Raw genomic sequence first — 115,343 nt, 5'->3', positions numbered from 1 at the left:
TGATTGTAGGTTTTATCGGAATGGGAACTTTATTGGCCGGAATCATCGGCATCAGCAATATCATGGTTTATATCGTTAAGGAAAGAACCAAAGAAATCGGTGTACGAAAAGCCATCGGAGCAAAACCCAAAAGCATTGTTGGACTTATCATTCAGGAAAGCATCGTGATTACCGTCATTTCAGGACTGATTGGTGTTGGCTTGGGCGTTCTGACCTTAACTCTGATTGGTGACAGCCTGGAAGAATATTTCATCCTGGATCCGAGCGTGGGTTGGGGAATCATCGCCGCCGCTTTTGTGAGCCTCATCATTTCCGGACTTGTCGCCGGATTTGTACCGGCATACAGAGCGAGTAAGATTAAGCCCATTGAGGCACTGAGAACGGAGTGATATTAGTAAAGAAATGAGCAATAAGCAATAAAAAAACCAGATAAAAAACTGTGTCACCCTGATCTCGTTTAAGGGAATAAATTTTAAGGAACCTTTATGAACATCCTATTCAAAAAAGATACCTGGCAGGAAATCTACCACTCCCTGCGAAACAACAAACTGCGTACGCTGCTTACGATGATTGGCGTTGCGTGGGGCATGTTTCTGTACGTTTCGCTCCTTGGTGCTGCGAAAGGGATGCAGAATGGATTCGACAAACTTTTTTCGGGATTTGCCACCAATTCAATTTTTATGTGGGGGCAAAATACCAATATTCCATACGCCGGATTTCCGAAAGGCAGAAAAGTAGACCTGCATCTGGCGGATATTGAAATGCTTCAGAAAAAAATTCCGGACATCGATTATATTTCGCCACAGAATTCCCGCGGAAACTTCGGAAGTCCGGGAGAGCAAATGTCAAGAAATGGGAAAACCGCCACCTATACCCTCACCGGCGACTACCCGATCGGCAACAAAATTTCAGAGAAAAAACTGATTTACGGCCGGTATCTGAATGATGCTGATCTTTCCGGAAACAAAAATGTGGTGGTGATCGGCGAAGAAATCTATAAAAACTTTTTTGACCATAAAAAAAATGAAAATCCGCTCGGGAAATCCATCAATATCAAAGGAATGTTCTTTAATGTAATCGGTGTTTTCAGGTCAAAAAAAGGCGGCGGAATTGAAAATGACCAGACGTCTTATATTCCGCTTTCGACCTATACCAAAATGTATAACGACGGCGACAAAGTTGACTTTTTCGCCATCGTAAGCAAACCCGATGCTGGCCTGACGAGCGTAGAAGAGCGTGTAAAAACGGAAATGAAAAAGAAATATGACATTTCCCCCGATGATACCAACGCCTACGGAAGTTTTAATTTAGGTAAAGAATTCGCCAAGTTTACAGGTTTTATGAAGGGCATGCAGCTGCTCACCATCATTGTTGGCACGCTGACCATTCTGGCCGGAGTGATTGCCATCTCAAACATCCTTTTAATCACCGTAAAAGAACGTACTAAAGAAATTGGAATCCGCCGTGCGATCGGTGCAAAACCGACCGAAGTTCGCAACCAGATCTTACTGGAAAGTGTGGTCATTACTCTCACCTCAGGAATGCTCGGATTTATTTTCGGGATTCTGCTGCTGATGATTTTAGATATTTTCACCAGGAATCAGGATGAATTCCCGTTTTATAACCCGACCGTCGATTACACCAACGTTTTTTCTGCAATGGCAGTGATGGTGACACTTGGTTTAATTGTCGGGATGATCCCGGCGCAGAGAGCAGTCAAGATTCGACCGATCGAAGCTTTGAGAAGCGAATGATTTTTATAAGTAATTGGCACTGAGAAAAGAGTAATTAATATTGAAAACATAAAATTTTAGACTGAAACAAATAAACGGTATATGAAAAAGAAGTTCACCTTTAAAAAAGCAATGTACATTTTCCTGGGTCTGCTCCTGGCTCTCGGGCTTTTTGCCGGAATCGGCTACCTTATCACTTCCAATTCCAAAGAAAGCGAAGTCTTCCTCACTAAAAAACCCACCGTACAGAATATGGAGGACAAGGTAATGGCGACAGGGAAAATCGTTCCGCGTGAAGAAATCGAAATCAAACCCAATATGTCGGGAATTATCGACAAAGTTTTGGTGACCGAAGGTGATCAGGTGAGCATGGGGCAACTCATCGCAACGCTGAAAATTGTGCCGAGTGTACAAAGTGTGAACGCGGCTCAACAGGAAATCAATAATGCCAACCTACAGATATCAAATGCAAAAGTAAATTTGAACACGCAGCAGCAGCAGTTTGCAATGCAGCAAAGGCTTTACTCGCAGGGCGTCATTTCAAAACAGGAGTTCCTTACTGCCCAACAGCAACTTCAGAACGCCCAAATTCAGGTAAGAAATGCCAATCAGCAGCTTTCAACCGCACAGAAAAACTTACAAATCGCAAGAACCGGTGTAACACCTGAGCTTCAGGGGCTTGCAACGACTCAAATACGATCAAAGGCTAACGGAACCGTACTCGAAGTGCCCGTGAAAGTCGGCAGCCAGGTTATCGAGGCCAACCAGTTCAACGCCGGAACTACCATTGCATCGGTGGCAAATTTAAGCTCTTTAATTTTTGAAGGTAACATCGATGAGGCCCAAGCCGGAAAACTGAAGGAAGGCATGACTATGAATATTGTGATCGGCGCCTTGCAGAATAAGAAATTTCCTGGCAAGCTTACCATGATTGCCCCGAAAGGTAAAGATGAGAACGGAACGATAAAATTCCCTGTGGAGGGCGATGTCTTCAACCCAAATAATGAATATATCAGGGCGGGATTTTCTGCCAACGGCGAGATTGTCCTCAGCACGCAAAACAATGCATTACTGCTCGAGGAATCCCTGATTCAATATGAAAAGAAGGACGGAAAGGATGTTCCTTTCGTTGAGGTAAAACAGAAGGACGGAAAATTCATAAAGCGAAATGTAAAACTCGGAGCCAGCGACGGCATCAACGTGCAGATTCTCTCCGGCCTGACTAAAGATTCCGAAGTAAAAGTATGGAATCCAAGCGATAAAGACAAGGAAGCTTTAAAGGAAAAAAAGAAATAAGATTAGTTTAAACATTAATAATAATTCCTCCGGCCAACGCTGGAGGAATATTTATTTTCTAGTTGCCAAAAGCATGGTATTCAGGAAAATAAGCAGCAAACAAAGCGTTACCCAAACACTGGACTGCATATCGGATTTTCTGTATTTTTCAATGATTTTACCGGCGGTTTCCGAGAGTTTCATACTTTGGTTGATGTAGTTCTTAATCTCGACAATCTGATCCATATTTTTATTGGGAACGGCATGTTGCGAGAAATAAACCATATTTTTTTTACCGATATAACCCGCAATCCAGTATTCACCGGAATCATTCATTTTGAGATATTCCGTGCGGTAATGCTCCGGCCGGATTTTCCCTGAATGCCTGAGCACGTAAGGGTCACCTTCTGCTTTGGCATCTTTCACTTTCACCACATAGAAATCTACCGGTTGAGGCAGCTTGTTGATAATCTGGATCACCATGGAATCCTTCATAAAACCCGGAAGGCTGCGCTGCACAAACCAATAGGTGAAAAATGCAGTGGCAAGAAGCACGATGAACAAACGCAGAAGCTTGATTTTTAAGACATGATCTCCCTTCCGGAAAACCGAAAGTGCGAGCGCCAGGCACAGCAAAAGGAAAATTATAAATACGAACGAATCCATCGGCCACAAATATAAGAAAACGCCCTCAATCTTCAGAATTCCACTCTTTGTAGAACTGATCCAGAAACTTAAGCATAAACTGGTGGCGGTCTTCAGCCATGGATTTTCCGGTTTCAGTGTTCATCAGATCTTTTAGCAAAAGCAGTTTTTCGTAGAAATGGTTGATGGTGGTCCCGTTGGATTTTTTGTATTCCTCTTTCGTCATATCAAGTTTTGGTGGAATTTCCGGATCGTACATCAGATTATTTTTAAAGCCTCCGAAATTGAAAGTCCGGGCAATGCCAATCGCGCCAATCGCATCAAGACGGTCCGCATCCCGCACTATTTTCAGTTCTATTGGAGTTTCTTCTAAAACCTCGCCTCTGTTTTTAAAGGAAATATTTTTAATGATGAAAAGAACCTTTTCAATCAATGCATTTTCAACCTCTATAGACTTTAAAAAATCTTCAGAAATTTTCAGGGCTAAGGTTTCATCGCCGTCGTGAAATTTTGGATCGGCAATATCATGAAGCAGCGCTGCGAGTTCAACAACCTGCAGATTACAGTCTACATTTTCAGCAATTTTCTTTGAATTCTTCCAAACCCTTTCGATGTGGAACCAATCGTGGCCGGCTTCTGCACCGGTGAGTTTTTCTTTAACGAAATTTATAGTTTGGGAAATTTTTTCAGACATGATTGTTTTTAAAATAACGTAAAGGCTTTTTAAATGTAAAAATTATTTTACGATTAAGGAATTAAGAAGTTTAGCTTAATGATCTGTTCAAAATCTATCTAATATTTTCTTAAAACATCTCTTAATTAACTGAATTCCTAATGTTTAAAAAAATGTAATTTATTAGATTGATGGCCACGGCGATCAAGATGGGCAAAATTAAACATTCATTAATATTTCCGGTTTTAAAATTACAGAAAGCTACGCCAGATAATCTAGTACGATTTTCCACAGCCTTTTATTATAACTCCGGAAAAAATTGATATGCCCGATTTCTTTTTTAGGAGATTCCGAAATTTTAACCTCCCGGTACCGTTTCCGGATGTTGCTGTATCCTTTGTTCATCAGGCTTTCCATACCCTTCATCTTCACCCAGGGATCATCCTCCGCATAGATGACCAGCGTCTCCTGATGGAGGGATTTTGAATGGTCCTTTTCGATCTGTGCAAAAAGTTTTCCCGTAGATTTTCTGTTTAAAATTAGCTTACGCCAATCGTACGCACTCCCTTTTGGTAAAGATTCGCCCAAACCAAACCAATGGGCCGGAAAATAGCCCAGTAACGATGACGTAACCGGTACTGCAATCCCAAAACCGAGCAGCGCCATTGGCCTGACGCTTAGGGGCAAATGTCCGATAAATGCATCCTGTGTTCCCACGAAAACAAATTTTTCAAAAATCTGCGAATCCTCATTCATTCCCAAAATCAGCGCGCCCACCGAATGACCAAGGCAAAATTTATGGTGGTTTTTGAAATTTGTCATTATGTATTCGGTCAACGTTTTGTAATCCTGTGTGCCCCAAATTCGCATGGAAGCTTTAAAGCCGCGCATCTTTGAAGGTTTTGAAAGCCCTATTCCGCGGTAATCGTAGGTCAGTACCGTAAAGCCGTGTTCGGCAAAATATTTTGCAAACGAAAAATAAATCTGCTGTTTCACGCCGGTTGCAGCGTTGATGAGCAACAGTTTGCCATTATCTGCCTTCGGTGAAAATATATGGGCCGTAATTTCACAGCCATCTGCGGTTTTCAGTTTGATCTCTTTCATTTTCAAAAAAAATTCCACCGTAAAAGTGGAACTTTATCTTTATTTAAAATATTTTTCATCCCGGAAACAATATGCCGGAAATAAATTTTTCTTTTAAAACATGTCCTTCAAATAAGGAAGGCCACTTTGCGAACCTCTGTTCTTGGCAACTTTCAAAGACACTGCATTTCCGAATTTCACGCATTCATCAATCGGATTTCCGTGGCAAAGCGCTATCGAAAAACCGGAGGTAAACGCATCGCCCATGCCCATTTTGTTGTGTACATCATCGTGATCGTTGCGGTAATACTTCATCTCGGAACCGTTGAAATAAGTGGTTGAATTGGTATCATCACGCACAAAAAGCTTGTCCGCATATTTTTTCATGATTTCCTCGCTTGATACATCACCAAAAACAGTTTTCAGCTCGTAACTTTTCGCTACGATAAAACTTGCGTAATCAATCACTTCCTGTGGGAGTTTGAGCGCTGGCGCGGCGTAAACACCCACTTTTTTGTTATATTTTTTGGCCAGTTTTACCGTATGCTCCACCACTTCCATCGGTATCTCAAGCTGAATCAAAACCAAATCTGCAGAACTGAAATACTGCTCCGCGGCATCCACATCCTTAGTGCGCAAAAAAAGGTTCGCCGCCGGCACGACGACAATTGCGTTTTTGCCTTCGGCAGCGGTTACATAAGCTGTTCCGGTTGCGGCATTCTCAGTTTCGGCAACAAACCCGACATTCACGCCTTCATCCACAAGATTACGCATCACCTGCTGCCCAAGCGGATCCATACCGACGCATCCAATGAAATACACGCTCGCACCAAGACGCGCTGTACCAACTGCCTGATTAGCACCTTTTCCGCCGAAAAAATTCTCGGATCTGTAAGCCATCACGGTTTCGTTTGGCATCGGGTGATGTTCTGTGTTCAGCACCAGATCTACCGAGGAACTGCCAACTACAATAATTCTTGGCTGCTCTGCACTTATGGTCATTATTAATTCTTTATTAACAAATTTAAAGCAAGGAAGCGAAATGCGAAAATCTTTAACTATTCTTAACTTACAATTTCGATAAATTCAGTTACCAGCTTCCGCGGTTGCCCGTCTTTTCCAAAACCAATATAACTGGCGTAGAAGCCCTCACCGTAACCCGCTTCAAAAGAAAATATGGTTCCGGGTTTTTCTTCGTCAGGTTTTAGAAAAGCATATTGGTCTATAGCACCGTTTTCATCAAAGAAATGCTCATGGAAAAATTCTTCGTAAATCCCCATGAAATCTGCACCTTTCCGGTGAAAAAGCCTTTTTTCCAAGCGATTAAGACTTTCCTGGGTTTCGAAATCCATGAAACAGCCCATTCCAGATTCGATCGGGTAGCCGAAAACTTCTCCATCCTGAAGCTCCGCCACGTCCTGATCTTCTGTGGTGGCCATTTTCCATCCTGCAATCTCTTCATTACTAAAGACAATTTCCACATAAGCCACGCAGTTGCTTTCTCTTTCCTTATGCACGAAAACCGGGAATTCACCGCTCGGAAACTGAGTATTAAACGGATTCATCCCGCTCATAATCAGCGGATCGCATGCCACAACCTGGCCGGTGGGCAAATAAATTTTTCCGGCTTCAAAAGTTTCTATCAGCGGGTTTTCAACAAAATTTTTGCTGAAGAGTTTGGATATGTTTTCGATGTGCTGCATCCCACAGTTTTATTTGATTATTTGAAAAGTTTGAATTTGTTTGATAATGTTTCCGAAAAGTCCCGAATTTAATCAAACCATGTCAAAATTTTATAGCGTTTTCAATTTCTCTTCCAAAAGCGCGATCTTGTCCTGGGCATCTTTCTGCTTTTTTCGTTCGTTTTCTACCACATTTGCAGGCGCTCCGGAAACAAATTTCTCGTTCGAAAGTTTCTTTTCTACGGAAATCAGGAAGCCTTTCAGGTAGTTCAGTTCTTCTTCTGTCTTGGTTTTTTCCTGCTCCAGATCTAAATTTTCGCTCAGTGGAACTGAAATCTCATTGGCTCCAACCAGGAAGGTGAAGCTCGGCTTATCTGTTTTTTGGCCAAAATTAATTCCGGAAATATTGGCGAGTTTTTTCACCACATCTTCATTGGCAAATTCACCTGCTGAAGTAAAGAGCTCAACCGTTTCACGGGGCGAAATCCCTTTACTTTGGCGGTAATTTCTAATCCCGGATATGATTTCTTTTGAGGTTTCAAAATTTTTGATAATCTCTTCACTGAAATCTGTGGCTTTTTTCTGTTGTGAAATGATCAGTGCCTGCTCAGGGGTTCTTTCGCTGATATTGTGCCACAGTTCCTCGGTGAGGAACGGCATAAATGGATGAAGCAGTTTCAACAGCTCTTCAAAAAATGCAATCGATTTATTATAAACTTCAGCTGAGATTGGCTCGCCATAATTTGGCTTGATTGCTTCGAGATACCACGAACAGAAATCGTCCCAGATCAGTTTGTAAATCAGGTGCAAACCATCAGAGATCCTGAATTTCGAGAACTGGTCATCAATTTCAACAATGGTCTTATTGAGTTGATTTTCGAACCATTCTATGGTCTGTAGATCTGCATTATTTGGTTTAATGGTTTCATCCTTGTTCCAGTTCTGCATCAATCGGTAAGCGTTCCATATTTTTGTGGCGAAATTTCTTCCCTGCAGCATAAGATCCTCGTCAAAAAGAAGGTCATTTCCGGCTGCGGAGCTCAGGAGAATTCCCACACGCACGCTGTCGGCACCATATTTTTCAATCAGCTCCAACGGATCCGGAGAGTTTCCAAGCGATTTGGACATTTTACGTCTTTGCTTATCGCGAACGATTCCGGTGAAGTATACATTTTTAAACGGAACTTCACCGCGCCATTCGATTCCGGCCATGATCATTCTTGCGACCCAGAAGAAGATAATATCCGGACCGGTTACCAGGTCTGAGGTTGGATAATAATATTTAATATCTTCATTGTCAGGATCAATCAATCCGTCAAACACAGAAATCGGCCATAACCAGGAAGAGAACCAGGTGTCGAGTGCGTCTTCGTCCTGTTTTAAGTTCGCAGGCTCAAGACTGTGATTTCCTGATTTTTGTTTTGCAAGTTCCAACGCTTCCTCAACAGTTTCAGCAACGACAAAATCCTCCTCCCCATCTCCGTAATAATACGCCGGGATCTGCTGTCCCCACCACAGCTGGCGGGAGATATTCCAGTCGCGGATGTTATTCATCCAGTGTTTGTAAGTATTCTTGAATTTTTCCGGGTGAAACTTGATTTCATCATTCATCACCACATCCAAAGCCGGTTTGGCAATCTCAGACATTTTCAGGAACCACTGCACTGAAATTTTCGGTTCAATGACTGCGCCGGTCCTTTCAGAAGTTCCAACTTTATTGACGTAGTCTTCAGCTTTTAAAAGCAAATCCTTTTCTTCAAGCTCCTTCACAATCAGTTTTCGTACATCGAAGCGGTTTTTACCGCTGTAATGCAGTCCGTGCTCATTCAAATTAGCATCATCGTCCATAGAATCGATCATCGGAAGGTTGTGGCGCTGCCCGATTTCGTAATCATTTACGTCATGAGCCGGAGTAATTTTCAAAGCTCCGGTACCGAATTCTATATCCACATAATCATCCTCGATAATGGGAACGATACGGTTTACAACAGGAACAATAACTTTTTTTCCTCTCAAATGGGCATAGCGCTCATCATTTGGATTAATACAAACCGCAGTGTCGCCGAAAATGGTTTCCGGACGTGTGGTTGCCACGGAAAGAAATTCTTCGGAACCATCAATTTTATATTTTAAGTAATAAAGTTTTCCGTTTTGCTCTTTGTAGATTACTTCTTCATCAGAAATATTGGTTTTTGCTTCCGGATCCCAATTCACCATCCTGTAACCGCGGTAAATGAGGCCTTTATTGTAAAGATCAACAAAAGATTTAATGACCTGCTGAGAAAGTTTAGGCTCCATCGTGAAACGCGTTCTTTCCCAGTCGCAGGAAGCGCCGAGTTTTTTCAGCTGCTCCAGGATGGTCCCGCCATACTTGTCGGTCCATTCCCAGGCGTGCTTCAGGAATTCTTCCCTGGTGATATCTGATTTGCTGATACCTTCAGATTTCAGCTTTGCCACCACTTTGGCTTCCGTAGCGATCGACGCGTGGTCTGTGCCGGGAACCCAACAGGCGTTGAAGCCGTTCATCCGCGCCCTTCTCACCAATACATCCTGAATCGTGTTATTCAGCATGTGGCCCATATGCAGGATCCCCGTAACATTGGGTGGCGGAATTACAATGGTATAAGGCGGGCGTTCATCCGGTGTGGAGTGGAAATAATTGTTTTCCATCCAGTAACTGTACCATTTCGATTCGGTTTCTCCCGGATTATATTTATCTGAAATCTGCATAAAATCTGTCTTTTGGCTTTATCCTGCAAAAATAGGGAAAAGTAAATTTTTAAAGTATTTATTCAAAATATTTTTAACTTTGCTCCCTGATTTTAATCTAAAACAGAGTAAGAAAAATTAAAATAATAAACGGATTATGAAAAAATTGTTTGCAGGCATGCTTATGCTGGGTACAGTGGCTTTCGCTTCTGCACAAACGATTACATTCAACACAGTAAACCTTGATTATGGTACTGTAAAACCTAATGCGGACGGAAACAGAACATTCATAGTAAAAAATACAGGTGATAAACCATTGGTAATCAGCAGAGTTCAGCCATCATGCGGCTGCACGACGCCAGACTGGAGCAAAGAGCCGATCATGCCGGGTAAAACCGGAGAAATCAAGGTTCACTACGATACTGCGGGCCTTGGTGAATTCCAGAAGTCTATCGATGTTTATTCCAACGACCCTGTAAATGGAAGATCAGTTATTTTCATCAAAGGCAAAGTTGATCCAAACGCGTCTGAAGTTGCTGCTGCAAATGCTAACGAAAAATCAGCAGTTGCACCGAATAAAAAAAGCACAAAGAAGAATGCGGCTAAAAAATAATTTTTAAAACAATATTTAAGACCAAAATCGTCTCAATTGAGGCGATTTTTTTTTATTTTTATTTAAAATTAAAGAAAATGGATCTGGATTTCAGTGATAATTATTTAGCAAAAGGAAAAATTAAATTAAAGAATTTCGACACCCATTATGCAGGCGGACTTACAAAAGATGAAGGTGAAAAAATGCTTCTGGACGAGAAGAAGAAACTGTACGAACTACAGGAAAGGCTCTACGCCGACGGAAGAAAATCGCTGCTCATCGTACTTCAAGCCATGGATGCAGCCGGAAAAGACAGCCTGATCGAACATGTTTTCGGTGGTGTTAATCCGCAGGGATGCGAAGTGACAAGCTTTAAGGAACCGACTTCGCAGGAATATGAGCACGATTTCCTGTGGAGACATTATATTGCCCTCCCCGAGAAAGGAAAAATCGGAATTTTCAACCGTTCGCATTATGAAAGTGTTTTGGTGTGCAAAGTGCATCCGGGCTACAACCTCAGCGAAAAAGTATGGACCGATGTTGCCCAGTTTGATGACGAATTTTGGGATAACCGCTACGAAAGCATCGAAAATTTTGAAAAACATCTCGCACAAAACGGTACTGAAATCGTTAAAATCTTTCTTTACGTTTCCCGCGACGAGCAAAAGAAAAGATTCCTTGACCGGATCAATGAACAGGAAAAAAACTGGAAATTCAGCATGGGCGACCTGAAGGAACGTGCACTTTGGGACCAGTATGTGAAGGCTTATGAAGAAGCCATCAGCCGTACCTCAAAAGACCATGCACCGTGGTACATCATACCTGCTGATCAGAAGTGGTTTGCCCGCATTGCTGCCATACAGATCATCATCGACACGCTGGAAAAAATGGATTTAAAATATCCTGAACTTCCCGCCGAAGAAGCTGCACAGCTTGATGAAGCGAAAAGGATGCTGGAGAGTGAATAAGCGAAACGCAGTTTAAACGGTTCAAAATTGTTTAAATAATTGGATTCCTTTGAACAATTTTAAATCCCTTTGAACCAAAATAAAAAACCACGGGAAAGCCTGTAAGCCGGATTCTGTATCACGCCGGTGGCGGATGCCTGTTATTTATCTGCGCCTGGCATTGCTGCAAGGCTTTAGCTGATTACCCCTCGATTTTCGGAACGGGCCGCTCCTATTTACAGATTGCTCCGTAAAGCATCGATATACTTACCATTGCACCGCATAGAGTTTACCTGGTTTCACTACAGCCGAACTGTACCTGCTTTCTGTTGCACTGGTCCTCGTATTGCTACGGACGGATGTTATCCGCTATGCTGCCCTGTGGTGTCCGGACTTTCCTACCCTCAGAAAACTGAGAATCAACAGGCCGGCTTTCCCGTGGGGTGCAAAGATAAGATTTCTCAAATCAAAAAAAGTTAAAACACTGGCTGTCGTAAAACGTATTTAAATCAACCCCAAAAGCCACAAGCTTTTTGGTGACTAACTGAGGTAAATTTAATATTTCAGTAAGAACAAAAAAGTTAAAAAAACCTCAGATTTTTCGCTTTGTGTGCTTCATGATAGACATTCCCTTAACACCGAGATAAGACAGTTCTTTTGTGGTGTAATAACCTGTGTGGCTATTCGTCTTTCACAGCTTTTGTGGTGAAGACATCCAGAAGGCCTTCCGGAAGCTGCATTTTGATAAATTTCTCATCACGGTTTACTTCGAGAATCCAGTCTTTGATGATGGGAACTACGATTTCCTTGCCCTTGAGATCGGTTACAAAGTAATGCTGTGCTGTCTGGTCGTTTACAGATTCCACCACTCCGTAGTCAACATCATTTTCATCTCTCAGGCTGTAACCCACAACTTCGTGATAATAAAAACTGTTCCCGGTAAGTTTTGGCAGCGTCGAAAGCGGAAGGTAAACGTTTTTGTTCACCGACTGCTCCACCATTGCTTCGGTCGAGTTTTTAAAGGAAATCAATTTAGTATCATCCTTTAACCACTGCTGTTTTTCAATGAAGAAAGGGACAAGCAGGCCATTGATTTCAATAAAAATACCCTCGAGTTTATTATAAAATTCCGGCTGGTCGGTATCGAGTTTCAAAACAACGTTACCGGCCAGTCCGTGTTTACGGGTGATTTTGCCCAGAAAATAACAGTCTTCTTTTTTCATTTCACAAAATTAAGGAAAATAAAAGTGTGGTTCATCGGGGATCACTGTACTTTATTAATTTGAAACCAGATGCGCCCCAACAAAAAAAGAGACGCAAAAATCTGCATCTCTTCATTTGAAAATATTTTTCGGTAAATCTTAAGCCTGCGCTTCTTCAGTACCTTCTGCTTCTGCAGCAGGAGTTTCCTCAGCAGTTTCTGCTACCGGCTCTTCATTGCCTTCTGCTGCAACAGGTTCATCTTCAGCAGGCGCGTTTGCAGCTTCCTCAGCAGCTTTAGCTTCAGCTAAAACAGCTTCCTGAGCCGCGATTCTGTCTGCGTTTACTTTTGCTTCAGCTTCAAGAGCCGCTTTTTTGGCATCAGCCTTAGATTTTGCCAAACCTTCTTTTTTACCTTCAACCGCTTTCTCTTTGTTTTCCAACCAAGCGTTGAATCGTTTCTCAGCTTCAGCTTCATCGAAAGCACCTTTTGCTACTCCACCCTGAAGGTGTTTTTTGTAAAGGGCTCCTTTGTAAGAAAGGATTGCTCTGGCTGTATCCGTAGGTTGTGCACCGTTGTTCAGCCATTTTACTGCACCGTCAACATCAAGTTCGATGGTTGCAGGATTGGTGATTGGGTTATAAGTTCCCAATTTTTCGATGAATTTACCATCTCTTCTTGCTCTGGAATCTGCAACCACGATGTGGAAAAAAGGCTTCCCTTTTTTACCGTGTCTTTGTAATCTGATTTTTACTGACATATTGTTTTGATTTTTGGGAACTCGTCCCGGTTAAATATTAAGGCTGCAAAGATATAGAAAATTTTTAATGCAACAACCTAATAATGTTACAATTTAGCAATGAAATTGTGTTTTTTGAATTGGATGTACTTAATATATTTTTCAGGAGCCGGGAACCTGCTTTCCATTGCAATTCCTCGTGCACCACCTTGTCCAACGCTTACTGCGGGATTTCCATTGCAATGGTAAGTTTGCACTAGAATAATTAATGAAGTAAATTAGTTGATAATATTAACTAGAAAGAAAAACAGCAGGAGTAAGGCAGACGCTGCGTTGATACTTAAGATATCGCCCCTGATTTTATCCCCCTGCTGTTGTTTTCTTCCAAATCCGGATAGAACATTGTTGGTAAGAACTTTTACCATGATGGATCAGAAGAAAACGTTCTTTCCAAAAAAAAGAATTGATGTCAAATTTATTGAAAAAAGTAATTGGTGTGGACGTTGGGTCCAAATTTTTAACGCTTAGTTTCCTGGACGATGAAAAAGGAGAACAGGTTTTGAATTTGCCAAATAATGAGCGCAGCATTTTGTCGTTTCTGTCTAAAATCTCTCCAAGCGATTATTGTTTTGTGATTGAGGCAACCGGAAACTACAGCAGCCGCCTGCTTCACCTCTCTATAGGAAAAGGATTTGAAAGCAGTCTGATCAACTGTATGTCTGTGAAACATTTTGCAAGGATGAAAAACATCATCACGAAAACCGATGCGGAGGATGCAAAACTGATCAGGAATTACGGAGAGATGTTCCGTCCGGAATTTTATATTCCAAAAACTCAGGATATTGAATATCTGGATCAGGAAATAAAGCTTCTTAATGATCTGGAAGAAGAAAAGCGTCGTTACGCGGTAAAGCTAAAAGCCTTAAGATTCCATTCCGTTGTTAATCCTTCAACAGAGAAACATTATGAAAAACGTTTAAAGCAACTGGAGAAAGAAATCAAGGAAGTTGAGGCCAGATTGCCGCAGTTGCAGGATGAGGAATTTACAGAAACTAAAAACCTGCTGCAGTCTGTATCGGGAATTGGCGAAAAGACGTCACTCCAATTAATGACTGCCACCTCAGGATTTAAAAATTTTCATTCTTCAAAATCTCTGGTAAAGTATTTTGGTCTGGCTCCAAGAATTTACCAATCGGGAAAGAAATCTTATTCACCAGGAAAATGCCGAACTTCAAAAACTTATATCCGAAGTATTCTCTATGTCTGTTCCTGGACGGCGATAAAGCACAACCAAAAATGTAAAGAGCTCTACTTACGGCTGCTTGAGAAGGGCAAGGCAAAAAAACTGGCTCTGATTGCCGTATGCAACAAACTTCTACGAATATGCTTCAGCGTAGTAAAAAACAAAACACCTTTTCAACAGGATTTTCAAAATAAATTAAAAATTTCAACCTGAAAAATTTGCAGATTAACATAGAACATCAGGGCTATGGATCACAGTGATATATAAAATTGGGCCTGAAATTATCACCTCATCACCTCATCAAACCATTCCCATATAAAAGAACCCCAAACATTTCTGGTTTTCTTGCAAACCAAGATAATCACCGATATAATCTTTCGTATTCGGGGTACTCCAATAGCAACCGACATTATTCGCAGTGCAGGTCAAATACATATTTTGGACACCCATCGCAACAGCGGCAACTTCTTCCCATTCCTGAACGAGTCCTGAAAAGTTGACGCAAACAGCAACAACAGCATCTGTTTTTTTAATTTTTTCAGAAATATCCACATATTTTCTCTCGAGGAAAACTTCCGGACGCGTAATTTCGCGGTATGTTTCAGCGAGTTTTTCACCTAATTCGGTTTTTTGCAGCCCACGGAAAATTTTGAAACGCCACGGTTTTGTTCTTTTGTGATTCGGAGCAAAATGCGCAGAATTCAAAATTTCTTCGAGGATCTCCTGCGGAATTTCTTCTGCTGTATAATCTTTTGGAAAGATGCTTTTCCGGGATTGTATGATTTGTTTTAAAATATCAGGATTCATTTTGCAAAAATAAGAAATAACAGGGTTGGAATTTATCTGAATGTTTTCTGCGGAAAAAAGTTTCGTCCCTTCAGATTCCACCAACATTTCACTCCTACCGAACTCAAAAAATACCTCTGAAATTTTTCCACCAACATTACTCGCCTTCGGCGCTCACAATCTGTGTTCGCTGCCTACAAAATCTCCTCTATTTTCTGATGAATATTATTCAGTACAAATTCATCGCCCGCTTTTTTGCCTTTCATGATCTGCGCCATCGGGCTTTCTTCGGAAATAGCGTAGAACCGGTCTCCTTCATAGAAGAACTCGCCCAGGGAAACCGAAATATAAAATCTCGCCTTGTTGGTAATCACCAGCGATCCTAACTGTGCAATTTCGGTAGGGGAGTTGATGACCCGCTGCATTTTCTGTTTCATGGCTTTAAGGGCTGCCATTTGCTTGTCGAGATGGTAAATTTCTTCCTGAATTTCCTCGCGGAACGAGTCGTACTTGGGCGTTTTCTTAATATCGCGGCTCGCTTCCAAGGTGAAATCCCGATAAAAATCCAGTGTCTTTATCTTTCCCGAAATCATGTCGTTTACAAAATTCCGCAATTCACTTTTATGGTAGGTAATCTTCCGCATTTCCGTTTCTATACTCCGAATATAGAAAAATGTTTATTAAGATTATCAAGCAAAACAAAAAAAAGGGCAAAAAACGTTTCTATGATATTGACTTCAATTTATTGTTTTACCTTAAATATAGGAATGCCTTTTTTTGCCCTATCCTACCTGTTTTATTGCCATCCTACCTTAATTTGGAATATTATTTGATGAGGATGATGCCGAAGTTTTTAATCACTAAAAAATTAAACACACATGACTAGAAAATTGTTTTTCTCAGCGGCACTTGCGCTGGTGGCAATGTCCTGCTCCAAAAAAAATGAAACAGGATCTATCACCACAGAAGAAACCACCACTTCTAATCCTGAAACCACCATCAACACGACGGTAACTCCGATAGATTCTGCAACGTCGTTGAAGGAAACACAATCTGTTACCACAGCCGACCAAACTACAACAACCAAAACCACTACAGGAGAGGTTTACCACTACATCAGCAACGACGGAAAAACAAAATTCAGCGCCATTTATGACCCTGAAAAAGGTACCGTAGCCCTGAAAAATGAAACTACCGGCCAAACCTACGATATGAAAAGCGTGGTTTCCGGAAGCGGCTCGAAATATGAGGATGCCGATAAAAATTTCTGGTGGACACACCAAGGTGAATTTAACTTCGGAAAAGGCGACAAAGACCTTATCTTAGGGAAAGAAGTAAAATAATTTTTACACGAAAATATGAGACCGTTCCAGATTTTGGAGCGGTTTTTTTGTTTTAAAACTGAAAAATCAATTTCGGCTCACCGAAGCTCACGGATTATCTTTAAAAACATTATTTTTGAATAAATAAATATAATGACACCCAATATTTTATTACAAAACTTCGATACACCGCACCATTCTGCGCCTTTTGAACAGATTAAAGAAGAAGATTTTCTCCCGGCTTTTCAAGAACTCATTAAAATTTCCGAAGCCGAAATCAATGAAATCGCGCAAAATGCGGCGCTGCCAACTTTCGAAAACACCATTGAAGCACTCGCCTATTCCGGTGAAAAACTGGATGTAGTTTCCAATATTTTTTTCAACCTTAATTCTGCCGAAACCAACGATGAAATACAGAAAATCGCACAGGAAGTTTCACCGCTGCTCACTGAATTTTCGTCTAAAATTTCGCAAAACCAACAACTTTTCGAAAGAATTAAGAAAGTGTACAACGAAAGGGAAAAATATGATTTAAATGAAGAACAGCAAACCCTTCTCACCGAAACCTACAAAGGATTTGTCCGCAGTGGCGCACTTTTGAACGATGATGACAAGAAAAAACTGGAGAAGATTAATATTGACCTGTCAATGAAATCGCTGCAGTTTGGCCAGAATGTTTTAGCGTCTACCAATGCGTATTTCAAACATATTGAAAACAAGGAAGATTTGAAGGGAATTCCGGACGCGATTCTTGCACAATACGCCGAAGATGCAAAGGAAAAAAATCTCGAAGGCTATGTTATTACGCTGCAATATCCAAGTTATCTTCCGGCAATGACTTACGCTGAAAACCGCGATTTGAGGAAAGAATTGGCTTTGGCCAACGGTAAAAAATCTTTCGACGGCGGTGAATTTGACAATAAAAATCTGATTAAAGAAATCATCAGTCTGCGCCAGCAAAAAGCCGAACTTTTGGGTTATAAAAATTATGCAGATTACGTTTTGGAGGAAAGAATGGCGCAATCTTCGCAGAAAGTCCACGATTTTCTGAACGAACTTTTGGAAAAGGCCACACCTTACGCCCAAAAAGAAACCGAAGAATTAAAAACGCTGGCAAAAGCCGATGGAATTGAAGAAATGCAAAGTTATGACCACGCGTTTTATGCGGAGAAACTGCGCAAACAAAAATTTGACTTGAATGACGAGGAACTGAAGCCCTATTTCCAGCTCGACAAAGTTCAGGAAGCAGTTTTTGGTTTGGCCAGTCAACTTTTCGGGCTGACTTTCAAAGAAGTCTTTAATGTCCAAAAATACCATCCGGAGGTGAGAACGTATGAAATTTTTGAGCGAGCCCAACCTAACCTTCCGGATGAGAAGGAAGAAGTACACTCAGGAGATTTAGGAGCTTTTAAAGCCCTGTTATATGTTGATTACCACCCTAGGAAAGGCAAGCGCGCGGGAGCCTGGATGACGAGTTTCAAAAATCAGTTCAAGAAAGATGGTGAAAATCACCGTCCGCATATTTCGGTGGTTTGCAATTTCTCGAAACCGACCGCCGACACACCAAGTTTACTGACTTTCCAGGAAGTGACGACACTTTTCCACGAATTTGGACATGCTTTGCATGGCGTTTTGGCTGACACCCAATATCCAAACCTTTCGGGAACCTCAGTAAAATGGGACTTTGTGGAACTTCCGTCACAGTTTTTGGAAAATTATTGCTACGAACCGGAATTCCTGAAAACATTTGCAAAACATTACCAGACCGGAGAAGTTTTACCGGATGACAAAATCGATAAAATCGCCGAATCGAAAAATTTTATGGAAGGGTATCAAACATTGAGGCAACTTGGTTTTGGGCTTTTGGATATGGCCTACCACACCAAATCCGACAAAGTTGAGGACGTAAAAACCTTTGAAACCGAAGAAACGAAAGCGACAAATTTATATCCATCAAATCCTGAAACTGCAGTAAGCCCTAGTTTTTCGCATATCTTCCAGGGCGGTTATTCAGCGGGATATTATTCTTATAAATGGGCGGAAGTTCTGGATGCGGATGCTTTTCAGTACTTTAAAGAAAACGGAATTTTCAACCCGGAAATCGCGGCGAAATACAAAGTTCTGCTTTCTTCCGGCGGAACGAAAAATCCGATGGAACTGTACAAAAATTTCCGCGGCAGCGAACCAAAAGTGGAGAGTTTGCTGAAGCGGGCGTTTGGATAGATTTTAACCCAAAATATTTAACCACAAAAGGCACAAAAGTTTCCTGTTTAATTGGCTTTTATACCAAAGGCTGCAAAGCTTTGAAGAATTCTTTGTGACTTTTGTGGTTAAAAAAACTCCCGAGCTTCCACCGCTTTATGCCGGTTTCTGGCCAAAATCGGAATTGAAATAAAACCCATAACCACCATGATCACCAGCTGCATCGTGTGAGAAATGAACGCATAAGCCAAACCGACCTCTGCACCTTCATCAAAAGATTTTCCCATGGAAAGAAACAGTGCACCAATCCCGATTTTCAGGGCAAAATGAAACGCACCGATTCCGCCGGAAGCCGGAACCATCATTCCTAAAGTTCCCACCACGATAATGAAAAACCCATCGGCAACGGTGAAATCTGCAGTTTCGGGAAGGGCAAAACAAACCAGATAAGCTGCGAGATAATAACACACCCAAATCGCGATGGAATAAAGGATGAATTTTACCGGATTTTTAAGTCTGAAAATAGAAAGGACTCCCTGCAATAATCCATCAAAAATTTTGTAAATATTTCTGAAAAAAGGCAATTTTTCAAGCGCTTTCCTCAGTGCAAAAAATAATACAGCACCAAGCAAACCTGCGCCCAAAATCAGCCATATCCAGTTGGAGGAAGATTTTTCCGCACCCGCCTTCTGTTCTGTCGCAAACCTGTAAAATTCTGCAATGGCATTGTATTTAAAAATCAGTGTAAGGCCGAGAAAACCGATCATGCAGATTAAGTCGACGACCCGTTCCAGAATAATAGTCCCGAAAGATTTGTCAACCGGCACTTTTTCTACACCATACAATGCCGTAGATCGCGCCAGTTCGCCGCTTCTCGGTATTGTTAAATTCATGAGATAGCCAAAAGAGATGGTCCACATGGAATTGGAATTTGAAATGCGGTATCCCAACGGTTCCAGCAACAGATTCCATCGCACCGCCCTGAACCAGTAGGCCAGAATTCCAAAAACGGCAGCAGCAACTACCCAAAAGTAATTTGCTTTTGCGAAGTAACCTTTTATTTTTTCAAAATCCAGTCCGCGGAAAGCCAGCCACATAAAAAAAACAGCCACTGCCAACGAAACAGCAATGGTGAGAAACGTCTTCAGAGGATTAATTTTCTTTGGATTTTCCAATATAACGAACTGTAAACTTTATGTTAGTAAATTAGTCTTTTCATCAGGGAAAATGATTTTCGGCTGGAACGTTTTTGCTTCCTCAGGCGTCATTTGGGCGTATGAAATGATGATGATAATGTCGCCTTTCTGCACTTTTCTGGCGGCCGGACCGTTAAGGCAGATCTCGCCGGATTTTCTTTTGCCTTTTATCGTATAGGTATCAAAACGCTCACCGTTGTTTACATTCACAATATATACACGCTCACCAACCACCAGTCCGGCGGCATCTAGCAAATCTTCGTCAATGGTAATGCTCCCGATATAATTAAGGTCGGACTCTGTGACTCTAACCCTGTGAATTTTAGATTTAAAAACTTCAATTAGCATGCGGCAAATTTATTATAAATTATTTAATTTAACACGAAATAATAAGTATATCAACACCTTGACAGAAATTCCTGTAATTAACTTAAACAAGGTAAAAAGACAGTATATTTACGAATTACACAACAATACTATTTATTATCTGCAAAATCACTATCATATTTCGAAATTCATAATTCCAATATTGTTTTAAACAAATATTTAAAAACCCAATAGTATCGGGCAACTGGCATAATTTTAGTATGCTGTAACGCTGATTTTTGGTAAAAAAAACGATTATCAATTTTATATTATTGCATAAAATTCAGTACAATTTTCGCCGGATATATCAAAAAAATTTGCACAATTTGAAAATTGTATTAAATTTGCCATAAATAACTAACTTTTTAAACAGTAAACAATTATGAACAAGTCTGAATTAATCGACGCAATGGCACAGGATGCCGGAATTACTAAAGTTGCTGCTAAAGCCGCTCTAGAATCTTTTATGTCTAACGTACAGTCTGCCCTAACGAAGAAAGACGGTAAAGTATCTTTGGTAGGCTTTGGAACATTCTCTGTATCTGAAAGAGCTGCAAGACAGGGAATTAACCCTGCAACTAAAAAGCCGATCAAAATCGCTGCTAAGAAAGTTGCAAAATTCAAAGCTGGTGCTGACCTAGCTAACGCAGTAGCTGGTGCTAAGAAAAAATAATCTTAATAAGATTTGAAAATTTAAGAAAATGTCTCAAAAACAAATGATGTAGCTGAGAGCCGTTTAGACGAAAAACTGCACATCAGGAAATCGAGAAAAAAAAACAAAAAAAGCCGTTTCACCATTTGTGAGACGGCTTCTTTTTTATGGCGCTAAGCGTGAGATCTTCCAGTCGAAATCTCCGGTCAGCTCATAAATAATCCTGTCGTGCAGACGGTTGGGCCTTCCCTGCCAGAATTCCATTTCATAAGGTTTGGCCAAATAACCGCCCCAGTTTTCAGGCCTTGGAACTTCCTTTTCTTTATATTCTTGCTCCAATTCCGCTAACCTGTTCTCCAAAAATTCCCGGTTCGGAATAATTTTGCTCTGCGGAGAAACCTTGGCGCCAAGCTGGCTGCCTTTCGGCCTTTGTGCAAAATAACCGTCATTGAGGTTTGCCGGCAGTTTTTCTAAATCTGCTTTTATGATGATTTGTCTTTCGAGCGGCGGCCAGAAAAAATGAAGACAAGCTTTGGGATTATTTTTGATGGCCATCCCTTTCCTACTGTCATAATTGGTGTAAAAAATAAAACCTTCCCAGGTATAAGCCTTCAGGAGCACCATCCTCGTTCTCGGGCAACCGTCCTGTTCCATTGTTGAGATGGCCATCGCATTGGCCTCCGATATAGCATCCGCTTCTTCAGCTTCCATAAACCAGTCGCGAAACTGCTCGATCGGATTTTTTTTCACTTCGCATTCAAGGAGCTGGGATTTATCGTAAACTTTCCTTTTATCATGAAGGTTTTCCATAATTTATTTTTACATTTGAGTATGAATTACTCGTACAAAGGTAAAATATTAATTTCCACACCCGATGTGTCGGGCGACATTTTTTCCCGCTCGGTGGTTCTGATAGTAGATCATAACGAGAACGGTGCTTTCGGATTAATTCTGAATAAAAAAAACAGCGATGTAAGCAGTAGCCTGAAAGAAATTTTTGGTTTTAAGGTGGATGTTTACGAGGGTGGACCGGTCGAAAACGACAAGATTTTCTTTATTGTTAAAGGCAAACCTGTGAATGAATTTTTCATCGAAATCAATGAGGAATTCTATCTTACCGAAGATGTGCAGACTATTGTAAATGAGATTTTTGAACAGAGGCTGAGCCCTTCAGACATTAAGGTTTTCTCCGGATATTCCGGTTGGGCGGCACAGCAGCTCGAAGGAGAAATCAGCAGAAAATTGTGGACAGTGGTCGAAGTTTATAACCTGGATTATACTTTACCCAACGACCAAAGTCTTTGGAAAAGTATCATGCAAAACCTCGGCGGCGAGTTCCTGCTGTGGGCAAACGCACCTGAGGATATTTCTATGAACTGAACCTTAAGCGGGTTAAAATTATCTAACTGCCGCCCTTATTTTGAAGTAAAAAATTAAATAATAAATTATTCCGCAAAAAGTTCGCTCCACTTCTGGATCATCTCAGAAAACCTTTCGCTGCCAAAGGTTTTATTTCTGATTTTTGATACGGTGAAAATTCCCTTTTCATCAGAAATCATCATTATTTCGTCGGCTTTCTGGCTCTCAAACGCAATCATTTCTGCCTGTTCGATTTTGGCAAGGTTGCTCTTGTGCACGAACGTAATAAAATTTTCCATCAACGGTGAGATGTACGCACCTTCACTTTGTTTCGGAATTTTTATGGCATCACCTTCCAGAAAAAGCAGATTTCCAAAGATGGAACGGGCGATTCTTTTGTTTGGGTTTAAAAGAATGCCGTCATCAAGATCATTTTCCTTGGCATAAATTTCAGCATAAACATTCTCAGGGCTATGAACACGGATATTGCTTAAAAGATTGGTATTCACACTGATTTCTTTAATCAGATCCATTTCAAAGTCTCCCTGAATCTGAAGTACGTCATTTAGTTCAGCCACATCAAACCAAAATGAAATGTCGGATTTCTGAAGCGGCTTTTCATCAGCATTTCTGTAAACCAAAAAATTTATGATTCCATTGGAAACACTCTTTGATACAGCATTTTCAGTGAAGAGATTCTGAAAAAATTCCAGCGTGTAGGAAAGCGGAATATTCATCCTCATTTTCCTCATAGAAGCCATCAGGAAAAAGTAACATTCCTCGGCCATAATCAGTTTTGAGTCCTTGATGAAAAATGAAACCTTCACTGCATCACCAAAAAGGAATGCGCGGTTTCTCAAATCAAAATTTTCTGATGTATAAATGTTGTCAAATGCCATGGTTGCTGCGATGATTATAAAAAAATAATGAACGAAAGCTCGTCCATCAGTTTATTTTTTAAGTAAGGAAAATTTAAGCGGCTCCGAGTTTGATCTGCAGGTTTTCAATCAGGTTTTCCCAATAGAGCCTGTTTTCTTCCTCATCTCCGGGATGGCAGAAATCAGTAATATTTAGAGAAAGGTCTTCTGTAATCTCATCAATCACGATGCTCATTTCAAAGAAATTCTTCGTTCCTTCATCCTCTTCCCAACGGAAACGCACAAAACTTTCAGGCTTATATCTGATCAGAGTTGCTTTCTCTGCGGGGCCGCCGCCCCAACTGAAGTAGAAATCGTCGCCTTTCTCCACCACGTCATCCGAAAACCACTCCGAAAGTCCCTCTGCCGTAGCCAGATATTCGTACAATATTTCTGACAGGCAATGCATCGGAAACTCGTAATGCACCTTGTGTTTTGCCATACTAAATCCTTTTTCTTAATGTGCCGCAATATATAAATTAATTTTATATTACACTAATAGAAAAAAGTTGATTTTTATATGTTTTTTATCAATCTTCATCCAGGGTTTCAAGGATGATTTTGCAGCCTTCTTCAATTTCTGACTTGTTGATTGTCAGCGGCGGAGAGATTCTGAGGTATTCATTTCTGTAAAGTTGCCAAAAGACAATCAGGCCTTTTTCCATACAGCGTTTTGCGACATCCAAAGTGTATTCCGGAGAACCGAGATTGACAGCGAGCATCAGTCCGCGGCCGTTGATGTTTTTTATTTTCGGATGTACCAGAAGTTTACGGAAGAGCTGTTCCTTTTCATCCACCTCATTCATCAGTCCGCTTTCCAGGACTTCCTTCAGAGTCGCATAACTTGCCGCCGCAATAAGAGGGTTTCCGCCGAAAGTTGTGATGTGCCCAAGCTTCGGTGAATGCGACAGTGTCTCCATGATTTTCCTGGAACTCATAAAAGCGCCAACAGGAACACCACCGCCCATACCTTTGCCCATCACCAGAATATCGGGAACAATACCGAAATGTTCGAAAGCGAACAGCTTTCCCGTACGGCCAAATCCTGGCTGAATTTCATCAAGAATTAAAAGTGCGCCCACTTCCTCGCATCTGGATTTCAGTTTTTTGAGATAATTACTTTCGGGAACTAAAAACCCAGCTGCACCCTGAATGGTTTCTAAAATGACGCAGGCTGTTTTTTCAGTAATTTTTTCTAAATCTTTTTCCGAATTAAATTCAATGAAATTCACCAAAGGCAGCAACGGACGGAACTCACGTTTGTGATATTCATTCCCCGAAACCGAAAGTGCGCCGTGTGTATTGCCGTGATAAGAGTTTTTGAAAGAGATAATTTCTTCCCTTCCGGTATATCGCTTTGCGAGTTTCAAACTCCCGTCTATAGCTTCTGCGCCGGAATTTACAAGATAGGTTACTTCCAAAGGCTCGGGTGTTGCTGCTGCTAAAAGCTGGCAAATTTTCACCGGCATTTCCTGAGCGTATTCACCGTAAACCATCACATGGAGGTATTTATCAGCCTGCTCTTTAATTGCAGAAACAATTTTTGGATGTGAATGTCCCAATGTATTGGCAGAAACCCCAGCCACGAAATCGAGATATTTTTTACCATCAGTACCGTAGATATAGCTTCCTTCTGCTTTTTCTATTTCGAAACCGGCAGCAAATTTTGTAGTTTGGGCTTGATATTGAAAAAATTCTTTTTGCATGGCGCAAAGTTCGGGATTTTTTTTAACCGTAAAAGTCTTTTGCTTTTGGAAAATTGGTGAAAAAAAGAAAAAACTGTCTATTTCCTCACTCTTTTTGGCGTTTTCGGCTGATTTTTAGCACGTTCTTCTTCCAAAGCTTTCTGTGCGGCGTCGTAGAGTGTATCATCGGATTTGTAAACTTCTTCCGGATAATTTGGCGAATCTACGAAGATATCCTGCCATTTGCGTAAACGGTCTTTGGTATTCCAGTTGAAATCGGTAAAAAACCGGTTCTCTTTTGAAATTTTTGACATTGGATAGAGTTTGGATTTCGCACCGATATTGCACGAAATAATCTGGATTTTCCTTTCTTCAAATTCAGCTTCGAGTGTACCGCAGGTAGAAACCAAAACACCAATCCGGTCAATTTCATTCGTTTTTTCGTCCTGAGAATCCGCGTAAGTTATGGCTTGCGCGTTTCCTAAAGCCTGCGCCAGTTTCACCTCATTATTTTCGTAATATACCGTCATCACACGGCCTTTCACCTGGTTGAATTCGTCCTTATCGTTCAGTGAGTCGGCTTTACTGATCGCAAAGGCATTACCCAAAACTTTCAGGGAATCTATAGTTTGGTTTACAGTATTGAAGTAAGCTTCAATCCGGTCGCCGGTGACCTGTTTTTCACCGCTCCAAAGGATTGGGTTTCCGTCGAGGTGAAGAATTCCGTCGGTTTCATTAAAACTGATTGAATCAGCCCGGGCCTGCGCATTGGATTTGAACATTCTTCCCTTGCGGAAAGCCCTTAAATAACTTTTTTTCTGCATGGCTGAATCCAACTTCTGGTAAGCAAGAATTTTTTGGGCCGAAAAATAAATTGAATCCTTTTCCAGGATTTTCACCGCATAAGGCTTATCAGTAATCATCGCGGAATCCTTTTTTTCCCAGATCTCACCGAATCCCCCTTTGATGTAGCGCTTTTCGCGCGGATCATTCAGTGTTACATTTCCTTCCGCTTTACCGTAACCGGTAAACTGGTTGTAATACATCTTATCCCCGGTCAGAATTTTATTATTATAGTGAATCCTAGAATTTCTATAAAGCCAAACTTCCTTAGTATTCTGGTTGTAAGTACCTTTTTCAGTGTAAACGTAGTTTAACGGATTTGCTTTATTTGTAATTCTTGTAGGTCCGAAAAATTCAGAAGTATTGGTGTTCTGGTTGTGCACAATATGGCTGCCTTCCACGGAATATTCGGGATTATCAATCTTTACACTTCCAGAAAGGTCAATGCTTTTGGTGGCAATATTATAGGTCGCAGAATTGGTATAAATGGTGTTGTTGTCGCTGGTAATCGTTCCTCCGGAATTGAAATACGCCTTGTTTGTCCGGCGGTCGTAGTAGAGTGTCTGGGTTTTTATGGTCTGTTTGGGATCCGTTAGCACCACGTTTCCGCGGGCTATTCCGCGCTCGGTATTTCCGTCATATTCCATCTCATTGGCGGTAATTACGGAGCCGTCCGCATTCTGAAGTTTTACGTTTCCGATGGCTTTTATGAAATTCTGATCACGGTAAAGAATGACCACATCAGCCGTTAAGGTTGAACCCTGATGCTGAAACTGAACATTACCCTCAAAAAAAGGGTTTCCGTTATAACGGCCGGGCTCAACACCGAATTTGTCCGAATGTATGTGCTGAACTTTCTCTCCCGTTTGTGAATTTGCTGCCTGCTGGGCATTGAAAAAAGGATCTTTTACCAAAGGGTCTTTTGGCTGCGTAGGAATCTGCGCCAGGATCATCTGTGCAGCCGCGAAGAGAAAGAGTACGAAAAAGTTCTTCATTAATCTTTTTTGGTTCCGTAAAAGTACAGCGAATGAGAATCAATATTTACGCCAAAAGCCTGCTCGATAGCGTCTTTGATGCCCTGAATCCGTGGATCGCAGAACTCGATGATTTCTTCAATTTCCTTGTCTGAACCTTTTTTGTAGATCACCAAATGGTCGTGCTGTTTATCAAAGTATGATTTTTCGTAGGAAGATGAGCTTAAGGTCTTTTCCCCAAACTGATGCTTACGGATGAGACCCGCGTCCAGGAAAATCTCAATGGTGTTGTATATGGTAGCTTTGGAAACGTGATATTTTTTCTGCATCATAAGCAGGTAGAGGTCATCCACATTGAAATGATGATCCATATTATAGATTTCTTCGAGGATGGTATAGCGTTCGGGTGTATTGCGGAAGCCTTTTTCCTGAAGATACTGTTTCAGAACCTCTTTTATGACCGTATGGCTGCTTTCTTTCTGTTGTGCGCTCATCAAAGTGAAATTGTTCACAAATTTATTAAAATTAAATGACAAAGAGACTGCATCAATTGCCGTATCACGTTCATCGCTTTTTAAATTTTAAATTTAAAGAAAAGAAAAAATCCTCTGCTGGAGAGGATCTTAGGTTTATGATTCATATTTTTTGAAGCCGGCCTGCTGAATTCGCTCCGTAACGATATCCTGATCGAGCAACGGTGCGGATTCCACCACCACGTTGTGCGGTGAAACTCCCCATGATTTGAAATCGTCACTCCCAATATATTTCACAAAATTATAGATATTCAGGGTTATTTTTTCTTTTACGGTCAAAAGTTTATCGTTGATATAGGTATTGTCGATGATCACATATTTCAAATCGGGCGGTATGTGGTAAGCCCTCAGCGAAGGGTGCGGACTGGATGCCGGAATTATACCCTCTGCCATTAAATCCTTCAAAACATCATCAAAATAATCATTGATCCGGCGGTCAACCTTAAAACCCAGAAGGAAATTTACTTTGAAGATCGTGCCGGGCATAATTTCATCCACCGTATATTTAAAGGTGTAAGGATCTTCCTGGTTTCTGATATTCAGGATAAAATAATGATCCGCTCTTTTGGGCTGTTTCCGTAAAATAGAGTAGATGATCTTGGACTCCACTTCGTCGTCCATTTTGGCACGGCTTAAAAACGCCAGGTTCGTCGCGTATTTCGGTATGGTCACGTCCAGCTTCAGGTCTTTGATAACCGGTACATACTTGGAAAGTTTTACAAAATTGATGAATTTCGTCTTGATCAGCCTTCCGTTATACCAAGCATACATACAAACGCCGATAAATCCACCGAGAATCACAGTGATCCATCCGCCTTCGAAGAACTTGATGATGTTTGCACTGAAAAAGCCCAGCTCAATGGCGAGATAAACGAGGAGAAAACCAAGAATGTAGATCCTGTTTACCCGCTTCTTGAGCAACCAAAACGCCAGAAGCAAAGTGGTCATCAGCATTGTAAGTGTTATTGAAAGCCCGTATGCAGCTTCCATTCGGCCGGATTCCTTAAAATAAACAACAACGATAATGCAGAACAAAAGCAATCCCCAGTTGATTCTTGGGATGTACATCTGCCCTTTTACACCCGAAGGATAATCTATTTTTTGATTTGGCCAGAAATTAAGCGACATCGCTTCTGAAAAAATGGTGAAGGAGCCTGTGATCAACGCCTGTGAAGCAATAATCGCAGCTGCAGTTGCCAAAATTATACCCGGTAAAATCATCCAGTCAGGCATAATTCCAAAAAACGGATTAATCCCTTCTTGCTGTACCCTTTCGTGATTTTGAAGCAGCCATGCGCCCTGACCCAAATAATTCAGAATCAGCATAATTTTTACAAAAACCCAGCTTACCCTGATATTCTTGATTCCACAATGCCCAAGGTCGGAGTAAAGCGCCTCAGCCCCTGTAGTACAGAGGAAAACTGCCCCAAGAATGATAATTGCACTGGGTGAATGGGTGATTAAATTATAGGCGTAATAGGGATTGAAAGCTTTTAAAATCTCATAATTACCCATTAAATGGTATCCGCCAATAGCCCCAAGAACCAGGAACCAAACCACCATCACGGGCCCGAAAAATTTCCCAACAACACTGGTACCGAACTGCTGCACAAAGAATATCACCAACAAAATCACGCAGGTGATCAGTACCACCGGCGTATGCGGGTTATAGATCTGAAGGCCTTCAATTGCTGACATCACCGTTAAAGACGGTGTAATAACGCCATCCGCCACCAAAGCTGATGCACCAATGATGGCGATAAGATAAAGCCAGCGCTTCTTCAAATTTTTTACAAGAGAAAAAAGTGCCAGAATGCCGCCTTCGCCCTTGTTATCGGCCCGAAGTGCGATAACCACATACTTGATTGTGGTTTGCAAAGTAAGGGTCCATATTACACAGGAAAGCGCACCTTCAATGAACTCATCGAAAGGCATATTAGAGCCCTCTTTGAAAGCATTCACAATTGCTTTCATCACATAAAGCGGTGATGTACCGATATCGCCGAAAACAATTCCCAATGATACAAGAATCCCTACAAAAGAAAGTTTTTTTAGATCAATATGATGACCAGGTGCATCTGTTGCCATTTATAAAAATATTTGCGCAAAGATAGTTTATTGGTAAAATTCTCTATTTGAAATATTATAATTATTTATAAATAAAAAAGCTCTCTTTCGAGAGCTTCTATCTATAATAAATAAAACTAAGCTTTGATGTACATCGCTTTTTTAAGTTCTTCTTTTACCTTTTCCAGTTTCGGGAACCACTCTGCGAAAAGTGCAGATGAATAAGGTGCCGGTGCATCCGGAGTTGTAATTCTCTTGATCGGTGCATCCAAGTAATCGAAAGCCTTCTGCTGCACCATATAAGTGATTTCTGACGCTACAGAAGCGAAAGGCCAGGCTTCTTCCAAAACAACCAGTCTGTTGGTTTTTTTTACGGAAGCCAAAACAGTGTCGTAATCCAGCGGACGAACAGTTCTCAAATCAATAACTTCAACGGAGATGCCTTCTTTTTCCAGATCTTCTGCAGCCTGCATCGCCAGTTTCATAATTTTTCCGAAAGAAACCAAAGTCACATCTTTACCTTCTCTTTTGATGTCGGCTTTTCCGATTGGGATATAATATTCCTCATCAGGAATTTCCATTTTATCGCCATACATCTGCTCAGATTCCATGAAGATTACCGGGTCATTATCCTGTATTGCAGTTTTCAGAAGTCCTTTTGCGTCGTAAGGGTTGGACGGCACTACAACTTTCAGCCCCGGGCAGTTGGCATACCAACTTTCAAAAGCCTGTGAGTGTGTTGCACCAAGCTGACCTGCAGAAGCCGTCGGGCCACGGAAAACGATTGGGCAGTTCCATTGCCCGCCGCTCATCTGACGGATTTTCGCAGCATTGTTGATAATCTGGTCGATACCAACCAAAGAAAAGTTGAACGTCATAAATTCCACGATCGGCCTGTTTCCGTTCATCGCAGCACCTACCGAAATCCCTGCAAATCCAAGTTCTGCAATTGGGGTATCGATAACTCTTTTCGGTCCGAATTCTGCCAGCATCCCTTTGGACGCCTTATAAGCACCGTTGTATTCTGCAACTTCCTCACCCATTAAATAAATGGATTCGTCTTTGCGCATTTCCTCGCTCATTGCCTGTGCAATAACCTCGCGAAAAGTATATTCTGCCATGTTTGTTTAATTTTTTTAAGACCACAAAATTAATGAATTTAATTTGATTGATTTAGTATTTAATGAATAAAAAATACCGGCAGATTTTTAATTAAAAAAAAATAAAAAAGCAGCCCATTACTGAACTGCCTTTTTATTAATTGACTTGTTAAAAGACCGTTATTTTACCAGGTGCCAGGTTTGGGTTTTAACTGCAATTCCCAAAACAATCGCTTTCACTGCAAGCGTGTTACCGTTTCTTACAACAGCTGTGTTGTAGGTTTTTCCGTCCTTCGGGTTAGTAATGGTACCGCCAGTGAATTCGTTACCGTCTTTTTTCAGCCCTCTGATGACTTCCAGGCCAACCAGCGGCTTGTTTTTCCTGTCGTCTTTACATTTTACACAGTTGTTGTTTTCAGGCTTAATCAATAACTGTGAGATTCTGCCATAATATTTACCGTCTGATTTTTTGAAAATCTCTACGATAGATTTTGGTTTACCAGTCTCGTCATCAATGGTTTTCCATTTTCCCTCAATTTGCGCGAAAGAGAAGGTGGCAAAAAATAGTGCTATAAAAGCAAATAACATTTTTTTCATGTAATTTTAATTTATTTTATTAATATAATTTTCTATTAGATAAAAGTAATTAAAAAAAGTTAAACACCAAATAAATTATTATCTGCTTCATAGCAATATTTGCGCAGTGACAGGGTTTTAAAAAATTAAACAATCATTTAATTTCTTACCCTTTTATTTTAATCAGATAAATTTTAGAAAGTTGGCCTGGCCTCCTGGCCGGATCGAGAAATTTGAGCGAAAGTTTGGTGATCCGGAAATTATCTGCAGAGCTCACAATCTCGTAAGGCCTTTTAAAATCTTTCAGTGCGCCATCATAAACCACAACTAAATTTCCAGGTTTCAGATCAACTTGTTCAATCCGAGGTGTATTTTGTTTGGTATAAAAATCAAAAGCCCAGGCTTCATCGTTCGTGAGCATGTAGATATTTTGCTTGGCAAGCCGATGACTGTTTACATATTCGGCAAGTTTTATGCTCCCCTGATATTGAGTCAACACCGGATAAAACTGAGTATTGAGGAAAAGATTGACAGCAATTGCAAAAAGCGCTGAAACATACGCATATTTGCTGAAAAGGTTCTCAGTACCAAAAATTCTATAAAGCAAAAGAGCAAAAACCACTGCAGTGAGCATATACATTCCGATATAAGGAATACCGGTAAATGAATTAATTAAAAGCCCTAAACCGATGATTGAAGTAAAAATCACAACCAGTTGAATAATCCAGAGAATTTTGATTTTCTTGTTTTCTCTGTTTCTGTAAAGGTGAAAAAGATAAGCAGCCGTAAAAATGGCCAACACCGGAATTAATCCATTCAAATAATGCGGAAGCTTAAATTTTGAGAAGCTGAAAACCACCATCACCATCCAAAACGCACCTAAAGTAAGGAACTCTGCGCCTATTTTTTTTTTGAATTTAGAAGTGATAAAAAACTTCGTCCGATCGAAAACACCAACATAAAACAGCAGCGAAAACGGCAGGAAAGCCCAAAGCAGGGTATGGAAAAAGAACAGGTAATCTGAATTGGTAGCCGCGAAACCGTCGCCGGTCATCCTCGCCACGCTTTGCCCAAGAAGAATAAACTTAATACCGTCCACACCAAACTGATGGTGGTACGCATAAAGCATGGGTGAAACCCCAACAGCAAAGCTAACCGCACCCGCAATGATTTTAAAATTGAAAAACCTCGTCCATTCCCTGGAATAAAGCAGGTACGCAAACACACTGAAAGAAATAATCACCAGTGTCATCAGCCCTTTTGATGAGAATGCAACCGCCGTTCCCAAGCCTGCCAAAACCACGAAAACCAATTTTTGGGTTTTGATAAATTTTACAAACTGCCATATTGCAAAAATCACAAAGCCCGTCAAAACCGCATCAGTACGTACATCGTGAGCTGAAAGAATGACAGTTTGCGCTGAAAGAAACATCAATGCTGCGGTATGCCCTAAATTTTTATTCCCATAAAGTAATTCAGCGAGTTTTTTTGTAGAAAAAGCACCCAAAGCCAGGCAAAGCAGTGCCGGAATGCGGTAAGCAACAGGATTAATCCCAAACAACTTCATCGAAACGGCGGCAAGCCAGAAATGCATATGCGGCTTGTCGAGGTAAGGATTATCGCCCTTATAGATATTAAGAAAATCATTGTTCAGTGCCATTCTCATCGCCATTGTAGCATGCTGCGCCGAATCGTTCTGCATCAGTGGAATAAACAGCCCGGAGATGTAAACGATTGCAAATCCGATATATAAGAAAATCAGTTGACGGTTGCTAAGCAGCGTGTCCTGAGCCATGCGGTAGATAGTTTTTTAGTAATTTTGCAGAAAATATTGCGAATGCAAATTTAGCAATTCAAAACTAACGAATGAATCCCAACAAATTCTACTCTATCGTCATCCCAATGTATAATGAGGAAGGCAACGCGGGGCTGCTGATGGACAAAATAAAAGATGCCATGCGGGGCTACAGGTACGAACTGATCCTGATTGACGATTTCTCTAAAGACCGTACTGTACAGCAAATAAAAGAGAAGAATGACCCAAACGTCGTTCTGATCCAGCTGAAAAAAAATTACGGCCAAAGTTCTGCAATGATGGCGGGATTCGATTATGCTACCGGCGATTACATTATTACAATGGACGGCGATTTACAGAACGATCCGTCCGATATCCCAGCGATGGTAAAACTGTTGGAGGATGGCGAATATGATCTTGTAGTGGGCAACCGTGAGAAAAGGAAAGACTCATCCGTGAGAACCATTCCATCAAAAATTGCCAATTTCATTATTAAAAAATCGACAAAACTCCATATTTCAGATCAAGGGTGCGCGCTGAAAGTGTTTACAAACGATACCGCCAAAGACCTTAATTTATACGGCGAAAACCACCGTTTCATCAGTCTGATGGCACACCTTAACGGTGCAAAAATCGCAGAAATGCCGGTAAAGCACCATCCAAGACAGCACGGCGTTTCCAAATATGGGATGAACCGTACCTTCAAGGTCATCAATGACTTACTGTTGGTTCTTTTTAATCAGAAATACCTCTCGAAACCGATTTATCTTTTCGGAAATATTGGACTTCTGGCTTTTACTCTCGGGATGATTATTAATATTTATTTACTGGTAATCAAACTTTTAGGCCAGCAAATTGGCGGAAGACCGCTGCTAATTCTCGGCGTTCTTCTGGTATTTATCGGTATTCAGCTTTTTACAACGGGTATCATTGTGGATATGCTGATGAAGACCTATTTTGAATCACAGAACAAGCGCCCTTTCAACATCAGAAAAATTACCACTTTTGGAAAAAACGAGGATTAGGAAAGCACTTCTCAATGCCGGCAAAATAATGATCAGCATAGTTTTGCTGTACTTTGTGTTCACCAAAATCCCGTTTAGTGCGGTGGCGGCTTTGTGGAAAAATGTAAATGTTGCTTACCTCGCTGCTGCTGCAATTCTTTTTCTGCTTTCTCAAATCGTGTCTGCAAAGCGCCTGGAACTTTACTTTACTGCTGCAAATTTCAACCTGAGTTTCAAGAGCAACCTTGAACTTTACTTTCTGGGTATGTTTTATAATTTTTTTATACCGGGCGGAATCGGCGGCGATGCATATAAAATTTACCTCCTCAACAAAAAATTCGGCTGGAGTTCGCGAAAACTTACTTCATCACTTTTCAATGACCGGCTGAGCGGGCTTATTGCCATTTGTATAATCATTTGTATGTTAAGCCTCATATCATTGCCGGAATTCAAATTTCATGTGCTGGGACTTAGCATTTTGGGATTGGTTGCCGGATATTTTTTAACAGCTAAAATGTTCCGGGACTTTAAAAAAATTTATTTGAAAGGGTTGGGATTCTCCCTTATAGTACAGGCTTTACAAATTTTTTGTTTTATTTTTTTACTTAAAAGTATCGGTGTAGAAAACGGATTTGTGCATTATTCGCTGCTCTTTCTGGCGAGCTCCATTCTCAGTTTGATATCTTTTGCCGGCATTGGTGTCCGCGAAATGCTTTTCTTTCAGGCGGCCAAATATTTTGATTTCAATCCGGCTTATTCAGTATCCGCGTCGCTGCTTTTCACGGTAATTACTGCTTTTTTTTCACTTTTGGGACTTTTCTTTCAGATAAGAACATTAAATTTGAAAACTACTGACCCGCTATGATTTTTTTAAGAAACAACCTCGCCAATATATTCACTCTCGCGAACCTTTTTTCGGGCAGCATCGGCGTTATTCACCTTCTCGATGGGGATTACAAAACTGCGGGCTTGTGCATCATCCTCTCATTAATCCTTGATTTTTTTGATGGGTTTGTGGCACGGGCGCTGAAATCGAACTCCAGTCTCGGTGTTCAGCTGGATTCTTTGGCAGATATGGTGAGTTTTGGCCTTTTGCCGGGCGTGGCGATGTACAAAATGCTGCAACCCTTCGGGACGGAGTTTTTAGGTCTTCAGATGCCTTTTGAAATTAAATATCTGGGGCTTTTAATAACCGTTTTCTCTTGCCTGAGACTGGCAATCTTCAATATTGATGAAGACCAGAAATATTATTTTAAAGGATTAAATACCCCGAGCAATACCATCCTGATTTTTGGTTTATACTACGTATTGAATGAAGTCGGAAGTTACAGTTTTTTACGTGCGACGCCGCTTTTTATGGTACTTTTGACCTTGTTGAGTTCGTGGCTTCTGGTCTCGCCGATTAAAATGATCTCAATGAAATTCAAATCGATGACAGTTCGGGATAATATGCCGAAAATCGCCTTACTGGCCGGCGGAATAATCATTTTACTGCTATTTAAAACTGTGGGGATCCCGATTGTGATTGTTTATTACATTTTGGTATCACTGGTTTTTCAAAAACAAATTACGTAATCTGAAATTTGATGTTTGAAATTTCAAATTATTTTGTACAGTTTCAATCTTGAATATCAAATCTCGAATCTCAAACCTAAACATTAATGAACTTAAAACTCCATAAACCGCTCTGCGTATTTGACCTTGAAACCACGGGTACGAACGTCGCAAAAGACCGCATCGTCGAAATCTGCATTCTGAAAGTAAATCCAGACGCGTCACGAGAAAGCAAAACCTGGCTTGTGAATCCTGAGATGTATATTCCGAAAGAATCTACAGCTGTGCACGGCATTACTGATGACGATGTAAAAGACGCACCAACCTTTAAAGAAATTGCCCCGAAAATTATGGAAATGATTTCCGGAAGTGATTTAGGTGGTTTTAATTCAAATCGTTTCGATGTACCGCTTTTGGCCGAAGAACTTCTTCGCGCAGGGGTTGATTTCGATTTGAGTAAATTCAAACTGGTGGACGCCCAAACAATTTTCCATAAAATGGAACCAAGAAATCTGACCGCCGCTTATAATTTCTACTGCGGAAAAACGCTTGAAAACGCCCACTCCGCCGAGGCGGATGTATTGGCTACTTTTGAAGTTTTAGATGCACAGGTTGCCCACTACGATGAACTGCCGAATGATATTGCCGGACTGAGTGAATTCTCGTACCACAACCGTTTTGCCGATCTGGCTGGTTTCATCGCTTTTGATGATGAGGAGAAAGAAGTTTTTACTTTCGGTAAATACAAAGGCCACCGCGTGAAGGACGTATTTCAGAAGGATCTGGGCTATTACGGCTGGATTCAGAATGCGGATTTTCCTCTTTATACGAAGAAGGTTTTAACCAAAATTCAGTTAAAAAGCCGGTTTTGATTATCATGAAAAAATTTCTTTTTGTTTGTCTTACATTTTTATTTTTGAGCATTTCAGCGCAATATTCCTATCAATATGGGCATGATTCCACGCGTTTAAATCTAAAAAATGGGGTTTATAAAGTTACAGAAACAGCAGAATTTACTGGAAGAGAGAACTATAAGCGCATCAGCAAATTTACCTTCAACAAAAAAGGTAATTTAACAGATATAGAGTACTTGAACTCAAAAGATGATGACAAGCCAAAACATATGTCCTTTAAAAAAATTGCGTATGACCGCTTCGACAGGCCAATTTCTATGGAAGAACTAAAAGCCCGTACTACATTTAAGTATGCACACGACACGGTGATTATACAAAAAGATGCTGACAGTTTTATAGAGAAGTCAACTTACACCAAATTAAAAAATAAAGAATATTTAGTTTCTGAATTATCAATTGATAATGAAAAAGAAATAACAAAAGGAGAATTCATTTACGACAGCAAATACAGAATTATTGAATCTACAGAAATTATTTTTTCAAAGGGAAAAACAGATACAGTTAAAATAAAATCAGAGTATTACGGAAAATGTCACTACCCTAAGCAACAGACAATTCATAATTTGACAACATCGAATATTTTGAACAAGAAATGTGACATTATAGAAAGTACTGCCCATTTTTCAAATGGCAACACGCATAAAAGTGTGTTCACATACAAATATGATAAAAAAGATAACTGGATCGAAAGAACGGAATTGGTAAACGGAAAAGTAAGTTCCTTTTCAACAAGAATTATAGAATATTATTAAATATGAAACTGATCTGCATAGGAAGAAACTATAGCGAACATGCTAAGGAGCTGGGTAACGAGATTCCCGACAAACCGGTAATTTTTATGAAACCGGACACAGCAGTTTTGAAAGGTAATGATTTCTACATTCCTGAATTTTCAACAGATGTGCATTACGAGCTCGAAGTAATTTTAAAAATCTCAAAAGGCGGGAAATACATCCAAAAAGAAAATGCGCATAAACATTATGATGAAATCGGCCTGGGTATTGATTTTACGGCGCGCGACCTGCAAAGCGAGTTGAAAAGCAAAGGGTTGCCATGGGAACTGGCGAAAGGGTTTGACGGTTCGGCAGTCATCAGCAATTTTTATAATAAAAACGAATTCGACTTGCAGAATCTGGATTTTTCATTGCTCAAAAACAAAGAAAAAGTGCAGGACGGAAACACCAAAAATATGATGTTTGGGTTTGATGACATCATCAGGTTTGTTTCGCAGTACTTCACCCTCAGAGTGGGCGACATCATTTTCACCGGAACCCCTGAAGGTGTGGGCAAGGTCAACGAAAATGATCTCCTCGAGGGTTTTCTGGAAGAAAAGAAAATTCTTGATTTGAGGATTCTTTAACTCTGAAATGGCAGTATTTTAAGCAATTTCGATCTTCAGCAAAAACATTTAAACCCAATAAAAAATCCCCAACCAAAATTGGCTGGGGACCGTTTTTTTTAGGCTTTTAATTAAGCCTGCACGTTATTGTTCTGTCCAATTACGAAAGGCTCAACTTCTTTGATTTCGCCAAACTGCTGCTCGTAGTTTGCGATGTTCTGCTGAAGCGCGGTAAGCACTCTCTTCGCGTGAAGCGGAGCTAAGATTACTCTTGATCTTACGTTGGCCTGCTGTACTCCTGGCATCAGCTGGATGAAATCTAAAACGAATTCAGATGGTGAGTGGTTTACCAAAGCAAGGTTGCAGTATACACCTGCTGCTACCATTTCGTTTAGTTGAATGTTGATGTTTCCGTCCTGTGGATTTTGATTGTTGTCCATGTTTTTTTAATATTTTAAATTATAAATTTTAGATTTTAAAAGGATTTTAGACTATGAATTCAATTTAAAATTCATAATCTAAAATCTATAATTGCTTAATTGATGTCTTCGAATTCTTTCTTAGAACCTACGATTACATTCTGGTATTCTTTAAGACCCGTTCCTGCAGGAATTCTGTGTCCTACAATAACGTTTTCTTTCAGACCGTTCAGTTCGTCTACTTTTCCGGCTACAGCGGCTTCGTTCAGAACTTTTGTAGTTTCCTGGAACGATGCTGCAGACATGAAGGACTTGGTTTGTAGAGCTGCTCTTGTAATCCCCTGAAGTACAGGTGTTGCTGTAGCAGGGAGTGCTTCTCTTACCTCCACCAATTGCAGGTCTTCACGTTTCAGTTTAGAGTTTTCGTCTCTAAGTTCACGTGCTGTAATCATCTGTCCTGGCTTGAATTCCTTGGAATCACCGGCTTCGGTTACAACCTTCATTCCGAAGATTCTGTTGTTTTCTTCCAGGAAATCGTATTTGTGTTCAAGGGCACCTTCAAGGAACTGAGTATCGCCGGCGTCCACGATTTCTACTTTGGTCATCATCTGTCTTACGATGATTTCGAAGTGCTTGTCATCGATTTTCACACCCTGTAAACGGTAAACTTCCTGAATTTCATTCACCAAATATTCCTGCACTGCAGTTGGGCCTTTAATCTTAAGGATGTCATCCGGAGTAACGGATCCGTCGGAAAGCGGCGAACCTGCTCTTACGAAGTCGTTTTCCTGTACCAAAATCTGGTTTGAAAGTTTTACCAAATAAATCTTTCTTTCTCCGGTTTTGGCTTCTACGATTAACTCGCGGTTACCTCTCTTGATTTTTCCGTAAGAAACTACACCGTCGATTTCCGTTACTACCGCAGGGTTTGAAGGGTTTCTCGCCTCAAACAATTCGGTAACTCTCGGAAGACCACCTGTGATATCCCCTGCTTTTGCAGATTTTCTTGGTATTTTAATCAGGACTTTACCAGCCTTGATTTTCTCACCGTCATTAACCATTAAGTGCGCACCTACCGGCAAGTTGTATGCTTTCAGTTCTTCACCCTTGGTATCTACCACTCTTAATGTAGGAACGGCCTTTTTATTTCTAGATTCAGAAATTACTTTCTCTTCGAATCCTGTTTGCTCGTCGATTTCCAACTGGAATGAAACGCCCTGGATGATGTCTTCATATTTCACTTTACCGGCAGATTCTGCAATGATAACGGCGTTATAAGGATCCCATTTTGCAATAAGGTCGCCTTTTTTCACTTTGTCACCAGGTTTTACAGAAAGTGCTGAACCGTAAGGAATGTTGGCCACCATCAGCGGTGTTCTCAACTCATTATCAGCCACCAAACGAAATTCTGTCGAACGTGAAACCACAACTTCCTGTTTCTCACCAAATTCGTTTTCTGAGGTTACAGTTCTTACCTCATCCATTTCCACGATACCGTCTCTACGAGCAACGATGGAAGGATTTTCAGAAACGTTACCTGCAGTACCACCCTGATGGAAAGTTCTCAGCGTCAGCTGTGTACCAGGTTCACCGATGGACTGTGCTGCAATAACACCCACAGCTTCACCCATATGGATTGGTTTACCTGTTGCAAGGTTTCTACCGTAACATTTCGCACAGATACCTTTTTTAGCTTCACAGGTTAATGGTGAACGAACCTCAACGGTTTCGATACCGGCAGTCTCAAGAGATTTAGCCAGTGCTTCGTTGATGATCTCATCTGCATGAACCAACAGTTCATCCGTTTCCGGGTGATATACATCGTGAAGAGAAACTCTACCCAAAATTCTTTCGGAAAGCCTTTCTACGATTTCGTCGTTTTTCTTCAGTGCAGAAACTTCAATTCCTCTCAAAGTTCCACAGTCGTCTTCTGTAATGATGACATCCTGCGCAACATCCACAAGCCTTCTGGTCAAATAACCGGCATCGGCAGTTTTAAGAGCGGTATCGGCAAGACCTTTACGCGCACCGTGAGTAGAAATAAAGTACTCAAGGATGGAAAGACCTTCTTTAAAGTTTGCTACAATCGGGTTTTCGATAATTTCAGCACCGGTAGAGCCGGCTTTCTGTGGCTTCGCCATCAAACCACGCATACCGGACAGCTGACGAATCTGCTCTTTGGAACCCCTCGCACCGGAATCCAGCATCATATACACAGAGTTGAATCCGCCCTGGTCGGTTTTCATTCTGCTCATGATCATTTCAGTAAGACCGGCGTTGGTATTCGTCCAAACGTCGATTACCTGGTTGTAACGTTCTGTATCTGTGATAAGACCCATATTATAGTTGGCCTTAATTTCGTCAACATTTTCTACCGCGTTGGCAATCATCGTTTTCTTCTCTTCCGGAATTACAATATCTCCCAATGAGAAGGAAAGACCGCCTTTGAAAGCGTTAGAATATCCTAAATCTTTCATATCATCAAGAAACTTCACCGTAGTTGGGAAGTTTGTATCGGCAAGAATTCTACCGATAACGTTTCTCAATGATTTTTTAGTTAAAAGTTCGTTGATGAAACCAACTTCTTTCGGTACGATTTGGTTGAAGAGGATTCTACCAACCGTAGTTTCAATCAGTTTGGTTACCAGTTCTCCTTCTTCTTTTATAGGTAAGCGGCATCTTACTTTAGCGTTCAGAGAAACTTTTCCTTCAGCGTAAGCAATTTCTGCTTCTTCCGGAGAGTAGAATGCCAAACCTTCACCTTTTACTTTGTAATCTTCTGTTGAAGACGCTTCTTTGGTCATGAAATAAAGACCAAGAACCATGTCCTGTGAAGGAACAGTAATCGGAGAACCGTTTGCCGGGTTCAAAATATTTTGAGAACCTAACATCAAAAGTTGTGCTTCCAGAATTGCTTCCGGACCAAGCGGCAAGTGAACCGCCATCTGGTCACCGTCGAAGTCGGCGTTGAAGGCCGTAGTTACCAACGGGTGCAACTGAATTGCCTTGCCTTCGATCATTTTCGGCTGGAATGCCTGAATACCCAATCTGTGAAGCGTAGGTGCCCTGTTCAGAAGAACCGGATGGCCTTTCATCACATTTTCAAGGATATCATACACCACAGGCTCTTTTCTGTCGATGATTCTTTTTGCTGATTTTACGGTTTTTACAATTCCTCTTTCAATCAATTTTCTGATGATGAACGGTTTGTACAATTCCGCAGCCATATCTTTCGGGATACCGCACTCGTGAAGTTGAAGGTTTGGCCCTACAACAATTACCGAACGTGCAGAGTAGTCAACCCTTTTACCCAAAAGGTTCTGACGGAAACGACCTTGTTTACCTTTCAGTGAATCAGAAAGTGATTTCAAAGGCCTGTTGGATTCAGATTTTACGGCTGATGATTTTCTTGTATTATCGAACAGTGAATCTACCGCTTCCTGAAGCATACGCTTCTCGTTTCTTAAGATTACTTCCGGAGCTTTAATTTCCAAAAGTCTCTTCAAACGATTGTTACGGATGATTACTCTTCTGTAAAGGTCATTCAAATCGGAAGTTGCAAAACGACCCCCATCCAACGGAACAAGAGGTCTCAATTCCGGCGGAATAACCGGAAGAACTCTCATCACCATCCATTCCGGACGGTTGATCATTCTTGTGTTGGCCCCACGAAGTGCTTCGACAACGTTAAGACGCTTCAATGCCTCTGTTCTTCTTTGTTTAGAACCTTCGTTGTGTGCCTTGTGTCTCAAATCGAAAGACAGGGCATCAAGGTCGATTCTTTTTAATAATTCTTCAACGGCTTCTGCACCCATCTTCGCGATGAATTTGTTCGGGTCAGAATCGTCAAGATACTGGTTTTCCACAGGAAGTGTTTCCAGAACATCCAGATATTCTTCTTCTGTAAGGAATTCCATTTCGTCGAAATCGGAACCGTCGGCTTTTTTCGCCATACCCTGCTGAATTACGACATATCTTTCATAATAGATAATCATATCCAGTTTTTTGGACGGCAAGCCCAAAAGGTAACCGATTTTGTTCGGCAATGAACGGAAATACCAGATATGCGCGATAGGAACTACCAGATTGATGTGGCCAATTCTCTCGCGACGTACTTTTTTCTCGGTTACTTCCACACCACAACGGTCGCACACGATCCCTTTATAACGGATACGCTTGTATTTACCGCAGGCACATTCGTAATCCTTCACAGGGCCGAAGATTTTCTCGCAGAACAAACCGTCTCTTTCCGGCTTGTGCGTTCTGTAGTTGATGGTTTCCGGCTTCAGAATTTCTCCTCTGGATTCCTGAAGGATTGATTCCGGTGAAGCCAAACCGATGGTGATTTTGCTAAATCTGCTTGATTTATTTTTATTTGACATTTTTTGTTTTTTAAGATTAAAAGAACCAAGAGCCGAGAGTCAAGATTAATAGGTCTTGCATCTCGTGTCTCGTATCTCGTGTCTATTATTCCTCAAGTCTCACGTCCAATCCAAGACCCTGAAGCTCGTGCAACAATACGTTGAACGATTCAGGAATTCCCGGTTCCGGCATTGCTTCACCTTTGGCGATGGCTTCGTAAGTTTTCGCTCTACCAATCACGTCATCAGACTTAACGGTCAAGATTTCTCTCAGGATGTTGGATGCACCGAATGCTTCAAGTGCCCAAACCTCCATCTCACCAAAACGCTGACCACCAAACTGTGCTTTACCTCCAAGCGGCTGCTGTGTAATGAGTGAGTATGGACCGATTGATCTTGCGTGCATCTTGTCATCAACCATGTGGCCGAGTTTCAGCATGTAAATCACACCAACCGTTGCCGGCTGAGTGAATCTTTCACCGGTTCCACCGTCGTACAGATAAGTGTTTCCGAATTTCGGAAGACCTGCCTGGTCTGTGTATTCAGTAATCTGCTCAAGAGACGCACCGTCGAAGATTGGCGTTGCGAACTTCATTCCCAGTTTTTTACCTGCCCAGCCAAGAACCGTTTCGTAGATCTGGCCGATGTTCATACGGGATGGTACCCCAAGCGGGTTCAGTACGATATCAACAGGGGTTCCATCCTCAAGGAACGGCATATCTTCTTCACGAACGATACGTGAAACGATACCTTTGTTACCGTGACGTCCTGCCATCTTATCCCCAACGTTCAGTTTACGTTTCTTAGCAATGTAAACTTTAGCCAGTTTCATAATACCTGCAGGAAGTTCGTCCCCGATTGAAATTGCGAATTTCTCACGGTTTTTAACTCCGGCGATATCGTTGTATTTAATTTTATAGTTGTGGATCAACTGCTTAATCAGGTCGTTTCTGTCTGCATCAACAGTCCAGTCGGCACCGCTTACGTTTACATAATCGTCGATAGACTGAAGCAGTTTCAGCGTGAATTTCACCCCTTTACCGATAATTTCTTCGTTCAGGTCGTTGTTTACCCCCTGTGAAGTTTTACCGCTTACTAAAGTGTTCAGTTTTTCGATTAACGTATTCCTTAAATCATCGAATTTCGCTTTGTAGCTGTTTTCGATTTCCTCAAGTTTAAGCTTTTCTTCAGCTCTTTTCTTTTTATCCTTGATGTTTCTGGAAAAAAGTTTCTTGTCGATAACCACACCTCTCAATGAAGAGTCGGCTTTCAACGAAGCATCTTTCACATCACCGGCTTTATCACCGAAGATCGCACGAAGAAGTTTTTCTTCCGGCGTCGGGTCAGATTCACCTTTTGGCGTGATCTTACCGATCATGATATCGCCAGGCTTCACCTCAGCACCAATACGGATCATCCCGTTTTCATCAAGGTCTTTTGTAGCCTCTTCGGACACGTTAGGGATATCAGCAGTAAGTTCTTCCATACCTAATTTGGTATCGCGAACTTCAAGTGAATATTCATCTACGTGGATGGAAGTAAACCAGTCCTCACGAACAACCTTTTCGTTGATTACAATCGCATCCTCGAAGTTGTATCCCTTCCAAGGCATGAACGCTACAACAAGGTTTCTACCCAGTGCCAATTCACCGTCTTCAGTAGCATAACCGTCGCAAAGCACCTGCCCTTCAACCACTTTATCGCCAACTCTTACGTTCGGGCGAAGTGTAATGGTAGTACTTTGGTTGGTTTTTCTGAACTTGGTAAGATTGTAAGTTTTAGTTGCAGATTCGAAGCTTACGATGTCTTCATCCTCGCTTCTTTCGTATTTGATGACGATTTTGTCTGCATCTACATATTCTACAACACCGTTACCTTCTGCATTAATCAAAATTCTGGAGTCTTTCGCGACCTGTTTTTCAAGCCCTGTACCAACGATTGGAGCCTCAGGCTTCAATAACGGAACGGCCTGACGCATCATGTTGGATCCCATCAATGCACGGTTCGCATCATCATGCTCAAGGAACGGAATAAGAGAAGCGGAAATACCGGAAATCTGGTTCGGTGCTACGTCGATAAGGTCAACCTGGTTGGGTTCAACTACCGGATAGTCACCATCCAAACGCGCAATTACCCTTTCGGTAGCAATCGTACCGTCATCATTCATCTCAACGTTTGCCTGAGCGATCACTTTGGCCTCTTCATCTTCAGCATTCAGGTAAATTGGCTCTTCATTTAGATTAATTTTACCGTTTTCTGCTTTTCTGTATGGTGTTTCAATGAAACCTAAGTTGTTGATTTTAGCATAGATACCCAAAGAAGAAATCAAACCGATGTTTGGCCCTTCCGGAGTTTCAATCGGACAGATTCTTCCGTAGTGTGTATGGTGAACGTCCCGTACCTCGAAACCTGCTCTTTCTCTTGAAAGACCGCCAGGCCCCAATGCAGACAGTCTTCTCTTGTGAGTGATTTCTGAAAGCGGGTTCGTTTGGTCCATGAACTGAGAAAGTTGGTTAGTACCAAAGAACGAGTTGATTACTGAAGTTAAAGTTTTAGCATTAACCAAATCAACCGGCGTGAAAATCTCGTTATCACGCACGTTCATTCTCTCGCGGATGGTTCTTGCAATTCTGGAAAGACCAACACCGAACTGACCTGCCAACTGCTCGCCAACAGTCTTGATTCTTCTGTTGGAAAGGTGGTCGATATCATCAACTTCCGCTTTTGAATTTGCCAACTCGATCAGGTGGCGCACGATGGCGATGATGTCGTCTTTGGTAAGGACTTCAGTCGTTTCAGGAATATTTAAACCTAATTTTTTATTCAGACGGTAACGCCCTACCTCACCTAAAGAATAACGCTGCTCTGAGAAGAACAGTTTTTCAATGATTCCTCTTGCCGTTTCCTCATCAGGTGGATCTGCGTTACGCAACTGACGGTAGATGTACTCTACAGCCTCTTTTTCAGAGTTTGTAGGGTCTTTCTGTAATGTATTCTGAATGATAGAGAATTCGTTTGAATTTTCTTTGTGAATCAAGATTGACTTAACACCGGCATCCAGAATAATATCGATGTGTTCTTTTTCAAGAACGGTTTCTCTTTCAAGGATGATTTCGTTTCTTTCGATAGAAACCACTTCACCTGTATCTTCGTCCACGAAATCTTCGAACCAGGTGTTCAAAACTCTCGCCGCCAAAGTTCTTCCCTCTACTTTTTTCAGAGATGCCTTGGAAACTTTCACTTCTTCTGCAAGGTCGAAAATCTGAAGGATATCCTTATCGGATTCGTAGCCGATGGCTCTTAAAAGCGTTGTTAGAGGTAACTTCTTTTTACGGTCAATGTACGCATACATGACGTTGTTGATGTCCGTAGTAAATTCCATCCAAGATCCTTTGAAAGGGATAATTCTGGAATAGTAAAGTTTGGTACCGTTTGCGTGGTAAGTCTGACCGAAGAATACACCCGGCGACCTGTGCAACTGGGTTACGATTACACGTTCAGCCCCGTTGATAATGAACGACCCGGAAGGCGTCATATACGGAACCGGCCCCAAGTAAACATCCTGGATTACCGTTTGGAAATCCTCGTGTTCAGGGTCTGTACAGTAAAGTTTCAGTCTCGCTTTCAGTGGAACGGAGTACGTTAAGCCTCTTTCCACACACTCATCAATGGAGTAACGCGGCGAGTCTACCAAATAATCCAGGAATTCCAGTACGAACTGGTTTCTGGAGTCGGTGATCGGAAAGTTTTCCTGGAAGGTCTTGTAAAGGCCTTCGTTCACTCTGTTTTCAGGAAGAGTATCGAGCTGGAAAAATTCCTTGAAGGATGCCAGTTGCACATCCAGGAAATCCGGAGCCGCTACACGCCCTTTTGCCGAAGAAAAGTTCACTCTTTCCTTTGCTGCAAATTCAGAAGTGCTTTTTGTTGCTTTAGATTTACTCATAAAGTAATAAAAAAGATGTTGGGTTAAAAAATATTTTGTTGTTTAAAAAATATCAGAAAGGACTGAGATCTGAGATTCGAGATTCGAGATGAAGGAAGTTGAAGATATTTGGCGCTATCAGAAATTCTTCCGTATCAAATCTTGGCTCTGGGCTCTGGGCTCTGAAACTCTTTCTAACTGCAACGCCGGTATATCTTTTCACGGAGTAGTGCAAAATATTTTTCGGTTTTCCTCAGGCGAAAAAAAATGCTGTACAGGTATAAAACACGAAACCTCTTCCGATCAATCCGAAAGAGTTGATATTCATTATTTTACAGATTTACAAACAATTATTAGCGCCAAAGGGAGTGCAAAGATACACCATCTTTACGTAAAATGCAAAAATATACATATGAAAGGTGCGTTAAAAAATGTGAAAATTTTAAGTAAGTCAAAAACATCTCTTTCCTGAACTTGGAGTTTTAATTGCTCTTCACTCGTTGAGTCTGAATCGTCTCCGTAGTAAACGTATAAATACCGGTTTTTTCTTATGTCGAAAACTTCCTAAAAACCTAGCAGATTTGCAGAGTGATATAGCTTTCAGCTGCCAAAAATAATAACCAGAAATTACCATTAAAAATAAAAAAGGCCGGAAGAAAATCTTCCGACCAGCATTACCTTTGGAGGTGTTTCTTTGTTTCTATTACAATACTTTGATAACTGTATCAGTTCGCAGGTTCCCAAAAGGACCACTGGCTACCGTTGTAGACAGCGAACCTCTTGTTGGTTTTTACGTACACAATCATTCCAGGGGAAGGGTTCACTATATCCGTATAGGCATTTACCCTCGGCAACACCATCGCCTTTGGGGCCGTATCTGCATTGGGGGTCTCCAATATCAGGATGCCGTTGGCTGTCGTGCTGTTGGCTCCAACTATCACTGTCGCGTCTGTCGCGTCTGTATAACCCGCAGGATTGCCAAATTGCGTAGACGGAGTAGTCGCAAAGCTGCTGTAGTCGAACCATGCACTGTGTGTAGTTCCCGGAGTTGAGGCAGTTGATGGTGTTGAAGTGGTTCCTAACTTAATCTTCTGTGTTGCCACATCAAAAATAAAGGTGCCTACAACCGCAGAGCTTACCGCTGCCTCCGAGTCTACCCTTGGCAAAAGTATGCCTTTTGGCTCCGCTGGAGCCGCAGTACCGAATTCGATGCTCACATAGTTGTTGGTGGGTACTGCTCCCGCTCCTATCGCTACCTGCGCATCAGCCGCCGCGAAGGCCAGGATACATAGTGCTGAAAATATAGTTTTCACCTGTTGTGCATTTAGAAATTAAAAAGAAAAAAGATTGTTCATTTGATTAAAAAATCGTATATTTAATTGGTTACCAAGCCATTAAATACATGAACAATCTCATTCAAAACTACGAAATTATTTTAAAAGAATTGACAAAAACCTGCAACCATATCACCACTAAGAAGCAAATCAGACTTCCAAAAATGTCCGACTTGGAACTTGTGGCACTTAATATTACCGCAGAATACATGTCGATTAACTCTGAACTACAGTTGTTTAGGTGTATTTCGGGAACTGGTTTGGACGAAAAGATAGAAAGAAGCGTATATAACAGAAGGAAAAGAAAACTTTTCCCTTACATTGAGAAAATTCGGGAAACTCTGAGCGGAAAGTTTGCAGACTTTACCGACGTCTTCATTGTGGATTCAACACCCATTGAAATATGTAAAATAAGCAGGGCAAATCGTTCCGCAATTTGCTCTACGGATGAAATCAAACCTGCATTTGGATATTGTGCGGCGCAGAAGTCAAGATATTTTGGCTATAAACTACATGCAGTTTGTGATAAGAATGGAATCTTTCACTCTTTTGATTTTTCGCCCGCAAATGTCCACGATGTAAATTATCTTTTCGATATTAAAGAAAATTTTCAAAATTGTTTATTAATCGGAGACAGAGGATATATCAGCAAAGAATTGCAAGTGGATTTATTCAATTTCTCCAAGATTAACCTTTCGGTTCCTATGCGCAGGAATCAACATGGTTTTGTGGAGTTTTCAAGGACGAAATCAAAAATAAGAAAGAGAATTGAAACCAATATCTCGCAACTGTGCGGACAGTTCACCATAAACACGAACTTTGCAAAAACCTTTCAAGGTCTTGCGACAAGAATAGTGTCAAAAATAACTTCTTTCACAATGATTCAATACCTGAATTTCTTCGTGTTTAAAAGAAGTTTAAATAAACTAAAAGTTAATTTGTGCTAAATGCACAACAGGTAGTTTTCATTTTTTCTCTGTTTTGGTCATTTCATTAGGTTACTGGTCACAGGAAGGTTTCGTATAGCACTTGAAAGCCGTTCCGTCATAAATCTTGAAGCAGTTCACCGTTACATCGTAAGCTGCCATTCCTTCAACTGCCTTTCCATCAGACACGATTTTGTTTAATTGTGCTGTTGTAAGCCTGTTAACCACAAAGCCTTTCGTCTTTGCCTCAAGAGCTGTATAAGCTCCTCTTCTTACCATCGGCCAGTTGTTCGGAGCAAATGCACCAGCCCTTTTAAAGGCTGTAATACCATGCATGGTTTCATAGGATACACCCGAAACCTCAGCAGGTTTGTAGCACACGGCTGCAGTTATAGTAACACTTGAAATGTTAGTATTGATATTTGCGTCAGTAAAATTTGAAGGAATAGCAATACTTGCAGTATTCGTAATAGGTTGCGAAGAAGTGGCTGTGGCAGTAATATGGTACACAATTTTTCCTCCTGGCGGAATATACGCCTTATCAGCAATATTTCCTGAGGAAGGCGATGTACTGTTTGTGGATACAGAAGTTATAGCCCCTGGAGTGGGTACTGCGTAAAAGGTAACGTTGCTAAGCCCGACAGGTATGTTATCAGTTACTGCAACATTGTTTACAGCAATTAATGGATGGTGGTTTTCGACGGTAACTGTGAACGTGACGGTCTGGCCTTGAACGTACGTTGAACTTCCCGCAGTTTTCGTTACAGAAAGATCTACCGGGAACGTCAGCGATGATGTTGGGCAGTGCGCTCCGTCGTATTCTGTGATGGCTGGGAACGTGTCATCGTAAACCTGGAAAGCCCGGCCGTAATTGGGCCCTGCGGTAAGATCAAACTGATAAAAAATATTTGTTGTACCATCAAGACCATAAATATATGCCGTATTGTCTGCTCCAACAGCCGAAAAAACAGCACCCATCTCTCCAATCACTGAGTTAACAAAGGCGGCATAATTTACGGCACCCGTTGTGGGATTTATTGTCACCATTTTTTTCGTATTGTTATCAAAGCCTACAAAAGCATTCAGCACAGGACTATATGTCATGTCTCCAAGATCTAAGCCACCCCCAACTGTGCCGCTTAATGTGACAGCGGTGGCAGTATTCGTACTGATATTAATCCTGTAAAGAGTACTGTTTGTATTAACCGCCTGTACATACAAATCTCCATTGTAAAATCCACCCACATTATAATCCCAATAATTGGTAGATGTAGCCGGCAATCCAGTTATTGGTGAAGAATTTACATCGGTAATGGTATTTGTGGCTGAATTGTTAACCACCATTAAATATCCGCGGGTATCCACACCATACATCTTTGAATCAACAGTATTGTAGGCAATTGAGTTAAGATGGACTGGGCTGGTTCCAATTAGCGTTAAAGTCACGCCGGTAGGAGTGTAGTCCAATTTTACAATTCTGGTATTGTTGTTCACCGAATCAAAACGGCTTATGTAAGCGGAATTCACACATGGGAATACTGGGGTATTTACCACATTTACGGGAACTGTTACGGTTTTACACTGTCTCAGTGGTGAGGCTGCCGCATCACACACGGTTACACAGTAATAATACAATCCAGGTGTGCTTGGTGCCGTATAACTTACTAAAGATCCTGCCATAGTGGGATTACTGATAGTTCCCACTGCTCCCGTTGGTGCAGTACACCCGGTGGTAGCAGCAGTGTAAGTGTAAGACGGAGTCCCTCCTTTAGGATTTATCGCTGCGGCCAGATCGCGGCTGACAGACGATCCAGTGTATACAGTTATAGCAGACGGTGGCGTAACGCAAAGCTCATTGATCACGTTTACGGTTGTATAAGCAGTTGAATAACAGTCGCCGGCAGCATTCCGGAACCTCGCATAATAAGTTCCTGCCGAAACCGGTGAAGAAATTGGTGTAGTTGAAGTCGGCGAACTCACCCATACGAGCGTTCCGCCAGTAGGCGCATTGGTTGCAGTGGAAGGTAAAGTAATGGTTGCCGGATTTGCACCACAAGCCACCTGGAATACAGTCTGATTTCCTGTAAGGATTGGTGCCGCAGCACTGTACACTGGTGAATTTGAGACTGTAACAGCTGGACCGGCCGCATAGTAACAGTTTGAAGCACTGTTATAGTAATACGGTGTATAGGTTCCGGGGGAAAGAGTGGATCCTGCTGCCTGGTAAGTTGATCCTTTAAACCATCTTAAAGAAATATTATTAGTAAAAGTCAGCGGGCTTGTCACCAGCGAATTCAAAGTTGTAACAGGCGTAGTACTGCTGCAAATGGTGTACGTATTAGAACTGAGCGTTGCAATGGGCATGGCAAAGATGGCCGGGTTATCTATCGCAACACTGGTACTGCTGTTGTATCCATAAAATCTTATCTGATAGGTCTTACCTGGCTGAAGATCGTAAGGGGTACCTGCGGTAATTTCTGCCCTTGAACCGTTACCCACATTCACCGTGGAATTGTTTAATACAATAGTTTCTGAATTTGCAGCTACATCGTACACCGCTACGCGCAGGTTGAATGAGCCCACTATTTGCGTAACATAGATTTGATTCAATCTGAAAACAGGACTGTTGGCTGACAGAGTGAGATTGAAATACATATAATCGCCGGTGCCAAAGGTTGCGGCTGTAGTCCCGTTCAGTGTAAAATAGTTATTGGTGTTAGCACATGTTCTGGCAAGAGATGTTAATCCCGGGCCGGCGGTCATCGTGCCAAATGTCAGGTAATTTCTAAAGCCCGCCTCAGTCAGGTTTGCACTACCGTCGTAAGCGGTAGAACAATTGCCTTCCGGACCATAATAACCACCAAGCCATGCAGAAGTGGCGCACTGTGTCTGCGCATGCAAAGGACTGGATAAAAATAATGTCAAGATGACCGATAAGGTGTTTTAAGCTTTTTTGTCATCAGAGCTTTTAAATCCCCTAAAAGGTAACATGAATAATTGTTATTCTTCATTCTATTGTGTTTTATATATTTCAACAGTTTATCTGCAAGATTATGAGCAGTTTTGACATAGTTATTTTTTTGTCATTTTGCCACCCTCTTATCTAAACATAAGATTAGCACCGAACAGTTAAAAACCTCAATGTTGCCTTTAATAAAAAATTGTTCGGTAACCAGTGACATTGGTTTAGAATTTATCAAAAACCACTTCCATTACAAAAAAGTATTCCAAAAATATCAGCTTGATCGGCAGTGTGCTTGATCACCATTTATCAACTGAAAACTAATCTATTGCGTGGAACAAAGATATGCGATTTCTTCAAATTATAAAATAAAATTATTTCAGAGAAACAGGCGTAGGTGATGCAAGCGTTCATTATTAAATCCTATGCCGAACAGCATCGGGAGCGCAGCGCGGCGGATAAAAAAAAGGCCGTCAATAAAGACAGCCTTTAAAAATATTTAGTAAAAAATTACTTCAATTCTACTTCAGCACCAGCTTCTTCAAGTTGTTTCTTAAGAGCTTCTGCTTCGTCTTTAGGAACTCCCTGCTTGATTGGAGCTGGAGCACCGTCTACCATATCTTTTGCTTCTTTAAGACCAACACCTGTTAAATCTTTTACCAATTTAACTACAGCCAATTTAGAAGCACCTGCTGATTTAAGAATTACGTCGAATTCAGTTTTTTCTTCAGCAGCTTCTCCACCACCTGCACCACCAGATACTACTACTGCAGCAGCAGCCGGCTCAATTCCGTACTCTTCTTTAAGGATGGTAGCTAATTCGTTTACGTCTTTTACTGTTAGGTTTACTAGCGTTTCAGCTAAATTTTTTAAATCTGACATTTTAAAATGTTTTTAATTGTTGATTATGATATTTTTTTGAGTGTAATTATTCTGCAGCCGGAGCTTCTCCTTCTGCTTTTGGTTCTTCGGAAGCCGGAGCTTCTTCAGTTTTTGCTTCTTCTGCAGGTGCTGCAGCTTTTTCCGCTGCTGGTGCAGCTTCCTCAGCTTTAGCTTCTACCGTTTCAGGCTTGTTCTGCAAAGCAGAAACCAATCTCTGGATCGGCGACTGAAGCAATCCGATGATCTCTCCAAGCATCTCTTCTTTAGACTTGATGTTGGCAAGCGTTTCAAGATTGTTGTCTCCAAGGTAGAAAGTTTCCTGTACGAAGGCAGATTTCAACGATGGTTTTTCTTCTTTTTTACGGAAATCTTTGATAAGTTTTGCAGGTGCATTGGCAGTTTCTGCAATCATTAAAGCGGAGTTTCCTTTAAAGGTGCCGTACATTTCAGAGAAATCTACACCTTCTATCTGTTCCATCGCTTTTTGAAGCAACGTATTTTTAACAACTTTTACAGTGATATTGTTTTTGAAAGCCTGCCTTCTGAAATCTGATGATCTGGCAGCGTTCAAACCTTCAAGATCTGCTACGTAAACTACTTTTGCATCCTGAAGCAAATCTTTAATCTCTTGTATTGCTACAACTTTATTTTCTTTAGTCATTGTCTTAAGGATTTAGTTTAGTTAACAGATTTAGCATCAATTGCAATACCCGGGCTCATTGTAGAAGACAAATAGATTGACTTCACGTAAACACCTTTTGCTGCCGTTGGCTTCAGCTTCTGAAGTGTGTGTAACAGCTCAGTTGCGTTTTCCTTGATTTTTACTGCGTCAAAAGATACTTTACCGATTGCTGCGTGTACAATTCCGTATTTATCTACTTTGAAATCAATTTTACCTGATTTCACTTCAGAAACTGCTTTACCTATTTCCATAGTTACAGTACCTGATTTTGGATTCGGCATCAAACCTCTTGGACCCAGCACTCTACCTAAAGGACCTAATTTACCCATAACAGCAGGCATGGTAACAATCACGTCAACATCTGTCCAACCGTTTTTAATTTTATCAAGATATTCATCCAATCCTACATAATCTGCACCTGCTTCTTTCGCTTCAGCTTCCTTATCCGGCGTAACCAATGCAAGAACCTTCACGTCCTTACCTGTACCGTGCGGAAGGGATACAACACCTCTTACCATCTGGTTAGCTTTTCTTGGGTCTACACCAAGTCTTACAGCGATATCTACAGAAGCGTCGAATTTTGCAGTGTTCACTTCTTTTACAAGAGCAGAACCTTCTTCCAGGTTATAAACTCTTCCCTTTTCTACTTTGCTTAAAGCTTCTTTTTGTTTCTTCGTCAATTTTGCCATATCAGTAAGTTTTAAGCGTTAGTTGGTTTTTGTCCGGTTACACGGATGCCCATAGATCTTGCAGTACCTGCAACCATAGTCATAGCTGAATCTAGAGTAAAGCAGTTAAGATCTGCCATTTTATCTTCAGCAATTATTTTAACCTGATCCCATGATACAGCACCTACTTTGTTACGGTTAGGCTCCCCAGAACCACCTTTCAGTTTAGCAGCATCCAAAAGCTGGATTGCAGCAGGAGGGGTTTTAATTACGAATTCAAAAGATTTGTCTTCGTACACCGTAATTACTACTGGTAAAACCTGTCCCGGCTTGTCCTGAGTTCTTCCGTTAAATTGCTTACAAAACTCCATGATGTTCACACCGGCAGAACCCAATGCAGGACCTACTGGTGGAGAGGGGTTAGCAGCGCCACCCTTCACCTGAAGTTTTACCATTTTAAAGACTTTTTTAGCCATTTTTTTGTTTTAAAAATTGAATAATTAATGAGTTTGGAAGCATTATTTATTCATACCAGATTGTTTATCTCACCTCACAATCTGATATTTGAGGTTGCAAAAGTATAAATTATTTTTGAAACGACAAACAAGTAATTGATTAAAAATCAAAAGATTTTAATTCTGATGAATACCCCGGAAAATTGGATCCAAGTTTTGTATTTAGGCATGCGAAGTAAAATCTCTTTTACCGACTTTATTTTTTCCTGATTTCAAAAGGATTTCTAAAAATAAACTCTTCAGCTCTGCCTTTCATTTCGAATTTTCTGGAGACGAAATTCTGCGAAAGTTTTCTTATGAACAGATCTTTATCTACAAGGTTCCAGTAACAGTCTTCGTGAATTTTCCTGGGTTTTCGAACGTGGAAAAAATGCGTCTCCCAGTTGTCTGCATCGTGATAAAACTCAATAATTCCGCAGTGATCGGGAATATTTTCTTGCGGAATCATGCCCATCGGTAGCAGGAAACTGAAATGGTTGCAAACATAATCACCACAGCATATTTTGTCGTGCTTCAGGAATTTTTCCCCGGTGTGTGCGTGGATCAATGATTTTTTGAAATCGTTTTTAAAATCGCTTTTTGAAAGCTTAACTTCGATTTCGTGGCTGAAACCATGCTGGTCAATAACCAATATATCCGCTTCCCAGTCCGCATGGAAATAGTTGGTAAGCACAATATCCTCGCTGAAATCATGATTGGCGTGGATGTAATTGTAAACAAGTTCTTCTGCCTTCAGCATAGGTTTTCAAATTTAAGAAATTAGCAAGCTGCAGCCGCGGATGTCAGAATGGTCAATTCTCCCGGCGACCGAAAATGCCGGATGAATACTTTTTTTTGTCTCCAGTTCTCGAACCGAACCCAAATCCTGGGTAGCGATAAAGGAACAGGAATGGCGGTTGGCAAGGTCGATGATGTTGATGGCGCCGTTTCTGCCGTCTTTTACATAAGAAAATGGATCTTCGGTACTTCTGATTAACACCCGCATCCAGTTTGGAGTTTCATATATATTTTCACCAAGAGAATACGCCTGTGAAAGCAGTTCCGTCATAGAATATTCTGAAAAAATCTGTTCCGTTCCGTAACCGTTTTTTAAAATCGTCAGCAGTTCATCTTTCGTTATTTCTTCTTTTCTGCCTTTCATTCCGCCGGTTTCGATTATTTTGATTGAATCGGTGAAGACGTGAAGCGGTGAATGCGATGTTTTGGAAAATTCTGCCTGACAGAAATCCAGAAAATCTAAAAGCGCGAAGGAAACCCCGAAAAGGATGACTTTCTGACCCTTCAAAGTTTTTAATAGTTCCAAAAGTTCAGCGTGATTGTAAAGAAAATAGCCGTTTTCAGGTTTCCCCGATTTTTTCATCAGATAATCCACCATATAAATCAGTGATGAATGTGGATTTTCAGAATAATTCGGAAGCAGGCCGAGGAAAATGTAATCTTCAGGTTTTCCGATAAACTGTTCAAAACTGCGATAAATGCTTTCTTCGTACAATCCAAAATTCGCAATAAAATGCTTTGACCCGTTCAGCATCTGGGTGGTTCCTGAACTTTGAAAATAACGTTCTGTTTTGAAATTTCCATCTATAACCAATTGATTTTTAAACATCTCAATCGGCAAAAAAGGTATATTTTCAACCTCCTTTACTTCATCCGGACTGATTTTCAGAAAGTTAACAAATCTTCTGTAAACCTCCACGTTTTCGTACTGATAGCGGAAGGTTTCCAGGGCGGCTTCCTGGAAATCCACTTCAGATTTAATATTAAAAATATTATTAAACACAATATTATTTAAAACTTTTCAGTTCAAAGTCCGTTTGGAATTCTCCATAGGTAAAATACGAAATCCAGTCGCCAAGGTTGATGTATTTCGCAAGGTTTTCACCCGATTTCAAATCCAGCACCATCGGCAAATGGCGGTGACCGTAAACGAAATAATCTATTTTCTCATTTTTAAGTTTTTCTTTGGAATAAATGATGAGGAATTCCTTGTCCTCGCCCAAAAACTCTTTGTCTTCTTCGCCGGAAATCATTTTATTCTTTTGAGAGAAGTAAATGGCTACTTTCATTGCAATATCGGGATGAAGCCATTTGAACGCCCATTGTGCGAGAGGATTGGTAAAGAGTTTTTTCATTCGCTTGTAACCGTGATCGCCGGGTCCAAGCCCGTCGCCGTGCGCCAAAAGAAACTGTTTTCCTGAAATTTCAAAATATTGCTTTTCGAAAAAAACAGTGCAGCCAATCTCATCTTCAAAATAATTTTTCATCCACAGATCGTGGTTACCCACAAACATATAAAGTTCAATTCCCGAGTCTTTCAGTTCGGCAAGTTTACCCAAAACCCGGACGTAACCTTTCGGAATCACGTGGTTCCATTCGTGCCAAAAATCGAACAGGTCGCCCATCAGACACAAAACCTGTGCATCCTTTTTAATTTCATCGAGCCAGCGGATGAATTTTTCTTCACGTTTTTTGCTTTCAGCAATATTGGGTGCACCGAAATGTTGGTCGGATGCGAAGTAAACTTTTTTTTTGGGTAGTAATTCAATTTTTTTCATTGAGAGAATCTTCACTTCGTTCGCAATGACAGATTCGGAATTTTCAAATTCCCAAATTAGCACATTTTCAAATTAATTTTCTTCGGCAAACCATTCACCATAAGAGTTTTCAGTTTCGTGCATTTTCAGATAAGCCAGTTGAACATGTTGCGTCAGATGTTTTTTAATTTTTTCAGCAATGTCATAAAGCATATTTTCGCAGGTCGGCTGATAGTTGCAGTAAATGACTTTATGGCCTTTACGTTCCAGATCTTCACCCAGTTCTTTGTGGGGCGACAGCGCATTGATCAGCACTGCGTGATCCCACACATCCACGACTTCCTCTTTCACAATTTTCTTGATATCGCCAAAATCCACCACCATTCCGTTTTTCGGGTTGTTAAGATCATCGATTGGCTTGCCCTTTACCGTTACAAAAAGTTTGTAGGAATGGCCGTGCATATTCTTACACTTTCCGTCGTAATTGTACAGAACATGGGCAGTTTCGAAAGTGAAAATTTTGGTAATCCTTATCATGCTGCAAAGATAGCGAAAGTTGAGAGATGAATTTTGAGGGGAAGTTTTCGCGATCGGATTTTATAGTTTTAAAAAACAAAAAGCCCTTCCGAAAATCCGGAAAGACCCTTTTTCAAACAACAAAATTAAAAATATGGAGAATAAATGATTTAAAGCCAGTTTAACTTTTAGTTTTACTGTTTATTAATGAAACTGCTCCTCTTCCGTAGATCCCGCCAAAGCAGTAGTAGATGCGTTGCCCGCAGTAACCACGGTTTGAACGGTATCAAAATATCCGGTTCCTACGAAGCTTTGGTGTTTCACGGCGCGGAAACCTTTGGCCTGCAGTGCGAATTCTCTCTCCTGCAGTTCGCTGTATCCTGCCATTCCTCTTTCTTTGTAAGCCGAAGCCAGTTCGAACATCGAAGTGTTCAGCGCATGGAAACCTGCTAAAGTGATGAACTGGAATTTGTAGCCCATTTTCGCCAGCTCTTCACGGAACGTTTCCATTTCAGCAACAGATAGCTTCGCTGCCCAATTAAAAGACGGTGAACAGTTATACGCCAGCATTTTCCCGGGGAATTTAGCGTGGATTCCTTCAGCGAATTTTCTTGCGTAATCCAGATCAGGATTAGAGGTTTCCATCCAGATCAAATCTGCATAAGGCGCGTAGGACAAACCTCTGTCGATACCCTGCTCTACACCGTTGTTCACATAATAAAAACCTTCGGAAGTTCTTTCACCTTTGATGAATTTATGGTCTCTTTCGTCGATATCAGAAGTCAGCAAATCTGCAGCATCAGCGTCGGTTCTTGCCACCAAAACCGTCGGCACGCCACAAACATCGGCCGCCAAACGGGCCGCAATCAGTTTGTTGATCGCTTCCTGAGTGGGAACTAAAACTTTTCCGCCCAAATGCCCGCATTTTTTAGCTGAAGAAAGCTGGTCTTCGAAGTGAACTCCGGCCGCACCGGCTTCGATCATTTGTTTCATCAGTTCAAAAGCGTTCAAATTTCCACCAAATCCGGCTTCTGCATCGGCAACGATTGGTACGAGGTAATTTTTTCTGTTCACCTCATCCACATTATTTACCGACTGAATTTGGTCCGCTCTCAAAAGTGCATTGTTAATTCTTTTTACCACAGAAGGTACAGAATTCGCCGGATAAAGCGACTGGTCGGGATACATTTCACCTGATAAATTGGCATCGGCTGCAACTTGCCATCCCGAAAGATAGATTGCCTCGAGACCTGCATCTACTTCCTGCACCGCCTGATTTCCCGTCAAAGCACCAAGTCCCGCCACGAAATCCTGGGTGTTCAGTTTTTCCCAAAGTTTTTCCGACATTAGTTTTGCGATGGTGTAATCGAGTTTGTAGCTGCCGCGAAGTTTTAGCACATCTTCTGCGGTATATGGCCTTTTAACACCTTTCCATCTCGGGCTTTCTAACCACTCTTTTTCCAGTTGCTGGATCTGTTCCTGATTTTTCATAATATTTCTGAATTTATTTATTTTTCTTTTTTGTATTGTTTAAATATTTTATTATGCTCTTGGGTTTTGAATAAAATTGCTTTTAATTAGGCTGTACATATTACATTGTACTTTATACATTGTACTTTATACATTGTACTTTATACATTGTACATTGTACATTCTGCATTTTACAAGTACTGATAAGCTTTCAGAGTAAGGAATTCATCGAAGTTTTCATTGAGCACCAAATCATTGAAAAGTTCCGTTGCGAGCTCAAATTTTCCGCTGGCGTAACGTTCTTCGCCAACATAATCTTTGATATTTTCCAGCTCTTCTTTTTCCCAGTCCAATACCATTTCCGGAGTTAAAGTTCTGCCGTCGTCCAGTTTTGCCCGGTTTTTAAGCCACTGCCAAACCTGTGTCCTAGAAATCTCTGCGGTTGCAGCGTCTTCCATCAAGTTATAAAGTGCAGCGGCTCCGGTTCCCATCAGCCATGATTCGATATAAAGAATCCCCACGTTGATGTTTTTTCTTACGCCATTTTCGGTGATTGTTCCTTTCGGAATTTCCAGCAAATCGGCTTCAGATATATGATAGTCATTGTGTTTTTTATCAATTTGGTTAGGTGTCGGCATAAATTCATCAAAAATCTCCTTCGCTACAGGAACCAGTCCCGGATGTGCAACCCACGTTCCGTCATGGCCGTTTTTCACCTCGCGTTCTTTGTCGGCACGCACTTTTGCGTAGGCTGTTTCGTTTTCCTCTTCATTATTTTTCACCGGAATTTGGGCTGCCATTCCTCCCATCGCATGAACGCCGCGTTTGTGGCAAACCTGGATAACCCTTTTGGAATACGCACTCATAAACGGCGAAGTCATCGTCACCTGATCACGGTCAGGAACTAAAAATTCGGGCAGGTTTCTGAATTTTTTGATGTAGGAAAAGATATAATCCCAACGACCGCAATTGAGGCCAGCGCTGTGTTCTTTCAATTCATAAAGAATTTCATCCAACTGAAAAGAAGCAGTTATCGTCTCGATAAGCACCGTCGCCTTGACCGTTCCCTGCTGAATACCTACATATTCCTGGGCAAAAACAAAGACATCATTCCACCATCTCGCTTCCTCATAATGCTCCAGTTTCGGGAGATAGAAATAAGGTCCGCTGCCGTTTTCAACCAGTTTTTTGGCATTTCGGAAAAAGAAAATTCCAAAATCGGTGAGCGATCCGGAAGCCGTTTCACCATCAAATTCAATGTGTTTCTCATCAAGATGAAGCCCGCGCGGACGAACCAATAGCACCGCAGTCTTTTCACCAAGCTGATATTTTTTGCCGGCTTTGTTTTCAAATGAAATGGTTTTGTTGACGGCATCTGAAAGATTGATTTGCCCTTCCATACAGTTTTGCCAGGTCGGGGCATTGGAATCCTCAAAATCTGCCATAAAAGTTGATGAGCCGGAGTTCAGGGCGTTGATGACCATTTTTCTGTCAACCGGCCCCGTAATCTCGACGCGTCTGTCTAAAAGATCCTTCGGCAAAGGATTACAAACCCAATCACCGTTTCGGATTTCTTCGGTCTCCTTCGGAAAAGAAGGCAGTTTCCCCAGATCAAATTCATTCTGTTTGGCTTTTCTTGCGGTTAGAAGCTCAAGGCGCCTTCCGTTAAATTTTTGATGAAGTTCAGTGAGGAAATTGACCAATTCCGGCGAGAAAATATCCTGAAACTGCTCATTTGCAAGAACTTTCATTTGCGTTTGTGTTTCCATATCTTTATTGTATCTGTTATTTGATGTTACAAACCTACAAAAAATATTTTCACTATCAGCGAACGTTCGCTAATTATTTTAAAATTTTATTATGCGAATAATCGCTTTCATTTTATTACATTTGTATCCATCGGGATTTTTGGTGCTGTTTAGAATGATTTTAAATTGATTTAATTTATTTATCATTCTGAATGAAGTGTAACGAATCTCAACTAAAAAGATTCCTCACTGCACTATGTTTCGTTAATCATGACATCCTTTTAAAAAGACGAAAATGACCACAGAAAGTGACTATATAAAGACCGTTTTCGGACTGAAACTAAAGCAGCAGCGCCAAAAGAAAAACTGGTCCCTGCAGGATTTGGCGAACAGGACCGGCGTTTCGAAATCTTACCTGAACGAGATCGAAAACGGCAAGAAATACCCGAAACACGACAAAATTCTGCAACTTTCAGAAATTCTGGAATGTAAATTTGATGATCTGGTTTCTACAAAACTCGACAAAAGCCTGTCGCCAATTTCGGAAATACTGAAGTCTGATTTCTTCAAAGAAATTCCCCTGGAACTTTTTGGCATCAACCGCAATACGCTCATCAACATCATCAGCGAATCGCCAAAAAAAGTAACAGCATTCATCAATACCATTATTGAAATTTCGCAGAATTATAACTTAGGAAAAGAGCGTTTTTATTTTGCGGTAGTTCGTAGTTTCCAGGAACTTTATGATAATTATTTTCCGGATATTGAAGCGAATGCAAAGGAATGTTTTTCGGCGAACACTCTCTCAAAAAAACCAAATTCCAACGAGCTAGAAAAAATTCTAATCAATGAATTCGGGTACGAAATCAATACTGTTGACTTTGAAACTTACGGCGCAACCGGGAAACTGCGTTCACTTTATATCCCTGAAAATAAGTCGCTACTATTGAATACTCTTTTGGATGAAGACCAGAAAAATTTCATTTTAGCGAAAGAAATCGGCTACAACATCCTGAATTTATCGCCGCGACCGAATACCTATTCCTGGCTCGATTTTATCAGCTTTGAAGAACTGATGAATAACTTCTACTCTTCCTATTTCGCGGGAAGCCTCCTGATCCGTCGGGAAGATCTCTCCCAAAAAATCGGAGAATTCTTCCAGAATCCGGAGTGGCAACCGAAAATCTTCGAAAAGCTGATTAATGAATTCACCAATTCTCCCGAGACTTTTTATTATCGTCTGACCAATATTCTGCCGCAGGATTTTGGCACTAAAGACTTATTTTATCTTTGTTTTACCAAAAAGAAAAAATCTGATAAAGTTCAGATTTTAAAGGAGTTGCACCTCAACCAGCAGCAGGCGCCTCACGCGAACGCAACCAATGAACATTATTGCCGAAGATGGATTGCGATAAAAAATCTAATCAATTTAAAAGGAAATGAACAGGTCACTGAAGCCCAAATTTCGCACTACAAAGACAGCGGTTTGAGCTATCTCGTGATCTCGACCTCGGAAAAAAATCCATTTTCTGACGGCACGAACAGAAGCTACTGTATCGGAATATTATTGAATGCCAACTCTTTAAAGAAAATAAATTTTGCGAAAAGTGACAGTGTGAAAACCATAAACGTGGGCGTAACCTGCGAATCGTGCAGCATTATTGATTGCGAAGTGCGTATGGCGCCGCCGGTGCGATTGGAGAAAGAGCAGTTTAATGAAGCTATGAAAATGGCGATCGGGAAAATCAGGAAGGAGTTTATTTAATCCCGCAGATTTCACGGGTTTTCACAGATTTGATTATTTTTAATATATGTTTCTGGATTTTCTTTTTCCGAACCGGTGCCTGAACTGCAACAGCATTATTGATGCGGAAAATTTGGTTTGTGAAGCGTGCACGGATCAGATTCATTTCACCCACCATATTTTTGGAGAAGAAAATGAACTGGAAAAGCGGTGCAGATTACTTTTCCCTGTTGAAAATGCTTATGCATTGATGCAGTTTGGGGAGGAAAGCCTTTCCCGAAAAATTGTGCATGATCTGAAATATAAAAGCCGTGAAAAAGTTGGGAAAATTCTGGCAGAATGGACAGCAAAACGTCTTGATTTTAAAAATGAAAAGCCTGATTTATTGGTGTCTGTTCCGCTGCATCCGAAGAAGCTGAAAGAGCGCGGGTATAATCAGCTGCATCTGTTTACGGAAACACTTTCAGAACATTTTGAAATTCCGTACGATCACACTTTAATCAAAAGAAATTTCTATAAAAAAGCGCAGGCACTGAAGGACAAAGCACACCGTTCGGCAACGGAAAAACTTTTTTCAATTTCAAAACCAGTTCAAAATCAACACGTTTTGCTTATTGATGATGTTTTCACCACCGGAAATACGATGAGTTCTGTGGCGTGGGAAATTTTGAAAGAAGGAAATAATAAGGTGAGCGTTCTGGTAATGGCTGTGGATTAAAGTTTAGAGTTTTTCATCAAAAACTTCACTGCAATTAGGATAAAACCAATGCCAGTTACTGTTGGCGGCTGAATGCCGGCACTAACCCCTAAATACATCATATAAATTCCCAAAAGAGCAAGAATTAGGGCTAAAATATTTCTCATCAGATTATCTTTGAAGTTTCTCCCCGTAACTCAAATCGCCTGCATCGCCAAGCCCGGGTGTAATATAACCTTTGGCAGTCAGGTTTTCATCCAGCGCACCAATCCAAATCTTGGCCTCGGGATAGGCATTTTGAACGGTTTCTACGCCAATTCTGGACGCAATGGCTGCCACGATATGTAACTGCGTGGGTTTTCCGTGGTTTAACAGATCTTTCAGCGCTTCGATCAAACTTGCTCCTGTCGCCAGCATGGGATCCGCGACGATTAAAGGTCTTCCGTCGATATTCGGGCAGGTAAGATAATCCTGCTTTATGGAGAAATAATCGTTAGCGTCGTGCTTTCTGTAGGCGGCAACGAAACCGCAGTCGGCTTTATCAAAATAATTTAAAATTCCCTGAAACAAAGGAACTCCTGCGCGTAAAATGGTAGTAATTACGGGCTGAACTGCAATCTCCCTCGCTTTGATTTTATCCAAAGGCGTGGTAATTTCGAGTTCTTTCTGTTCCAGACCTTTGGAAATCTCGAAAGCGGCAATTTCCCCGATGCGTTCCATATTTCTGCGGAATTTCATTCGGTCGGTTTGCACCTCAACGTTTCTTAAATCGTTGATCCAGGAATTGACAAGGGAAAACTGGTCGGAAAGAATTGTTACCATGATGATGTGATGATGTGATAATGTGTTGATGCGGTGATGGGTTAATGTGGTGATGGGATGATGTGGTGATGTGATGATGTGATGATTGGCTATCAGGTGTTTCGTTTTGAAGAAGATATTATTTTTGACAGTAATTTTTGAATACTTGTGAGCATCGCTTTAAGTTCCGGATCAAAAGGATATGACTGTGCTAATTCGCACAACAATAACCAATATTCTGTTTCTTTAGCCTCTTTATCCGATATTTTCAGTTTGTGAAGGAAATCGTTCCTGCTTTCAGCTGACTGCGCTTCGAAAATATTTGCTCCGATCGAAGTTCCACATTTTAACAGTTGATTCGCAATGACAAATTTGCGCTGACTTTCCAATAATTCTGTAAATTCAATGATTTTCAAAGAAAATCGAATTCCCAAATCTAAGATTTCATTTTTATTTTCCACAAACTAATTTTCATCAAATTTAATAAAATCTCTAAAGCAATCCATCCCAAAAGCATATCATCGCATCATCAAATCATCACATCATCACATCACCAAATCACCACATCACTTCTGCCTGAAATAAACCTCAATCGGAACTCCGGTAAAGCCAAAGTTTTTACGCAGTTGGTTTTCGGTAAAGCGCTTGTAAGGTTCTTTCACGTATTGCGGAAGGTTACAGAAAAATACAAATTGCGGACTCGGCGTTCCTAACTGTACGCAGTATTTGATCTTGATGTATTTTCCTTTCAGTGCAGGTGGCGGATTGTTTTCAAAAATCGGCAGCATCACCTCGTTCAGTTGTGACGTTTTGATTTTCTTTTTACGGTTTTCGTACACTTCCATCGCGGTATCTACGGCTTTGAGGATTCTTTGCTTGGTTAAAGCCGAAACAAACAGCACCGGAATATCCGTAAACTGCCCGATTTTGTTTTTAATGGCTGCTTCGAAATCACGCATCGTATTGGTTTGCTTGTCTTCGATAAGGTCCCACTTGTTCACCAAAATCACGATGCCCTTGCGGTTTTTCTGTGCTATCCCAAAGATGTTCATATCCTGAGATTCCCAGCCCTGTGTTGCATCCACCATTATAATGACCACATCCGAATTTTCAATCGCACGGACGGAACGCATGACGGAATAAAACTCCAAATCCTCATTAACCTTGGATTTCCTTCTCATTCCGGCGGTATCTACCAGCACAAACTCATGCCCGAATTTGTTATAAAGCGTCTCAATGGAATCTCTCGTTGTACCTGCAATATCGGTCACGATATTTCTCTCATTGTCTAAAAGCGCATTGGTTAATGTCGACTTCCCGACATTAGGCCTTCCGGCGATGGTAATTTTGGGCAAGCCTTCAAATGGATCTTTGTAATCTTTAGTAGGGAAATCTTTGACAATATCATCAAGCAGTTCTCCGGTTCCGGAACCTGTTGCGGACGATAAAGTGTAATATTTTTCAATTCCTAAGGAATAGAATTCTGTGGCCGCCAGTTCTTCTTTTGCAGAATCCACTTTGTTGACCACTATATACGTTGGTTTTCCGCTTCGGCGCAGCATTTCGTAAATCTCCCGGTCGGTATCGGTAAGGCCTTCTTCCACATTCATCATAAAAATAATCGATGTGGCTTCATCGATGGCCAACTGCACCTGCTTTGAAATTTCTTCCTGAAAAATATCTTCTGTATTGACTTCGTAACCGCCTGTATCGATGACGGTGAAATCTACACCGTTCCAGTCGGATTTTCCGTAGTGTCGGTCACGGGTGACGCCGGCTGTAGAATCTACAATGGCCTCCCTTCTTTCAAGTAAACGGTTGAAAAGTGTGGATTTTCCTACGTTGGGGCGTCCAACGATGGCGACAATATTGCTCATAAATTTTTTCTTTGATTCCAGACAGAGCGGCAAAACACTTCTATATCTGACGGAATCCTTTAATTAAGAATGGGTTACCCGGACTTTCCGAGCCCAAAAATTTTTGCAAAGATAGGAATTTGATTTTTTAAAATTCTGACAGAAATTTGTAAATTCACACTCTAAATATTTAATTATGAAAAAAATCCTAGTTGCCCTGCTGGTACTTTTCATCATCCTACAGTTTTTCAGGATCGATAAAACCAACCCGCCTGTAAATAAAGGGATGGATTTCCTCACCATAAAAAATACACCCGAAAATATCGCCGGCAAGATCCGCGCGTCCTGCTACGACTGCCACAGCAACGAAACGAAATATCCCTGGTACACCAACCTCCAACCTGTTGCATGGTGGTTGAAAGACCATATCGACGAAGGAAGAATAAAACTTAATTTTTCAACTTTTGCGACTTACGAACCCAAAAGACAGGCACACAAACTTCACGAAGCCGTAGAAATGGTGGAAAGCGGCGAAATGCCGATGGAGTCGTACCTCCTTGCCCATCCAGAAGCAAAACTGACCAATGAAGAAAGGAAAGCAGTAGTAGATTATTTCAGAAAAATTGAAGCCGACATCAGAATGGAGCATAATTTAGCCCCAGAAGGTGAAAAAAAATGACAGAAACTGACGACTGTAAATATTACGTACTTTATGACGGTGATTGCGGTTTCTGCAATTACTGGGTACAGTGGATTTTAAAACACGATTATAAGGACAAATTTTTATTCGCACCACTGCAGGGGAATTTCGGCCAGAAGTTTTTATGGGAACGAGAGTTAAGGCGTGATGAATTTAACACCATTTACTTATGGAAGCCCGGCTCATTTTATCTCACCAAGTCAGAAGCCATTGCACAAATTGCCAAAATCATCGGCGGACAATATGCACTGATGGCCCATCTCAACATATTTCCCCGCTTTCTCTCAGACAAGATTTACGATAAAATTTCTGAAAACAGAACGAAACTGGCTCCTAAAAAATGCTTTGTGCCAACTGAGGAGGAAAGGAAAAAATTCCTTGATTAAAAAAAGCCTAATCCTCAATTTCCTATATTTGCAGCTATGGAATATAATACAGACAGAACCCAACTGCATATGCCGGAATACGGCCGCATCATTCAGCAACTTGTTGAGCGATGCAAAGAACTTCCTACAAAAGAGGAACGCAACGAGATGTGCCACGCGATTGTAGATTTTATGGGGCAAAGAAACCCCCAGCTCCGCGACGAAGAAAATTACAAACACAAACTCTGGGACCATCTGTTTATCCTTGCAGATTACGATCTGGATGTAGATTCGCCCTACCCTTTCCCCACAAAAGAAGAACTTGCAGAAAAACCTAAAAGGATGGAATACCCAAAACTTCAGGGTGATTTCAAGTTTTATGGTAAAAGCATCCTGCAGCTGATCGAGCTCGCTATACAGCAGGAAGACGGCGAGGAAAAAGGCGCACTGATCGAGGTGATTGCCAACAACATGAAAAAATCCTACAACATATATAATAAGGAACACGTGACGGACGATGTTATTTTCCGCCATTTAAAAGAGCTTTCTGAAGACCGCCTGGACCTTACCGGAATTGACTCTCTGGAGAAAAGCAAAATCTACCACTCCGGAAACAACCGTAACAAAAACCAGAAAAACCAAAATCAGAACACCAAAAACAGACAGAGGAACCACCAGAATAAAAACAGAAGAAAGTAATGAGCGGAACATTTCAGATCAGAGGAGGGAAACAGCTTCACGGAGAAATTACTCCACAGGGGGCAAAAAATGAAGCATTGCAAATCCTGTGTGCCGTGCTGCTTACGGATGAAGAAGTAAGGATAAAAAACATTCCCGATATCCATGATGTAAACCGTCTGATTGAAATCCTTGGCGATTTCGGCGTTAAGGTTACCAAAAACGGCCACGGCGATTATACCTTCAAGGCGGATGACATCAATTTCAATTATATAAAATCACCGGAATTCAAGAAAGACGGAGCAAAACTGAGAGGCTCCATCATGATTTTGGGGCCGATGCTTGCACGTTTTGGCGAAGCCTATATGCCCACTCCCGGCGGCGACAAAATCGGCAGAAGACGTCTGGATACGCACTTCCAGGGATTCGTAGAACTGGGTGCAGAATTCCATTATGATGAGAATGAATATTTTTATTCCTTAAAAGCCAAAGAGCTGCACGGTAAATTTATTTTACTTGAAGAAGCCTCCGTTACCGGAACTGCAAACGTCGTGATGGCAGCAGTTTTAGCAAAGGGAAAAACAAGGATTTACAATGCCGCCTGCGAACCGTATTTGCAACAGCTTTGCAAAATGCTCAACAGAATGGGCGCACGGATTACTGGAATTGGCTCAAACTTACTGACGATTGAAGGGGTAAGCCATCTTCACGGAACAGAACACACGATGCTGCCGGATATGGTGGAAATCGGTTCATGGATTGGCCTTGCTGCCATGACGAAATCTGAAATCACCATCAAAAATGTAAGCTGGAACAACCTTGGCGTGATTCCAAACACTTTCAGAAAACTGGGGATCCAACTGGATCAGAGCGGTGACGACATTTTTATTCCGGCACAGGAACATTATAAGATTCAGAAATTTATTGACGGTTCCATTTTAACCGTTTCAGATGCGCCATGGCCGGGATTCACGCCGGATTTGCTGTCCATCGTTTTGGTAGTGGCAACACAGGCAAAAGGAACGGTACTGATACACCAGAAAATGTTTGAAAGCCGCCTGTTTTTCGTAGATAAACTGATTGATATGGGCGCCCAGATTATTTTGTGCGACCCACACCGCGCTACGGTTGTCGGCTTAAATCAGGAATCACCGCTACGCGGAACCACGATGATATCGCCGGACATCAGAGCAGGTAATGCGCTTCTGATCGCGGCACTTTCGGCAGAAGGAAAATCTGTTATTCACAATATTGAGCAGATCGACCGTGGTTATGAGAATATCGACGGAAGACTGAAAGCATTGGGTGCGGATATTGAAAGAATATAATCCACAATAAATCAAGGGCAGTTTTCACTGCTCTTTTTTTTTAATAATTCGTTTACTGTCTTACACATTCCTTAAAATATTCTATCCGCAGGAATCGCCATAATAAAAATGCTTCCGCCGCCTTGTTATTTTCCGGATATCACTTCTTCAGCTTGCTTTTGTACTGGCTTTCATAGAGGTTCACCCACTCTTCTGAAGTCATTTTTTTCGCCAGCTCACCTATTAATTCATACGGAATGTCTTCAGGTTTTTTGAAGCGGATACAGGATTTTCCCATATCCAGTTTCTTTTTGGAATGTTTCGGAAATTCTGCCACAAACCAGTCGTGAAGTTCGGGCTTTGCATAAATTCCCATGTGATACAGGTTGATAGAATTTTTCTGCGATGCCATCCCCAAAAACGGCAGTGGTTTCCCCGGAGTGCAGTGATAACCAGCCGGGTAAATATCAAGCGGCACAACCCAACCCATCATTCCGTTGCTTATACCTTCAGCAAAGCCTTCCGGCAGGTTTTGTGAAATGGTTTGGTAGAGTTTTTTAATGGCCTCCCTGCGTTCTTCAGGAACTTTTTCGAGGTAATCTTTTACGTTTTCGGCTTCTGTTTTCATGGGCTAACTTTTTATCTAAATTAATGAAAAACTTTGTTTAAGTGATTGATTATTTTTTTTGGAATTAAAAAATCCTTGTACGAATAACCGAAACGAGGTTTATAGCCCGGAGTGCAGCGGAAATCCTTTTTGTTTTTTACTGAAAAACAAAAAGATTGGAGCGGAAAGCCGGCCCGGAAGTTCAAAATATGAAAAACCGTTTTGCTCCTGAAAATTTTCTTATTTTTGGGAAAAAATAAAAAGTAAAATGCCAAAAATATCAGAAAGAGCACAGAGTATGCCGGCTTCACCGGTTCGAAAGTTGGTTCCGTACGCGCTGCAGGCGAAGCAAAAGGGAATAAAAGTTTACCACCTCAATATTGGCCAGCCGGATATTGAAACCCCTGAAACAGCGTTGAACGCCATCCGAAATATCGATCTGAAGGTGCTGGAGTACGCGCTTTCTGAAGGAAATATTGAATACAGAAAGGCGCTGCAGCTTTATTACCACTCTCTGGGTTTTACGGATCTTACGCCGGATAATTTCATCGTTACCAACGGCGGTTCGGAAGCTTTGAATTTCGCAATTTCCACACTTTGCGATGATGGTGATGAAGTGATTATCCCGGAGCCTTATTACGCGAATTACAATGGATTCACCAGCACCTTTAATGTAAACGTAGTTGCGGTTCCGTCCACAATCGATACAGGTTTTGCCCTGCCGCCGATGGAGGAATTTGAAAAGAAAATTACCGATAAAACCAAAGCAATCATCATCTGTAATCCCGGCAATCCAACGGGTTATCTTTACACGAAAGAAGAGCTTCAGAAACTGGCTGAAATTGCTCTGAAGCACGATATCGTCATCATTTCTGACGAGGTTTACCGTGAATATGTTTACGACGGAAAGCAGCAGCACTCGATTTTGGAATTCCCGGAACTGAAAGACCACGCGATCGTAATTGACTCAGAATCCAAAAGATATTCGATGTGCGGTGCCAGAATCGGCTGCATGATCACCCGTTCGGAACCAATCAGAAATGCAGCTATACTTTTTGCGCAGGCAAGGCTTTCTCCGGTTCTTTTGGGACAGATTGCAGCCACCGCGGCCCACGACAACGACGCGGAATACATCCGCAGCGTGCGCGAAGAATACACAAAACGCAGAAATCTTTTGGTGGATTTGCTGAACGGAATTCCGGGCGTGATTTGTCCGAAACCGAAAGGCGCTTTCTACTGCGGTGTTGAGCTCCCGATTGACGATTCTGATAAGTTTGCGCAGTGGCTGCTTGAGCATTATTCCCACAACAATGAAACGGTTATGGTAGCGCCGATGAGCGGCTTCTACAGCAATCCGGAACTGGGCAAAAAACAGGTGCGTATTGCCTATGTTTTGAAAGAAGATGATTTAAGACGCAGCGTGGAGATCCTGAATGATGCACTGCAGAAATATAAATTGGAATTTAATTTATAATTTTCTTAAAAGAATTATTTGCCACGAATTCACGGAAAATAGTGCATTCGTGGCTTTTTGTTTTAAATTTGCGTAAGAAATTGTTCTATGACTATCCAGGAAAATGTTTCACTGAAACCGTTCAATACATTCGGCGTAGAAGCCAACGCCAAATATTTTGCTCTTGCAAATAATGAAGAAGAACTTTTAGCGGTTTTGAATCAATATAAAAATCTGCACCGTGAAAATCCTCAGAAATTGCCGCTCCTGTTTTTAGGTGGCGGAAGCAACATTTTGCTGACCAAAGATTTTGACGGTTTGGTAATCAAACTAAACCTGAAGGGCATCTCCGAAGAAATGATGAGTGAAGATGAGGTTTTAGTTACTGCAAAGGCTGGCGAAAACTGGCATCGGTTCGTACTGTACTGCCTGGACAAAAATTACGGCGGACTTGAAAACCTTTCCCTGATTCCGGGGAATGTCGGCACTTCGCCGATGCAGAATATCGGCGCGTACGGAACAGAAATCAAGGATACATTTGTCGGGTGCAAAGTTTTGGATCTGGAATCTTTAGAAATTGAAAATTTTGACAAAGAGCAATGCCGCTTCGGATACCGCGATTCCATCTTCAAGCAGGAAGGTAAAGGGAAATATGTAATTCTGGAAGTGACTTTCGCGCTCACCACGAAAAAACATAAAATAAAAACCGATTACGGCGCCATTAAAGACGAGCTTGAAAAAATGGATATTCAAAATCCAACGATTAAGGATGTTTCTAATGCGGTGATTGCGATTCGTCAAAGCAAATTACCGGATCCAAAAGTGACCGGAAATGCTGGGAGTTTTTTCAAAAACCCTACGATTCCGAAATCACATTTTGATAAACTTCAACAAAAGTTCCCCGATATTCATTTTTATCCAACCGGAGAAATGGTAAAAGTTCCTGCCGGTTGGTTGATTGAACAATGTGGCTGGAAAGGGAGGCAGATTGGCAACGTTGCTTCTCATAAATTGCAGTCGTTGGTCATCATCAACGCCACCGGAAACGCTTCCGGAAAGGAAATTTTTGATTTTTCCACGGAAATTATCAATTCGGTAAAGGAAAAGTTTGGAATTGAACTGGAAAGGGAAGTGAATATTATTTAAAAGTCGGAATATTGAGGTCGGAAGTTGATAATCTGTTTTATTCTTTCTTATTTTATTCGGACTTCACACTCGGACTTCACACTCAAAAATATGAAAATCGCAGTATTAGGAGCGGGAAATATGGGCATATCATTTTCAAAATCTTTTTTGAAATATGAGCTCATCAAACCTCAAAATCTCCACTTAATCACAAGAAATCAGCAAAAAAAAGCAAAAATTCTGGATGAATTTCCGGGTTCTCAAATTTCGTCGTTTGGTGAAATCAAGGAATTAGATGCCGATTTAATCATCGTTGCTGTAAAACCCCAGGATTTTTCTTTCGTTGCCGAAAATTTACCATTCAAAATTTCAGAAAATTCATTGGTGTTGTCGATTATGGCAGGAATTTCCATCGAAAAAATTCAGAAAGCTTTACATCATCAATTCGTGGTGCGTTCCATGCCAAATTCTCCAACACTTTTAGGGATGGGAATTACAGGCTATACAGCTGCAGAAGGAATTTCATTCAACCAACTCATTCAAATTGAAAGACTGTTGAATTCCACCGGACGTTCGGTTTATTTACAAGACGAAAATTTGTTGGACGGTGTTACCGCACTGTCTGGAAGCGGTCCTGCCTATTTTTATTATATTATCGACGCCATGATAAAAGCCGGCGTGGAAATGGGAATCGAGGAAAATCTTTCCAAATTATTTGTAAAACAGACGATGTTGGGCGCTTATCATTTAATCAATAATTCCGATAAATCTTTGGAAGAACTGATTAAAGACGTGGCTTCAAAAGGTGGAACAACGGAAGCAGCCCTCAAAACCTTTGACGAAAATGCGCTGAAAGAAACGCTGAAAAAGGGCATTCTTTCCGCAGAAAACCGGGCCAAAGAACTTAACGGTTAATTAATTGACGGACTGATTTTAAAACCTTAAATTTGTACGTTAAATTTCTAAGATGAAATATCTTATTCTTGCGCTGCTTTCGGCGGTTTTGCTTTCGGTTTCGTGGCCAACTTACGGAGTTCCTTTTTTTATATTCTTTGCGTTGGTTCCGTTACTGGTGGCAGAACACGAAATTACCAAGTTCTCAAATATTAAGCGGAAATCTTTAGCCGTTTTTGGACTGGCCTATCTCGTTTTTATGATTTGGAACATCGTAACAACCGGCTGGCTTTACGGCTCCAAAAATCCGGACGGCACCAACTCCATTCCGGCGGTTGTGTTGCCGGTTTTAGCAAACTCATTGCTTTATTCGTTGGTTTTTCTGGCGTATCACTGGTATAAAAAAATTCAGGGAACCTATTGGGGACTCACCTTTTTGGTTGCGGCCTGGATGGCATTTGAAAAAATTCACCTTTCGTGGGAGTTTACCTGGCCGTGGCTCAACCTCGGAAATGTTTTTTCTGAATATCCAAAGCTGATTCAGTGGTACGACACGTTCGGTGCAACCGGTGGAAGTTTCTGGATTTTATTGGTAAATGTATTCGCTTTCTACACTTTAAGGACTTGGGAGGCCGGAAGGAAAAGAAAAGAATTAATCAGGAACTCATCGGTCCTGGTTTTAGGAATTGTTCTACCAATGCTGATTTCCCTCATTAAATACAATTCTTTCAACGAAAAACCAATCGGGCAGGTCAATGTTCTTTTGCTACAGCCAGAACTCGATCCTTACAACGAAAAATATCAGAAAGACAGCCTGCAGATCCTGACCGAGCTTCTGGAACTCGCTGAAAAAAATTCTCCCCAGGATAAAAATATAAAAGTCGATTACTACATCGGTCCGGAGACTTCGGTTCCGGGAAGCGGATCTATTTCTGAAACTGGTTTTGCGCAGAGCCCGCTTTTAAATACGATTAAAAATTTCCTTTCCACAAAACCGGGCTCCGTTTTTGCCACGGGGATCTCGTCACACAAATTCTTTACCGACGGCAATATTCCGAAGAATGCTTACCAAACTTCACAGGGATCTTGGGTAGAAAGCTATAATTCCGCGGTACAGATTATTCCGCACCAAAAAGTAGAAGTTTACCACAAAGGAAAACTGGTTCCCGGCGTGGAAATATTTCCTTATATGAACACGCTGAAACCCATCCTCGGCGACGCCATGCTGAATTTTGGCGGAACTGTGGCGTCACTTGGGATTGATGACACGCGGAAGGTCTTTACAAATCCTTTCAACAAAGGAAAACTGGCGCCAATCATCTGCTACGAAAGCGTTTATGGCGAATTCACCACCGAATATGTGAAAAACGGTGCCAACTTCCTCGCCATTATGACCAATGACAGCTGGTGGGGCGTTACGCAGGGACATAAGCAGCTGCTCTCCTACGCAAGACTGCGTGCAATAGAAACCCGCAGAGAAATCGCAAGGTCTGCCAACAGCGGCATTTCGGCACACATCAATGCCAAAGGCGATATAGAAGGTGATACTTTGTACGGAGACCGCACGGCGCTTTTCGCGAAAATTAACCTTTATGAGGGTCAAACGTTTTATGTGAGAACGGGTGACCTTTTGACCAGGATTTCGATTTTTGTATTAGGATTCCTCATAGTGTATACTTTAATCAAGAAAATCCAAAACCGGAAAAAATAAATGGCTGATGCATTATGCTCCTTATGCTGCAGAACTGCGTGAGCGATTGGAGCGGTTACCCCGCAACACGCCTTGGCAATAGCGGTGGCGTGAGGAGTATGAGCGGAAAGCGCGACCCGGGAGGCGGGAATGCTTCGGCGAGGGGCACGCCCCAATAAAGTGACTGGGGAATAAATGATATTGTTTTGATTTTCAGAAACCTTGTAAACTTCGCATCTTCGCCAGGCATCCTGTAACCAAATGAAAAATAATTTGCAAAACACTTGCCTAAGTAGAAAAAAAATTCTAATTTTGCACACTCAAATAATTAAGTTGTAAAAAGAACATCGAGATATGTCAAGAATTTGCCAAATAACAGGAAAGCGTGCAATGGTTGGTAACAACGTTTCTCACGCTAATAACAAAACGAAGCGCCGTTTTGAAATTAACTTACTAGAGAAGAAATTTTACCTTCCGGAAACAGAAGAAAACATCACTTTGAAAGTTTCTGCACACGGATTGAGGATCATCAACAGAGTTGGGATCGAGGAGGCAGTTGAAAGAGGAAAAAGAAACGGATTTATTAAATAATTACAGCAATGGCAAAAAAAGGTAACAGAGTTCAGGTAATCCTTGAGTGCACAGAGCACAAGGAAAGTGGTATGCCAGGAATGAGCAGATATATTTCCACCAAAAACAAAAAGAACACTACTGAAAGACTGGAGCTTAAAAAGTACAATCCGGTTCTTAAGAAGTACACCGTACACAAAGAAATCAAGTAATCACTTATAAAAGTATTTTACAATGGCAAAGAAAGTAGTAGCAACACTAAAAGACGGTTCATCTAAAAAATTGACCAAAGTAGTGAAAATGGTAAAATCACCAAAAACAGGTGCTTACATTTTCGAAGAAAAAGTAATGAACGCTGACGATGTAGATGCTTTCCTAAAGAAATAATCATAACACGACACGATATACAAACTACTCGATTTTTTTTGAGTAGTTTTTTTTATTCTATATTTGTGAGGCTTTTGGGCAAATCCCCTCACTGCATCGCCAGCCGCGGGGGACCGGGCTGTCCGCTCATATCTTTTTTGCACAGCAAAAAAGGATAACCGCTGCCATCCCTTTTGCGAAAGAAGACCAAAAAAACACGATGAGGAAACCTAAAACCATAAACTTGATACAAAACGATGAGTTGGTTTAAAAAAATATTCAACAAAGAAGAAAAAGAAACGCTGGACCAAGGCCTGGAAAAATCCAGCCAGGGTTTTTTTGAAAAAATCTCAAAAGCCGTAGTGGGCAAAAGCAAGGTTGATGACGACGTTCTGGATGACCTTGAAGAGGTACTGATTGCTTCAGACGTCGGCGCTGCCACAACGATCAAAATCATTGAGAGAATAGAAGACAGAGTTGCCCGCGACAAATACGTTGGTACAGACGAGCTCGATAAAATCCTCCGTGAGGAGATCAAAGGTCTGCTGCTTGAAAACCCGCACGCCGGCTCAGGAAATATCGACACTTCGAAAAAACCATATGTTATTATGGTTGTCGGCGTCAATGGTGTAGGGAAAACCACCACCATCGGGAAATTAGCACATCAGTTCAAATCTGAAGGCAAAAGTGTGGTTCTTGGTGCCGCAGACACCTTCCGGGCAGCGGCAGTGGATCAGCTTACCATCTGGAGCGAACGAGTTGGCGTACCGATCGTAAAACAGGGCATGGGTTCCGATCCGGCTTCTGTGGCATTTGATACGGTACAAAGCGCCGTTGCCCAAAACGCTGATGTCGTAATTATAGATACTGCAGGGCGGCTTCACAACAAAGTAAATCTGATGAACGAGCTTTCAAAAATAAAAAGAGTGATGCAGAAGGTTATTCCTGATGCTCCGCACGAAATACTTTTGGTTTTGGATGGTTCCACAGGTCAGAACGCGTTTGAGCAGGCCAAACAGTTCACAGCGGCAACAGAAGTCAATGCCCTGGCGGTTACCAAACTGGACGGCACCGCGAAAGGCGGCGTGGTCATCGGAATTTCAGACCAGTTTCAAATCCCGGTAAAGTATATCGGCGTCGGCGAAAAAATGCATGATTTACAGCTCTTTAACGGCGAAGAATTCGTAGATTCCTTTTTCAAAAGGAGATAAAATAGTTGTTTTTATAATTTCTTTTAATTGTTATAATTTTTCAACATCCGGGATATTGTAGAATTTTTTGGTGTAATTTTAGCTCAACCAAATTCAGTAATATTAACAATTAAAATTTTAAACTATGGGTATTCTAACTTGGATCTTATTTGGTCTGATTGCAGGAGCACTTGCAAAATTCATCATGCCGGGTAACCAGGCAATGGGTTGGTTAATGACAATTATTTTAGGCATCGTTGGTGCTTTCGTAGGCGGATTCATCGGATCTGCTTTAGGCTGGGGAGATGTTAATTCTTTTGACATCAAAAGTATGCTGCTGGCAATTGGTGGCGCACTAATCGTTCTCTGGATCTACGGAATGGCTACCAGACGGGGCTAATTTTATTTAACTTTATAAAAAAACCGATTTGGAAATTTCAAATCGGTTTTTTTTATTTTTTATTTAAACTGTAACCTGAAAGGTGTTTCCATCATTATGGAATTTTGAATTTTGGGATTGGTAAGGCTTTCATAAATCCTGTAGTTTTCCGTACCAATCTTATTTTTGATCATTCTCGCTGAAATTTCATCTTCTTCCATGTCCTTAAAGAACGCTTCGAAAGGCGATACTTTCTTTGGATAACCTTTTACGCTGTAGTCTTTAAGGTTGGCTTTCTTCGCAGCGAATGCTACGGCGTCGTTCAGGGTCCCTAGTTCATCAACCAGTCCAAGCTGTTTCGCTCGGGTTCCAGACCATACTCTACCGCCACCGATCGCATCAATTTCTTCAAAAGATTTTTTCCGGTTTTCAGTAATCCAGTGTACGAAACGCTTGTAAGTGCCTTCAATACTTTTAGTAATCATGGTTCTGCCGCCTTCCGACAAACCGTGCATCGGCGAATAATATCTTGAATTTTCGTTAGTTTGCACAATATCCGAGCGTACGCCGTTTTTATTGGCAAGTTTTTCATAATTCGGAACCATCCCAAACACTCCGATAGAACCCGTGAGCGTATTAGGTTCAGAGTAGATCTTATCCGCTGCCATAGCGATATAATAGCCTCCTGAGGCTGCATAATCCCCAAAAGAAACGATCAGAGGTTTTTTCTTTTTAAGCTGCTTCAGTTCAAAAAGTATTTCATCAGAAGCATTGGCACTTCCACCGGGAGAGTTGATTCTGAAGACAACGGCCTTCACATCATTATCACCCTGCAAATCTTTAATATGTTTCACGAAGTCCTGTGCGTAGATTTCATCCGTACCGTCACCATTATATATTGCTCCGCTGGCGTATAGTACGGCCACCTGATTTTTCGCAGGCTTTTCTTCTTTAAATGTTTTGATATATTTACTGAAGGAAACCTTATTCAGGTCTTTATCTTCTTTCACATTCAGTTTGGCTTTCAGCATGTTTTCATATTCAGTTTTCTGCATAAGCTTGTCTGCCAGTTTATACTTAACGGTATTTTCAGGAATTAATGCGTAAAGACTGTCGACAACCAGTTTGAACTGTGCGGAATCAATTTTCCTTGAAGTATAGATTTTAGATGAGGTATTTTTCCAGATATCATTCAGCATCGTAGAAAGCTGTTCCTTATTTTCTGGCGATATGTCGTTTCTTAAAAACGGTTCTACCGCTGCCTTAAACTTTCCGTGCCTGATCACTTCCATCCCGATTCCGTATTTTTCCGTGAAATCCTTAAAAAACATAACTTCCGTGGACATGCCTTTTAATTCGATGCCACCTGCAGGATTCAGGAAATATTTATCTGCGACCGAACCAAGATAATATGCCGGCTGCGAAACTACATTTCCGTAAGCATAAACAAACTTGCCGCTTTTCTTAAAGTCCTCCAAAGCTGCACGTACATCGTCGATTTGGGTAATCCCTGCATTTATAAAGTCAGTTTCAATACTGATTCCTTTAATTTTATCATCGGTTTTAGCTTTTTTGATGGCTTCTAAAGCATCATAAAGAAGAACTTTTTTTGGAGCATTTTTTTCGAAGAGCATAAACCCGCCCTGGTCTTCAGTCGGGCTGTCTATGATATCAGTTTTCAAATTCAGAGTAAGGACAGAATTCTTTTTCACAGTCGGTTTGCTTTCGCTAAGGCTTCCCAGCAGCATCATGAAAATGAAAAAGAAGAAACAGAATGCACATAACAACAATATAGCAACGATATTTGCTAAAACATTCCTAAAAAAACTTTTCATAATTTTATATAATTAAAATAAATAAAACAATATGTCGCAGCATGAAGTGGTTTTGTTACTTGGAAGTAATCTTGGTGACAAAAAAAAGAATATACTCACCGCAATTTCCCACTTGGAAAATAAAGTTGGAAAAATATTAATAAAAAGTGAATTTTTAGAATCAGAACCCGTGGAATTTGCGAGTTTTCATAATTTTTATAATTTTGCACTAATATTAAAAACTCAACTTTCTCCTATAAAATTATTGGAAACAATAAAAAAAATTGAGAGGGATTTGGGCAGAGATAAAGATTCAAAAAGTCTTGGAGGGTTTAGCGACAGAATTATAGATATCGATATTGTAAGGTATTCTGGTTTGAAGTTTAAATCCGGCACTTTGGAAATTCCTCATTTAAAACATTTAAATGAAAGAGAATTTTCAAAAAAGATACTTGAAAATTTAAATTTTAAACACACAAATATGAAATTAAGTTTATTATTAGCGTGCACTCTGCCTATCGCAGTATATTCGCAAGACAGCGTGGCTGTATCAACAGATCAGTATCCGAATACTTTTACATCAGGATCAGCAAATGTAAATGTATTTGATAATTCTTCGAGAAAATTCAATGACTGGGCTATATCTTTTGGTGGTGGCGCAGCTTTTATGTCAAATGCCGATCTTACATCTTATTATAATAAAGAGCTTAACTGGGGTTGGAATGCTTACGTAAGCCTTGACAAACAGATTTCCCACACTTTCGGTTTGCTTCTGCAATACCAAATGGGAAAAACCAACCAGAGAGGCCAGCTTCCCGGTGCAGCCGGACAAAGAGCCGGTGTTGCAGATGCATGGACAAAATATAATCAAATTGCTTTACTCGGAGACCTTAACTTTTCAAATATTTTAAGAAGGACTGACAATCATTCGCCTTACAGATGGGCTCTTCATGGGTATGCCGGAATAGGTTTCCAAGGATATAATACCTTACTCATTGACGCAGATTCTTCCAGATGGTTTACCAACTCACAAGGGAAGCAAACCAGAATCCCTGTCGAAATTGATCAAAAGCTTGGCATTGCATCTTTTTTCTACCAAGCCGGTTTAGGGTTGAAATATAAAATTTCGAGAAGACTGGATATCGAAGCCCGCACAATGTACATCATGAGTGGTGACGAAGAATTTGACGGCGGAGGCTGGACAAGAAGCGGCGCACCGCAATATAATTTAATAAACGATACTTACTCAGATAATATGTGGACCGTGAACCTTGGTTTTTCGGTAAAACTTGGTAAGCACATATCGCACTTAGCATGGCATGATCCACTGCAGGAAGCGTATTATAGAACAAGCGTCCTTGAAAGTAACGCGCAAGACCTGGTTGTTTGTGAAAAAGGTGACGCCGATAATGACGGTGTATGTGATGATTGGGACAGACAACTCGATACTCCGGCAGGTGCCCGCGTTGACGGAGCTGGTGTAGCTTTGGATATGGATCTGGATGGCATCATAGATTTATATGACAAATGTGTAACAGTCCCTGGACCTGCAGAAAATAACGGCTGCCCAACAGCTCCTGCTCTTAGCGTTGCAATTGATGAAATAAACAAGGATTTTGAAGGTATAGAGTTTGCTTTAGATAAAGATATCATCAGGCCACAGTCTTTTGATAAATTGGATCATGCTGCTGATGTTATAAAAACTTTAGACCAAAACAGCCAGTTTCTAGTTATTGGAGCTACTGATACGAGAGGAACTGAAGCTTACAATCTAAACCTCTCACAACGAAGAGCTAACGCCGTTGTAAAATATTTAGTTGGCAAAGGAGTGCCTTCTGGTATGCTTATTGCAGAAGGTCGAGGAGAGTCTGATTTGAAATATCCGGAATGTAACCCTGCCACTAAATGTCCAGAATGGAAAAATGAGGCAAACAGAAGAGTTTACTTCCAGCAAAAATAAAAATCATTTATTAACTTAAAATAAAATTTTATGAAACTAAATTTAGCAAGTATCGCGCTGGCGTTGGTTTTACCAACAGCTGCATTCGCGCAAGATTCAATTGCAGTAACTTCTACAGGTGAGTATCCAAATACTTTTTCATCTGGTTCTGCAAATGTAAGTCCGTTCACACAAGAGTCAAAAAGATTTAATGACTGGGCAGTTTCCTTTGGTGCTGGTGTACCATTAGTACAATCTGCTGATTTAACATCTTTAAAAAATGGTAACGGCACCAACGTATTTGGTTATTCAGCTTACTTCAGTGTAGATAAAGCTATCACTCACGCTTTTGGTTTAAATCTTCAGTACGACAGAGGTGAAACAAGACAGGGTTGGTTTAACACTAAAACTGACAACGCTACAGCTGCTGGACAGCCAGGTGCAAGAACTCAGTATGACGCGATTTCACTTTTAGGAGACATCAATTTCTCAAACCTTTTAAGAAGAGTTGACAACAAATCACCATACAGATGGGCTCTTCACGGATATGCCGGTATCGGTACTTTGGCCTACAGAGCTTATCTTGAAGATCTAGGCGGACAAAGATTAATGACTGAGGTAAAGCCATTCAAACTTACTTCACTTTTCGGACAGGCTGGTGCCGGTCTAAAATATCAAATCAGCAGAAGATTAGATCTTGAAGGTAGATTAATGTATGTAGTAACTGGTGATGATGAGTTTGATGGTGCAGGTGCAGGACAAACTGGTTACAACCTGAGAGAAGACCAGATTTCTGATAACTTCTTCAATGCAACTCTAGGTCTTTCATTAAAACTTGGAAAACACCAGTCTCACCTAATGTGGCATGACCCACTACAGGAAATCTACTATAAACTTGACGTTCTTGAGCAAAGAAATCAGGATATCGAAGTTTGTAAGAAAGGTGACGGAGATAATGACGGTGTTTGCGACGATTGGGACAGACAACTTGATACTCCTGCAGGAGCAAGAGTTGACGGTGCTGGTGTAGCTCTTGATACTGACCTTGACGGCGTGATCGACCTTTACGATAAGTGTGTTACTGTTCCGGGACCGGTTGAAAACAACGGCTGCCCTACAGGACAAGGTCTTGTAAATGATAACACAAGAGTACTTGAAGGCATTGAGTTTGACTTGGATTCAGACAGAATTTTACCTTCTAACACTCCAATCCTTAACAACGCTGCAAACTATATCAATTCTTCAGGAGGATCTTATAACGTAGTTGGTGGTACTGATACCAGAGCTTCCGACGCTTATAACATGAACCTGTCTCAAAGAAGAGCTAACAATGTTAAGAATTATCTAATCCAGAATGGTGTAGAAGGTTCTAAATTAAACGCTGTAGGTAGAGGTGAAAAAGACCTTAAATATCCAGAGTGTGATCCTGCTACTAAATGTCCTGAATGGAAGAACAGAGCTAACAGAAGAGTTTACTTCGAAGCAAGATAATTCAATAAATTATTTATATAAGAAAAGTCACGCAGTGCGTGGCTTTTTTGTTATTTTTACTTTATGATATCCACGAAAGAATTTGAAAAATTGAAATATGAAACCCTGAAATATTTTTGGGGGTACGATTCTTTTCGTGACAGCCAGGAGGATATCATTAATTCAATAATTTCCTGTAAAGACACTTTAGCTCTGCTTCCAACGGGAGCTGGAAAATCCCTCTGCTATCAGTTACCTGCCCTCATTCAACAGGGTACGTGTATTGTAATTTCGCCTTTGGTTGCTTTAATGCGGGATCAGGTCAGCCAGCTGAAAAAAAGGGGAATTGAGGCTGAGTTTCTTTCCTCTGAACTGGAAGAAGCAGAAGCAGAAACCATATTCAATAATTGCAAGGACGGCTTGACAAAACTTCTGTATGTATCTCCAGAAAGGCTGGCAAACGCTCAGTTTTTGCAAAATATTGAAGAAGTTGAAATTTCTTTCATAGCAGTGGATGAGGCACACTGTATATCAGAATGGGGACAGGACTTCCGTCCAAGTTACCAAAATATCAAAACTTTCAAGGAACAGTTTAAAGATGTGCCGTGCCTTGCACTTACTGCAACAGCAACACTTAAAGTTCTTACCGAAATTCAAAGCAAACTTGGATTAAAAAACCCAAATGTGTTTCAGAAAAGTTTCCGGCGGAACAACCTCAATATTGTCATTGAAGAAATTTCAGATAAATATCAACGGATATATGATATCCTAAGGCTTAATCAAAAATCAGGAATCATTTACACCCGGACCAGAAAAGAAGCTGAAGAACTGACTTATTTTTTAAGCTCCAAAGGAATCAGCAATGTTGATTTTTTCCATGCCGGAATTTCTCCAAAAGAAAAGATGGCCAAACAGAAAAAATGGATCAACTCGCAAAGTAATGTTTTGGTCTCCACAAATGCTTTCGGAATGGGCATCGATAAAGATAATGTAAGGTTTGTAATTCATTTTTCACCTTCCGCTTCCATCGAGAATTATTACCAGGAAATTGGACGTGCCGGCAGAAACGGTCATCAAAGCTTTGCATTTATGTTTTGGAATCAGCAGGAACTCAATAATTTTGATCAGATTCTCGCAAACCAAATTCCGACTAAAAAAGAATTCACAGCAATCGTTTCATACATCTATTCTGCCTTTCAGGTGGCTGACGGCGAGTTGCCCGAGCAAACGTTCCAGCTTCATATTGACCGTGTGAAAAGATTTACAAAATACTCCACACCAAAAATTAAAAATGTCCTGAATTTCCTTCACAATCAGGAACTCATTTTCCACAATGAATACAAGAGCCTCTCGACGCTGGAACTAAAGATCAAACCGGAGGAAATTGATTTGTTGCCAAGAAAAGAGTCTTACCTTATCGAACTTTTGCTGCGAAATATCGCAGGGCTTTCCAGCCATAAAGTTCATTTCAGTGAGGTCGCATTAGCAGCAAAAATAGGGGCGGACATTCAACAGTTGAAGGAAAGTATAAAGGATCTTCAAAAGCAAAGTTATCTCGAATATATCGACGGTTCACTTTCAAGTATAAAATTTTTAAAACACCGGAATGACCGCCTGATCTCCGGCAAATATTGGATTCTTTTTGAACAGATTCAGAAAAACAAAATCCAGAAATGGGAGGAAATGAAGTTCTTCACAAAGGATGAACGGTATTGTAAGATGAAGCTTATCCTCTCCTATTTTGATGAAAAAAACATTAAAAACTGCGGCCAATGCCACGTTTGCAAAAGAAATACGGAAAGTATTTTTGGCAGCAGTGTTTCGCGGGATATCGTCACAGTTTTAGAAAAGCAACCCTCATCTTTGGAAGAAATTGCAGTGCAGCTTAGCTTCCATAAGAAAGAAAAAATCCTTGAAAACCTTATAGACCTATTAGATTCCGGACGCGTGAAAATGCTCAATTTCCGTACCTACGCGCTGGCTTAGAATTTGACTTTTACAAAAGTTAAAAATATCTTTGCGAAATGAAACCATTGAAAGTCGTATTCTTCGGCACTCCAGAATTTGCCAGAACCTCACTCGAAGCCATCCACAATTCTCAACACGAAGTCGTTGGTGTAGTAACCGTTGCAGATAAAGCGAGCGGCCGCGGACAAAAAATCAATCAGTCACCGGTTAAGATATATGCTGAATCCCAAAAACTTCCTGTTTTTCAACCCGAGAAGTTAAGAAATCGCCAATTTTTAGAGGAACTGAAAAATCTTGATGCCGATGTGTTTGTAGTTGTGGCCTTCAGGATGATGCCGAGGGTTCTTTTTGAGATGCCTGCGCTCGGGACATTCAATCTTCATGCCTCTCTCCTTCCCGATTATCGCGGTGCGGCGCCAATTAATTTTGCAATCATCAATGGTGAAAATAGAACCGGAGCAACCACCTTTTTCATTAATGAAAAAATTGATGAAGGAAATATTCTTTTACAAAACGAAATAGAAATTTTACCAGAAGACAATGCCGGGACTTTGCACGACAAGCTTATGGTCTTAGGCGCGGAACTGGTAGTAAAAACACTGAACGGATTAGCGGAGAACTCCATTGAGGAAAAACCTCAGCCGCAAGTTGATGAGCCCAAAAATGCTTTTAAAATCTTCAAAGAAGATACAAAAATTAAATGGGATAATAACTCTGAAAGCATCCACAATTTCATAAGAGGAATGTCACCTTACCCTTGTGCTTTTACAGTTTTAAATATTGGTGAAGAACAAAAATCATTAAAAATTTTCTCTGGAAAATACACTTTGGAGCTACATAAAAATGAAGTTGGAACTCTTGAAATTTCAAAAAATAATTTTAGAATCTACACTGAAGACGGTTTCTATGAGCCGCAGGAAGTACAGCTCGAAGGAAAGAAAAGAATGAATGTAAAAGATTTTCTGAACGGTTTCAGAAATTTTGATGAAATAAAAATGGCCTGAAAATTCAAGCCAATTTTTTCTTTTCAAAGTATGAGATTTACAACTCCACCATTTCCGTAACCTCAACACCGTAGCCCCCTACCAGCGGCTTCAGACCAGGATTTTGCGTAATAACCCGGAATTTGTTGATCCCCAGATTTTTAAGGATTTGCGTTCCGATTCCATAATCACGGAAGTTATAGGCTAAAGTCGGTCGTTTCTCCTGCCCGTCCTGATAATTAAGAAACTGCTGGAGCTTCCGCATAGTGTTTTCGTTATTAGAAACATTATTGATGAAGATCAGCGCGCCTTTCCCTTCCTCATTAATCATTTGTGTGACTTTTTCAAGCAAAGGCTTTTCACCACTAATGAATCGGCTTAACACATCAAAGTAAGAATTTGAAGCCTGTACACGCACCAAGACCGGCTCATCCGGAGACCAGTTTCCTTTTGTGAAAGCAAAATGAATCTGATCTGTACTTGTTTCCCTAAAAGCATAGAAATCAAAATCCCCATAATGTGTTTTCACCTGGCGCTCCTCAATTCTTTCAATTAAATTTCCTTTTTGCAGTTGGTACTGAATGAGATCTTCAATAGAAACGATTTTTAAATCATGTTTTTTTGCCAGTTCTGCCAATTGTGGTAAGCGCGCCATCGTTCCGTCATCATTCATAATTTCGCAGATTACTCCGCCCTCCTTCAATCCGGCTAATTTGGTGAGATCTATGGCAGCTTCAGTGTGGCCCGCTCTTTTCAAGACGCCGCCTTTTCTTGCACGCAGCGGAAAAATATGTCCGGGACGCATAAAATCGCTCGGCTTGGTATTGTCATTCATCAAAGCAAGAATCGTTTTTGCCCTGTCGCTGGCAGAAATTCCTGTAGATACGCCCTCGCCCAACAAATCTACAGAAATGGTGAAAGCAGTTTCCTTAGGATCGCTGCTTCTGGTCACCATAATGTCGAGGCCAAGTTCATCACAACGCTTTTCAGGAAGTGGTGTACAAATCAAACCACGCCCATGGATGGTCATAAAATTAATGATTTCAGGAGTTGTGAGTTCTGCTGCTGAGAGAAAATCGCCTTCGTTTTCACGGTCTTCATCATCTACTACAATGATGATTTTTCCATTCCGCAGATCTTCAATTGCCTCGGGAATGGTATTGAGTTTAATGTCTGACATTCTTACTTTTAAATTTCCGCAAAGATAGTAATGATAGCGCTTCAAAAAAAATTTATAAACTTGATATATCCTAATTAAAAAAATTTGATTAAATTCGCAGACCAAAACAAATGGTACTTTGGCCGAGTGGTTAGGCAGTGGTCTGCAACACCATCTACAGCGGTTCGAATCCGCTAGGTACCTCCACTTCAGTGATGCAATTTTCTATTTCATAGGAAGTTGCATTTTTATTTTAACACTTTTTAGCCACTTTAACATTTCTTTAACATTGGTTTGGCTTCTTACTTGTCACATACCACATAGAAAAAGCAAACTAATTTAATCTCTAAGAAACGTATTATGAAAAATATAATTTTAGCAGGAGCCGCGTCAGTACTTATGCTGACAGCCTGTAAAAAAGAAGAAGCTGTTGCTACGAAAACTTTGGAGCAGGAAAAAATGGAGTACCAGGCAAGGCAGTTAGAAATTGAGAGGCAAAAATTAGCGATTGAAAAGGAAAAAATTGCATTCGAAAGAGCTAAGGACAGTATTGCCAAGGTAGAACAGGCCAATCAACGTGCCGCTGTAGCAGCTGCTGCTCCGGTAAGAGAAAGAGTGGTTGAAAGAACTGTTTACAGAGATGCTCCCGCAAGAAAATCAAGCTCAAGAACTTACGCGAGCAGCTCAGCAGGATCTAATGCAGGAACCAGTTCAGGTACATATTCAGCGCCACAGACTCAGCAAAGACAAGGTATGAGTAAAGCAGCAAAAGGTACTATTATCGGTACCGTAGGTGGTGCCGCCGCAGGTGCGATCATCAACAAGAAAAACAGAGGTGCTGGCGCAGTGATCGGTGGTATTATCGGTGGTGCAACCGGTTATACAATTGGTAGATCACAGGATAGAAGAGACGGTAGAGTTCAGTAAACTTGTACTGAAATATATAAGAAAGATTGCTTATTTTTAAGCAATCTTTTTTTATGCTGTATCTCTTATTTACTGCCATTCTACTGTTGGCAGCCTTTTCCGGAATCGGCTCGATAAGCGAAAAACTGTTCAAGATAAGAAATGAATTTATTTCCCTGCGGATTTTGATTTCGATGACGGTTCTGGCGACAGCTTTTACAGCGTTTTCATTTTTCGGCCCCATCAATATTTATGTTGAAGTGCCCATACTCTTTTTGGGAACAGCAGCTTTTTTTTACTTTAAAGATTACCTGAAATACTGGGATCTAATGGTTTCATATAACCACTTATTTCTCGCCGGTCTATTTATTATACTATTTGCAGGTTCCTTTTATCCATTCATTCTGGATCATTTTGGGTATTATGTTCCTACAATAAAATGGATCAGTGAGTTTGGACTCGTTAAGGGGATTTCGAATTTAGATTTACTCTTGGGGCAGATGTCGGTTTGGCATATATTTCAGGCAGGATTCTCATCGTTCTCAGACATTTTCCTCAGAATGAATGCCATACTTTTGATTGTTTACCTGATTTATAGCATTGAGCGTAAAAGCTGGATCCATTTAATTTTCATTCCGGTTTTATTTTTCTTCGCACAATCACCAAGCCCAGATTTAGCGGTAATTATTTTTTCATTGATGATTTTGAATGAAATATTCGCGGCAAACAAAAACCGGGCTTTATTATTTGTACTGTCAACATTCGTTTTTGCAATAAAACCGACGATGATTTGGGTTCCGATTTTTACTTTTCTTTATATTTTATTGGAATTAAAAGGAAGTATAAAAGCACTGATTCCCGGGTTTTTGTTATTAATTGTTTTTGTTATTAAAAATCTGTGGACTTTCGGCTATCCTGTCTTTCCGGTGCAAATTGGCAGTATGGGATTAAGCTGGATGCCCAATAAAGAAATTTTAAGAATATCATCAGAAATTGCAATCCAGAAGACTTACGATATGCAGTATTCTGCAGAAGAAATCAGCAAATTCACGTTTTGGGATTATGTGAAAAATTGGTTTTCAATAAAAGGTCTCAAATCCAAAATTCATATACTTTTCATTGCGACCCTTATCATTTTTACAGTTTTCTGCTTTTTAAAAAAGAAAAGAATTTACACTTCTCTGTTGGTTTCCATCCTGATAAAAAGCTTTGTCGTGCTGCTTTTCTCTGCCCAATACCGGTTTTTTATTGATGTTTTTTTTGTGAGTGCCTTCATCCTGTTTTATGAGAAGATCAGCAGAAAAACGGCAGTAATATTCTTTACAACACTCAGCTTAACAGCCTTTTTGTTTCTTTCATTTCCAACGGTTTTAAAAACTCTGGTTCCAAGTTTCAGGTTGGGGAACTTTATGCTGGGTTTTCAAAAGTCTCAGATTATTAAACCTTCACATTTCAAGCTCGAAAGATATAAGACATACCAGATTGGTAATTTGAGATTTAATGTTGCGGAGGGATACCCGTTCAGTTTTGACACGCCTTTGCCAGCAATCTCCCCACAATTTTTGCAGGAAGATTATGACGCCGGCATTTTCCCTCAAAAAATTAGTGACGATATCAAGGATGGTTTTCAATGGATAAAAATGAGTGATCAGCAGAAACTTCAACTGAAAAAAGTTCTTGAAGAACTCAAACAGAAATAATCACAAAACTTACCTAAGCACAATTTCCATATCTTTGTTATATGTTAACATTAGGAAATTTTCTTACACTTTCAACCTTCGGTGAGAGCCACGGAATAGCTTACGGCGGAATCATCACCAATTTTCCGGCAGGTTTAAAGGTCGGGCTTGATAAAATTCAAAATGAACTGGACCGAAGAAAACCGGGACAAAGCGCCATTGTAACCCAGCGTAAAGAAAGTGACACGGTAAGATTTCTTTCAGGAATCTTCGAAGGAAAAACTACGGGAACTCCGATTGGTTACATTATCGAGAACGAAAATCAGAAATCTAAAGACTACGATCATATTGCAAAAGCATACCGTCCAAGCCACGCAGATTTTACTTACGATCAAAAATTCGGAATCCGGGATTACCGCGGCGGCGGAAAATCTTCTGCCCGTGAGACGGTAAACTGGGTAGTAGCTGGCGCTTTAGCAAAGCAGCTGCTTCCCGAAATAGAAATTAATGCTTACGTATCTTCCGTAGGGGATATTTTTTGTGAAAAACCTTATCAGGAACTTGATTTTTCAAAAACAGAAAGCAATGAGGTCCGTTGCCCAGACCAGCACACGGCTGAAAAGATGATCTCAAAAATCAAAGAAATCAAGAAAGAAGGCAATACAATCGGCGGCACGGTTACCTGTGTCATAAAAAATGTTCCTGCTGGTATCGGCGAGCCGGTTTTTGGGAAGTTGCAGGCAGAGTTGGCAAAAGCGATGATGAATATCAATGCGGCGAAAGGTTTTGAATACGGCAGCGGATTTTGCGGCGCGAGAATGACCGGTAAAGAACACAATGATCTTTTCAATGAAGATTTTTCAACAAAAACTAATCTTTCTGGCGGAATTCAGGGTGGTATTTCAAATGGGATGGATATTTATTTCCGTGTTGCATTCAAACCTGTCGCGACTGTTCTGCGGCCTCAGGAAAGCATCGATTCTGAAGGAAACCCAGTTACCGTAGAAGGAAAAGGCAGGCACGATCCCTGTGTAGTGCCACGTGCAGTGCCGATTGTAGAGAATCTGGTGGCTTTTGTACTGGCAGATTTGTACCTCATCAATAAAATTCGCAAAATTTAATCTTCCATAAGTGACTTTTGTTACTTTTAATTCAGACAAATAAATCCGAAATTTGCAGTGATAAATTATAAACAGAGATGAATCTTAAAAATTACTGGGACAAAGCCATCAGTTTTGACGATTATATGAATGTCGCGGAAGAACGCTTCAACAATAATCCTGACCCCAATGACCATTATCAGGAGTATTACGAACTCGGGCTGCAGCGGATGAACCGCACGCTTAAAACGTTTAAGGCGCATGAAGAGCAATTACAGACTTTGAAATCTAAAAATTTTAAAGGTAAAATTTTAATCATTTCAGAACCCTGGTGTGGTGACGCAAGCGCTACAGTGCCGGCTGTATATGAATTTTTTAAGAGCCACAACGAGGTGAAGGTTTTCCTTCGTGACAGCGATTCTTCGTTGATTGATCTGTTTTTAACCAACGGCACGCAGTCCATCCCGATCGTGATTTTGCTCGATGACAGTTATAATGTCATCAACCATTGGGGGCCAAGGCCTGAATATGGCACGGAACTCCTGAAAAAATTCAAAGCCGATCCGGAAAGTTATCCGCGGGAAGAATTCTACAACGACCTGCAGGTTTATTACGCTAAAAACAAAGGGAAGGATGCCGTCGATGAAATCCTGAATCTGATTTAAAATTAAAGAACGAAATTTGTACAGCTCCTTTATAACAAGACTTGAAGGGGCTTTTTAAAAACAAGCAAAATTGAAAAAAAACATCATTTATATCGTTTTGTTCGCAGCTTTGGCTGCTATTGCATTTATTCCCGGCGTTAAAAATTTATTTTTTCCCGTGGCTGAAATTGAAAGTGCAGTGACCGTGGATGAAGCCGATTACGACATCCATCTCAAGGGCATCAATACCAACAGCACGAATCTGAAAAACTTCAGAGGCAAAAAATTGCTGTTTCTGAATTTTTGGGGAACCTGGTGTGCGCCCTGCCGAGAAGAATGGCCAACCATTCAGAAACTTTACGATTCCAAAAAAGATAAAGCAGACTTTGTGCTTATTGCAATGATGGATAAGGAAGACAACGTGAGAAAATTTCTCAAAGAAAACAATTATACTGTACCCGTATATATCGCAGAAAGCCCCATAAACGAAAAGATTTTACCAAAGGTTTTCCCAACGACTTTTTTGCTGGATAAAAACGGCAGGATTTTGCAAAAAGAAAACACCACGAAAGACTGGAACAGCAAGTCCGTGCACGAATTTATTGATAACGTTTCCAAATAAATTTTTTAACAAAAAATTACCATACCACCGTTGTTCATTGGAACAGAATTTGCAAATTTTGGTTTGTAAATTTTTTAAAACATAAATGAAATACAAAAAAGTAGAATTATTGAAGGAAGCCATCAAACACAAAGGCTTTATACAAAAAGTGCCTGTAATTTGGCGTATGGTCAAGCTGTGGAGAAAAGGTGAATACAAGACCAGTGCAATAGATATCGTATTGCCGCTTCTTGGACTTTTGTATGTGATCTCTCCCATCGATTTAATCCCAGAAATTGCTGTTCCGTTTATCGGATCGCTTGATGATTTGGCAGTTTTGGCTGTTATCATTCCAAAGCTGATGAAAGAAGTTGACAAATTCCTCCTTTGGGAAGCGATGCAGAAAGAGGGCATCACCACCATAGATGTAGAGGAAGTAAAATAAGTTTTTCACATAGTTAATGAAACCGTCTTGCGAAAGGCGGTTTTTTTATTCCAGAAAATTCAGGAAATTAGCGTCGTGAAAACCCTGATCTCAATAATTGGAACCACCGGAATCGGAAAAACAAGGCTGGCAATCGATATTGCAAGGCATTTGGGAACTGAGATCATTTCTTGTGATTCCCGGCAGTTTTTCAAAGAAATGAAAATCGGTACCGCTGCGCCGACATCTGAAGAACTCAATGAAGTTCAGCACCACTTTATCGGTAACCTTTCGGCAGAAGAATACTACTCCATCGGCCAGTTTGAAATAGATGCTTTAAAAAAACTCGGTGAACTTTTTCAAAAAAATGAAAATGTAGTGATGGTTGGTGGCAGTATGATGTACGAAAAAGCCGTTATTGAAGGACTGAACGATTTACCGGAAGCCAATACCGAAAATCAGGAGAAGCTTGAAGAAATATGGCACAAAGACGGCCTCGACGGTCTTAAACTGATTTTGAAAGATCTCGACAAAGATTATTTTGAAACAGTAGACCAGGAAAATCCCAGACGTTTACTCCGTGCCATAGACGTGATATGGCAAACGGGACAGAAATATTCCGATCTCATTTCTGAACCTAAAGCCCAGCGCAATTTCCAGACTATAAGGATAGGAATTGAAGCGCCGCGCGAAATCATTTATGAGAGAATAAACTCGAGAGTGGATAAAATGATTGAAGACGGACTTGTGGAAGAGGTAAAATCTTTAATTAAATTAAAAGAAAATGTCGCCCTTCAGACCGTTGGATACACCGAAATTTTTAAATACCTGCTTGGTGAATGGGATCTGAATTATGCAGTTTCCGAAATCAAAAAAAATTCACGCCGGTTTGCAAAAAGGCAGCTTACCTGGTACCGGAAAGAAGAAAACATCCATTGGGTTTCTTTTCAGAATTCTAAAGAAGAAGCCCTATCTTTGCTGAATAATTTTGGTATTTAACCTAAAAACTATAACGAATAAAAATGGCAAATACTCCTTCAAATATGCTCCCGCTGGGAACCAGAGCACCTTTTTTCGAACTTCCTAATCCGTCGTACAGCAATGAGCTGCAAAACCTTGAAGATTTAAAGGGTGAAAAAGGCACACTGGTGATTTTTATGTGTAACCACTGCCCATTCGTTCTTCACGTGATTGATAAACTTGCTGAACTGTATGAAGATTATAACGGTAAAGGCATTGAATTTATCGCAATAAACTCTAATGATGTGGAGAAATATCCGGACGATTCACCGGAAAAAATGGTAGAATTCCAGTACGAAAAAAAATTTGAGTTTCCTTATCTTTTTGATGAAAGCCAAAGCATTGCAAAAGCGTATGACGCAGCGTGTACACCAGATTTTTACTTCTTCGACGAAAAACTTGATCTAATTTACCGCGGACAAATGGATGATTCGCGCCCCGGAAACACGAAAGAAATCACAGGGGAAGATTTAATTATCGCATTTGAAAATCTCTTGGCAGGCGAACCGCAGGAAGAACTGCAGAAACCGAGTATGGGCTGCAACATTAAGTGGAAATAAATTTAAAAAAGAGCCAGTTCACGTGGCTCTTTCTACTTTCTGTCAAAGACTTACTAAAAAAAAGGATTATAGTTTTTTTCAAAACCTACCGTTGTAGGATTTCCGTGTCCGGAGAAAACCTCGGTTTCGTCACTTAAAGTAAAAAGTTTCGTTCGTATAGTTTCCAGCAGTTGCTGGTGATCGCCTTTATATAAATCTGTTCGGCCGATACTTCCCTGAAAAAGCACATCGCCGGAGATCACAAATTTTTGATTTTCACAATGATATGCGACGTGCCCGGGAGAGTGGCCGGGAACGTGATAAACTTTCAGTTCGTCTTCATCAAGTTTCAAAATTTCATTTTCTGAAATAAAATGTATTTCACCTTCAAAAGGTTTAAAGAAAAAGCCAAACTGCCTTGCACTCATCGGATTGCGGTCCAGGATTTCCTTTTCGGCTTCGTGCATGATTACAGGAACTTTAAATTTATCATAAGCCCACTGCAAACCAAGCACATGGTCGATATGGGCGTGCGTCAGGATTATGTTTTTGATGTTCAAGCCATTTTCTGAAATGAAATTTTCCAGCACCTGCGTTTCGTGTTCGCTGAAATTCCCGGGATCGATGATGAAGGCGTTTTCATGCTCATTATAAACCACATAGGTGTTCTCGGAAAAAGGATTGAAAGCAAAAGACTGAAGTTGAAGCATCATGAAAAATTTAGTTTACAAATTTAACCATTCCATTATTATTCCATCATAGCTGAGGAAAATTTGGTTTAAAATTCGCTATATTCGTGCAGATGAAAAGGTTTTATTATCTGTTTTTACTGATTTCGGCTCTGGGATTTTCGCAGGATATCCGGAGCATTCAGCTCTTTAATCCGCAGACCAATGATGAAACGCCGGTCATTGGCTTTAATGAAAAGCTTATCCTGAAGTTCGACGATCTGACAAATTCAAGCACCATTTACCGTTACACCATCAAACATTTTGACCGGAACTGGAACGATGACGGGCTTTTTTACACAGAGTTTGCCAACGGAAGCATGAGTGGCCTGATTGACCGGTTTGAATATTCGTTCAATACATATCAGAACTACACCCACTACAGCCTGACTTTTCCCAATGACAAGATCCAGCCAAAGATTTCAGGAAATTTCAAGCTGATTGTTTACAAAGATTCTCCAACGGAACCATTGTTCAGCAAGCGTTTTTCAGTGGTTGAAGACGGCGCGAATCTTTCTCTGAGTCTTTCAAGAATTTCAGATGCGAAACGGCCCGAAATAAATCAGCGCGTGGAGGTGCAGGCCATTGCAGACGGCTCTGCGATTTCATCTAACCTGCATTCTATAAGTTTAAATGTCATCCAAAACAACAACTGGCATACCGGAATTTACAGCCAAAAACCAACGGGATCACTTGGCAATAAAGTCTTGTTTCAGCAGATGAGTCTTGTTTTTCCCGGAAATAATGAGTTTTACTATTACGATAATAAAATTATAGACCGCGCATTTGATATGGTTTCTGGAGCAGAAAATGTGGAAGGCGTAAACCATACTTATCTTCATCCGGTCTGGGCATATCCGCTTAATTACCAGTATCAGCCGGATGTAAACGGAGCGTTTTATTTCCGGAGAAACGATTTGGGAATCGAAAGAAATGCCGACCGGGAGGGCGATTATTCCTGGGTGTATTTCTTACTGGATTCAGAACAAATTGATAAAGACCTGTACGTTCTAGGCGGTTTTAATGACTTTATACCATCCGAAGAGAATCGTATGCGGTATGATGCCGAAAGGAAGCAGTATGTTGCAAAAATCTACCTGAAACAGGGCTTTTATAACTATATTCTGGCTACAAAAACGCCTGACGGATTGGTAAATTACGGCGACATAAACGGAAATTTCTGGCAGACCGAAAATCTTTATCAGGCATTTCTTTATTACAAACCGCTCGGCAGAAACTATGATGGATTGCTTGGTTACGGGGAATTCAGGACACCGTTGAGATAGATTTAAACCAAATAAAATTCGCTTAGTTTCTCTTCGCAAAGGGTTTTTACCACTTCAATCCAGCGGTCTTCATCATTAAGACACGGTATATAATGGAAATTTTCTCCGCCCGCATGCAGAAATTCTTCTCTACCTTCTACAGAAATCTCCTCCAGAGTTTCCAGGCAATCTGAAACGAAAGCCGGACAAACAATTGCAAGGTTTTTTACGCCTTTTTTCGGAAGGTTTTCCAATGTTTCATCGGTGTAAGGCTCAATCCATTTGTCTTTTCCAAGCCTTGACTGGAAAGTTACCAGAGCCTTTTCTTTGGGTAAATTCAGCTTCTCCAAAACCAGTTCTGTCGTCTTAAAGCATTGATGGCGATAGCAGAAATTATGGCTCGGGTTATAATCACGGGAGCAGCAGTCGTTTAGATTACAGGTCTTCGTGGGATCGGTTTTGTAAATGTGACGCTCAGGAACACCATGATACGAAAACTGCAGCGCATCGAAATTGTCAGGAAGTTTTTCCCTGATGCTTTCGCTTAGGCAATCAATGTAAATATCGCGGTTGTAAAATGGCTGAACGTAATTAATTTTCACATTCGGGAAGAACTTTTTACGGATTTCCTCAGCTTTTTCAACCACGGTTTCCGTAGTGCTCATCGCATATTGCGGATACAGCGGAAAAAGCACTATTTCTGTCACCCCTTGATCAACCAGTTTTTGCACTCCGGTTTTAATGCTCGGCTCAGCATACCTCATCCCAATTTCTACCGGTACATCTACCAGCTTCTGAAGTTTCTGCTGAATTTTCTTGGTAATGACAATCAGAGGCGAACCTTCATCCGTCCAGACTGTTTTATAGGCTTCGGCAGATTTTGGCGGGCGCGTTCTCAAAATAATCCCGCGAACCAACAGCGAACGGAAAAACCAGCGGTAATCAATCACGCGCTCATCCATCAGGAACTCGTCCAGATATTCTTTTACGTCTTCAACTTTCGTAGATTTCGGCGAACCGAGATTTACGAGTAAAATTCCTTTTTTTGAGATTGGAGATTCGAGATTTGAGATTTGAGATTTCTGCTGCAAAACTTTAGAATTAAAACTTTAGACTTTTGATGATTTACCCGTTTACCGCTTCCACTTTTTCCACGAGCTCCGGAGCGAACTGTTTCAGAATATTTTCAATTCCGCCCTTTAATGTAGCGGTAGAGCTCGGACAACCAGAACAGGCGCCCTGAAGCAGCATTTTTGCAGTTTTGTTCTCTGCATCATATTCAAGAAGTGATATTTTTCCACCGTCATTTTCTACTGCGGGTGCAACATATTCATTCAAAATGTCAGAAATTTTTTGCTCGTCATCCGTATAATCGCGGTTAATCAGTTTTTCGACCGGGTTTTCATGTTTTTGAGGTTCAATGTTTGAAACTTTATTTCCCTGCTGCAAATATTCTGCAATGAATCCCCGAACGGCCACCATTACCTGATGCCATTCTACAGAATTATCCCGTGTTACCGCCACGAAATTGTCGGAAATAAAAACTTCCTCCACAAAGTCAAATTCATCAAAAATCGCATTTGCCAAAGGAACTTCATCAGCCGCTTCTTTTGATTTTACCTCGATGAATCCCTCAACAATGAATCTTTGGGAAACGAACTTCATCACATTGGGATTCGGCGTCATTTCTGCATAAATTGGGAAAAGTTCTCGTTTTTTAGACTTGTAAATTCTTGGATTTTCCAAAAGTTGGTCTTCAATCACATTCTTCAGACTCTCTGAAACGTGTTCCCATTCCACAGTGTCTTCCTTCGCTACTGCAACGAAATTGGCTGTGATGAAAATTTTATCTACAAAAGGATAATAGAAAAGCTCCTGGGCTAACGGAATTTCACTGATATCCGAATTCCTGTCTAACTCTACCGAACCTGGGATCAAAGTATAATCCGCAATGAACTTCATTACTTTTGGGTTGGAAGTGGGCTCTATCGTGATTTGTCTCATTTTTAGTAAATTTGAGTTGCAAAAATACGGATTTGAAAATGGACTTCAATCACAATGTTTTAGACATTTTCAATCAAGATGTTAGTTAATTTTTTAAACCACAAAGTCACAACAAGATTATTTTAATGAAAAGAAATTCAAAAGATTATATTTGTTTCAATTTAAATCAAATTTTTAAAAAAAAATCGTGCTTCTTTGGTGCTTAAAACTGAAAATTAAAACTTAATTCAAACAAAAAATCTATGGCACTCATAAAAGAACTTCTGGGTAAAACCCCGCAAATTGGCAACGGAACTTTTTTGGCGGAAACGGCAACCGTAATCGGCGATGTAACGATGGGCGAAAGCTGCAGCATTTGGTACAATGCGGTGATCCGGGGTGATGTACATTATATTAAAATGGGCAATAAAGTAAATGTGCAGGACAATGCGATGCTGCACTGCACTTATGAGAAATTTCCTTTAAATATCGGCAATAACGTTTCCATAGGTCATAATGCGATTGTGCACGGCTGTACACTTCACGACAATGTTCTCATTGGCATGGGCGCAATAGTGATGGATGACTGCGTGGTGGAAAGCAACTCGATTGTGGGCGCAGGTTCCGTAGTGACGCAGGGAACGCATATCAAATCCGGTGAAGTGTGGGGCGGCGTTCCCGCCAAAAAACTGAAAGATATATCTGCAGAACTGCTGGAAGGTGAAGTGAACCGCATTGCGAATAACTATGTGAAATATTCCTCGTGGTACAAAGCTGGCGAATAGTGAACTTTGAATAAGCAAAGGATTAATCTCAGCATGTAAATCTTCCTTTTGCATACTAAAAAAAGCGTTCCGCTTTACAATAATTTATCTGATTGTTACAATAATCTCCGGTTGCTGTTGTAGGGCATTATTATTGTTTTTTTTATTTAAAAAATCTGTTTATATGAAACTGAAGGAACTCTGGAATATCGCCGTTACCACATTCAAAGACTGGAGTGCGCGGGATGTCGGAACTGATGCAGCAAGCCTTGCATACAGTGCCATTTTCTCCATGCCAGGTTTATTAATCATCGTTATTTGGTTTGCCGGAATATTCTTTGGTGAAGAAGCCGTACGTGGTGAGATCACCTCTTTTCTGGGTTCTATGATGGGCCACGACGTAGGCAAAAGTGTGGAAGAAATGGTCGTGAGCGGCATGGTAGACAAGAAAAATGTCGTTATGAAAGCCGTTGGTGTAGCGTCTTTGGTATTTGGTGCAACGACGTTGTTTTTTCAGTTACAAAAATCACTCAACAAGCTGTGGGATGTTGTTGCGGCGCCGAAAAGGGCGTGGGAAAAATATATTCTCGACCGGGCCAATTCATTGGGAATGATTTTAATTATTGCTTTCCTACTACTTATCACCCTGTTAATCAGTGCATTTATCGGATTAGCCAACAATTGGGTTATTCATAAATTCGGGATTGAGACCCTGGCTTTTATGAATATTATTAATGCTGTAATCGGATTTCTGGTGACCATGCTGCTTTTCGCAGCGATATTCAAAATCCTGCCCGATGTTGAACTGGAATGGAAATCAGTTTGGATTGGTGCTGCCGTTACGGCGGCCCTGTTTACGGTAGGTAAATTTCTCCTCACCTATTATTTTGACACTTTTAAACCAACTTCATCATTTGGAACTGCCGGAACCATCATTCTTCTAATGCTCTGGATCAATTACACCTGTCAAATCATCTTTTTCGGAGCAGAATTCACGAAAGTCTACGCCAAGAAAAAAGGGCACAAGCTCATCCCTTCAAAACACGCAAAATGGAGTCCGAAAATTGTTCCGCAGGATACTTCACATGAAGTAATTTCTGTAGCGGATAACAGTAAAAAAGGACCGAAGGACAGTTTAATTTAAATTTCAGCGGTTCCGTAAAGAAGCACCGCTGTTCCGTTTTCGCATCTCACACCTGTTGGTGCCGGTGTAACGGCGCAGTCCGAAATCAATCCGTATTTTAAGTTGAATGCTGAACTTTGACGGTTAAATTCTGTGATTTTTGGTAAAAGCTCTTCCTCGGCTTTCACGGGATATGCGATAAATGCTGCTGGCCCGCCACATGGTTTTGATCCAAAAGGCGAAATTCTCCAGTCATCAGCGTTCGAACAGTTGATTTTTGCAATTTCATCGGCAATTTCAACTCTAAGTTTCTGCATATTTTCCTCATCTTTCTTTCTTTCAGCATCACCTTTGCTGGAGTAATCGCGCTCCGGCATCAGTGCTACATCTTTTGGAAGTCGGTCAGTAATTTCCATTACTTTCTTTGATTTACAGGCAGAAAGAGAAATGGTTGCGATGAGGATGAATACAGTTTTTTTCATTAATTAAAGAGAAATTTCCCGGTTAGATATAAATATTTTACTGCAACAAAAATGCCGCATTCCGTTTCATTTTCATTATTTTTGAAGAAATGAACCAGCATCTTTTTGAACTCGCCGAACACACCAGCCGCAGCATTTTTCTCACCGGGAAAGCAGGCACAGGGAAAACAACGTTTCTGAACGAGTTCGTAACCAAAACCAGAAAAAAACATATCGTCGTCGCACCTACAGGAATTGCGGCCATCAATGCCGGTGGCGTAACCATCCATTCCATGTTTGGGCTGCCGCTGCGCCCCTTTCTGCCGACTACGGAACGCATCGACGGCAATCTCGGCAATAACATTTCTGACCTGATGCAGCATTTCAAATATCGGAAAGATAAACTCAAGCTTTTGCGGGAAATTGAAATCATCATCATCGATGAAGTTTCGATGCTGCGTGCAGATGTTTTGGATATGATGGATTTTTCTCTGCGCCATATCCGCAGGAACCAAAATAAATTTGGCGGTGTACAGATGCTTTTCATCGGCGATTTATACCAGTTGCCACCAGTGGTTCGCGATGAAAATATACTTTCGCAATATTATGAATCCCCATTTTTTTTCAGCTCAAAAGCGCTGAAGGAAATGAACCTCGTCACCATAGAACTCACCAAAGTTTACCGCCAGAAAGATGAAAATTTCCTCGAAATCCTCAATGCGATTCGCGACGGAAACCGTCAGGACATAGATTTTGAGTTGCTGAATTCACGGTACAATCCCGATTTTGAGCCCAAAGAAGAACCTTACGTGTACCTGACCTCGCACAACAGAATGGCCGACCAGATCAATCAGCAAAAACTGAAAAACCTGCCCGGCAAGTCATATTTCTACGAAGCTAAAATTACCGGTGATTTCAGGGAAAATCAGTATCCTAACGAGCTGGAACTGGAGCTGAAAGCGGGTTCGCAGATTATGTTCATAAGAAATGATGCCAGCAGCGAGAGAAAATATTTCAACGGAAAACTCGCAGAAGTCATTCGCCTGGATGATGATGATATTTACGTGCAAATCGATGGTTCCGACGAAGAATATAAACTGAAAAAAGAAATTTGGGAGCAGAAAGTTTATTCCCTCGACACAGAAAAAAATATCAAGGAAGAGGTTCTGGGCAGCTTCGAGCAATACCCGATCCGGCTGGCGTGGGCAGTGACGATTCACAAATCGCAGGGGCTCACTTTTGACCGCGTGATTATCGATGCGGGAAAATCCTTCGCTTCCGGACAGGTTTACGTAGCACTTTCGCGCTGCAGGACTATGGAAGGCATTGTCTTAAAATCGAAGATTACGCCCGATGTTATTTTTAATGACAGCCGCGTCTCGGGATTTCAGGATTCCACCAATGCAAACGACAAAATAGGAGAAATTTTAAGTGCTGAAAAATACGATTACAGCATCGGAAAGATTCTGCACCGGGTGGATTGCAAATGGATTTCAAATTCGGTAGAAAGCTGGTACAAATCTGCCAACGAAAGCAAAAAAATCGATCATGAAAAGGCAAAAAACCTTTATTTCATCATCAAAAAAGAATCGGTAAATCTGAACGAAATTTACGACAAATTCAACCGGATTCTGGTTTCAAAAACTAAAAAATTCATAGACGGAAACGAGCAATGGAGTGAAATTGAAAGCAAAGCCAAAGGCGCCGTGCTCTTTTTCTTCAACAATATCAACGAGAAGATCTTCAATCCGTTCAAGGAGTTTTATGCAGAAACCAAAGGTGTTACCGGCCTGAAAGCTTACAATGAAGATACACGCACTTTCCTCGATGATCTGGAAGATTATTTGAAAGATCTACAAACCCTTCAGCTCTTAGATAAATCTTTATTTGAAGAAAAAGACAGGAAGGACATCTCAACGAAAATCGCGAAAATCCCCAGCCACATCATAACATGGCAGCTGTTCATTGAAGGTAAGACCATTGGCGAAATCGCTAAAGAACGCGGCGTTCTGAGCACGACAATCATCGGACATTTCTCGAAATTTGCGGAAACCGGAGTTTTAAAAAAAGAAGATTTAAAGAGGATTCTCCCAAAAGAAAAAATAGAAACTTTCGAAAGCCTTCATAAAATAGCATCGTTCGATAACCTCAACGACTGGAAAAAGGAGCTCCCTGATGATTTTGACTATGGAGAAATCCGCTTATTATGGACGTTTTTTGATAAATTAAAGAAAAAGTAACAATGATAAAACCCAAACTTTCCGTACTCGACCTGGCACCTGTAAAAAAAGATAAAACCATACATCAAACCTTTCAGGACAGCCTGGACCTGGCACGCCACGTTGAAAATTTAGATTTCAAAAGATTTTGGCTCGCCGAACATCACAATATGGCGAGTATTGCAAGTTCCGCGACATCTGTTCTGATTGGATTTATTGCCAACGGCACTTCCACAATCCGTGTGGGCTCCGGTGGCGTGATGCTTCCGAATCACAGTTCGCTGGTGATTGCAGAACAGTTCGGCACTTTAGAATCACTTTTCCCTGGGAGGATTGATTTGGGCGTTGGCCGAGCTCCCGGCACTGACGGCGTTACCGCCAGGGCATTGGGCAGAAATCCGGCAATCATCAATGAACAGTTCCCGAGGCAGATTATGGAATTGCAGCAATATTTTTCTGCAGAAAATTTTACAGCACCGGTACGTGCAATTCCGGGCGAGGACTGCGACATTCCGATTTACGTTTTGGGATCGTCTACAGACAGCGCGTGGCTTGCCGCGGAATTGGGGCTTCCGTACGCTTTCGCGGGACATTTTGCCCCACAGATGATGGATATGGCGTTTAATATTTACAGGGAGAATTATCAGCCGGGAGAAAAATTCCCGAACCCTTACATCATCGCCTGTGTAAACGGTATTGCTGCAGAAACCGATGCCGAAGCGCAAAAGCTGGCCAACACTTTATACATGGCTTTTGTGAATATCATCCGTGACGACAGGAAACCTTTTTCGGCGCCGGTTGATGATATGGACGCTTACTGGAATCCTGCCGAAAAAATGCATGTTTTGAATATGCTGCGCTACAGTTTTATTGGCGGCCCGGAAAATGTAAGAACTCAAATTCAGAATTTCCAGGAGCGTTTCGATGTGGATGAAATCATGATCACTTCGCACATTTACGATCACGAAGCGCGGAAAAATTCGTACAGCATTATCCGGAACGTAATGGACGGGCTTTAGAATTTCTTCTCAAATTCTACAGAAACACCCTTCATTTCGCCCATCATCGGTGGTGAAGTTTTCGTCAGTTTTATTTTCAGGGATTCTATTTGTGGGAATTTTTCGTGAATTTTGTGGATAATTCTCCCGCAAACTTTTTCAAGAAGCTTGGACGGGATCTTCATTTCTGTATGGATAATTTCATTGATTTCTGCGTAATTGACCGTATCATTCAAGTCATCAGATTCAGTGGCGTTCCAGATATCTACATTCATCTCAAGGTTGATGAGATAATAAGTTCCGGTTTTCGTTTCTTCGGGTAAAACGCCGTGATACGCGTATATTTTTAAATCCTCAATGATAATTTTTGGCATATTTAATTTTTGGCTGAAGCCTTTTAAACAAGTTAATAAAAAAACGGGCTAAAGCCCGCCCTGTTGATTTCCAGTAATTTCACGGGAGAAATTTTTTAATTTAAATTTTTAAAAAATCTCTTTAACGTTCTACTTTATAGATTTCGAAAGTTCCAGCATTTTTTCTATCGGTACCAGCGCTTTCTGGCGTAGTTCTTCATCCATCGTAATTTCCGGAAGCTCGTACTTCATGCATAAATAAAGTTTTTCCATCGTGTTGCGCTTCATGAAGAAACACTCCGAGCAGTTGCAGCTTTCATCGAAAACCAATGCCGGAATTAGCGTTTTGTGTGGCGCGCGTTTCCTCATTTCATGCAGAATCCCTTCTTCGGTAGCCACGATAAATTTCGTCGCCTCATCTTTTTCAACATAATTTAAAAGTGCTGAAGTAGAACCGATGAAATGTGCCAAATCCAATACAGGCGTTTCACTTTCCGGGTGCGCAATAAGTTTTGCATCCGGATGTTCTGCCAGCTGTTTTGCGATTCTTTCCATCGAAAAAGCCTCGTGCACGATGCATGAACCGTCCCAAAGAATCATTTCGCGGCCGGTTTTTTTCATCAGGTATCTTCCCAAATTTTTATCTGGTGCGAAAATCAGCGGAACATCTTTTGGCAAAGCGTTGATGATGGTTTCTGCGTTTGAACTCGTCACAATGATATCACTTTCAGCCTTAGTTTCAGCATTACAGTTGATGTAAGTCGCGATCATCGCTCCAGGATGCTGTTCGCGCATTTTCCTCAAACCTTCGCCGCTGCAGCCGTCAGCCAATGAACAGCCCGCCTGCAGATCCGGAAGAACTACTTTTTTGGTTGGATTCAGGATTTTAGCTGCCTCTGCCATGAAGTGTACACCACAAAAGGCAATCATATCAGCATCGGTCTCCTTTGCCTGACGCGCCAGCTGAAGCGAATCGCCCAGAAAATCAGCTATATCCTGAATTTCTGCCGGTTGATAGTAGTGGGCCAAAATCACCGCATTTTTTTCCTTTTTAAGGTCTAAAATTGCCTGCACCAGTTCTTCGCCCTGTGGGATAAATACATTTTTTAAATCTAAAAATCCCTTTACCGGTAGCTGGTCTTTTGTTTTATCTAAAGTCTCTGTACTCATTTTTTATATCAAATTTTGCCTTGAATTAGTGTTGTAAAAAATTCTCAATTAAGGTTTTCACGTCTTTCTTAGCCTGCTCCAAATCGCTGTTTACCACGGTTTTATCAAATTCTTTTTGGAAACTCATTTCTTCTTCAGCTTTCTCAATCCTGGTTTTGATTGTTGCAGCGTCGTCAGTTGCCCTGAACACCAGCCTGCGTTCCAGTTCCTCCACGGAAGGTGGCATCACAAAAATGGAAAGTGCCTGATCTTTAAAATAATTTTTTAATGAAATCCCGCCTTTTACATCCACATCGAAAATTACGGCTTTCCCTTCGTTCCAAATCCGCTCTACTTCACTTTTTAAGGTTCCGTAGTATTTATCGGCGTAAACTTCCTCATATTCTACAAAAGCATCTTTTGCTATTCTGTCCCGGAAATCAACCGGAGAAATAAAATAGTAATCAACACCGTTTTCTTCCGTTCCGCGTGGCAGCCTCGTGGTACACGAAATGGAAAAAGCCAGTTGGGGAAACTGCTCCAATGCATATTTAACCAAAGTTGTTTTACCGCTGCCAGAAGGCGCTGAGAAGATGATCACTTTATTCATTTTGTTCGAAATCGTTCAATTTTGTTTAAATTGTTTGAGGTGGTTCAAGGGTTCAAAAAATTTCGTACTTTCAAACCACATCCAACAAAATTACAGTACGTTTAGCGTCTGCTCCTTGATTTTTTCCAGGTCGTCTTTCATCATTACTACAAGTTTCTGAATCTCGGCGTGGTTGGCTTTTGAGCCCAGCGTATTGATCTCGCGACCCATTTCCTGTGAGATGAAGCCAAGTTTTTTGCCATTCAGTTCTTCATTGTCCATCACCTCAACATAATATTTCAAATGTTGGGCGAGGCGTACTTTTTCTTCGGAGATATCAAGTTTCTCTGTAAAATAGGCCATTTCCTGATAGAAACGGGTTTCATCAAGATTTTCAAATTCTTTTAAAGTTGCCTGATAACGCTCCCTGATGTGGGCGATCCTCTCTCCTTCAAAAGGTTCAACATCAGCCAGATAACCTTTAATGCTTTCAATGTTTTTTGAAAGTTCCAAGGCAAGGTTTTGGCCTTCCGTTTTCCTGAATTCTGTGAATTTCATAATGGCTTCATCCAAAAGAGCGGCAAGGTAATTCCACTCCTCTTCGTCCAGTTCATCTGGTCTTGATGAAATGGCTTCCGGCATACGAACGGCCATTTTCAGGTACTCAAATTCCGGCGCATCGTCGGCAAGGCTCCTTAATTCGTTAATGTATGATTTAACAAGTTCCCTGTTGATTTTCACATCATTGCAGTCGTCCAGTGTTTCACAGTTAATGTAGCAATCCACTTTTCCGCGCATGATTCCGTCGTTTAAAATCTTGCGGATATCGAATTCTTTCTCTTTATAGCGCAGTGGTAATCTTACGTTTAAATCAAAACTTTTACTGTTGAGAGATTTTATTTCTACGGTGACTTTCTTTCCTTCAAAAACACTCTCGGCTCTACCAAAGCCGGTCATTGATAAAATCATACACTAATATTAATCTTACAAATTTATCGTTTTTTAATTAATATTTTCGTTTCGCCTCTTCTGAATAAAATCAAATGTTTTATTTTTATAAAATGAAAAAGATATTGCTTTCCGTGTCGTTTTTTGCCCTTTTTATTTCTTGTAAAAAGGAAGAAAATAATATTGCTAAAACAAGCGCTGAATCAAACTCTCAAACTGTGGTGAACCATTCTGTAAAAGCAGATTCCGCAAACTTGATTTCCGCCAAAGACCCTTCGCCAAAAGTGAAACCTTTAAATGAAGAAATTGACCTTGGCAAAGTGGTTTTCACACAAAATAATCAGGTCATGATCGCTTTCAATACTAAAGTTCAAAACGGTAAAGTAATGATAGATGATAAAGAATATCAACTGAACAGGCTAATTTTTAGCGAAAACAATTACGAAATTTCAGGCAACGGCATTAAAATTACCGCAGAAGAAGGAAACATTAAGGAGATGACCAGCGACTGCCTGTACGGAAATTTCCCGAAAGTAAAAATTAAGCTTAATGATAAAGAGGTAAATCTTGAGAATGTGAACGTTCAGGACTGCCCTACGTATTAAAAATCAGAAAAATGAATGCAGTAAAGGTTACCAATGATGCTGAGAAACGGGAATTTCTGGAATTTCCACCACGGCTTTACAAAAACGATAAAAACTACATCCGCCCTTTAAATAAAGACATCCAAGATGTTTTTGACAAAAAAAAGAATAAATTTTTCAAAACCGGCGAGTGTGAACGATTTTTATTTAAGAACATTCAAAATAAAACCGTTGGGAAGGTTGCAGTTTTTGTAAATAAAAAATACAAACAGGAACAGCCGACTGGTGGAATTGGTTTCTTTGACTGTATTAATGATCAGGAAACAGCGAATTTTATCTTTGATTTCTGTAAAAATTGGCTCCAGGAACGCGGCATGGAAGCCATGGACGGATCCATCAATTTCGGGGAACGCGATAAATTTTGGGGCATTGTGACTGACGGATTTGACGAGCCGCTTTACGGAATGAACTACAACCTGCCCTATTACAAAGATCTTTTTGAAAATTACGGTTTCCAGATTTATTTCAACCAACTTTGCTACAGCCGTCCTGTGCATGGTGATGTGTCGCGCGTTTTCACAGTGATGCATGCCAAACATGCAAAAAATCCGGCTATTTCTGCAAAACCGATGAAGAAAAACCAGCTGGAAAAATTTGCAAAAGATTTTACGGAAGTTTACAACAAAGCCTGGGCAGAGCACGGCGGCGGCAAAGAAATGGAATATGCCAAGACGCTGAAAATGTTCAAAGCCATGAAACCTGTCATCAACGAGCACATTTCCTGGTTTGTGTACGAAAACGAGAAACCTATTGCAATGTGGATGAACATCCCCGACCTGAACCAATGGTTTAAATACCTGCGCGGAAAATTCGGTATTTGGGAAAAATTAAAATTCCTGTGGGTTAAAAAAGTCAGAAAAAACACAAAAATGGTAGGCATCGTTTTTGGCGTGGTTCCCGAATGGCAGCGCACGGGCATCGATGGCTACATGATCTGGGAGGGCACAAAACATTTGCGAAAACACACCGATTTCGAGGTGACAGAACTTCAATGGATCGGCGACTTCAACCCAAAAATGATGAAAATAGCCGAGAGTCTGGACACAACCGTCACACGTAAACTGGCGACTTACCGGTATTTATTTGACAGAAACAAACCTTTTGAAAGGCATCGTACTTTATAAATTTTGCCACAAATTCACGAATTATTTGTGCATTTGCGGCAAACTTTTAAAATAATTGGGAGGCAACTTTCCTGATGTTATCGCTTTTACCCATCGAGTAAAAATGCAGGACCGGCACACCGAAATTAAGGAGTTCCCGGCATTGTTTAACCGCCCATTCAATACCGATCTGTTTTACGGCTGTGTTGTCTTTTGCCTTCGTAATTTCAGAAATTAATTCTTCCGGCAAATCAATTTTAAAAGTTTTGGGCAACATGGACAGATGCCCTTTTGTGGCAATGGGCTTAATTCCCGGGATAATCGGAATCTCAATACCGATTTCTCTCGCTTCTTTTACGAAGTTGAAATATTTTTGGTTGTCAAAGAACATTTGCGTCACCACATAATCGGCTCCGGCCTCCACTTTTTCTTTAAGTTTTTGCAGGTCATAGTTCATGGACGGTGCTTCAATATGTTTCTCCGGATAGCCTGCAACTCCGATGCAGAACTTGTTTTCCTCTTCGCAGCGTTTTTCATCGGTCAAATATTTTCCTCGCCCGATATCATTGATGTGATGCACCAGATCAATCGCGTGGTGATGACCGCCCTCTGTTGGCAAAAACTGGTTTTGGCCCTTCATCGCATCGCCGCGCAGCGCCATCACATTATCAATGCCCAAGTAAAGACAATCGACCAGAAGATATTCGGTTTCCTCTTTGGTAAAGCCGCCGCAAAGCACGTGCGGCACCGTATCCACGTTGTATTTATGCTGAATAGAGGCGCAAATTCCCAAAGTTCCGGGCCGCATTCTCGTAATTTTCCGTTCCATCAAACCGTTTCCTTTCTCAATATAAACATATTCTTCCCTTGAAGTCGTCACATCGATGAACGGCGGTTTAAATTCCATCAAAGGATCGATATTTTTATATAAATCCTCGATTCCTGTTCCTTTCGTGGGCGGGATGACTTCGAGGGAGAATAAGGTTTTGCCGTTGGCTTTTTTTATGTGGTCTGTAATTTTCATTTTTTATTTTGTAACACAAAGACTTGAGGTTTATCAGGGCACAAATTAAAATTCCCCTGATTCTATTATCGGATGTATTTTGACGCAATGACACAACTTTTCAGTGACCGACCCGAAAAAACAATTTCATTTTAGTATTCAAAAAAATCTGTGTACTCCGGGAACTCTGCGTGAAATTAATCAACCAAATTCGGTCTTAGCCATTTACGCGCATATTCCAAATCCACATTTTTACGTTTTGCGTAATCTTCCAGTTGCTCTTCCGTAATTTTCCCGACACCGAAATATTTAGATCCTGGATTGGCAAAATAATAACCGGAAACTGCGGCAGTTGGGAACATTGCCAGTCCCGGCGTCAGTTCCAGACCGATTTTCTCTTTTACCTTCATCAGATCCCAAATCGTTTCCTTTTCCAAATGATCCGGACACGCAGGATAACCCGGAGCCGGACGGATACCGAGATATTTTTCGGCGATTAAATCTTCGTTGTCCAAATTTTCGTTTTCAGCATAACCCCAAAATTCGGTTCTGATTTTATAGTGAAGGTATTCCGCAAACGCCTCTGCCAAACGGTCGGAAAGTGCTTTGGCAATAATTGCGTTATAATCATCGTGGCTGGCTTTGTATTTGGCAACCAGTTCGTCTGTTCCAAATCCGGTGGTTACTGCAAAACACCCGATATAATCCTGTTTTCCTGAATTTTTCGGAGCGATAAAATCTGCGAGTGCAAAATATTCCTTGCCTTCTGAGCGCTTTAACTGCTGCCTTAAAGTATGGAAGGTTGAAATGACATTTCCGTCAGTATCATACACTTCGATATCATCATCATTCACTGAATTTGCGGGGAAAATTCCGAAAATTGCCTTTCCTGTAAGAAGTTTTTGCTCAATGATATCCCTGAGCATTTTCTGGGCATCGTCGTAGAGCTCTCTGGCATGTTCACCAACAATTTCATCATCCAAAATCTCCGGAAATTTGCCGTGAAGTTCCCAACTCCTGAAAAACGGAGACCAGTCGATGAAAGGCAGAAGTTCGTTCAAATCCTGGTCTTCGATCACCTGAATCCCAAGTTTTTTAGGCAGGAAAATTTCTTCATTTCCCCAATCGATTTTAAACTTTTGCGCACGGACTTCTTTTAGAGGCAAATATTCTTTTTCAACCTGTCTTGCTAAAAATTTCTCGCGAAAATCTGCGTATTCTGTTTTCAGACCGGAAACATATTCACCATTCCGGCTACTCAACAGTGAGCTCACGACACCAACCGCTCTTGAAGCATCATTGACGTGAACCACAGCACTGTCATATTTCGGATCAATTTTTACCGCAGTGTGCGCTTTGGAAGTCGTTGCCCCGCCAATCATCAAAGGAAAGCTGAGATTTTGCCGCTGAAGTTCGTCCGCCACGTGAACCATCTCGTCCAGACTTGGTGTGATTAAGCCACTCAAACCGATTACATCCACATTTTCATCAATCGCCGTCTGAATTATTTTTTCCGCGGGAACCATAACCCCTAAATCTACGATTTCATAATTGTTGCACGCTAAAACCACAGCAACAATGTTTTTTCCGATGTCGTGAACGTCGCCTTTAACGGTTGCCATTAACACCTTCCCATTAGCAGGCTTTGATGTGTCTTTTTGAGCCTCGATGTAGGGTTGCAGATAAGCCACGGCCTTTTTCATCACCCTGGCCGATTTCACCACTTGCGGCAAAAACATTTTCCCGCTTCCGAAAAGGTCGCCGACGACGCCCATTCCCGTCATCAGATTGATTTCGATGACATCCAACGGACGAGAGGTTTTCTGCCTGGCCTCCTCCACATCTTCTTCGATAAAACGGTCAATTCCTTTTACTAAAGCATGCGTAATCCTGTCCTGAAGCGGGTTTTTGCGCCACTCCAGATCCTCCACAATTTCTTTTTTGGAGGATTTGTGTTTTTCAGAATAATCCAGTAATCTTTCCGTCGCATCGGCTCTGCGGTCGAGCATCACGTCTTCCACCAGTTCCAGCAGATCTTTTGGAATTTCGTCGTAAACTTCCAGCATTGCCGGGTTTACAATTCCTATGTTCATTCCCGCTTTGATGGCATGGTAAAGGAAAACCGAATGCATTGCTTCGCGCACCGCATCATTGCCTCGGAACGAAAACGAAACGTTGGAAACGCCTCCCGAAACCGAAACGTGAGGCAGATTTTGCCTAACCCAGCGCGTTCCTTCAATGAAATCGAGGGCATTTCTGCGGTGTTCTTCCATTCCTGTTGCTACTGGGAAAATAATCAAATCGAAAATAATGTCTTCCGGCGGAAAACCGACTTCATTCACCAAAATATCATAGGAGCGCTTCGCAATTTCTATTCTGCGTTCCAGATTATCCGCCTGTCCCACCTCATCAAAAGCCATCACAACCGCAGCAGCACCATATCTTTTTATGGTTTTTGCATGGCGGACAAATTCCTTCTCGCCTTCTTTCAAACTGATAGAATTCACCACGCATTTTCCCTGAACGACCTGTAAGCCGGCCTCCAGAATTTCCCATTTAGAGGAGTCTATCATGATTGGAATTCGGGCAATATCTGGTTCTGAAGCAATTAGGTTAAGGAATTTTACCATACAGTATTTCCCGTCAAGAAGTCCGTCATCAAAATTAACATCGAGAATCTGTGCGCCACCTTCTACCTGATGTCTCGCAATATCAAGCGCTTCCGAAAATTTTTCTTCCTTAATTAAACGAAGAAATTTCTTCGAACCGGCAACATTGGTTCGTTCGCCAACATTGATGAAGTTGGATTCCGGAGTTATGATTAACGGCTCGAGGCCGGAAAGTTTTAAATATTTCATTAAAAAATTTAGAGGAAAAAATCCCTTTTTACATAGTTTCTTCCATCACGTCGCCGATGGAAGTGGCGTTGGTTTTTAGCAGATCGTAATGCTTTCGCAGTGCTGTAAAGAGCGGAAACTGCTTGTACCTGAAGTTATTTTCGGCCGCAAATTTCTTAATCTCGTCCGTTACTTCATGTGCATATTCATAGCTGATGTTGGGGAATAGGTGATGCGCCACGTGATAATTGAAATTTCCCAGGACAAAACGGATAAACATATTATTTTCGGTAAGATCGTTGGTGACTTCAAACTGATGCCTCAGCCAGCTATAAGGCAGATTACCGGCCTCATCCAGTTTTGGGAATTCGTTATCCGGCAGTGGATGCAGCGGAAGAAGGACAAAAAGTGCAAACGTACTCGCTATAAGAATCTGCAGAAACCAAGCTCCTAAAGCCAAGTTCCAGGCAACTTCAAAAAATAAAACCGGTACTGCAATCTGATAGAAAAAGTAAAAAACCTTGAAGGCAACCATCTTTACTTTTTCTTTGACCGGAATTTTTGCCCCTGTCTTCTGTATCACTCTGTTTGGATCGAAAAAATCGCGAAAATCCCTGATAAACATCCAGTTGAAAAGGTAAAGCGGATATACCAAAAAGAAAAAAAGGTGTTGGTATTTCTGTACGCCTTTCGGTTTTGCATGCGGGTAAATCAGAATCGGGCCGCTCTGCTCGATGTCTGTATCCCAACCGTCTACGTTTGGATAAGCATGATGGCTCACAATATGCCGGCGTTCCCAAATATAGCTGTTAGCACCAATTAAGTCAAAAATTTTCAGAACAGCTCGGTTCAGTTTTTTATTTTTAAAAATATTGTTATGTGCGGCTTCGTGAATTAAATTCAGGTAAATAAGCACCAGCAGAATTGCCATGAAAACATAGCAGCCGATATAGACGGCAGCATTATTCCCATTGAAAAGCGCAACGGCGTAACTGCCGAAATACAGAAGAGGCAACAGCACAGATTTCACAACAATCAGACGGTCGCGGTTCCCGGGGATTTCTGCCACGCGTGCGTTCACGCGGGTGCGAAGCTCGCTGAAAAGCTTTGCATCGTCCTGATTTTTATAGTATGAAGGTTTTTTCATTTCAAAAAGTTTTCATTACAAAAAACCAAAAAAAAAAGGAAAATTCAAAATTCTGCCTGTTAAATTACTGTTTCTTTTAACTTTCTTGGTTCATAATCTTTTACCAAATCCGCTATCGCTTTGATATGCGGCGGCGTGGTTCCGCAGCAGCCGCCAACAATATTGATGAGCCTTTTTTCGGCATATTCGCGGATCTGTTCCGCCATCTGTTCCGGCGTTTCGTCGTACTGTCCAAAAGCGTTTGGCAATCCGGCATTTGGATACGCAGAGATGTAAAAATCAGAATTATGGGAAAGCGTCTCCAGATAAGGCGTAAGCTGTTGCGCACCTAACGCACAGTTGAATCCTACACTCAATAAATTAAGGTGCGAAACAGAAATCAGGAATGCCTCTGCGGTTTGTCCGCTCAAGGTTCGGCCGGATGCATCGGTAATTGTACCCGAAACCATAACCGGAATCTGAATATTTCGGTCCTCCTGAATTTCATCAATCGCGAAAAGTGCGGCTTTTGCATTCAGGGTATCGAAAATGGTTTCAATAAGAAGAATATCAGCACCACCATCCAAAAGCGCTTCTGACTGCTGTTTGTAGGCAATGCGCAATTCATCAAAAGTGATGGCACGGAAACCCGGATCATTTACATCGGGTGAAAGTGACGCCGTTTTGTTGGTAGGACCGATGGAACCCGCTACAAACCGGGGCTTATCCGGATTTAGAGCAGTGAATTCATCGCAGACTTTTCTTGCAATTTTTGCGGACTCAAAATTTAGTTCATACACCAAATCTTCCATGTGATAATCGGACATGGCGATGGTTGTGCCCGAGAATGTGTTAGTTTCGATGATATCCGCTCCGGCTTCCAAATATTTGCGGTGAACTTCCTCAATCGCCTGTGGTTGTGTTAAAGAAAGCAAATCATTGTTTCCTTTCAAGGCATATTCCCAATCCTTGAAGCGTTCGCCGCGATAATCTTCTTCCTGAAAATTATAGCGCTGCAGCATAGTTCCCATGGCACCGTCGAGAACGAGAATTCTTTCTGAAAGCGCTTTATATAGGAGTTGGCTGTCGGTTTTTTTTGGTGGGTTTTTCATCTTTAAAATTTCAGGCTGCAAAATGAGTTTTTTTCAGATCCTGTTATGATTTTATTAATATTAAATATCAAGCGCCTGCTTCAAATCCGCAATAATATCCTGCACATTTTCCAAACCAACGGAACATCTGACCAGTCCGGCAGAAATTCCAACTTCTTTGCGCTCTTCATCAGAAAGTTTTGAATGGGTGGTTGATGCGGGATGCGTGACAATGGTCCTCGTGTCTCCCAGGTTAGCTGAAAGCGAGCACATTTTTATTTTATCGAGAAAATTCCTTCCGCCTTGTATGCCGCCTTTTACTTCGAATGCTACGATGTTTCCGCCCAATTTCATCTGTTTTCGAGCAATTTCATAGTTTGGGTGCGATTTCAGGAACGGATATTTAACAAATTCCACATTGGGATGGTTTTCTAAAAATTCAGCTACTTTCAGAGCATTTTCACAGTGCTTTTCCACACGAACTGCCAAAGTTTCCAAACTTTTACTCAAAACCCAAGCGTTAAAAGGCGCCAGCGAAGGTCCGGTTAATCTGGAAAAAGCATAAATTTCTTTAATTAAATCTGCCCGTCCCACCGTTACGCCGCCCAAAACCCTTCCCTGTCCGTCGATAAGTTTGGTTGCGGAATGCACAACCAAATCTGCTCCGAATTTAATTGGTTGCTGAAGATACGGCGTTGCAAAACAGTTATCAACGATGAAAATAAGGTGGTGTTTTTTAGCAATTTTTCCGAAAAATTCTAAATCTAAAACCTCAATTGCCGGATTTGTAGGCGTCTCGAGATATAAAACCCTGGTATTGGGTTTAATTAAATTTTCTACATTTCCCGCGTCTTCAGCCTTGAAATAAGTAGTTTCGATATTCCATTTTGGTAAATATTTGGTGAAAAGTGCGTGAGTAGCGCCAAATACTGACTGACAACTTAAAATATGGTCGCCCGAATTCAGCAGCGCTGCAAAGGTGGAATACACGGCCGCCATTCCCGTTGCAAAAGCATACCCCGATTCAGCACCTTCCATTTTTGCAACTTTATCGATAAACTCATTGGTATTGGGATTACTGTAGCGGCTGTACAGATTTTTTTCCTTCTCCTCCGCAAAACTTGCGCGCATATCTTCAGCATCATCAAAAACGAAACTCGAAGTGAGGTAAACCGGTACCGAATGTTCGCCATATTGGCTTCTTTCTGCCTGTGCGCGTATAGCAATGGTTTCGAAACTGTTGGTTGGCTGTGGGTTGCCGTTTGATAGATTTTCCATTTTTGTTATATAACAGTGTCTCATTTAAACAGTTTACCAATCTCATTGTTACATTTTTTCATTGGTAACCTGGTACATTATAAACTATTTGTTTTCTGAAATTCTTAAAATATCCCCAAAAACGCCACGGGCAGTAACTTTAGCGCCGGCTCCGGCTCCCATAATTACGATGGGATTTTCACCGTAACTTTCCGTGTAGATTTCAAAAATTGAATCTGAACCTTTTAGTTGACCCAGTGCTGAATTTGCGGGAACCGAGATTAATTTTACGTCCAACTCTCCTTTTTCCTGCTGCAGATCACCGTGCAAATCCCCAACATAACGCAAAACATGGTTGCTTTGCTGCTTTTCTTTTAATTTCTGATATT

Annotated in this window: 110 protein-coding genes, 1 tRNA gene, 1 other RNA gene and 1 pseudogene (2 of these 113 only partly in view); 54 read left to right on the top strand and 59 right to left on the bottom strand. The window is 41.0% G+C overall.

The window, feature by feature from the left end:
• The 3 genes from CKV81_RS10180 to CKV81_RS10170 form a co-directional block, all read left to right on the top strand.
• Positions 1 to 389, top strand: partial view of an ABC transporter permease gene (locus tag CKV81_RS10180; RefSeq protein WP_095073028.1) — the 3' portion only. The gene continues 841 nt to the left of window position 1, outside the view; only the last 389 of its 1,230 coding nucleotides appear in the window; its start codon lies off the left edge, out of view; its stop codon occupies positions 387 to 389.
• Positions 390 to 485: 96 nt separating this feature from the next.
• The gene (locus CKV81_RS10175) at positions 486 to 1,754 is read left to right on the top strand and encodes an ABC transporter permease (RefSeq protein ID WP_095073026.1); all 1,269 of its coding nucleotides are present in this window, start codon (positions 486 to 488) and stop codon (positions 1,752 to 1,754) included.
• Between the two features lie 81 nt (positions 1,755 to 1,835).
• Positions 1,836 to 3,029, top strand: a complete 1,194-nt coding sequence (locus CKV81_RS10170; protein WP_095073024.1) for an efflux RND transporter periplasmic adaptor subunit — start codon at positions 1,836 to 1,838, stop codon at positions 3,027 to 3,029.
• A gap of 51 nt (positions 3,030 to 3,080) precedes the next feature.
• Here CKV81_RS10170 and CKV81_RS10165 read toward each other — a convergent pair whose 3' ends face one another.
• The 6 genes from CKV81_RS10165 to CKV81_RS10140 all read right to left on the bottom strand — a co-directional run bounded on the left by CKV81_RS10165 (position 3,081) and on the right by CKV81_RS10140 (position 9,821).
• On the bottom strand, positions 3,081 to 3,674 hold the full coding sequence (locus tag CKV81_RS10165) for a hypothetical protein (protein WP_095073022.1): 594 nt from the start codon (positions 3,672 to 3,674) through the stop codon (positions 3,081 to 3,083).
• A gap of 25 nt (positions 3,675 to 3,699) precedes the next feature.
• Positions 3,700 to 4,347, bottom strand: a complete 648-nt coding sequence (locus tag CKV81_RS10160) for an HD domain-containing protein (protein WP_095073020.1) — start codon at positions 4,345 to 4,347, stop codon at positions 3,700 to 3,702.
• Positions 4,348 to 4,587: 240 nt separating this feature from the next.
• Positions 4,588 to 5,430: an alpha/beta hydrolase family protein gene (locus tag CKV81_RS10155; RefSeq protein WP_095073018.1), complete on the bottom strand. Its 843-nt coding sequence runs from the start codon at positions 5,428 to 5,430 to the stop codon at positions 4,588 to 4,590.
• Positions 5,431 to 5,523: 93 nt separating this feature from the next.
• Entirely contained in the window at positions 5,524 to 6,411 is an 888-nt protein-coding gene (locus CKV81_RS10150; RefSeq protein ID WP_095073016.1) for a ribokinase, read from the bottom strand.
• 62 nt (positions 6,412 to 6,473) lie between these two features.
• A complete protein-coding gene (locus CKV81_RS10145) occupies positions 6,474 to 7,112 on the bottom strand; it encodes a DUF4241 domain-containing protein (protein WP_095073014.1) in 639 nt (212 codons plus the stop codon).
• A 90-nt stretch (positions 7,113 to 7,202) separates the two neighbouring features.
• The gene (locus CKV81_RS10140) at positions 7,203 to 9,821 is read right to left on the bottom strand and encodes a valine--tRNA ligase (RefSeq protein WP_095073012.1); all 2,619 of its coding nucleotides are present in this window, start codon (positions 9,819 to 9,821) and stop codon (positions 7,203 to 7,205) included.
• A gap of 136 nt (positions 9,822 to 9,957) precedes the next feature.
• Here CKV81_RS10140 and CKV81_RS10135 point away from each other — a divergent pair, with 136 nt between their 5' ends.
• Together CKV81_RS10135 and CKV81_RS10130 are read left to right on the top strand one after the other, a co-directional pair.
• The gene (locus CKV81_RS10135) at positions 9,958 to 10,413 is read left to right on the top strand and encodes a DUF1573 domain-containing protein (RefSeq protein ID WP_095073010.1); all 456 of its coding nucleotides are present in this window, start codon (positions 9,958 to 9,960) and stop codon (positions 10,411 to 10,413) included.
• A 77-nt stretch (positions 10,414 to 10,490) separates the two neighbouring features.
• The gene (locus CKV81_RS10130; RefSeq protein ID WP_095073008.1) at positions 10,491 to 11,360 is read left to right on the top strand and encodes a PPK2 family polyphosphate kinase; all 870 of its coding nucleotides are present in this window, start codon (positions 10,491 to 10,493) and stop codon (positions 11,358 to 11,360) included.
• Positions 11,361 to 11,446: 86 nt separating this feature from the next.
• Here CKV81_RS10130 and rnpB read toward each other — a convergent pair.
• From rnpB to CKV81_RS10115, 3 genes are all read right to left on the bottom strand, one after another.
• An RNA gene (rnpB, locus tag CKV81_RS10125) (RNase P RNA component class A) lies at positions 11,447 to 11,778 on the bottom strand.
• Between the two features lie 241 nt (positions 11,779 to 12,019).
• Positions 12,020 to 12,562 (bottom strand): ribosome maturation factor RimM, encoded by a 543-nt coding sequence (rimM, locus tag CKV81_RS10120; protein WP_095073006.1) that lies wholly within the window; start codon positions 12,560 to 12,562, stop codon positions 12,020 to 12,022.
• 138 nt (positions 12,563 to 12,700) lie between these two features.
• Positions 12,701 to 13,300: a 30S ribosomal protein S16 gene (locus tag CKV81_RS10115; RefSeq protein WP_095073004.1), complete on the bottom strand. Its 600-nt coding sequence runs from the start codon at positions 13,298 to 13,300 to the stop codon at positions 12,701 to 12,703.
• Between the two features lie 445 nt (positions 13,301 to 13,745).
• Here CKV81_RS10115 and CKV81_RS10110 point away from each other — a divergent pair, with 445 nt between their 5' ends.
• The gene (locus tag CKV81_RS10110) at positions 13,746 to 14,735 is read left to right on the top strand and encodes an IS110 family RNA-guided transposase (RefSeq protein ID WP_095071656.1); all 990 of its coding nucleotides are present in this window, start codon (positions 13,746 to 13,748) and stop codon (positions 14,733 to 14,735) included.
• A gap of 87 nt (positions 14,736 to 14,822) precedes the next feature.
• On the opposite strand, the gene CKV81_RS10105 is transcribed toward CKV81_RS10110, so the two are convergent.
• Complete coding sequence (locus tag CKV81_RS10105; protein WP_095074432.1) at positions 14,823 to 15,329, bottom strand: nitroreductase family protein; 507 nt, start codon at positions 15,327 to 15,329, stop codon at positions 14,823 to 14,825.
• Between the two features lie 173 nt (positions 15,330 to 15,502).
• Complete coding sequence (locus tag CKV81_RS10100) at positions 15,503 to 15,952, bottom strand: hypothetical protein (protein WP_095073002.1); 450 nt, start codon at positions 15,950 to 15,952, stop codon at positions 15,503 to 15,505.
• 234 nt (positions 15,953 to 16,186) lie between these two features.
• Between CKV81_RS10100 and CKV81_RS10090 the strand changes: the two genes are divergently transcribed.
• Positions 16,187 to 16,651 (top strand): MliC family protein, encoded by a 465-nt coding sequence (locus CKV81_RS10090; protein WP_095072998.1) that lies wholly within the window; start codon positions 16,187 to 16,189, stop codon positions 16,649 to 16,651.
• Between the two features lie 132 nt (positions 16,652 to 16,783).
• Positions 16,784 to 18,853 carry a M3 family metallopeptidase gene (locus CKV81_RS10085; protein ID WP_095072996.1) on the top strand — a complete coding sequence of 690 codons (2,070 nt, stop codon included), beginning with the start codon at positions 16,784 to 16,786 and terminating at the stop codon, positions 18,851 to 18,853.
• Positions 18,854 to 18,960: 107 nt separating this feature from the next.
• Here CKV81_RS10085 and CKV81_RS10080 read toward each other — a convergent pair whose 3' ends face one another.
• Together CKV81_RS10080 and panD are read right to left on the bottom strand one after the other, a co-directional pair.
• Positions 18,961 to 19,929 carry a lysylphosphatidylglycerol synthase transmembrane domain-containing protein gene (locus CKV81_RS10080; protein WP_407641688.1) on the bottom strand — a complete coding sequence of 323 codons (969 nt, stop codon included), beginning with the start codon at positions 19,927 to 19,929 and terminating at the stop codon, positions 18,961 to 18,963.
• 96 nt (positions 19,930 to 20,025) lie between these two features.
• Positions 20,026 to 20,376, bottom strand: coding sequence for an aspartate 1-decarboxylase (panD, locus tag CKV81_RS10075; RefSeq protein ID WP_095072991.1), 351 nt, complete (start codon positions 20,374 to 20,376; stop codon positions 20,026 to 20,028).
• A 400-nt stretch (positions 20,377 to 20,776) separates the two neighbouring features.
• On the opposite strand from panD, the gene CKV81_RS10070 reads away from it, so the two are divergent.
• Complete coding sequence (locus CKV81_RS10070; protein ID WP_095072986.1) at positions 20,777 to 21,067, top strand: HU family DNA-binding protein; 291 nt, start codon at positions 20,777 to 20,779, stop codon at positions 21,065 to 21,067.
• 144 nt (positions 21,068 to 21,211) lie between these two features.
• Here CKV81_RS10070 and pdxH read toward each other — a convergent pair whose 3' ends face one another.
• Entirely contained in the window at positions 21,212 to 21,856 is a 645-nt protein-coding gene (gene pdxH / locus CKV81_RS10065) for a pyridoxamine 5'-phosphate oxidase (RefSeq protein ID WP_095072984.1), read from the bottom strand.
• 21 nt (positions 21,857 to 21,877) lie between these two features.
• On the opposite strand from pdxH, the gene CKV81_RS10060 reads away from it, so the two are divergent.
• Entirely contained in the window at positions 21,878 to 22,426 is a 549-nt protein-coding gene (locus tag CKV81_RS10060; RefSeq protein ID WP_095072982.1) for a YqgE/AlgH family protein, read from the top strand.
• 65 nt (positions 22,427 to 22,491) lie between these two features.
• Here CKV81_RS10060 and CKV81_RS10055 read toward each other — a convergent pair whose 3' ends face one another.
• The 9 genes from CKV81_RS10055 to CKV81_RS10015 all read right to left on the bottom strand — a co-directional run bounded on the left by CKV81_RS10055 (position 22,492) and on the right by CKV81_RS10015 (position 32,895).
• A complete protein-coding gene (locus tag CKV81_RS10055; protein ID WP_095072979.1) occupies positions 22,492 to 23,304 on the bottom strand; it encodes an aminotransferase class IV in 813 nt (270 codons plus the stop codon).
• Between the two features lie 73 nt (positions 23,305 to 23,377).
• A complete protein-coding gene (locus CKV81_RS10050) occupies positions 23,378 to 23,764 on the bottom strand; it encodes an START-like domain-containing protein (protein WP_095072977.1) in 387 nt (128 codons plus the stop codon).
• 88 nt (positions 23,765 to 23,852) lie between these two features.
• Positions 23,853 to 25,028 (bottom strand): aspartate aminotransferase family protein, encoded by a 1,176-nt coding sequence (locus CKV81_RS10045; protein ID WP_095072974.1) that lies wholly within the window; start codon positions 25,026 to 25,028, stop codon positions 23,853 to 23,855.
• Positions 25,029 to 25,105: 77 nt separating this feature from the next.
• Positions 25,106 to 26,845 (bottom strand): OstA-like protein, encoded by a 1,740-nt coding sequence (locus CKV81_RS10040; protein ID WP_095072970.1) that lies wholly within the window; start codon positions 26,843 to 26,845, stop codon positions 25,106 to 25,108.
• Positions 26,845 to 27,318 carry a Fur family transcriptional regulator gene (locus CKV81_RS10035; protein WP_095072967.1) on the bottom strand — a complete coding sequence of 158 codons (474 nt, stop codon included), beginning with the start codon at positions 27,316 to 27,318 and terminating at the stop codon, positions 26,845 to 26,847. Before CKV81_RS10035 ends, CKV81_RS10040 begins: the two co-directional genes overlap by 1 nt.
• A 135-nt stretch (positions 27,319 to 27,453) precedes the next feature.
• The gene (locus tag CKV81_RS10030; RefSeq protein ID WP_095072966.1) at positions 27,454 to 29,445 is read right to left on the bottom strand and encodes a KUP/HAK/KT family potassium transporter; all 1,992 of its coding nucleotides are present in this window, start codon (positions 29,443 to 29,445) and stop codon (positions 27,454 to 27,456) included.
• 116 nt (positions 29,446 to 29,561) lie between these two features.
• The gene (locus tag CKV81_RS10025; protein ID WP_095072964.1) at positions 29,562 to 30,545 is read right to left on the bottom strand and encodes a pyruvate dehydrogenase complex E1 component subunit beta; all 984 of its coding nucleotides are present in this window, start codon (positions 30,543 to 30,545) and stop codon (positions 29,562 to 29,564) included.
• Between the two features lie 159 nt (positions 30,546 to 30,704).
• Positions 30,705 to 31,121, bottom strand: coding sequence for a DUF2147 domain-containing protein (locus CKV81_RS10020; protein WP_095072962.1), 417 nt, complete (start codon positions 31,119 to 31,121; stop codon positions 30,705 to 30,707).
• 145 nt (positions 31,122 to 31,266) lie between these two features.
• Positions 31,267 to 32,895 carry an ArnT family glycosyltransferase gene (locus tag CKV81_RS10015; protein WP_095072960.1) on the bottom strand — a complete coding sequence of 543 codons (1,629 nt, stop codon included), beginning with the start codon at positions 32,893 to 32,895 and terminating at the stop codon, positions 31,267 to 31,269.
• Between the two features lie 71 nt (positions 32,896 to 32,966).
• Between CKV81_RS10015 and CKV81_RS10010 the strand changes: the two genes are divergently transcribed.
• The 6 genes from CKV81_RS10010 to CKV81_RS09985 all read left to right on the top strand — a co-directional run bounded on the left by CKV81_RS10010 (position 32,967) and on the right by CKV81_RS09985 (position 37,727).
• Positions 32,967 to 33,920, top strand: a complete 954-nt coding sequence (locus tag CKV81_RS10010) for a glycosyltransferase family 2 protein (protein WP_095072958.1) — start codon at positions 32,967 to 32,969, stop codon at positions 33,918 to 33,920.
• Between the two features lie 28 nt (positions 33,921 to 33,948).
• Complete coding sequence (locus tag CKV81_RS10005) at positions 33,949 to 34,764, top strand: lysylphosphatidylglycerol synthase transmembrane domain-containing protein (RefSeq protein WP_157727406.1); 816 nt, start codon at positions 33,949 to 33,951, stop codon at positions 34,762 to 34,764.
• Positions 34,761 to 35,474, top strand: coding sequence for a CDP-alcohol phosphatidyltransferase family protein (locus CKV81_RS10000; protein WP_095072954.1), 714 nt, complete (start codon positions 34,761 to 34,763; stop codon positions 35,472 to 35,474). Before CKV81_RS10005 ends, CKV81_RS10000 begins: the two co-directional genes overlap by 4 nt.
• A gap of 86 nt (positions 35,475 to 35,560) precedes the next feature.
• On the top strand, positions 35,561 to 36,325 hold the full coding sequence (locus CKV81_RS09995; protein ID WP_095072952.1) for a 3'-5' exonuclease: 765 nt from the start codon (positions 35,561 to 35,563) through the stop codon (positions 36,323 to 36,325).
• A 44-nt stretch (positions 36,326 to 36,369) separates the two neighbouring features.
• Positions 36,370 to 37,119 (top strand): hypothetical protein, encoded by a 750-nt coding sequence (locus tag CKV81_RS09990; RefSeq protein ID WP_157727405.1) that lies wholly within the window; start codon positions 36,370 to 36,372, stop codon positions 37,117 to 37,119.
• Between the two features lie 2 nt (positions 37,120 to 37,121).
• Positions 37,122 to 37,727, top strand: coding sequence for a fumarylacetoacetate hydrolase family protein (locus tag CKV81_RS09985; RefSeq protein ID WP_095072949.1), 606 nt, complete (start codon positions 37,122 to 37,124; stop codon positions 37,725 to 37,727).
• Between the two features lie 110 nt (positions 37,728 to 37,837).
• Here CKV81_RS09985 and CKV81_RS09980 read toward each other — a convergent pair whose 3' ends face one another.
• From CKV81_RS09980 to rpoB, 3 genes are all read right to left on the bottom strand, one after another.
• On the bottom strand, positions 37,838 to 38,146 hold the full coding sequence (locus CKV81_RS09980; protein ID WP_095072948.1) for a DUF3467 domain-containing protein: 309 nt from the start codon (positions 38,144 to 38,146) through the stop codon (positions 37,838 to 37,840).
• Positions 38,147 to 38,241: 95 nt separating this feature from the next.
• Complete coding sequence (gene rpoC, locus CKV81_RS09975) at positions 38,242 to 42,507, bottom strand: DNA-directed RNA polymerase subunit beta' (RefSeq protein WP_095072946.1); 4,266 nt, start codon at positions 42,505 to 42,507, stop codon at positions 38,242 to 38,244.
• An 85-nt stretch (positions 42,508 to 42,592) separates the two neighbouring features.
• A complete protein-coding gene (gene rpoB, locus CKV81_RS09970; RefSeq protein ID WP_095072943.1) occupies positions 42,593 to 46,429 on the bottom strand; it encodes a DNA-directed RNA polymerase subunit beta in 3,837 nt (1,278 codons plus the stop codon).
• An 88-nt stretch (positions 46,430 to 46,517) separates the two neighbouring features.
• On the opposite strand from rpoB, the gene CKV81_RS09965 reads away from it, so the two are divergent.
• On the top strand, positions 46,518 to 46,880 hold the full coding sequence (locus CKV81_RS09965; RefSeq protein ID WP_095072942.1) for a hypothetical protein: 363 nt from the start codon (positions 46,518 to 46,520) through the stop codon (positions 46,878 to 46,880).
• Positions 46,881 to 47,133: 253 nt separating this feature from the next.
• Here the strand turns inward: CKV81_RS09965 and CKV81_RS09960 are convergent, their stop codons facing one another.
• Positions 47,134 to 47,721: a hypothetical protein gene (locus CKV81_RS09960; protein ID WP_095072940.1), complete on the bottom strand. Its 588-nt coding sequence runs from the start codon at positions 47,719 to 47,721 to the stop codon at positions 47,134 to 47,136.
• An 89-nt stretch (positions 47,722 to 47,810) separates the two neighbouring features.
• Between CKV81_RS09960 and CKV81_RS09955 the strand changes: the two genes are divergently transcribed.
• Positions 47,811 to 48,689, top strand: a complete 879-nt coding sequence (locus CKV81_RS09955; RefSeq protein ID WP_095070070.1) for an IS982 family transposase — start codon at positions 47,811 to 47,813, stop codon at positions 48,687 to 48,689.
• A gap of 51 nt (positions 48,690 to 48,740) precedes the next feature.
• On the opposite strand, the gene CKV81_RS09950 is transcribed toward CKV81_RS09955, so the two are convergent.
• The 11 genes from CKV81_RS09950 to aceB form a co-directional block, all read right to left on the bottom strand.
• Positions 48,741 to 51,593 carry a DUF11 domain-containing protein gene (locus tag CKV81_RS09950; protein ID WP_157727404.1) on the bottom strand — a complete coding sequence of 951 codons (2,853 nt, stop codon included), beginning with the start codon at positions 51,591 to 51,593 and terminating at the stop codon, positions 48,741 to 48,743.
• A gap of 547 nt (positions 51,594 to 52,140) precedes the next feature.
• A complete protein-coding gene (rplL, locus tag CKV81_RS09945) occupies positions 52,141 to 52,512 on the bottom strand; it encodes a 50S ribosomal protein L7/L12 (RefSeq protein ID WP_095072936.1) in 372 nt (123 codons plus the stop codon).
• A 46-nt stretch (positions 52,513 to 52,558) separates the two neighbouring features.
• On the bottom strand, positions 52,559 to 53,173 hold the full coding sequence (rplJ, locus tag CKV81_RS09940) for a 50S ribosomal protein L10 (protein ID WP_095072934.1): 615 nt from the start codon (positions 53,171 to 53,173) through the stop codon (positions 52,559 to 52,561).
• Positions 53,174 to 53,190: 17 nt separating this feature from the next.
• Positions 53,191 to 53,883, bottom strand: a complete 693-nt coding sequence (rplA, locus tag CKV81_RS09935) for a 50S ribosomal protein L1 (protein ID WP_095072932.1) — start codon at positions 53,881 to 53,883, stop codon at positions 53,191 to 53,193.
• Positions 53,884 to 53,894: 11 nt separating this feature from the next.
• On the bottom strand, positions 53,895 to 54,338 hold the full coding sequence (rplK, locus tag CKV81_RS09930; protein WP_095072930.1) for a 50S ribosomal protein L11: 444 nt from the start codon (positions 54,336 to 54,338) through the stop codon (positions 53,895 to 53,897).
• Between the two features lie 235 nt (positions 54,339 to 54,573).
• Positions 54,574 to 55,116 (bottom strand): hypothetical protein, encoded by a 543-nt coding sequence (locus CKV81_RS09925; protein ID WP_095072928.1) that lies wholly within the window; start codon positions 55,114 to 55,116, stop codon positions 54,574 to 54,576.
• A 12-nt stretch (positions 55,117 to 55,128) separates the two neighbouring features.
• Positions 55,129 to 56,160 (bottom strand): LuxE/PaaK family acyltransferase, encoded by a 1,032-nt coding sequence (locus CKV81_RS09920; RefSeq protein ID WP_407641687.1) that lies wholly within the window; start codon positions 56,158 to 56,160, stop codon positions 55,129 to 55,131.
• A gap of 1 nt (position 56,161) precedes the next feature.
• Positions 56,162 to 56,932, bottom strand: coding sequence for a UDP-2,3-diacylglucosamine diphosphatase (locus tag CKV81_RS09915; protein ID WP_095074429.1), 771 nt, complete (start codon positions 56,930 to 56,932; stop codon positions 56,162 to 56,164).
• 72 nt (positions 56,933 to 57,004) lie between these two features.
• Positions 57,005 to 57,448, bottom strand: a complete 444-nt coding sequence (gene queD / locus CKV81_RS09910) for a 6-carboxytetrahydropterin synthase QueD (RefSeq protein ID WP_095072925.1) — start codon at positions 57,446 to 57,448, stop codon at positions 57,005 to 57,007.
• Positions 57,449 to 57,631: 183 nt separating this feature from the next.
• Positions 57,632 to 58,918, bottom strand: a complete 1,287-nt coding sequence (gene aceA, locus CKV81_RS09905) for an isocitrate lyase (protein WP_185116896.1) — start codon at positions 58,916 to 58,918, stop codon at positions 57,632 to 57,634.
• 170 nt (positions 58,919 to 59,088) lie between these two features.
• Positions 59,089 to 60,666 carry a malate synthase A gene (aceB, locus tag CKV81_RS09900; protein WP_095072922.1) on the bottom strand — a complete coding sequence of 526 codons (1,578 nt, stop codon included), beginning with the start codon at positions 60,664 to 60,666 and terminating at the stop codon, positions 59,089 to 59,091.
• A gap of 274 nt (positions 60,667 to 60,940) precedes the next feature.
• On the opposite strand from aceB, the gene CKV81_RS09895 reads away from it, so the two are divergent.
• Positions 60,941 to 62,410: a helix-turn-helix domain-containing protein gene (locus CKV81_RS09895; RefSeq protein ID WP_095072921.1), complete on the top strand. Its 1,470-nt coding sequence runs from the start codon at positions 60,941 to 60,943 to the stop codon at positions 62,408 to 62,410.
• A gap of 46 nt (positions 62,411 to 62,456) precedes the next feature.
• On the top strand, positions 62,457 to 63,107 hold the full coding sequence (locus tag CKV81_RS09890) for a ComF family protein (protein ID WP_095072919.1): 651 nt from the start codon (positions 62,457 to 62,459) through the stop codon (positions 63,105 to 63,107).
• Here CKV81_RS09890 and CKV81_RS13425 read toward each other — a convergent pair.
• The 4 genes from CKV81_RS13425 to der form a co-directional block, all read right to left on the bottom strand.
• Positions 63,104 to 63,253 (bottom strand): hypothetical protein, encoded by a 150-nt coding sequence (locus CKV81_RS13425; RefSeq protein WP_169842772.1) that lies wholly within the window; start codon positions 63,251 to 63,253, stop codon positions 63,104 to 63,106. The genes CKV81_RS09890 and CKV81_RS13425 overlap by 4 nt on opposite strands.
• 4 nt (positions 63,254 to 63,257) lie before the next feature.
• Complete coding sequence (upp, locus tag CKV81_RS09885) at positions 63,258 to 63,908, bottom strand: uracil phosphoribosyltransferase (protein ID WP_095072916.1); 651 nt, start codon at positions 63,906 to 63,908, stop codon at positions 63,258 to 63,260.
• Between the two features lie 92 nt (positions 63,909 to 64,000).
• Entirely contained in the window at positions 64,001 to 64,348 is a 348-nt protein-coding gene (locus CKV81_RS09880) for a four helix bundle protein (RefSeq protein ID WP_095072914.1), read from the bottom strand.
• Positions 64,349 to 64,453: 105 nt separating this feature from the next.
• Positions 64,454 to 65,764, bottom strand: a complete 1,311-nt coding sequence (gene der / locus CKV81_RS09875; RefSeq protein WP_095072912.1) for a ribosome biogenesis GTPase Der — start codon at positions 65,762 to 65,764, stop codon at positions 64,454 to 64,456.
• Positions 65,765 to 65,939: 175 nt separating this feature from the next.
• On the opposite strand from der, the gene CKV81_RS09870 reads away from it, so the two are divergent.
• From CKV81_RS09870 to murA, 4 genes are read left to right on the top strand one after another with little or no spacing between them, the layout of a single operon-like run.
• Positions 65,940 to 66,422 carry a heme-binding domain-containing protein gene (locus tag CKV81_RS09870; protein WP_095072909.1) on the top strand — a complete coding sequence of 161 codons (483 nt, stop codon included), beginning with the start codon at positions 65,940 to 65,942 and terminating at the stop codon, positions 66,420 to 66,422.
• Positions 66,419 to 66,829: a thiol-disulfide oxidoreductase DCC family protein gene (locus CKV81_RS09865; protein ID WP_095072907.1), complete on the top strand. Its 411-nt coding sequence runs from the start codon at positions 66,419 to 66,421 to the stop codon at positions 66,827 to 66,829. Before CKV81_RS09870 ends, CKV81_RS09865 begins: the two co-directional genes overlap by 4 nt.
• A 36-nt stretch (positions 66,830 to 66,865) precedes the next feature.
• Positions 66,866 to 67,507, top strand: a complete 642-nt coding sequence (locus CKV81_RS09860; protein ID WP_095072905.1) for a DUF4290 domain-containing protein — start codon at positions 66,866 to 66,868, stop codon at positions 67,505 to 67,507.
• Complete coding sequence (murA, locus tag CKV81_RS09855) at positions 67,507 to 68,814, top strand: UDP-N-acetylglucosamine 1-carboxyvinyltransferase (RefSeq protein WP_095072903.1); 1,308 nt, start codon at positions 67,507 to 67,509, stop codon at positions 68,812 to 68,814. Before CKV81_RS09860 ends, murA begins: the two co-directional genes overlap by 1 nt.
• A gap of 139 nt (positions 68,815 to 68,953) precedes the next feature.
• Here the strand turns inward: murA and CKV81_RS09850 are convergent, their stop codons facing one another.
• Positions 68,954 to 69,421: a DUF1801 domain-containing protein gene (locus CKV81_RS09850; RefSeq protein ID WP_095072901.1), complete on the bottom strand. Its 468-nt coding sequence runs from the start codon at positions 69,419 to 69,421 to the stop codon at positions 68,954 to 68,956.
• A 247-nt stretch (positions 69,422 to 69,668) separates the two neighbouring features.
• Between CKV81_RS09850 and CKV81_RS09840 the strand changes: the two genes are divergently transcribed.
• The 9 genes from CKV81_RS09840 (at position 69,669) to CKV81_RS09800 (ending at position 77,088) form a co-directional block, all read left to right on the top strand.
• Entirely contained in the window at positions 69,669 to 70,874 is a 1,206-nt protein-coding gene (locus CKV81_RS09840) for a pyridoxal phosphate-dependent aminotransferase (RefSeq protein WP_095072897.1), read from the top strand.
• 87 nt (positions 70,875 to 70,961) lie between these two features.
• Positions 70,962 to 71,999 carry a UDP-N-acetylmuramate dehydrogenase gene (gene murB, locus CKV81_RS09835; RefSeq protein ID WP_095072895.1) on the top strand — a complete coding sequence of 346 codons (1,038 nt, stop codon included), beginning with the start codon at positions 70,962 to 70,964 and terminating at the stop codon, positions 71,997 to 71,999.
• 90 nt (positions 72,000 to 72,089) lie between these two features.
• On the top strand, positions 72,090 to 72,893 hold the full coding sequence (gene proC, locus CKV81_RS09830) for a pyrroline-5-carboxylate reductase (RefSeq protein ID WP_095072893.1): 804 nt from the start codon (positions 72,090 to 72,092) through the stop codon (positions 72,891 to 72,893).
• A gap of 52 nt (positions 72,894 to 72,945) precedes the next feature.
• Complete coding sequence (lnt, locus tag CKV81_RS09825) at positions 72,946 to 74,583, top strand: apolipoprotein N-acyltransferase (protein ID WP_095072890.1); 1,638 nt, start codon at positions 72,946 to 72,948, stop codon at positions 74,581 to 74,583.
• Positions 74,584 to 74,916: 333 nt separating this feature from the next.
• Positions 74,917 to 75,153 carry a 50S ribosomal protein L28 gene (gene rpmB, locus CKV81_RS09820; protein WP_095072888.1) on the top strand — a complete coding sequence of 79 codons (237 nt, stop codon included), beginning with the start codon at positions 74,917 to 74,919 and terminating at the stop codon, positions 75,151 to 75,153.
• 8 nt (positions 75,154 to 75,161) lie between these two features.
• The gene (gene rpmG, locus CKV81_RS09815) at positions 75,162 to 75,344 is read left to right on the top strand and encodes a 50S ribosomal protein L33 (RefSeq protein WP_053327078.1); all 183 of its coding nucleotides are present in this window, start codon (positions 75,162 to 75,164) and stop codon (positions 75,342 to 75,344) included.
• Positions 75,345 to 75,366: 22 nt separating this feature from the next.
• A complete protein-coding gene (locus tag CKV81_RS09810; RefSeq protein WP_095072885.1) occupies positions 75,367 to 75,519 on the top strand; it encodes a DUF4295 domain-containing protein in 153 nt (50 codons plus the stop codon).
• Between the two features lie 236 nt (positions 75,520 to 75,755).
• Entirely contained in the window at positions 75,756 to 76,709 is a 954-nt protein-coding gene (ftsY, locus tag CKV81_RS09805; protein WP_095072883.1) for a signal recognition particle-docking protein FtsY, read from the top strand.
• A gap of 124 nt (positions 76,710 to 76,833) precedes the next feature.
• Positions 76,834 to 77,088: a GlsB/YeaQ/YmgE family stress response membrane protein gene (locus CKV81_RS09800; RefSeq protein WP_095072881.1), complete on the top strand. Its 255-nt coding sequence runs from the start codon at positions 76,834 to 76,836 to the stop codon at positions 77,086 to 77,088.
• Positions 77,089 to 77,147: 59 nt separating this feature from the next.
• On the opposite strand, the gene sppA is transcribed toward CKV81_RS09800, so the two are convergent.
• Entirely contained in the window at positions 77,148 to 78,902 is a 1,755-nt protein-coding gene (gene sppA / locus CKV81_RS09795) for a signal peptide peptidase SppA (RefSeq protein WP_095072879.1), read from the bottom strand.
• A gap of 31 nt (positions 78,903 to 78,933) precedes the next feature.
• On the opposite strand from sppA, the pseudogene folK reads away from it, so the two are divergent.
• The 5 genes and pseudogenes from folK to fmt all read left to right on the top strand — a co-directional run.
• Positions 78,934 to 79,281: pseudogene (gene folK, locus CKV81_RS13610) on the top strand (2-amino-4-hydroxy-6-hydroxymethyldihydropteridine diphosphokinase); the annotation flags it as partial.
• An 81-nt stretch (positions 79,282 to 79,362) separates the two neighbouring features.
• Positions 79,363 to 80,841 carry an OmpA family protein gene (locus CKV81_RS09790; RefSeq protein WP_258454599.1) on the top strand — a complete coding sequence of 493 codons (1,479 nt, stop codon included), beginning with the start codon at positions 79,363 to 79,365 and terminating at the stop codon, positions 80,839 to 80,841.
• Positions 80,842 to 80,871: 30 nt separating this feature from the next.
• Positions 80,872 to 82,311, top strand: coding sequence for an OmpA family protein (locus tag CKV81_RS09785; RefSeq protein WP_095072875.1), 1,440 nt, complete (start codon positions 80,872 to 80,874; stop codon positions 82,309 to 82,311).
• 63 nt (positions 82,312 to 82,374) lie between these two features.
• Positions 82,375 to 84,276 (top strand): RecQ family ATP-dependent DNA helicase, encoded by a 1,902-nt coding sequence (locus tag CKV81_RS09780; protein ID WP_095072873.1) that lies wholly within the window; start codon positions 82,375 to 82,377, stop codon positions 84,274 to 84,276.
• 38 nt (positions 84,277 to 84,314) lie between these two features.
• The gene (gene fmt, locus CKV81_RS09775) at positions 84,315 to 85,262 is read left to right on the top strand and encodes a methionyl-tRNA formyltransferase (protein WP_095072871.1); all 948 of its coding nucleotides are present in this window, start codon (positions 84,315 to 84,317) and stop codon (positions 85,260 to 85,262) included.
• Between the two features lie 37 nt (positions 85,263 to 85,299).
• Here fmt and ribB read toward each other — a convergent pair whose 3' ends face one another.
• The gene (gene ribB, locus CKV81_RS09770) at positions 85,300 to 86,421 is read right to left on the bottom strand and encodes a 3,4-dihydroxy-2-butanone-4-phosphate synthase (protein WP_095072869.1); all 1,122 of its coding nucleotides are present in this window, start codon (positions 86,419 to 86,421) and stop codon (positions 85,300 to 85,302) included.
• 112 nt (positions 86,422 to 86,533) lie between these two features.
• Here ribB and CKV81_RS09765 point away from each other — a divergent pair.
• The 9 genes from CKV81_RS09765 to CKV81_RS09725 all read left to right on the top strand — a co-directional run bounded on the left by CKV81_RS09765 (position 86,534) and on the right by CKV81_RS09725 (position 93,334).
• A tRNA-Cys gene (locus tag CKV81_RS09765) sits at positions 86,534 to 86,607 on the top strand.
• Positions 86,608 to 86,760: 153 nt separating this feature from the next.
• On the top strand, positions 86,761 to 87,327 hold the full coding sequence (locus CKV81_RS09760; RefSeq protein ID WP_095072866.1) for a YMGG-like glycine zipper-containing protein: 567 nt from the start codon (positions 86,761 to 86,763) through the stop codon (positions 87,325 to 87,327).
• A 53-nt stretch (positions 87,328 to 87,380) separates the two neighbouring features.
• Positions 87,381 to 89,006 (top strand): LIC_10190 family membrane protein, encoded by a 1,626-nt coding sequence (locus tag CKV81_RS09755; RefSeq protein ID WP_095072864.1) that lies wholly within the window; start codon positions 87,381 to 87,383, stop codon positions 89,004 to 89,006.
• Between the two features lie 41 nt (positions 89,007 to 89,047).
• On the top strand, positions 89,048 to 90,106 hold the full coding sequence (aroC, locus tag CKV81_RS09750) for a chorismate synthase (RefSeq protein ID WP_095072862.1): 1,059 nt from the start codon (positions 89,048 to 89,050) through the stop codon (positions 90,104 to 90,106).
• A gap of 77 nt (positions 90,107 to 90,183) precedes the next feature.
• Positions 90,184 to 90,750 (top strand): thioredoxin family protein, encoded by a 567-nt coding sequence (locus tag CKV81_RS09745; protein ID WP_095072860.1) that lies wholly within the window; start codon positions 90,184 to 90,186, stop codon positions 90,748 to 90,750.
• Positions 90,751 to 90,820: 70 nt separating this feature from the next.
• Positions 90,821 to 91,351 (top strand): TlpA family protein disulfide reductase, encoded by a 531-nt coding sequence (locus CKV81_RS09740; protein ID WP_095072858.1) that lies wholly within the window; start codon positions 90,821 to 90,823, stop codon positions 91,349 to 91,351.
• Between the two features lie 85 nt (positions 91,352 to 91,436).
• Positions 91,437 to 91,775 (top strand): YkvA family protein, encoded by a 339-nt coding sequence (locus CKV81_RS09735; RefSeq protein ID WP_095072856.1) that lies wholly within the window; start codon positions 91,437 to 91,439, stop codon positions 91,773 to 91,775.
• A gap of 75 nt (positions 91,776 to 91,850) precedes the next feature.
• The gene (gene miaA / locus CKV81_RS09730; RefSeq protein ID WP_095074425.1) at positions 91,851 to 92,753 is read left to right on the top strand and encodes a tRNA (adenosine(37)-N6)-dimethylallyltransferase MiaA; all 903 of its coding nucleotides are present in this window, start codon (positions 91,851 to 91,853) and stop codon (positions 92,751 to 92,753) included.
• A 23-nt stretch (positions 92,754 to 92,776) separates the two neighbouring features.
• Positions 92,777 to 93,334: a thioredoxin family protein gene (locus CKV81_RS09725; protein ID WP_095072854.1), complete on the top strand. Its 558-nt coding sequence runs from the start codon at positions 92,777 to 92,779 to the stop codon at positions 93,332 to 93,334.
• Positions 93,335 to 93,387: 53 nt separating this feature from the next.
• Here the strand turns inward: CKV81_RS09725 and CKV81_RS09720 are convergent, their stop codons facing one another.
• Entirely contained in the window at positions 93,388 to 94,023 is a 636-nt protein-coding gene (locus CKV81_RS09720) for an MBL fold metallo-hydrolase (RefSeq protein WP_095074422.1), read from the bottom strand.
• A 92-nt stretch (positions 94,024 to 94,115) separates the two neighbouring features.
• Between CKV81_RS09720 and CKV81_RS09715 the strand changes: the two genes are divergently transcribed.
• Positions 94,116 to 95,327: a type IX secretion system plug protein gene (locus CKV81_RS09715; protein ID WP_095072852.1), complete on the top strand. Its 1,212-nt coding sequence runs from the start codon at positions 94,116 to 94,118 to the stop codon at positions 95,325 to 95,327.
• A gap of 2 nt (positions 95,328 to 95,329) precedes the next feature.
• On the opposite strand, the gene hemH is transcribed toward CKV81_RS09715, so the two are convergent.
• Both hemH and CKV81_RS09705 read right to left on the bottom strand, forming a co-directional pair.
• Positions 95,330 to 96,358, bottom strand: a complete 1,029-nt coding sequence (gene hemH, locus CKV81_RS09710) for a ferrochelatase (RefSeq protein ID WP_095074419.1) — start codon at positions 96,356 to 96,358, stop codon at positions 95,330 to 95,332.
• A gap of 73 nt (positions 96,359 to 96,431) precedes the next feature.
• Positions 96,432 to 97,310, bottom strand: a complete 879-nt coding sequence (locus CKV81_RS09705; RefSeq protein WP_095072850.1) for a NifU family protein — start codon at positions 97,308 to 97,310, stop codon at positions 96,432 to 96,434.
• A gap of 242 nt (positions 97,311 to 97,552) precedes the next feature.
• On the opposite strand from CKV81_RS09705, the gene CKV81_RS09700 reads away from it, so the two are divergent.
• Complete coding sequence (locus CKV81_RS09700) at positions 97,553 to 98,074, top strand: gamma carbonic anhydrase family protein (RefSeq protein ID WP_095072847.1); 522 nt, start codon at positions 97,553 to 97,555, stop codon at positions 98,072 to 98,074.
• A gap of 163 nt (positions 98,075 to 98,237) precedes the next feature.
• Entirely contained in the window at positions 98,238 to 99,197 is a 960-nt protein-coding gene (locus tag CKV81_RS09695) for a YihY/virulence factor BrkB family protein (RefSeq protein WP_095072845.1), read from the top strand.
• Here the strand turns inward: CKV81_RS09695 and CKV81_RS09690 are convergent.
• Positions 99,194 to 99,658 carry a hypothetical protein gene (locus tag CKV81_RS09690; RefSeq protein ID WP_095072842.1) on the bottom strand — a complete coding sequence of 155 codons (465 nt, stop codon included), beginning with the start codon at positions 99,656 to 99,658 and terminating at the stop codon, positions 99,194 to 99,196. The two genes, CKV81_RS09695 and CKV81_RS09690, sit on opposite strands and share 4 nt — an antisense overlap.
• Before the next feature lie 89 nt (positions 99,659 to 99,747).
• Between CKV81_RS09690 and CKV81_RS09685 the strand changes: the two genes are divergently transcribed.
• On the top strand, positions 99,748 to 101,877 hold the full coding sequence (locus CKV81_RS09685) for a helix-turn-helix domain-containing protein (protein WP_095072840.1): 2,130 nt from the start codon (positions 99,748 to 99,750) through the stop codon (positions 101,875 to 101,877).
• Between the two features lie 2 nt (positions 101,878 to 101,879).
• Positions 101,880 to 102,875, top strand: a complete 996-nt coding sequence (locus CKV81_RS09680) for an LLM class flavin-dependent oxidoreductase (RefSeq protein ID WP_095072838.1) — start codon at positions 101,880 to 101,882, stop codon at positions 102,873 to 102,875.
• Here CKV81_RS09680 and folB read toward each other — a convergent pair.
• The 4 genes from folB to CKV81_RS09660 all read right to left on the bottom strand — a co-directional run bounded on the left by folB (position 102,872) and on the right by CKV81_RS09660 (position 105,914).
• Positions 102,872 to 103,228: a dihydroneopterin aldolase gene (gene folB / locus CKV81_RS09675; RefSeq protein ID WP_095072836.1), complete on the bottom strand. Its 357-nt coding sequence runs from the start codon at positions 103,226 to 103,228 to the stop codon at positions 102,872 to 102,874. The two genes, CKV81_RS09680 and folB, sit on opposite strands and share 4 nt — an antisense overlap.
• 129 nt (positions 103,229 to 103,357) lie before the next feature.
• On the bottom strand, positions 103,358 to 104,377 hold the full coding sequence (gene nadA / locus CKV81_RS09670; RefSeq protein ID WP_095072833.1) for a quinolinate synthase NadA: 1,020 nt from the start codon (positions 104,375 to 104,377) through the stop codon (positions 103,358 to 103,360).
• A gap of 25 nt (positions 104,378 to 104,402) precedes the next feature.
• Complete coding sequence (gmk, locus tag CKV81_RS09665) at positions 104,403 to 104,966, bottom strand: guanylate kinase (protein ID WP_095072831.1); 564 nt, start codon at positions 104,964 to 104,966, stop codon at positions 104,403 to 104,405.
• 90 nt (positions 104,967 to 105,056) lie between these two features.
• Positions 105,057 to 105,914 carry a YicC/YloC family endoribonuclease gene (locus CKV81_RS09660; protein WP_095072829.1) on the bottom strand — a complete coding sequence of 286 codons (858 nt, stop codon included), beginning with the start codon at positions 105,912 to 105,914 and terminating at the stop codon, positions 105,057 to 105,059.
• 92 nt (positions 105,915 to 106,006) lie between these two features.
• Between CKV81_RS09660 and CKV81_RS09655 the strand changes: the two genes are divergently transcribed.
• Positions 106,007 to 106,498, top strand: coding sequence for a hypothetical protein (locus CKV81_RS09655; protein WP_157727403.1), 492 nt, complete (start codon positions 106,007 to 106,009; stop codon positions 106,496 to 106,498).
• Positions 106,499 to 106,509: 11 nt separating this feature from the next.
• A complete protein-coding gene (locus CKV81_RS09650; protein WP_095072825.1) occupies positions 106,510 to 107,661 on the top strand; it encodes a hypothetical protein in 1,152 nt (383 codons plus the stop codon).
• A gap of 46 nt (positions 107,662 to 107,707) precedes the next feature.
• On the opposite strand, the gene metF is transcribed toward CKV81_RS09650, so the two are convergent.
• From metF to CKV81_RS09620, 6 genes are all read right to left on the bottom strand, one after another.
• Positions 107,708 to 108,664, bottom strand: coding sequence for a methylenetetrahydrofolate reductase [NAD(P)H] (metF, locus tag CKV81_RS09645; RefSeq protein WP_095072823.1), 957 nt, complete (start codon positions 108,662 to 108,664; stop codon positions 107,708 to 107,710).
• A gap of 176 nt (positions 108,665 to 108,840) precedes the next feature.
• Positions 108,841 to 111,501, bottom strand: coding sequence for a methionine synthase (gene metH, locus CKV81_RS09640; protein WP_095072821.1), 2,661 nt, complete (start codon positions 111,499 to 111,501; stop codon positions 108,841 to 108,843).
• Between the two features lie 28 nt (positions 111,502 to 111,529).
• Complete coding sequence (locus CKV81_RS09635; RefSeq protein WP_095072817.1) at positions 111,530 to 112,627, bottom strand: fatty acid desaturase family protein; 1,098 nt, start codon at positions 112,625 to 112,627, stop codon at positions 111,530 to 111,532.
• A gap of 59 nt (positions 112,628 to 112,686) precedes the next feature.
• The gene (locus CKV81_RS09630; protein WP_095072815.1) at positions 112,687 to 113,718 is read right to left on the bottom strand and encodes a homocysteine S-methyltransferase family protein; all 1,032 of its coding nucleotides are present in this window, start codon (positions 113,716 to 113,718) and stop codon (positions 112,687 to 112,689) included.
• A 60-nt stretch (positions 113,719 to 113,778) separates the two neighbouring features.
• Positions 113,779 to 114,975 (bottom strand): trans-sulfuration enzyme family protein, encoded by a 1,197-nt coding sequence (locus CKV81_RS09625; RefSeq protein WP_095072813.1) that lies wholly within the window; start codon positions 114,973 to 114,975, stop codon positions 113,779 to 113,781.
• A gap of 84 nt (positions 114,976 to 115,059) precedes the next feature.
• A protein-coding gene (locus tag CKV81_RS09620) for an ACT domain-containing protein (RefSeq protein WP_095072811.1) crosses the window boundary here: on the bottom strand, positions 115,060 to 115,343 show its 3' portion. 1,255 nt of this gene lie beyond the right edge of the window; the window shows 284 of its 1,539 coding nt (coding positions 1,256–1,539); its start codon lies off the right edge, out of view — the gene reads right to left on this strand; it ends in the stop codon at positions 115,060 to 115,062.

It is taken from the genome of Chryseobacterium taklimakanense (genome assembly GCF_900187185.1).
GTDB lineage: Bacteria > Bacteroidota > Bacteroidia > Flavobacteriales > Weeksellaceae > Planobacterium > Planobacterium taklimakanense.
The sequence above is the reverse complement of the archived record's forward strand: the minus strand, read 5'-3'. Positions and strand labels throughout refer to the sequence as shown.

What these genes read in the sequence shown, in the direction of transcription:
- CKV81_RS09690 (WP_095072842.1), bottom strand. Translation starts at nt 99,658, where the DNA reads ATGAAAAAAACTGTATTCATCCTCATCGCAACCATTTCTCTTTCTGCC.
- CKV81_RS10070 (WP_095072986.1), top strand. Translation starts at nt 20,777, where the DNA reads ATGAACAAGTCTGAATTAATCGACGCAATGGCACAGGATGCCGGAATT.
- CKV81_RS09680 (WP_095072838.1), top strand. Translation starts at nt 101,880, where the DNA reads ATGATAAAACCCAAACTTTCCGTACTCGACCTGGCACCTGTAAAAAAA.
- proC (WP_095072893.1), top strand. Translation starts at nt 72,090, where the DNA reads ATGAAAATCGCAGTATTAGGAGCGGGAAATATGGGCATATCATTTTCA.
- CKV81_RS09785 (WP_095072875.1), top strand. Translation starts at nt 80,872, where the DNA reads ATGAAACTAAATTTAGCAAGTATCGCGCTGGCGTTGGTTTTACCAACA.
- CKV81_RS09780 (WP_095072873.1), top strand. Translation starts at nt 82,375, where the DNA reads ATGATATCCACGAAAGAATTTGAAAAATTGAAATATGAAACCCTGAAA.
- fmt (WP_095072871.1), top strand. Translation starts at nt 84,315, where the DNA reads ATGAAACCATTGAAAGTCGTATTCTTCGGCACTCCAGAATTTGCCAGA.
- CKV81_RS10060 (WP_095072982.1), top strand. Translation starts at nt 21,878, where the DNA reads ATGAATTACTCGTACAAAGGTAAAATATTAATTTCCACACCCGATGTG.
- CKV81_RS10140 (WP_095073012.1), bottom strand. Translation starts at nt 9,821, where the DNA reads ATGCAGATTTCAGATAAATATAATCCGGGAGAAACCGAATCGAAATGG.
- CKV81_RS10110 (WP_095071656.1), top strand. Translation starts at nt 13,746, where the DNA reads ATGTCAAATTTATTGAAAAAAGTAATTGGTGTGGACGTTGGGTCCAAA.
- CKV81_RS09755 (WP_095072864.1), top strand. Translation starts at nt 87,381, where the DNA reads ATGCTGTATCTCTTATTTACTGCCATTCTACTGTTGGCAGCCTTTTCC.
- CKV81_RS09955 (WP_095070070.1), top strand. Translation starts at nt 47,811, where the DNA reads ATGAACAATCTCATTCAAAACTACGAAATTATTTTAAAAGAATTGACA.
- upp (WP_095072916.1), bottom strand. Translation starts at nt 63,908, where the DNA reads ATGGTAACAATTCTTTCCGACCAGTTTTCCCTTGTCAATTCCTGGATC.
- CKV81_RS10055 (WP_095072979.1), bottom strand. Translation starts at nt 23,304, where the DNA reads ATGGCATTTGACAACATTTATACATCAGAAAATTTTGATTTGAGAAAC.
- CKV81_RS09985 (WP_095072949.1), top strand. Translation starts at nt 37,122, where the DNA reads ATGAAACTGATCTGCATAGGAAGAAACTATAGCGAACATGCTAAGGAG.
- CKV81_RS09810 (WP_095072885.1), top strand. Translation starts at nt 75,367, where the DNA reads ATGGCAAAGAAAGTAGTAGCAACACTAAAAGACGGTTCATCTAAAAAA.
- rimM (WP_095073006.1), bottom strand. Translation starts at nt 12,562, where the DNA reads ATGAAAAAAGAAGACTGTTATTTTCTGGGCAAAATCACCCGTAAACAC.
- CKV81_RS10090 (WP_095072998.1), top strand. Translation starts at nt 16,187, where the DNA reads ATGACTAGAAAATTGTTTTTCTCAGCGGCACTTGCGCTGGTGGCAATG.
- CKV81_RS10130 (WP_095073008.1), top strand. Translation starts at nt 10,491, where the DNA reads ATGGATCTGGATTTCAGTGATAATTATTTAGCAAAAGGAAAAATTAAA.
- gmk (WP_095072831.1), bottom strand. Translation starts at nt 104,966, where the DNA reads ATGAATAAAGTGATCATCTTCTCAGCGCCTTCTGGCAGCGGTAAAACA.
- CKV81_RS09695 (WP_095072845.1), top strand. Translation starts at nt 98,238, where the DNA reads ATGAAACTGAAGGAACTCTGGAATATCGCCGTTACCACATTCAAAGAC.
- panD (WP_095072991.1), bottom strand. Translation starts at nt 20,376, where the DNA reads ATGCTAATTGAAGTTTTTAAATCTAAAATTCACAGGGTTAGAGTCACA.
- CKV81_RS09865 (WP_095072907.1), top strand. Translation starts at nt 66,419, where the DNA reads ATGACAGAAACTGACGACTGTAAATATTACGTACTTTATGACGGTGAT.
- CKV81_RS10105 (WP_095074432.1), bottom strand. Translation starts at nt 15,329, where the DNA reads ATGAATCCTGATATTTTAAAACAAATCATACAATCCCGGAAAAGCATC.
- folB (WP_095072836.1), bottom strand. Translation starts at nt 103,228, where the DNA reads ATGCCAAAAATTATCATTGAGGATTTAAAAATATACGCGTATCACGGC.
- CKV81_RS10000 (WP_095072954.1), top strand. Translation starts at nt 34,761, where the DNA reads ATGATTTTTTTAAGAAACAACCTCGCCAATATATTCACTCTCGCGAAC.
- CKV81_RS10085 (WP_095072996.1), top strand. Translation starts at nt 16,784, where the DNA reads ATGACACCCAATATTTTATTACAAAACTTCGATACACCGCACCATTCT.
- CKV81_RS09705 (WP_095072850.1), bottom strand. Translation starts at nt 97,310, where the DNA reads ATGAGACAAATCACGATAGAGCCCACTTCCAACCCAAAAGTAATGAAG.
- CKV81_RS09980 (WP_095072948.1), bottom strand. Translation starts at nt 38,146, where the DNA reads ATGGACAACAATCAAAATCCACAGGACGGAAACATCAACATTCAACTA.
- aroC (WP_095072862.1), top strand. Translation starts at nt 89,048, where the DNA reads ATGTTAACATTAGGAAATTTTCTTACACTTTCAACCTTCGGTGAGAGC.
- CKV81_RS09895 (WP_095072921.1), top strand. Translation starts at nt 60,941, where the DNA reads ATGACCACAGAAAGTGACTATATAAAGACCGTTTTCGGACTGAAACTA.
- queD (WP_095072925.1), bottom strand. Translation starts at nt 57,448, where the DNA reads ATGATAAGGATTACCAAAATTTTCACTTTCGAAACTGCCCATGTTCTG.
- sppA (WP_095072879.1), bottom strand. Translation starts at nt 78,902, where the DNA reads ATGAAAAGTTTTTTTAGGAATGTTTTAGCAAATATCGTTGCTATATTG.
- murB (WP_095072895.1), top strand. Translation starts at nt 70,962, where the DNA reads ATGACTATCCAGGAAAATGTTTCACTGAAACCGTTCAATACATTCGGC.
- CKV81_RS10050 (WP_095072977.1), bottom strand. Translation starts at nt 23,764, where the DNA reads ATGGCAAAACACAAGGTGCATTACGAGTTTCCGATGCATTGCCTGTCA.
- CKV81_RS10150 (WP_095073016.1), bottom strand. Translation starts at nt 6,411, where the DNA reads ATGACCATAAGTGCAGAGCAGCCAAGAATTATTGTAGTTGGCAGTTCC.
- CKV81_RS09860 (WP_095072905.1), top strand. Translation starts at nt 66,866, where the DNA reads ATGGAATATAATACAGACAGAACCCAACTGCATATGCCGGAATACGGC.
- CKV81_RS09635 (WP_095072817.1), bottom strand. Translation starts at nt 112,627, where the DNA reads ATGAAAAAACCTTCATACTATAAAAATCAGGACGATGCAAAGCTTTTC.
- rpmG (WP_053327078.1), top strand. Translation starts at nt 75,162, where the DNA reads ATGGCAAAAAAAGGTAACAGAGTTCAGGTAATCCTTGAGTGCACAGAG.
- CKV81_RS09965 (WP_095072942.1), top strand. Translation starts at nt 46,518, where the DNA reads ATGAAGGAAGTTGAAGATATTTGGCGCTATCAGAAATTCTTCCGTATC.
- ribB (WP_095072869.1), bottom strand. Translation starts at nt 86,421, where the DNA reads ATGTCAGACATTAAACTCAATACCATTCCCGAGGCAATTGAAGATCTG.
- CKV81_RS10165 (WP_095073022.1), bottom strand. Translation starts at nt 3,674, where the DNA reads ATGGATTCGTTCGTATTTATAATTTTCCTTTTGCTGTGCCTGGCGCTC.
- CKV81_RS09650 (WP_095072825.1), top strand. Translation starts at nt 106,510, where the DNA reads ATGAATGCAGTAAAGGTTACCAATGATGCTGAGAAACGGGAATTTCTG.
- nadA (WP_095072833.1), bottom strand. Translation starts at nt 104,377, where the DNA reads ATGAGTACAGAGACTTTAGATAAAACAAAAGACCAGCTACCGGTAAAG.
- CKV81_RS10135 (WP_095073010.1), top strand. Translation starts at nt 9,958, where the DNA reads ATGAAAAAATTGTTTGCAGGCATGCTTATGCTGGGTACAGTGGCTTTC.
- CKV81_RS10040 (WP_095072970.1), bottom strand. Translation starts at nt 26,845, where the DNA reads ATGAAGAACTTTTTCGTACTCTTTCTCTTCGCGGCTGCACAGATGATC.
- CKV81_RS10025 (WP_095072964.1), bottom strand. Translation starts at nt 30,545, where the DNA reads ATGGCAGAATATACTTTTCGCGAGGTTATTGCACAGGCAATGAGCGAG.
- CKV81_RS10170 (WP_095073024.1), top strand. Translation starts at nt 1,836, where the DNA reads ATGAAAAAGAAGTTCACCTTTAAAAAAGCAATGTACATTTTCCTGGGT.
- CKV81_RS10015 (WP_095072960.1), bottom strand. Translation starts at nt 32,895, where the DNA reads ATGGCTCAGGACACGCTGCTTAGCAACCGTCAACTGATTTTCTTATAT.
- der (WP_095072912.1), bottom strand. Translation starts at nt 65,764, where the DNA reads ATGAGCAATATTGTCGCCATCGTTGGACGCCCCAACGTAGGAAAATCC.
- CKV81_RS09800 (WP_095072881.1), top strand. Translation starts at nt 76,834, where the DNA reads ATGGGTATTCTAACTTGGATCTTATTTGGTCTGATTGCAGGAGCACTT.
- CKV81_RS09890 (WP_095072919.1), top strand. Translation starts at nt 62,457, where the DNA reads ATGTTTCTGGATTTTCTTTTTCCGAACCGGTGCCTGAACTGCAACAGC.
- CKV81_RS09660 (WP_095072829.1), bottom strand. Translation starts at nt 105,914, where the DNA reads ATGATTTTATCAATGACCGGCTTTGGTAGAGCCGAGAGTGTTTTTGAA.
- murA (WP_095072903.1), top strand. Translation starts at nt 67,507, where the DNA reads ATGAGCGGAACATTTCAGATCAGAGGAGGGAAACAGCTTCACGGAGAA.
- aceB (WP_095072922.1), bottom strand. Translation starts at nt 60,666, where the DNA reads ATGGAAACACAAACGCAAATGAAAGTTCTTGCAAATGAGCAGTTTCAG.
- CKV81_RS09655 (WP_157727403.1), top strand. Translation starts at nt 106,007, where the DNA reads ATGAAAAAGATATTGCTTTCCGTGTCGTTTTTTGCCCTTTTTATTTCT.
- CKV81_RS10020 (WP_095072962.1), bottom strand. Translation starts at nt 31,121, where the DNA reads ATGAAAAAAATGTTATTTGCTTTTATAGCACTATTTTTTGCCACCTTC.
- CKV81_RS10100 (WP_095073002.1), bottom strand. Translation starts at nt 15,952, where the DNA reads ATGCGGAAGATTACCTACCATAAAAGTGAATTGCGGAATTTTGTAAAC.
- CKV81_RS09700 (WP_095072847.1), top strand. Translation starts at nt 97,553, where the DNA reads ATGGCACTCATAAAAGAACTTCTGGGTAAAACCCCGCAAATTGGCAAC.
- CKV81_RS09790 (WP_258454599.1), top strand. Translation starts at nt 79,363, where the DNA reads ATGAAATTAAGTTTATTATTAGCGTGCACTCTGCCTATCGCAGTATAT.
- pdxH (WP_095072984.1), bottom strand. Translation starts at nt 21,856, where the DNA reads ATGGAAAACCTTCATGATAAAAGGAAAGTTTACGATAAATCCCAGCTC.
- CKV81_RS10155 (WP_095073018.1), bottom strand. Translation starts at nt 5,430, where the DNA reads ATGAAAGAGATCAAACTGAAAACCGCAGATGGCTGTGAAATTACGGCC.
- CKV81_RS09840 (WP_095072897.1), top strand. Translation starts at nt 69,669, where the DNA reads ATGCCAAAAATATCAGAAAGAGCACAGAGTATGCCGGCTTCACCGGTT.
- CKV81_RS09925 (WP_095072928.1), bottom strand. Translation starts at nt 55,116, where the DNA reads ATGCTGAAGGCAGAAGAACTTGTTTACAATTACATCCACGCCAATCAT.
- lnt (WP_095072890.1), top strand. Translation starts at nt 72,946, where the DNA reads ATGAAATATCTTATTCTTGCGCTGCTTTCGGCGGTTTTGCTTTCGGTT.
- rpoC (WP_095072946.1), bottom strand. Translation starts at nt 42,507, where the DNA reads ATGTCAAATAAAAATAAATCAAGCAGATTTAGCAAAATCACCATCGGT.
- CKV81_RS10010 (WP_095072958.1), top strand. Translation starts at nt 32,967, where the DNA reads ATGAATCCCAACAAATTCTACTCTATCGTCATCCCAATGTATAATGAG.
- metF (WP_095072823.1), bottom strand. Translation starts at nt 108,664, where the DNA reads ATGAAAATTACAGACCACATAAAAAAAGCCAACGGCAAAACCTTATTC.
- metH (WP_095072821.1), bottom strand. Translation starts at nt 111,501, where the DNA reads ATGAAATATTTAAAACTTTCCGGCCTCGAGCCGTTAATCATAACTCCG.
- CKV81_RS09760 (WP_095072866.1), top strand. Translation starts at nt 86,761, where the DNA reads ATGAAAAATATAATTTTAGCAGGAGCCGCGTCAGTACTTATGCTGACA.
- CKV81_RS09915 (WP_095074429.1), bottom strand. Translation starts at nt 56,932, where the DNA reads ATGAAAAAAATTGAATTACTACCCAAAAAAAAAGTTTACTTCGCATCC.
- aceA (WP_185116896.1), bottom strand. Translation starts at nt 58,918, where the DNA reads ATGAAAAATCAGGAACAGATCCAGCAACTGGAAAAAGAGTGGTTAGAA.
- CKV81_RS09720 (WP_095074422.1), bottom strand. Translation starts at nt 94,023, where the DNA reads ATGCTTCAACTTCAGTCTTTTGCTTTCAATCCTTTTTCCGAGAACACC.
- CKV81_RS09870 (WP_095072909.1), top strand. Translation starts at nt 65,940, where the DNA reads ATGAAAAAAATCCTAGTTGCCCTGCTGGTACTTTTCATCATCCTACAG.
- CKV81_RS09995 (WP_095072952.1), top strand. Translation starts at nt 35,561, where the DNA reads ATGAACTTAAAACTCCATAAACCGCTCTGCGTATTTGACCTTGAAACC.
- CKV81_RS10045 (WP_095072974.1), bottom strand. Translation starts at nt 25,028, where the DNA reads ATGCAAAAAGAATTTTTTCAATATCAAGCCCAAACTACAAAATTTGCT.
- CKV81_RS10035 (WP_095072967.1), bottom strand. Translation starts at nt 27,318, where the DNA reads ATGAGCGCACAACAGAAAGAAAGCAGCCATACGGTCATAAAAGAGGTT.
- CKV81_RS10005 (WP_157727406.1), top strand. Translation starts at nt 33,949, where the DNA reads ATGATCAGCATAGTTTTGCTGTACTTTGTGTTCACCAAAATCCCGTTT.
- CKV81_RS10030 (WP_095072966.1), bottom strand. Translation starts at nt 29,445, where the DNA reads ATGGCAACAGATGCACCTGGTCATCATATTGATCTAAAAAAACTTTCT.
- CKV81_RS10145 (WP_095073014.1), bottom strand. Translation starts at nt 7,112, where the DNA reads ATGCAGCACATCGAAAACATATCCAAACTCTTCAGCAAAAATTTTGTT.
- CKV81_RS10080 (WP_407641688.1), bottom strand. Translation starts at nt 19,929, where the DNA reads ATGTGGCTGGCTTTCCGCGGACTGGATTTTGAAAAAATAAAAGGTTAC.
- rpmB (WP_095072888.1), top strand. Translation starts at nt 74,917, where the DNA reads ATGTCAAGAATTTGCCAAATAACAGGAAAGCGTGCAATGGTTGGTAAC.
- CKV81_RS09625 (WP_095072813.1), bottom strand. Translation starts at nt 114,975, where the DNA reads ATGGAAAATCTATCAAACGGCAACCCACAGCCAACCAACAGTTTCGAA.
- rpoB (WP_095072943.1), bottom strand. Translation starts at nt 46,429, where the DNA reads ATGAGTAAATCTAAAGCAACAAAAAGCACTTCTGAATTTGCAGCAAAG.
- CKV81_RS09630 (WP_095072815.1), bottom strand. Translation starts at nt 113,718, where the DNA reads ATGAAAAACCCACCAAAAAAAACCGACAGCCAACTCCTATATAAAGCG.
- rplA (WP_095072932.1), bottom strand. Translation starts at nt 53,883, where the DNA reads ATGGCAAAATTGACGAAGAAACAAAAAGAAGCTTTAAGCAAAGTAGAA.
- CKV81_RS09685 (WP_095072840.1), top strand. Translation starts at nt 99,748, where the DNA reads ATGAACCAGCATCTTTTTGAACTCGCCGAACACACCAGCCGCAGCATT.
- rplJ (WP_095072934.1), bottom strand. Translation starts at nt 53,173, where the DNA reads ATGACTAAAGAAAATAAAGTTGTAGCAATACAAGAGATTAAAGATTTG.
- CKV81_RS10115 (WP_095073004.1), bottom strand. Translation starts at nt 13,300, where the DNA reads ATGTCAGTAAAAATCAGATTACAAAGACACGGTAAAAAAGGGAAGCCT.
- CKV81_RS09725 (WP_095072854.1), top strand. Translation starts at nt 92,777, where the DNA reads ATGGCAAATACTCCTTCAAATATGCTCCCGCTGGGAACCAGAGCACCT.
- CKV81_RS09850 (WP_095072901.1), bottom strand. Translation starts at nt 69,421, where the DNA reads ATGAAAACAGAAGCCGAAAACGTAAAAGATTACCTCGAAAAAGTTCCT.
- CKV81_RS10175 (WP_095073026.1), top strand. Translation starts at nt 486, where the DNA reads ATGAACATCCTATTCAAAAAAGATACCTGGCAGGAAATCTACCACTCC.
- CKV81_RS09745 (WP_095072860.1), top strand. Translation starts at nt 90,184, where the DNA reads ATGAATCTTAAAAATTACTGGGACAAAGCCATCAGTTTTGACGATTAT.
- CKV81_RS10160 (WP_095073020.1), bottom strand. Translation starts at nt 4,347, where the DNA reads ATGTCTGAAAAAATTTCCCAAACTATAAATTTCGTTAAAGAAAAACTC.
- ftsY (WP_095072883.1), top strand. Translation starts at nt 75,756, where the DNA reads ATGAGTTGGTTTAAAAAAATATTCAACAAAGAAGAAAAAGAAACGCTG.
- CKV81_RS13425 (WP_169842772.1), bottom strand. Translation starts at nt 63,253, where the DNA reads ATGAGAAATATTTTAGCCCTAATTCTTGCTCTTTTGGGAATTTATATG.
- CKV81_RS09735 (WP_095072856.1), top strand. Translation starts at nt 91,437, where the DNA reads ATGAAATACAAAAAAGTAGAATTATTGAAGGAAGCCATCAAACACAAA.
- rplL (WP_095072936.1), bottom strand. Translation starts at nt 52,512, where the DNA reads ATGTCAGATTTAAAAAATTTAGCTGAAACGCTAGTAAACCTAACAGTA.
- rplK (WP_095072930.1), bottom strand. Translation starts at nt 54,338, where the DNA reads ATGGCTAAAAAAGTCTTTAAAATGGTAAAACTTCAGGTGAAGGGTGGC.
- CKV81_RS09715 (WP_095072852.1), top strand. Translation starts at nt 94,116, where the DNA reads ATGAAAAGGTTTTATTATCTGTTTTTACTGATTTCGGCTCTGGGATTT.